Source organism: Sulfurimonas sp. NWX367 (genome assembly GCF_039667065.1).
In the GTDB taxonomy this organism is placed as follows: Bacteria; Campylobacterota; Campylobacteria; order Campylobacterales; family Sulfurimonadaceae; genus Sulfurimonas; species Sulfurimonas hydrogeniphila.
In genome coordinates this window covers 230,686-346,028 of the sequence record NZ_JALCZM010000003.1, presented here as the reverse complement: position 1 = coordinate 346,028, position 115,343 = coordinate 230,686, and the positions used below count along the sequence as shown (strand labels likewise).

The 115,343-nt window shown below is 38.3% G+C and carries 116 protein-coding genes, 5 tRNA genes and 1 other RNA gene (2 of these 122 only partly in view); 71 read left to right on the top strand and 51 right to left on the bottom strand.

The genetic code is table 11. The annotated features are described in order from the left end of the window. Together MNY28_RS10460 and MNY28_RS10455 are read right to left on the bottom strand one after the other, a co-directional pair. Positions 1 to 252, bottom strand: partial view of a HAMP domain-containing sensor histidine kinase gene (locus tag MNY28_RS10460; protein ID WP_346389810.1) — the 5' end (the start) only. Its footprint begins 891 nt before the window's first position; only the first 252 of its 1,143 coding nucleotides appear in the window; the start codon lies at positions 250 to 252; its stop codon lies off the left edge, out of view. After that, positions 245 to 898, bottom strand: coding sequence for a response regulator transcription factor (locus MNY28_RS10455; RefSeq protein ID WP_151899318.1), 654 nt, complete (start codon positions 896 to 898; stop codon positions 245 to 247). Before MNY28_RS10455 ends, MNY28_RS10460 begins: the two co-directional genes overlap by 8 nt. Before the next feature lie 26 nt (positions 899 to 924). Between MNY28_RS10455 and MNY28_RS10450 the strand changes: the two genes are divergently transcribed. Then, the gene (locus MNY28_RS10450; protein WP_346389809.1) at positions 925 to 1,704 is read left to right on the top strand and encodes an RNA methyltransferase; all 780 of its coding nucleotides are present in this window, start codon (positions 925 to 927) and stop codon (positions 1,702 to 1,704) included. On the opposite strand, the gene MNY28_RS10445 is transcribed toward MNY28_RS10450, so the two are convergent. The 5 genes from MNY28_RS10445 to MNY28_RS10425 are packed head-to-tail and all read right to left on the bottom strand — an operon-like array spanning position 1,691 to position 9,488. After that, entirely contained in the window at positions 1,691 to 3,406 is a 1,716-nt protein-coding gene (locus MNY28_RS10445; RefSeq protein ID WP_346389808.1) for a transporter substrate-binding domain-containing protein, read from the bottom strand. The genes MNY28_RS10450 and MNY28_RS10445 overlap by 14 nt on opposite strands. Beyond that, a complete protein-coding gene (locus tag MNY28_RS10440; protein ID WP_346389807.1) occupies positions 3,399 to 4,364 on the bottom strand; it encodes a GGDEF domain-containing response regulator in 966 nt (321 codons plus the stop codon). Before MNY28_RS10440 ends, MNY28_RS10445 begins: the two co-directional genes overlap by 8 nt. After that, on the bottom strand, positions 4,365 to 5,978 hold the full coding sequence (locus tag MNY28_RS10435) for an ATP-binding protein (RefSeq protein WP_346389806.1): 1,614 nt from the start codon (positions 5,976 to 5,978) through the stop codon (positions 4,365 to 4,367). It lies immediately after the preceding gene. After that, complete coding sequence (locus MNY28_RS10430; protein WP_346389805.1) at positions 5,965 to 7,515, bottom strand: response regulator; 1,551 nt, start codon at positions 7,513 to 7,515, stop codon at positions 5,965 to 5,967. Before MNY28_RS10430 ends, MNY28_RS10435 begins: the two co-directional genes overlap by 14 nt. Beyond that, entirely contained in the window at positions 7,512 to 9,488 is a 1,977-nt protein-coding gene (locus MNY28_RS10425; RefSeq protein WP_346389804.1) for an EAL domain-containing protein, read from the bottom strand. The genes MNY28_RS10430 and MNY28_RS10425 overlap by 4 nt, the downstream gene beginning before the upstream one ends. 96 nt (positions 9,489 to 9,584) lie before the next feature. Here MNY28_RS10425 and MNY28_RS10420 point away from each other — a divergent pair, with 96 nt between their 5' ends. Continuing rightward, positions 9,585 to 10,244: a response regulator transcription factor gene (locus MNY28_RS10420; RefSeq protein ID WP_346389803.1), complete on the top strand. Its 660-nt coding sequence runs from the start codon at positions 9,585 to 9,587 to the stop codon at positions 10,242 to 10,244. A gap of 27 nt (positions 10,245 to 10,271) precedes the next feature. Then, a complete protein-coding gene (dbpA, locus tag MNY28_RS10415) occupies positions 10,272 to 11,630 on the top strand; it encodes an ATP-dependent RNA helicase DbpA (protein ID WP_151899326.1) in 1,359 nt (452 codons plus the stop codon). Here the strand turns inward: dbpA and MNY28_RS10410 are convergent. Further along, a complete protein-coding gene (locus MNY28_RS10410; RefSeq protein WP_346389802.1) occupies positions 11,627 to 13,459 on the bottom strand; it encodes an ABC-F family ATP-binding cassette domain-containing protein in 1,833 nt (610 codons plus the stop codon). The two genes, dbpA and MNY28_RS10410, sit on opposite strands and share 4 nt — an antisense overlap. Before the next feature lie 80 nt (positions 13,460 to 13,539). Between MNY28_RS10410 and MNY28_RS10405 the strand changes: the two genes are divergently transcribed. Then, positions 13,540 to 13,767 (top strand): hypothetical protein, encoded by a 228-nt coding sequence (locus MNY28_RS10405; RefSeq protein ID WP_346389801.1) that lies wholly within the window; start codon positions 13,540 to 13,542, stop codon positions 13,765 to 13,767. A gap of 5 nt (positions 13,768 to 13,772) precedes the next feature. On the opposite strand, the gene MNY28_RS10400 is transcribed toward MNY28_RS10405, so the two are convergent. Together MNY28_RS10400 and MNY28_RS10395 are read right to left on the bottom strand one after the other, a co-directional pair. After that, a complete protein-coding gene (locus MNY28_RS10400; protein WP_346389800.1) occupies positions 13,773 to 14,312 on the bottom strand; it encodes an alpha/beta hydrolase in 540 nt (179 codons plus the stop codon). Positions 14,313 to 14,314: 2 nt separating this feature from the next. Beyond that, positions 14,315 to 15,199 carry a DUF234 domain-containing protein gene (locus MNY28_RS10395; protein ID WP_346389799.1) on the bottom strand — a complete coding sequence of 295 codons (885 nt, stop codon included), beginning with the start codon at positions 15,197 to 15,199 and terminating at the stop codon, positions 14,315 to 14,317. A gap of 145 nt (positions 15,200 to 15,344) precedes the next feature. Here MNY28_RS10395 and MNY28_RS10390 point away from each other — a divergent pair, with 145 nt between their 5' ends. The 8 genes from MNY28_RS10390 to MNY28_RS10355 all read left to right on the top strand — a co-directional run bounded on the left by MNY28_RS10390 (position 15,345) and on the right by MNY28_RS10355 (position 23,038). Then, positions 15,345 to 15,629 (top strand): hypothetical protein, encoded by a 285-nt coding sequence (locus MNY28_RS10390; protein ID WP_151899331.1) that lies wholly within the window; start codon positions 15,345 to 15,347, stop codon positions 15,627 to 15,629. Between the two features lie 162 nt (positions 15,630 to 15,791). Further along, positions 15,792 to 16,232 (top strand): DoxX family protein, encoded by a 441-nt coding sequence (locus MNY28_RS10385; protein WP_151899332.1) that lies wholly within the window; start codon positions 15,792 to 15,794, stop codon positions 16,230 to 16,232. 60 nt (positions 16,233 to 16,292) lie between these two features. Then, the gene (locus tag MNY28_RS10380) at positions 16,293 to 17,987 is read left to right on the top strand and encodes an FMN-binding glutamate synthase family protein (protein WP_346389798.1); all 1,695 of its coding nucleotides are present in this window, start codon (positions 16,293 to 16,295) and stop codon (positions 17,985 to 17,987) included. 69 nt (positions 17,988 to 18,056) lie between these two features. Next, positions 18,057 to 18,248, top strand: a complete 192-nt coding sequence (locus tag MNY28_RS10375; protein ID WP_230973282.1) for a hypothetical protein — start codon at positions 18,057 to 18,059, stop codon at positions 18,246 to 18,248. Next, positions 18,232 to 18,720: a gluconate 2-dehydrogenase subunit 3 family protein gene (locus tag MNY28_RS10370; protein WP_346389797.1), complete on the top strand. Its 489-nt coding sequence runs from the start codon at positions 18,232 to 18,234 to the stop codon at positions 18,718 to 18,720. The genes MNY28_RS10375 and MNY28_RS10370 overlap by 17 nt, the downstream gene beginning before the upstream one ends. Before the next feature lie 13 nt (positions 18,721 to 18,733). Then, on the top strand, positions 18,734 to 20,398 hold the full coding sequence (locus MNY28_RS10365; protein ID WP_346389832.1) for a GMC family oxidoreductase: 1,665 nt from the start codon (positions 18,734 to 18,736) through the stop codon (positions 20,396 to 20,398). Then, positions 20,395 to 21,570, top strand: a complete 1,176-nt coding sequence (gene msrA, locus MNY28_RS10360; protein WP_346389796.1) for a peptide-methionine (S)-S-oxide reductase MsrA — start codon at positions 20,395 to 20,397, stop codon at positions 21,568 to 21,570. The genes MNY28_RS10365 and msrA overlap by 4 nt, the downstream gene beginning before the upstream one ends. Positions 21,571 to 21,637: 67 nt before the next feature. Then, a complete protein-coding gene (locus tag MNY28_RS10355) occupies positions 21,638 to 23,038 on the top strand; it encodes an MBL fold metallo-hydrolase (protein WP_346389795.1) in 1,401 nt (466 codons plus the stop codon). A 3-nt stretch (positions 23,039 to 23,041) separates the two neighbouring features. Here the strand turns inward: MNY28_RS10355 and MNY28_RS10350 are convergent, their stop codons facing one another. The 9 genes from MNY28_RS10350 to MNY28_RS10310 form a co-directional block, all read right to left on the bottom strand. Next, positions 23,042 to 23,410, bottom strand: coding sequence for a hypothetical protein (locus tag MNY28_RS10350; protein ID WP_151899337.1), 369 nt, complete (start codon positions 23,408 to 23,410; stop codon positions 23,042 to 23,044). 12 nt (positions 23,411 to 23,422) lie between these two features. Next, positions 23,423 to 25,726, bottom strand: coding sequence for a copper-translocating P-type ATPase (locus MNY28_RS10345; protein WP_346389794.1), 2,304 nt, complete (start codon positions 25,724 to 25,726; stop codon positions 23,423 to 23,425). Between the two features lie 14 nt (positions 25,727 to 25,740). Then, positions 25,741 to 25,950: an SHOCT domain-containing protein gene (locus tag MNY28_RS10340; protein WP_151899338.1), complete on the bottom strand. Its 210-nt coding sequence runs from the start codon at positions 25,948 to 25,950 to the stop codon at positions 25,741 to 25,743. Between the two features lie 10 nt (positions 25,951 to 25,960). Further along, a complete protein-coding gene (locus MNY28_RS10335; RefSeq protein ID WP_346389793.1) occupies positions 25,961 to 26,341 on the bottom strand; it encodes a DUF302 domain-containing protein in 381 nt (126 codons plus the stop codon). A gap of 126 nt (positions 26,342 to 26,467) precedes the next feature. Then, positions 26,468 to 27,670 carry a hypothetical protein gene (locus tag MNY28_RS10330; RefSeq protein ID WP_346389792.1) on the bottom strand — a complete coding sequence of 401 codons (1,203 nt, stop codon included), beginning with the start codon at positions 27,668 to 27,670 and terminating at the stop codon, positions 26,468 to 26,470. A gap of 142 nt (positions 27,671 to 27,812) precedes the next feature. Then, positions 27,813 to 28,496 (bottom strand): copper resistance protein B, encoded by a 684-nt coding sequence (locus tag MNY28_RS10325; protein ID WP_188110010.1) that lies wholly within the window; start codon positions 28,494 to 28,496, stop codon positions 27,813 to 27,815. Positions 28,497 to 28,506: 10 nt separating this feature from the next. Continuing rightward, on the bottom strand, positions 28,507 to 30,222 hold the full coding sequence (locus MNY28_RS10320) for a copper resistance system multicopper oxidase (protein WP_346389791.1): 1,716 nt from the start codon (positions 30,220 to 30,222) through the stop codon (positions 28,507 to 28,509). Positions 30,223 to 30,238: 16 nt separating this feature from the next. Beyond that, positions 30,239 to 31,600 (bottom strand): cytochrome c biogenesis protein CcdA, encoded by a 1,362-nt coding sequence (locus tag MNY28_RS10315; RefSeq protein WP_346389790.1) that lies wholly within the window; start codon positions 31,598 to 31,600, stop codon positions 30,239 to 30,241. 12 nt (positions 31,601 to 31,612) lie between these two features. Continuing rightward, entirely contained in the window at positions 31,613 to 31,999 is a 387-nt protein-coding gene (locus tag MNY28_RS10310; RefSeq protein WP_151899345.1) for a FixH family protein, read from the bottom strand. Between the two features lie 136 nt (positions 32,000 to 32,135). Here MNY28_RS10310 and MNY28_RS10305 point away from each other — a divergent pair, with 136 nt between their 5' ends. From MNY28_RS10305 to MNY28_RS10280, 6 genes are all read left to right on the top strand, one after another. Then, on the top strand, positions 32,136 to 32,618 hold the full coding sequence (locus tag MNY28_RS10305) for a hypothetical protein (protein WP_151899346.1): 483 nt from the start codon (positions 32,136 to 32,138) through the stop codon (positions 32,616 to 32,618). A gap of 35 nt (positions 32,619 to 32,653) precedes the next feature. Next, positions 32,654 to 32,968, top strand: coding sequence for a nucleotidyltransferase domain-containing protein (locus MNY28_RS10300; protein ID WP_346389789.1), 315 nt, complete (start codon positions 32,654 to 32,656; stop codon positions 32,966 to 32,968). After that, positions 32,961 to 33,323 (top strand): HepT-like ribonuclease domain-containing protein, encoded by a 363-nt coding sequence (locus MNY28_RS10295; RefSeq protein ID WP_346389788.1) that lies wholly within the window; start codon positions 32,961 to 32,963, stop codon positions 33,321 to 33,323. The genes MNY28_RS10300 and MNY28_RS10295 overlap by 8 nt, the downstream gene beginning before the upstream one ends. Continuing rightward, positions 33,320 to 33,967 carry a response regulator transcription factor gene (locus tag MNY28_RS10290; protein ID WP_151899349.1) on the top strand — a complete coding sequence of 216 codons (648 nt, stop codon included), beginning with the start codon at positions 33,320 to 33,322 and terminating at the stop codon, positions 33,965 to 33,967. Before MNY28_RS10295 ends, MNY28_RS10290 begins: the two co-directional genes overlap by 4 nt. Beyond that, positions 33,960 to 35,075 (top strand): HAMP domain-containing sensor histidine kinase, encoded by a 1,116-nt coding sequence (locus tag MNY28_RS10285; protein WP_346389787.1) that lies wholly within the window; start codon positions 33,960 to 33,962, stop codon positions 35,073 to 35,075. Before MNY28_RS10290 ends, MNY28_RS10285 begins: the two co-directional genes overlap by 8 nt. A 67-nt stretch (positions 35,076 to 35,142) precedes the next feature. After that, complete coding sequence (locus MNY28_RS10280) at positions 35,143 to 35,655, top strand: ferritin-like domain-containing protein (protein ID WP_230973283.1); 513 nt, start codon at positions 35,143 to 35,145, stop codon at positions 35,653 to 35,655. Between the two features lie 9 nt (positions 35,656 to 35,664). Here MNY28_RS10280 and MNY28_RS10275 read toward each other — a convergent pair whose 3' ends face one another. Continuing rightward, positions 35,665 to 38,787, bottom strand: coding sequence for a CusA/CzcA family heavy metal efflux RND transporter (locus tag MNY28_RS10275; protein ID WP_151899352.1), 3,123 nt, complete (start codon positions 38,785 to 38,787; stop codon positions 35,665 to 35,667). Positions 38,788 to 38,911: 124 nt separating this feature from the next. On the opposite strand from MNY28_RS10275, the gene MNY28_RS10270 reads away from it, so the two are divergent. Next, on the top strand, positions 38,912 to 40,186 hold the full coding sequence (locus MNY28_RS10270) for an MFS transporter (RefSeq protein WP_151899353.1): 1,275 nt from the start codon (positions 38,912 to 38,914) through the stop codon (positions 40,184 to 40,186). 8 nt (positions 40,187 to 40,194) lie between these two features. Here the strand turns inward: MNY28_RS10270 and MNY28_RS10265 are convergent, their stop codons facing one another. Genes MNY28_RS10265 through MNY28_RS10250 form a run of 4 tightly spaced genes read right to left on the bottom strand, consistent with a single transcriptional unit; the run spans position 40,195 to position 42,926 of the window. Then, a complete protein-coding gene (locus MNY28_RS10265; protein ID WP_346389786.1) occupies positions 40,195 to 40,467 on the bottom strand; it encodes a type II toxin-antitoxin system mRNA interferase toxin, RelE/StbE family in 273 nt (90 codons plus the stop codon). Beyond that, on the bottom strand, positions 40,460 to 40,708 hold the full coding sequence (locus tag MNY28_RS10260; protein WP_346389785.1) for a prevent-host-death protein: 249 nt from the start codon (positions 40,706 to 40,708) through the stop codon (positions 40,460 to 40,462). Before MNY28_RS10260 ends, MNY28_RS10265 begins: the two co-directional genes overlap by 8 nt. Positions 40,709 to 40,752: 44 nt before the next feature. Beyond that, the gene (locus MNY28_RS10255; RefSeq protein ID WP_188110011.1) at positions 40,753 to 41,751 is read right to left on the bottom strand and encodes an efflux RND transporter periplasmic adaptor subunit; all 999 of its coding nucleotides are present in this window, start codon (positions 41,749 to 41,751) and stop codon (positions 40,753 to 40,755) included. After that, positions 41,748 to 42,926, bottom strand: a complete 1,179-nt coding sequence (locus MNY28_RS10250) for a TolC family protein (RefSeq protein ID WP_151899356.1) — start codon at positions 42,924 to 42,926, stop codon at positions 41,748 to 41,750. Before MNY28_RS10250 ends, MNY28_RS10255 begins: the two co-directional genes overlap by 4 nt. Before the next feature lie 154 nt (positions 42,927 to 43,080). Here MNY28_RS10250 and MNY28_RS10245 point away from each other — a divergent pair, with 154 nt between their 5' ends. Together MNY28_RS10245 and MNY28_RS10240 are read left to right on the top strand one after the other, a co-directional pair. After that, positions 43,081 to 43,419 (top strand): hypothetical protein, encoded by a 339-nt coding sequence (locus MNY28_RS10245; protein WP_151899357.1) that lies wholly within the window; start codon positions 43,081 to 43,083, stop codon positions 43,417 to 43,419. A 48-nt stretch (positions 43,420 to 43,467) separates the two neighbouring features. Beyond that, entirely contained in the window at positions 43,468 to 44,973 is a 1,506-nt protein-coding gene (locus tag MNY28_RS10240; protein ID WP_346389784.1) for a sensor domain-containing diguanylate cyclase, read from the top strand. Here MNY28_RS10240 and MNY28_RS10235 read toward each other — a convergent pair. Continuing rightward, entirely contained in the window at positions 44,956 to 45,861 is a 906-nt protein-coding gene (locus tag MNY28_RS10235) for an A/G-specific adenine glycosylase (protein ID WP_346389783.1), read from the bottom strand. The two genes, MNY28_RS10240 and MNY28_RS10235, sit on opposite strands and share 18 nt — an antisense overlap. A gap of 29 nt (positions 45,862 to 45,890) precedes the next feature. Next, the gene (locus tag MNY28_RS10230) at positions 45,891 to 47,663 is read right to left on the bottom strand and encodes an ABC transporter ATP-binding protein (RefSeq protein WP_346389782.1); all 1,773 of its coding nucleotides are present in this window, start codon (positions 47,661 to 47,663) and stop codon (positions 45,891 to 45,893) included. Positions 47,664 to 47,765: 102 nt separating this feature from the next. Here MNY28_RS10230 and MNY28_RS10225 point away from each other — a divergent pair, with 102 nt between their 5' ends. After that, positions 47,766 to 48,020 (top strand): hypothetical protein, encoded by a 255-nt coding sequence (locus MNY28_RS10225; RefSeq protein WP_346389781.1) that lies wholly within the window; start codon positions 47,766 to 47,768, stop codon positions 48,018 to 48,020. Between the two features lie 141 nt (positions 48,021 to 48,161). Then, complete coding sequence (locus tag MNY28_RS10220) at positions 48,162 to 49,163, top strand: cytochrome c peroxidase (protein WP_346389831.1); 1,002 nt, start codon at positions 48,162 to 48,164, stop codon at positions 49,161 to 49,163. Between the two features lie 13 nt (positions 49,164 to 49,176). On the opposite strand, the gene gltX is transcribed toward MNY28_RS10220, so the two are convergent. Further along, the gene (gltX, locus tag MNY28_RS10215; RefSeq protein ID WP_346389780.1) at positions 49,177 to 50,565 is read right to left on the bottom strand and encodes a glutamate--tRNA ligase; all 1,389 of its coding nucleotides are present in this window, start codon (positions 50,563 to 50,565) and stop codon (positions 49,177 to 49,179) included. 174 nt (positions 50,566 to 50,739) lie between these two features. Here gltX and MNY28_RS10210 point away from each other — a divergent pair, with 174 nt between their 5' ends. The 4 genes from MNY28_RS10210 (at position 50,740) to MNY28_RS10195 (ending at position 52,735) form a co-directional block, all read left to right on the top strand. Beyond that, complete coding sequence (locus MNY28_RS10210) at positions 50,740 to 51,576, top strand: peptidylprolyl isomerase (protein ID WP_346389779.1); 837 nt, start codon at positions 50,740 to 50,742, stop codon at positions 51,574 to 51,576. 3 nt (positions 51,577 to 51,579) lie between these two features. Next, complete coding sequence (locus MNY28_RS10205) at positions 51,580 to 52,017, top strand: dCMP deaminase family protein (RefSeq protein ID WP_346389778.1); 438 nt, start codon at positions 51,580 to 51,582, stop codon at positions 52,015 to 52,017. Between the two features lie 189 nt (positions 52,018 to 52,206). Further along, positions 52,207 to 52,440: an addiction module protein gene (locus tag MNY28_RS10200; protein WP_346389777.1), complete on the top strand. Its 234-nt coding sequence runs from the start codon at positions 52,207 to 52,209 to the stop codon at positions 52,438 to 52,440. 1 nt (position 52,441) lies between these two features. After that, entirely contained in the window at positions 52,442 to 52,735 is a 294-nt protein-coding gene (locus tag MNY28_RS10195; RefSeq protein ID WP_151899366.1) for a type II toxin-antitoxin system RelE/ParE family toxin, read from the top strand. A 294-nt stretch (positions 52,736 to 53,029) separates the two neighbouring features. Here the strand turns inward: MNY28_RS10195 and arsC are convergent, their stop codons facing one another. After that, positions 53,030 to 53,389, bottom strand: a complete 360-nt coding sequence (arsC, locus tag MNY28_RS10190; RefSeq protein ID WP_151899368.1) for an arsenate reductase (glutaredoxin) — start codon at positions 53,387 to 53,389, stop codon at positions 53,030 to 53,032. Positions 53,390 to 53,459: 70 nt separating this feature from the next. On the opposite strand from arsC, the gene MNY28_RS10185 reads away from it, so the two are divergent. Beyond that, entirely contained in the window at positions 53,460 to 53,969 is a 510-nt protein-coding gene (locus MNY28_RS10185; protein ID WP_346389776.1) for a GAF domain-containing protein, read from the top strand. A 1-nt stretch (position 53,970) separates the two neighbouring features. Beyond that, positions 53,971 to 54,465, top strand: coding sequence for a GAF domain-containing protein (locus MNY28_RS10180; RefSeq protein ID WP_346389775.1), 495 nt, complete (start codon positions 53,971 to 53,973; stop codon positions 54,463 to 54,465). Between the two features lie 52 nt (positions 54,466 to 54,517). Here MNY28_RS10180 and MNY28_RS10175 read toward each other — a convergent pair whose 3' ends face one another. The 10 genes from MNY28_RS10175 to MNY28_RS10130 all read right to left on the bottom strand — a co-directional run bounded on the left by MNY28_RS10175 (position 54,518) and on the right by MNY28_RS10130 (position 63,214). Then, positions 54,518 to 54,640, bottom strand: coding sequence for a hypothetical protein (locus MNY28_RS10175; RefSeq protein ID WP_346389774.1), 123 nt, complete (start codon positions 54,638 to 54,640; stop codon positions 54,518 to 54,520). Positions 54,641 to 54,652: 12 nt separating this feature from the next. Next, positions 54,653 to 55,633 carry a lytic murein transglycosylase gene (locus MNY28_RS10170; protein WP_346389773.1) on the bottom strand — a complete coding sequence of 327 codons (981 nt, stop codon included), beginning with the start codon at positions 55,631 to 55,633 and terminating at the stop codon, positions 54,653 to 54,655. Continuing rightward, complete coding sequence (gene murU / locus MNY28_RS10165) at positions 55,623 to 56,279, bottom strand: N-acetylmuramate alpha-1-phosphate uridylyltransferase MurU (protein ID WP_346389772.1); 657 nt, start codon at positions 56,277 to 56,279, stop codon at positions 55,623 to 55,625. Before murU ends, MNY28_RS10170 begins: the two co-directional genes overlap by 11 nt. Positions 56,280 to 56,573: 294 nt before the next feature. Next, the gene (locus MNY28_RS10160; protein ID WP_346389771.1) at positions 56,574 to 57,518 is read right to left on the bottom strand and encodes a phosphotransferase; all 945 of its coding nucleotides are present in this window, start codon (positions 57,516 to 57,518) and stop codon (positions 56,574 to 56,576) included. Then, positions 57,505 to 58,599 (bottom strand): anhydro-N-acetylmuramic acid kinase, encoded by a 1,095-nt coding sequence (locus MNY28_RS10155; RefSeq protein WP_346389770.1) that lies wholly within the window; start codon positions 58,597 to 58,599, stop codon positions 57,505 to 57,507. The genes MNY28_RS10160 and MNY28_RS10155 overlap by 14 nt, the downstream gene beginning before the upstream one ends. A gap of 304 nt (positions 58,600 to 58,903) precedes the next feature. Next, positions 58,904 to 60,418: a sodium:solute symporter gene (locus tag MNY28_RS10150; protein ID WP_346389769.1), complete on the bottom strand. Its 1,515-nt coding sequence runs from the start codon at positions 60,416 to 60,418 to the stop codon at positions 58,904 to 58,906. Beyond that, the gene (locus MNY28_RS10145) at positions 60,411 to 62,093 is read right to left on the bottom strand and encodes a glycoside hydrolase family 3 N-terminal domain-containing protein (RefSeq protein ID WP_346389768.1); all 1,683 of its coding nucleotides are present in this window, start codon (positions 62,091 to 62,093) and stop codon (positions 60,411 to 60,413) included. Before MNY28_RS10145 ends, MNY28_RS10150 begins: the two co-directional genes overlap by 8 nt. Before the next feature lie 16 nt (positions 62,094 to 62,109). After that, positions 62,110 to 62,655: a hypothetical protein gene (locus MNY28_RS10140; protein ID WP_346389767.1), complete on the bottom strand. Its 546-nt coding sequence runs from the start codon at positions 62,653 to 62,655 to the stop codon at positions 62,110 to 62,112. 196 nt (positions 62,656 to 62,851) lie between these two features. Continuing rightward, positions 62,852 to 62,949, bottom strand: an RNA gene (gene ffs, locus MNY28_RS10135) — signal recognition particle sRNA small type. Positions 62,950 to 62,977: 28 nt separating this feature from the next. Continuing rightward, complete coding sequence (locus MNY28_RS10130; protein WP_230973287.1) at positions 62,978 to 63,214, bottom strand: hypothetical protein; 237 nt, start codon at positions 63,212 to 63,214, stop codon at positions 62,978 to 62,980. Positions 63,215 to 63,288: 74 nt separating this feature from the next. Here MNY28_RS10130 and rpmI point away from each other — a divergent pair, with 74 nt between their 5' ends. From rpmI to MNY28_RS10105, 5 genes are all read left to right on the top strand, one after another. Further along, positions 63,289 to 63,483, top strand: coding sequence for a 50S ribosomal protein L35 (gene rpmI, locus MNY28_RS10125; protein WP_151899377.1), 195 nt, complete (start codon positions 63,289 to 63,291; stop codon positions 63,481 to 63,483). A gap of 107 nt (positions 63,484 to 63,590) precedes the next feature. Then, positions 63,591 to 63,950 carry a 50S ribosomal protein L20 gene (rplT, locus tag MNY28_RS10120; protein ID WP_346389766.1) on the top strand — a complete coding sequence of 120 codons (360 nt, stop codon included), beginning with the start codon at positions 63,591 to 63,593 and terminating at the stop codon, positions 63,948 to 63,950. 223 nt (positions 63,951 to 64,173) lie between these two features. Next, positions 64,174 to 66,447 (top strand): methyl-accepting chemotaxis protein, encoded by a 2,274-nt coding sequence (locus MNY28_RS10115; RefSeq protein WP_346389765.1) that lies wholly within the window; start codon positions 64,174 to 64,176, stop codon positions 66,445 to 66,447. 224 nt (positions 66,448 to 66,671) lie between these two features. Beyond that, the gene (locus MNY28_RS10110) at positions 66,672 to 69,059 is read left to right on the top strand and encodes an EAL domain-containing protein (RefSeq protein WP_346389764.1); all 2,388 of its coding nucleotides are present in this window, start codon (positions 66,672 to 66,674) and stop codon (positions 69,057 to 69,059) included. A 2-nt stretch (positions 69,060 to 69,061) separates the two neighbouring features. Next, a complete protein-coding gene (locus tag MNY28_RS10105) occupies positions 69,062 to 70,081 on the top strand; it encodes a GGDEF domain-containing protein (RefSeq protein ID WP_346389763.1) in 1,020 nt (339 codons plus the stop codon). Positions 70,082 to 70,088: 7 nt separating this feature from the next. Here MNY28_RS10105 and MNY28_RS10100 read toward each other — a convergent pair whose 3' ends face one another. The 3 genes from MNY28_RS10100 to hrpB are packed head-to-tail and all read right to left on the bottom strand — an operon-like array spanning position 70,089 to position 76,399. Further along, positions 70,089 to 72,941 (bottom strand): EAL domain-containing protein, encoded by a 2,853-nt coding sequence (locus tag MNY28_RS10100; RefSeq protein ID WP_346389762.1) that lies wholly within the window; start codon positions 72,939 to 72,941, stop codon positions 70,089 to 70,091. Further along, on the bottom strand, positions 72,938 to 73,858 hold the full coding sequence (locus tag MNY28_RS10095; RefSeq protein WP_346389761.1) for a cytochrome-c peroxidase: 921 nt from the start codon (positions 73,856 to 73,858) through the stop codon (positions 72,938 to 72,940). The genes MNY28_RS10100 and MNY28_RS10095 overlap by 4 nt, the downstream gene beginning before the upstream one ends. A 36-nt stretch (positions 73,859 to 73,894) precedes the next feature. After that, a complete protein-coding gene (gene hrpB, locus MNY28_RS10090; protein ID WP_346389760.1) occupies positions 73,895 to 76,399 on the bottom strand; it encodes an ATP-dependent helicase HrpB in 2,505 nt (834 codons plus the stop codon). 188 nt (positions 76,400 to 76,587) lie between these two features. On the opposite strand from hrpB, the gene MNY28_RS10085 reads away from it, so the two are divergent. Further along, the gene (locus MNY28_RS10085) at positions 76,588 to 78,048 is read left to right on the top strand and encodes a rhodanese-like domain-containing protein (RefSeq protein ID WP_346389759.1); all 1,461 of its coding nucleotides are present in this window, start codon (positions 76,588 to 76,590) and stop codon (positions 78,046 to 78,048) included. 70 nt (positions 78,049 to 78,118) lie between these two features. Here MNY28_RS10085 and MNY28_RS10080 read toward each other — a convergent pair whose 3' ends face one another. The 7 genes from MNY28_RS10080 to MNY28_RS10050 form a co-directional block, all read right to left on the bottom strand. Continuing rightward, positions 78,119 to 78,664, bottom strand: a complete 546-nt coding sequence (locus tag MNY28_RS10080; protein ID WP_151899388.1) for a hypothetical protein — start codon at positions 78,662 to 78,664, stop codon at positions 78,119 to 78,121. Beyond that, on the bottom strand, positions 78,652 to 79,038 hold the full coding sequence (locus MNY28_RS10075; RefSeq protein ID WP_346389758.1) for a thioredoxin family protein: 387 nt from the start codon (positions 79,036 to 79,038) through the stop codon (positions 78,652 to 78,654). The genes MNY28_RS10080 and MNY28_RS10075 overlap by 13 nt, the downstream gene beginning before the upstream one ends. 86 nt (positions 79,039 to 79,124) lie before the next feature. Next, positions 79,125 to 79,200, bottom strand: a tRNA-Ala gene (locus MNY28_RS10070). 43 nt (positions 79,201 to 79,243) lie between these two features. After that, positions 79,244 to 79,332: transfer RNA gene (locus MNY28_RS10065), tRNA-Ser, on the bottom strand. Positions 79,333 to 79,357: 25 nt separating this feature from the next. Next, positions 79,358 to 79,431: transfer RNA gene (locus MNY28_RS10060), tRNA-Cys, on the bottom strand. A gap of 19 nt (positions 79,432 to 79,450) precedes the next feature. After that, positions 79,451 to 79,537: transfer RNA gene (locus MNY28_RS10055), tRNA-Leu, on the bottom strand. A gap of 41 nt (positions 79,538 to 79,578) precedes the next feature. After that, positions 79,579 to 79,653: transfer RNA gene (locus tag MNY28_RS10050), tRNA-Gly, on the bottom strand. Positions 79,654 to 79,795: 142 nt separating this feature from the next. Here MNY28_RS10050 and ilvD point away from each other — a divergent pair. From ilvD to nosD, 20 genes are all read left to right on the top strand, one after another. Continuing rightward, positions 79,796 to 81,487 (top strand): dihydroxy-acid dehydratase, encoded by a 1,692-nt coding sequence (ilvD, locus tag MNY28_RS10045; protein ID WP_151899390.1) that lies wholly within the window; start codon positions 79,796 to 79,798, stop codon positions 81,485 to 81,487. 30 nt (positions 81,488 to 81,517) lie between these two features. Next, positions 81,518 to 83,311 (top strand): threonine--tRNA ligase, encoded by a 1,794-nt coding sequence (gene thrS, locus MNY28_RS10040; RefSeq protein WP_230973326.1) that lies wholly within the window; start codon positions 81,518 to 81,520, stop codon positions 83,309 to 83,311. Continuing rightward, entirely contained in the window at positions 83,308 to 83,826 is a 519-nt protein-coding gene (gene infC / locus MNY28_RS10035; RefSeq protein WP_188110014.1) for a translation initiation factor IF-3, read from the top strand. The genes thrS and infC overlap by 4 nt, the downstream gene beginning before the upstream one ends. Before the next feature lie 128 nt (positions 83,827 to 83,954). Next, positions 83,955 to 84,467: a YeeE/YedE thiosulfate transporter family protein gene (locus MNY28_RS10030; RefSeq protein WP_346389757.1), complete on the top strand. Its 513-nt coding sequence runs from the start codon at positions 83,955 to 83,957 to the stop codon at positions 84,465 to 84,467. Beyond that, on the top strand, positions 84,457 to 85,065 hold the full coding sequence (locus MNY28_RS10025; protein WP_346389756.1) for a YeeE/YedE thiosulfate transporter family protein: 609 nt from the start codon (positions 84,457 to 84,459) through the stop codon (positions 85,063 to 85,065). Before MNY28_RS10030 ends, MNY28_RS10025 begins: the two co-directional genes overlap by 11 nt. Before the next feature lie 75 nt (positions 85,066 to 85,140). Then, positions 85,141 to 85,590: a hypothetical protein gene (locus MNY28_RS10020; protein ID WP_346389755.1), complete on the top strand. Its 450-nt coding sequence runs from the start codon at positions 85,141 to 85,143 to the stop codon at positions 85,588 to 85,590. A 67-nt stretch (positions 85,591 to 85,657) separates the two neighbouring features. Beyond that, the gene (locus tag MNY28_RS10015; RefSeq protein WP_346389754.1) at positions 85,658 to 86,266 is read left to right on the top strand and encodes a Crp/Fnr family transcriptional regulator; all 609 of its coding nucleotides are present in this window, start codon (positions 85,658 to 85,660) and stop codon (positions 86,264 to 86,266) included. Continuing rightward, the gene (locus MNY28_RS10010) at positions 86,259 to 87,212 is read left to right on the top strand and encodes a hypothetical protein (protein WP_346389753.1); all 954 of its coding nucleotides are present in this window, start codon (positions 86,259 to 86,261) and stop codon (positions 87,210 to 87,212) included. Before MNY28_RS10015 ends, MNY28_RS10010 begins: the two co-directional genes overlap by 8 nt. Before the next feature lie 106 nt (positions 87,213 to 87,318). Continuing rightward, the gene (nosZ, locus tag MNY28_RS10005; protein WP_346389752.1) at positions 87,319 to 89,922 is read left to right on the top strand and encodes a Sec-dependent nitrous-oxide reductase; all 2,604 of its coding nucleotides are present in this window, start codon (positions 87,319 to 87,321) and stop codon (positions 89,920 to 89,922) included. 153 nt (positions 89,923 to 90,075) lie between these two features. After that, positions 90,076 to 90,867 carry a cytochrome C gene (locus tag MNY28_RS10000; RefSeq protein WP_346389751.1) on the top strand — a complete coding sequence of 264 codons (792 nt, stop codon included), beginning with the start codon at positions 90,076 to 90,078 and terminating at the stop codon, positions 90,865 to 90,867. A 9-nt stretch (positions 90,868 to 90,876) separates the two neighbouring features. Continuing rightward, entirely contained in the window at positions 90,877 to 92,112 is a 1,236-nt protein-coding gene (locus MNY28_RS09995; RefSeq protein ID WP_346389750.1) for a nitrous oxide reductase family maturation protein NosD, read from the top strand. A gap of 12 nt (positions 92,113 to 92,124) precedes the next feature. Continuing rightward, complete coding sequence (locus MNY28_RS09990) at positions 92,125 to 92,880, top strand: 4Fe-4S dicluster domain-containing protein (protein ID WP_346389749.1); 756 nt, start codon at positions 92,125 to 92,127, stop codon at positions 92,878 to 92,880. Further along, complete coding sequence (locus MNY28_RS09985; protein ID WP_346389748.1) at positions 92,877 to 93,506, top strand: c-type cytochrome; 630 nt, start codon at positions 92,877 to 92,879, stop codon at positions 93,504 to 93,506. The genes MNY28_RS09990 and MNY28_RS09985 overlap by 4 nt, the downstream gene beginning before the upstream one ends. Further along, positions 93,507 to 94,013: a c-type cytochrome gene (locus MNY28_RS09980; protein ID WP_346389747.1), complete on the top strand. Its 507-nt coding sequence runs from the start codon at positions 93,507 to 93,509 to the stop codon at positions 94,011 to 94,013. An 8-nt stretch (positions 94,014 to 94,021) separates the two neighbouring features. After that, a complete protein-coding gene (locus tag MNY28_RS09975; protein WP_346389746.1) occupies positions 94,022 to 94,927 on the top strand; it encodes a NapH/MauN family ferredoxin-type protein in 906 nt (301 codons plus the stop codon). Positions 94,928 to 94,929: 2 nt separating this feature from the next. After that, positions 94,930 to 95,568 carry an ABC transporter ATP-binding protein gene (locus MNY28_RS09970; protein ID WP_346389745.1) on the top strand — a complete coding sequence of 213 codons (639 nt, stop codon included), beginning with the start codon at positions 94,930 to 94,932 and terminating at the stop codon, positions 95,566 to 95,568. Continuing rightward, positions 95,569 to 96,396 (top strand): ABC transporter permease subunit, encoded by an 828-nt coding sequence (locus tag MNY28_RS09965; RefSeq protein WP_346389744.1) that lies wholly within the window; start codon positions 95,569 to 95,571, stop codon positions 96,394 to 96,396. An 8-nt stretch (positions 96,397 to 96,404) separates the two neighbouring features. Continuing rightward, positions 96,405 to 96,878: a nitrous oxide reductase accessory protein NosL gene (locus tag MNY28_RS09960; protein ID WP_346389743.1), complete on the top strand. Its 474-nt coding sequence runs from the start codon at positions 96,405 to 96,407 to the stop codon at positions 96,876 to 96,878. Further along, positions 96,878 to 97,402, top strand: a complete 525-nt coding sequence (locus tag MNY28_RS09955) for a PAS domain-containing protein (RefSeq protein ID WP_346389742.1) — start codon at positions 96,878 to 96,880, stop codon at positions 97,400 to 97,402. Before MNY28_RS09960 ends, MNY28_RS09955 begins: the two co-directional genes overlap by 1 nt. Before the next feature lie 22 nt (positions 97,403 to 97,424). Next, positions 97,425 to 98,633 carry a nitrous oxide reductase family maturation protein NosD gene (nosD, locus tag MNY28_RS09950; protein WP_346389741.1) on the top strand — a complete coding sequence of 403 codons (1,209 nt, stop codon included), beginning with the start codon at positions 97,425 to 97,427 and terminating at the stop codon, positions 98,631 to 98,633. On the opposite strand, the gene MNY28_RS09945 is transcribed toward nosD, so the two are convergent. Both MNY28_RS09945 and MNY28_RS09940 read right to left on the bottom strand, forming a co-directional pair. Beyond that, a complete protein-coding gene (locus MNY28_RS09945; RefSeq protein ID WP_346389740.1) occupies positions 98,614 to 99,060 on the bottom strand; it encodes a hypothetical protein in 447 nt (148 codons plus the stop codon). The genes nosD and MNY28_RS09945 overlap by 20 nt on opposite strands. A gap of 65 nt (positions 99,061 to 99,125) precedes the next feature. Beyond that, positions 99,126 to 100,454, bottom strand: a complete 1,329-nt coding sequence (locus MNY28_RS09940; RefSeq protein WP_346389739.1) for an MFS transporter — start codon at positions 100,452 to 100,454, stop codon at positions 99,126 to 99,128. A gap of 111 nt (positions 100,455 to 100,565) precedes the next feature. Here MNY28_RS09940 and rdgB point away from each other — a divergent pair, with 111 nt between their 5' ends. Then, positions 100,566 to 101,156, top strand: coding sequence for an RdgB/HAM1 family non-canonical purine NTP pyrophosphatase (rdgB, locus tag MNY28_RS09935; RefSeq protein WP_346389738.1), 591 nt, complete (start codon positions 100,566 to 100,568; stop codon positions 101,154 to 101,156). A gap of 144 nt (positions 101,157 to 101,300) precedes the next feature. On the opposite strand, the gene MNY28_RS09930 is transcribed toward rdgB, so the two are convergent. Continuing rightward, on the bottom strand, positions 101,301 to 102,071 hold the full coding sequence (locus MNY28_RS09930; protein WP_346389737.1) for an undecaprenyl-diphosphate phosphatase: 771 nt from the start codon (positions 102,069 to 102,071) through the stop codon (positions 101,301 to 101,303). A gap of 87 nt (positions 102,072 to 102,158) precedes the next feature. Between MNY28_RS09930 and MNY28_RS09925 the strand changes: the two genes are divergently transcribed. From MNY28_RS09925 to MNY28_RS09855, 15 genes are all read left to right on the top strand, one after another. Further along, positions 102,159 to 103,286 carry an aminotransferase class V-fold PLP-dependent enzyme gene (locus MNY28_RS09925; protein ID WP_346389736.1) on the top strand — a complete coding sequence of 376 codons (1,128 nt, stop codon included), beginning with the start codon at positions 102,159 to 102,161 and terminating at the stop codon, positions 103,284 to 103,286. Then, entirely contained in the window at positions 103,287 to 104,135 is an 849-nt protein-coding gene (locus MNY28_RS09920; RefSeq protein ID WP_346389735.1) for an ATP phosphoribosyltransferase regulatory subunit, read from the top strand. A 19-nt stretch (positions 104,136 to 104,154) separates the two neighbouring features. After that, positions 104,155 to 105,414, top strand: coding sequence for an adenylosuccinate synthase (locus tag MNY28_RS09915; RefSeq protein WP_346389734.1), 1,260 nt, complete (start codon positions 104,155 to 104,157; stop codon positions 105,412 to 105,414). 9 nt (positions 105,415 to 105,423) lie between these two features. Further along, positions 105,424 to 105,852, top strand: a complete 429-nt coding sequence (locus MNY28_RS09910) for a flagellar export protein FliJ (protein WP_346389733.1) — start codon at positions 105,424 to 105,426, stop codon at positions 105,850 to 105,852. Then, the gene (locus MNY28_RS09905; RefSeq protein WP_151899415.1) at positions 105,849 to 106,358 is read left to right on the top strand and encodes a PDP protein; all 510 of its coding nucleotides are present in this window, start codon (positions 105,849 to 105,851) and stop codon (positions 106,356 to 106,358) included. The genes MNY28_RS09910 and MNY28_RS09905 overlap by 4 nt, the downstream gene beginning before the upstream one ends. Before the next feature lie 41 nt (positions 106,359 to 106,399). Then, a complete protein-coding gene (locus MNY28_RS09900) occupies positions 106,400 to 106,951 on the top strand; it encodes a DUF507 family protein (protein WP_346389732.1) in 552 nt (183 codons plus the stop codon). A gap of 4 nt (positions 106,952 to 106,955) precedes the next feature. Further along, positions 106,956 to 108,095, top strand: a complete 1,140-nt coding sequence (carA, locus tag MNY28_RS09895) for a glutamine-hydrolyzing carbamoyl-phosphate synthase small subunit (protein WP_346389731.1) — start codon at positions 106,956 to 106,958, stop codon at positions 108,093 to 108,095. Between the two features lie 213 nt (positions 108,096 to 108,308). Beyond that, positions 108,309 to 109,802, top strand: coding sequence for a cytochrome-c oxidase, cbb3-type subunit I (gene ccoN / locus MNY28_RS09890; protein WP_346389730.1), 1,494 nt, complete (start codon positions 108,309 to 108,311; stop codon positions 109,800 to 109,802). An 18-nt stretch (positions 109,803 to 109,820) separates the two neighbouring features. Next, on the top strand, positions 109,821 to 110,513 hold the full coding sequence (ccoO, locus tag MNY28_RS09885) for a cytochrome-c oxidase, cbb3-type subunit II (RefSeq protein WP_346389729.1): 693 nt from the start codon (positions 109,821 to 109,823) through the stop codon (positions 110,511 to 110,513). 14 nt (positions 110,514 to 110,527) lie between these two features. Further along, the gene (locus MNY28_RS09880; protein WP_346389728.1) at positions 110,528 to 110,731 is read left to right on the top strand and encodes a CcoQ/FixQ family Cbb3-type cytochrome c oxidase assembly chaperone; all 204 of its coding nucleotides are present in this window, start codon (positions 110,528 to 110,530) and stop codon (positions 110,729 to 110,731) included. A 9-nt stretch (positions 110,732 to 110,740) separates the two neighbouring features. Then, complete coding sequence (locus MNY28_RS09875) at positions 110,741 to 111,682, top strand: c-type cytochrome (protein ID WP_346389727.1); 942 nt, start codon at positions 110,741 to 110,743, stop codon at positions 111,680 to 111,682. A gap of 1 nt (position 111,683) precedes the next feature. Continuing rightward, positions 111,684 to 111,893 (top strand): DUF4006 family protein, encoded by a 210-nt coding sequence (locus tag MNY28_RS09870; RefSeq protein WP_346389726.1) that lies wholly within the window; start codon positions 111,684 to 111,686, stop codon positions 111,891 to 111,893. A gap of 109 nt (positions 111,894 to 112,002) precedes the next feature. After that, positions 112,003 to 112,722, top strand: a complete 720-nt coding sequence (locus tag MNY28_RS09865) for a 3-dehydroquinate dehydratase (protein WP_151899422.1) — start codon at positions 112,003 to 112,005, stop codon at positions 112,720 to 112,722. After that, on the top strand, positions 112,700 to 113,227 hold the full coding sequence (locus MNY28_RS09860) for a FixH family protein (RefSeq protein WP_151899423.1): 528 nt from the start codon (positions 112,700 to 112,702) through the stop codon (positions 113,225 to 113,227). The genes MNY28_RS09865 and MNY28_RS09860 overlap by 23 nt, the downstream gene beginning before the upstream one ends. 2 nt (positions 113,228 to 113,229) lie before the next feature. Next, positions 113,230 to 115,343, top strand: partial view of a PD-(D/E)XK nuclease family protein gene (locus tag MNY28_RS09855; protein WP_346389725.1) — the 5' portion only. The gene runs 232 nt beyond the window's last position; only the first 2,114 of its 2,346 coding nucleotides appear in the window; the start codon lies at positions 113,230 to 113,232; its stop codon lies beyond the right edge, outside the window.

The window sequence follows — 115,343 nt, the reverse complement described above, 5'->3', positions numbered from 1 at the left end:
TTGTGCATCAAAAAGGGCGATAGCTTCTTTTTGAAACGCATCAAGTTTGAATTTTTTATGGTGCATATGGGCATCAATGACTTTGGCACTGACAATGTCAGCGATGTGGTTCATTTTGTAAAAATTGGCATTTTTTTCCATGGCTACCTGAGATGTGTAAAACCAGTAAGCCGCCAAAGACAAAAACATAAAAGAGCTGAGAAGATAAAGAGAGAGAAAAGAGTAGAAGGATTTTTTTGTTATTTTATTCAAAAATATACCCTTCCCCTCGAACAGTTTTTATTTTTTCTTTGCCTATAATTTCTCTGAGTGTTCTGATGTGCGAACGAAGCGTAGCATCACTGGGCAGCGAATCAAAGTTCCAGATATTCTGCACAAGTTCTTCGTTGGTAATGAGGCGGGATCTGTTTTTTAAAAAATAGGATAAGAGCAGTGTATCTTTGGCAGTGAGAGAGATTTTTTTGTTGTTTGCATGTACTGTTTTTTGCACAGGATAAAATAGAGTTTCGTCATCCAGGATGATAAACTTGTTATTTTCAATATTGAAAACTCTTTTGATGCTGAGTATTCTGGCATGCAGTTCTTCAAGTTCAAAAGGTTTTTTAATGTAATCATGCGCACCGGCGTCAAAAGCACGCTGCAGGTGTTTTGTATCTCTGTAGGCGGTGATAAAAACAGTGGGGGTTTTGTTGCTGAAAGCTCGGAGTTCTCTGAGGAGGTCTATGCCGTCTTGACCCATCACATTGATATCAAATATAAACAGGTCATATTTGGAGTTTTCAAGATGTACATAGACTTCCTGCGCATTGTAAGCATAATCCACATGCCACTCTTCTCGCAAAAAATCCAGTAAAATATCGGACAAAACAGGGTCATCTTCCATTAAAAGTATGTTCATAAGTTATTTTATCCTAAAATAATGAAATGATTATAAAAATTGATAATATTAATACAGATGAACTGCAGATTTACAAAGAACTCAGAGAGAATGCTTTTCGGAGTGACAGAAGTTTTATAGCCGACAGTCCGAAAGTCGTCAATCTTTTGCTTGAGAGTGATTTGGAGATAAAGAGTATACTTGCAACGCAGGAGTATTATGATGAATTTATGTCTTTGGTCCAATCAAAAAATATTCCCAAAGTCTATCTCACAACGAAAGAGGAGATGAGCAGGATTGTCGGGCATAAGATACATCATAACTGCATGGCACACGGCATACGTCCTGAGGATATTACTTTAGAGGGGGCAGGTGAGCGTATCATCATGCTCGATAATATCACTTCAAGTGAAAATGTAGGCTCGATTGCCAGAAGTGCTGCCGCACTTGGCGTAACGAGTTATTTTTTGCCAAAATCCTCACCCCATCCGTTTAACAGGCGTGCTCTGCGTGTCTCTATGGGCTATGCGCACAGGCTGGGCATACATGTCTATAAAGATATTTTTGAGACGATTGCTGCTTTAAAATCTGCCGGTTACCGAGTCTATGCCGCAGAAGTTACCGAGGATTCCACTCCCTTGTCCTCTTTACATGTAAGCGGCAAATGGGTACTTCTGATGGGACATGAGGGTCAGGGAATCGCACAGGATATTTTGGATCTCTGTGATGAAATTGTCAGCATAGAGATGCAGGCGGGCATTAAAAGTTTTAATGTAGGTGTGGCTGCATCCATTCTTATGTATAGCTTTGTGCTTAAGAAACAGTAATACTAAAAAGAGCACCTTTGTCGGTATTGCGAACACAGAGTGTGCCCGCGCAGTAGTTTTCAATGATAATTTTACTCATATAGAGCCCCAGTCCTGTTCCTGTATCATCTTTTGTGCTGAAATAAGGGTCAAAAATTTTGTTCATAATATCCTGAGGAATACCTCCTGCGTTATCTTCTATTATAATTTCAGTCTGATTATGCCGCAGTGTCAGTGTAATGTATATATTTTTATCTTCAATATTATTTTCAATTAATGCATCTTTGGCATTGTTTAAAATATTAATGATCACCTGTCCGAGAATATCACTTTGCATTGTAAGTGTTTTTGTACTTTTGTTTTCATAGGTAATGGAGATATTCTTTGCCTGAAATACCGGTTTTACAAGATTGATACTGTGAGTGATAATTTCATCTATAGAAAATTCTAACTTGTCTTTTGGCCGAAAGTAGTGCATAAAATCGTTTGTGACTTTTGTCATTTCCTGGAGTTGTTTTTTTGCATTTTTGTCAAAATACTCAATAAAATCATCATTGAGTTTAGACTGTTTGTACTTGTGCCTGACTGTTTGCATAAGCATAGAAAGTGCATTGAGTGGTTGTTTCCATTGATGCGCAATCATATTCATCATATTCCCCATCTGTGCCAGTCTGTTCTGCTGCAGCATGTGTAACTCCTGTTCTCTCTGTTTTTCTACTTCTTGTCTGACCTGCTGCTGAAGGTTTTGATTGAGTGCGCGTAGTTTGTCTTGGGCATCTTTTCTTCTTTTTACTTCGTGTTCGAGCGAGAGGTTTATGAAATAAAGGTAAATAGAAAATGGTAAAATAATTCCAAAGGCAATGGCTAAATAAATAAGTGTCTGCTTATCGAAATAACGCTCTTTGTCTTTAATATAGCCCCATTTCAGGTAAAGAGACTGCAACTCCTGTTGGGGTAAATTGGTCACCGCTTTACTTAAAATAACATTAAGCACAGGCAGACTGCTTTGGCTTGCTATACGAAGTTGATAAAGGTAGTCCAAATCACCGGCAACCCGCAGGTTTTGAATATTATACTGACTCATATAGTAACTTGCTCTCACAGGTTCACTGATGGTTGCCTCTGCTGTTCCTGCTGCTACAGCCTGCAGGGCTTTGAGCTCTGTTTCGCAGGGTTTTATCACAATAGAGGGATATTTGTTTTGAATGTATGCAAAAATTGCACTTTTGTCAACAAGTGCAACACTCTTTGCCTGCAGTGACTCAATATCAGAAACCAAAAAATTGTCACGCTGCGTGATGATTTTGTTTTGCTGTGTGAGAATAACATCTGTAAAATCCAGATACCCCAGACGTTCCTGAGTTTTTTGCGCTGCAAAAACTATATCGATTTTCCCTTTTTTTGCAGCGTCCATTAATGCATGCCATGTAGGAAAAGAGATGTATTTAAAAGAGATACCCAACTCCTGTTCAAGGAGATGAAAAAGATCCAAAGAAAAACCGGCAGTTTTGCCATCAGGAGATATGATAACCTGGTTTGGAATGTTGGTAATACCGACAGTCAGGGGCTTCTTTAAAGTACGCAGCCATGTTTTTTCTTTTTGATTTAAGAAATTTTTTGTTGTTATCTGTTGAGGTTTTGAGAGCTCTTTAAGCTGCATGAGGAGAAAAAAACTCAAGAGGATTACAAAGGCAATGAAAAAGAGATAGCTTTTTTTATACATCTGAACTCCGCCCTTGAGTTGTGGGTGCTGTAGAAGAATCGCCGAATTTAAAATGAGATTTTGCCTCTTTCTTTGCTGCATACATTGCCATATCCGCACTGTGTAAAAGTGCCTCTTTTGAGCTGCCCTGTATTGGGTAAACTGCTATGCCTATACTGCATGTAATGTGAAATGTATACTTTTGAAATACTACAGGAGTGCTTACAGCCTGTATAATTTTCTCGGTAAGACTCTTTGTATCAGAGATCTTTTTCACACTTTCTACAATTAAAGCAAATTCATCACCTCCTATGCGGGCAAAGGTGTCTTCGATGCGAATAACTTTTTTTATATTTTGCGCGACAGACTGCAGCACTGCATCTCCTGCTGAGTGTCCGTATTGATCATTAATGCTTTTAAAATTGTCCAAATCAATAAAAAAAAGAGTAAAGTTTTCATGGGAGTGTTGTGCTTTATTTACAGTTTCATTGAGTTTGACACTAAAGAGATGTCTGTTTGCAACCTGTGTCAATGTGTCGTAATGTGCAAGCGCATACAAGACCTCGAGCTCTTTTTCTTTTGCCTTTTTGGCATCTATGTCATTTTGAAGATTCCTGGCAATAGCGTGGAGTCTGTCATAGAGCATTTCTATGTCAACCGGTTTTGGAATAAAATAGTCTATACCTGTATTGATTGCTTCAAGCAGTTTTTCTCTTTCATCAAAAGCAGAGAGAATGACAATCGGTTGCCATTTGTCGATTTTTTTAATTTCTTTGGAAAGTGTCAGTCCGTCTGAGTGGGGAAGCACAATATCTGATAAAATAATATCAGGTTTTTTTTCTTTATAGACAGCTAAAGCCTCTTCTGCGTCAAATGCCTGGTAAAATGCCTTGAAATCATCCGCTAAAAGCATCTTCATATGTTCCTGTGCCTGCATGTCATCTTCAACATACAAAAGTGTAAAATTCTTTAAGTTCATTTATTTTTTTCCTTTTGGCAGACGGATAACAAAGTTGGCTCCCTCGTGGGTATTGAAAACTTCTATTGTAGCATGTAACTGTTCCTGCAAGACCATTTTTGCCATATACAAACCCAGACCTGTTCCGTTTTTTTCCTGTTTTGTTGAGAAGTAAGGGTCAAAGATTTTGTCTTTTATGGCTTCGTCAATTCCCCCGGCATTATCCTGTATGGCAAGGAGTAACTCTGTGCCGGTATCTTCAAGTGTTATCTGTATCTTTTTTTCATTTTGTGTTGTTTGCAGCAGAGCATCTTTCGCATTGTTGAGAATATTTAAAAGAACCTGGTTCAGGGCATTGGGATTTGTAAAGAGTTCATAATCCTGTGCGGCATTAAATTCAATGAAAATTCCTTCATTCTTAAAAATATCGGCCGTAATATTTAAAACTTCATTGATAGCATCCTTAAGAGAAAAGGCACATACCTGATCTTCCTGTTTGAAAAAGTTTTTAAAATTATCTATAGTGTCAGACATTAAATCTATCTGTTTTTTAGAGTGGCTTTTAAAATACTCTATTGCCTTGTCATCAAGTTTTCCTTTTGTGTATTTTGAAATTGTCAGTTGGTTGATGAGGGCAAGATTATTCAGTGGTTGTCTCCACTGGTGGGCTATCATGCTAATCATCTCTCCCATTTGGGCAAGTCTGCTTTGCTGGTAGAGAAATAATTGCTGTTCTTGGCTTTTTTTTACTTCTTTGGCAATGGTTTCTTCAAGTGTTTTCGTGTATCTCTTTTTCTCTTCAACAAGCATTCCGATGGTGAGGATTACAGAGACATGGACCAGAATAAAAAGGTTGTAGTTGATGACATTGTCTATATGGTTGTTGAGAGTAAACGCCCCAATATCCAGATAAACCGCATAGGATGCAATGAGAGCTACAAGTACATTGAAAAAAGTTCCGTATACCAAGCCTTTGTATGCACTCGCGAGAGCGACCACAGGAAGTGTTAAGCTTAAAAGAAGAAAACTGTTTTCAATGCCAAATACTATCTGGAGTATATACACGTAGGCACCAAACAGCCCTGAGCAGAGAAAAAATTCTTTCCATTGGATTTTTTGAAAGTTTGTAAAAAGGAGGAGTAAAAAGGGTGTAAAAACCAACTGCCCCATTACATTGCCAAACCACCATGAAAAAAGATAGAGCGAAAACTTTTCAATAGAAATATAATGTGCCATAAGCAGTACGGTGTTTGAAAGTAAAGCACTCAAAGGCTGCAATACAAAAAATATCAGCAAAACCAATCCAAAAATATCACGAAATTTTTCAAGGCTGACACGGAGATGAAATTTTTTAAACAAAACAACAGCCAGGTAGGCTTCGGCTGTATTTATAAGAGCAATACTGAGTGATACCGCAAATGAGATTTCATTGCCAAGGGCTAAGAAAAACTGTCCAAGAAAAATCCCCGGGAGAACTTTTTTGCCGAAATACAGGGCAAACGCCAAAGCAATGCCTTCTGCTGCAAAAAGTCCGACATTGATAATCGAGTTTCCGCTTAAAAGACTGAGGCTGAGTGTTCCGCTTGCATAGTATAAAAAAGCAAGAAGAAAAACAAGGAGACTATTGCGTATCATTCTCTTCTCCTTTATAAACAGGCATTTCTATAATAAATTCGGCACCCTCTTTTGTGTTTTTTACAGAAAGATTTCCTCCGCTGTGTTTTTCTATAATCATTCTTGACATATAGAGACCGAGGCCTGTTCCGTTTTTTTCGGTTTTTGTAGAAAAATAGGGCTGAAAAATTTTGTCTTGTATATGTGAAGGAATACCTCCTGCATTATCGATGATATGTAAGCTGTTTTTGTCAATCTTCAAAGTGATTTTCGGATGCCTAATATTGTTTTGGACTAAGGCATCCTGCGCATTTTTTATAATATTTAACACAACCTGTACAAGTTCATTTTCAAAGGCCAAAAACTGTTGGGGTGCAGTAATCTTTTTTTCAAAATGTATATTTTTTTGTTCGAGACTGTGTTGAACCAAAGCAGTGACAGTACGAAGAATTTTTTCAAAATCTGTCACTTTTTTTTCTTTTTGCGGTTTAAAAAAGTTTCGAAAGTCATCAATAGTATGACTTAAATAGTTGATATAGTTTTGCAGTTTTTCAGAGATCTTTTTTGCTTCTTCTGCATTAAGTTTGTCATTTTGCGCTTTAAGTTCAAGTACGATTGCCGCCGTTGCCATAGCATTGAGCGGTTGTCTCCACTGGTGGGCAATCATGGCTATCATTTCACCCATTTGGGCATGGCGGGACTGGGTGAACATAATTTCATCTTTTTTTCTGTTTTTTTCAACCTCTTCATAAACAAGGCGTTCAAGGTTGTCATTTGTGTATTTGAGCTGAAAGTTTGCTTCTGCCAACTCTTTCTCTTTTTTGAAGTAATCTATCCACAGGTCGACTTTGAGGATAAACTCTTCAAACACATAAGGCTTTTTTAGAAAATCATTGGCTCCGTTTTTTAATACATCCCGAATAATATCCGGCGTGGAAGTTCCCGAAAGTACAATAATGGGAATAGACAAAAACCGGCTGTCTTTACGTAGGAGTTTTAAAAATTCCAGGCCGTGGATATCCGGGAGCTCCATATCTAAAATGATAAGATTATACTCCTCTTTTTTGAGCTTTTCAAAGGCTGTTTTTGCTTTCATCGCTGTGTGCACATTATAGTTTCTGGGTTCAAGAACTGTTTTGATCTGTTTGCAGATAAATCGGGAATCATCGACTACCAAAATTTTATCTCTCTTTTTTGTACTGATTGTGTGAATTATTTTTACTATTTCAGAAATAGAGTATAAAAAATTGGTATCTTTGATAATGTAATCAAGTATACCGTACTGAAACAGTTCTTCGCGAAGATCTGCATCTTGAGAAGATGTCAGGACAATAACTTTTGTTTTTGTCAAAGACTGTATATGGGCTATGAGCTCAGAACCTTCTCCGTCAGGCAGATGTAAATCTAAAATGATGAGCTGAAACTTCAGTGTCGTCAAAAACTCTTTTGCCTCGGCAAGTGTATGGGCCTGTGAGATCTCAAAACCAAGAAGTGTCAGCTCTTTTTTTATGAGATTGTTTATGGTACGGGAATCTTCTATTACTAAAATATTTTTCATAACAGCGGCTCCGGTTTTCCAAAATAGTATCCTTGAGAAAAGTCAATTCCAAGCTTTTTGACTATCCGAAAAATGGCTTCATTTTCAATAAACTCTGCAACAGTTTGCAGTTTCTGCTCTTTTGCAAAAGTAACGATACTTTTTACTGCAGAAAGGGAGTAGGTGCTTGTTTCTATATCGCGTATCAGGCACCCGTCTATCTTGAGAATATCCGGCTGATACTCCAAAAGTCTTTCAAAGTTGGAATATCCGGCTCCAAAATCATCAATGGCAATTTTCACCCCGTATTGCTTTATCTCTGCAATGAATTGTTTGACAGTTTCAAAGTCTTTGATCCGTTCGTCTTCAAGCAACTCAAAAACTATTCTGTGGGCACTCTCTTTGTATTTTTGCAAAAGGGAGAGAATTTTTTTGCGCATACTCAGCAGTTCAATATCCAGGGCCGAAAGATTGATGGAGATATCTGCCTCACAATGGCGTAAAACAGTAAAAGAGTGCTCTAAGACGATATTCGTGATTTTGAGATAATAATTACTTCTTTTGGCAGTTTCCAGAAAAAAGTAAGGTGAGAGCACTGTACCGTCTTCTTTGACCAGCCGCACCAGGGACTCATATTTTTCTATTTTCTGTGTGTTGTTGTTGATGATGGGCTGAAAGTAAGAAATAATTTTTGAATTTCGAATGGCATCCTTAATCATATGCACTGTTCTTATATTCTCTTGTGCTTTTCTCTGCTCCTGGGAGGCAAAATTATTGGCAAGTAAAAAACGCTGCTTCTCTTTTACAAGCTTTTTCATGCCGAGTTTTACCGATTCGTAAAGTTTGTCATTTTCATAGGCGAAAGTGAGTAAAATTGCAATATCATACTCAAGATCTTCAAAAGCAATGGTATCATCGCGGACCTGCTGTTGCAGTGCCTGTAACTCCTGTACAAATAATGTTATATTGTCGGTGTGTTCTTTGGCATCAAGTATAAAAGCATATTCTCCGTTTTGCAATTGATATATTTTGTCAAAACTGTATTTTTTTGCAAAAGTATTCTGTAAATATATTCGCGCTTTTTGTTCAAGAATATAGAGCGTATTTGTATCATAAAAATCCTCAAGATCATCATAGTCTTCAAGTTTGATATAAACCAGTAAAGGATTATGGGCATTTTTGAGTTCGTTTTTGAGTTGTTTGAGCGGATGCATAATGTCTGTAATATCGTGCCGCAATGAAATATACTCAAGAATGTTTCCCTCTAAATCAAGAATCGGTTTTACTGTTGCATCAAGATAGTAACTTTTTCCGTTTTTTGTTCTGTTTCTTATGCTGCCTTTCCAAATCTTTTTTTTATTTTTTATGGTATCCCACATTTCTTGAAAAATTGATTTGGGATTGTCCGGGTGGCGTATAATGTTGTGATTTTTTCCGATAAGTTCCTCTTTTGTATATCCGGAAATTTCACAAAAAGCATCATTGACATAGGTGATGATGCCTGCTGTATCTGTTTTGGAAACGATAGCGCTGTTGTTTGTTGCTTCTTGATACTCTTTGAGGAGATGAAGATTCTGTTTGGCCTGCAGCGCATATTTGTATCTTTGTGTTACCTGAAAGATGGTACTGGAGAGCTGTTTCATATCAATGGGTTTTAAAAGGTAACCGTTAATGCCGATTTGTATGCTCTGGAGAAAAAAGTCCTCTTCGTTATGGGCTGAAAGTATGATAATAGGGACTTCTTTGTTGATGGCTCTTATTTTTTTTGCCATTTCCAGACCGTTCATGTGGGGCATATTTATATCTGTAATAATGATATCTATAGACTCTTTTTGAAATTTTTCCAAGCCCTCCTGCCCGTTTTGTGCGACAATGATAGTATCGAAAAAATCTTCCAAAAGCATCGTTGTAATCTCTCTTGCATCAATGTCATCCTCAACATACAAGACTTTTAAACTCTGCGAATACTTAGTGACTTCTTGAATTTCAATCATAACAACACCCTTTAAAACAGATTTATAATTTTAAAATACAAATCTAAGCAAAATTACACTAAAATCTGTTAAATCTGTATTTAACTGGGATAACGCATGCAAAAGGGCAAAATATTACTTGTAGAAGATGATGAACTCTCTTCGGAACTTATTTTCGAATATTTGAGTGACTGCGGGTTTTTTGTTGAGGCTGTATTTACGGCGACTGATGGTGTGGCAAAAGTAAAAAATGAGCCGTTTGATCTTGTATTGCTTGATATAAATCTGCCTGATTTTGACGGGTTTGAAGTCTTGAAAAGTCTTAAAAATCACTCTTCTGTGCCGATTATTGTGACAAGTGCCTACAGTGATACACAGAAAAAACTTTTGGCTTTTAGATACGGAGCGAGTGACTATATGACAAAACCTTTGGATCTTGAAGAACTTGAGGCTAGAATATGGCTACAGCTTGGAAAAAACAGTGCGATTAAAACAGAAGACGAAAAAAAAATCTTTGAAATAAAAAACAATCATGTCTATTTTCAACAAAAACAGCTTGATCTGACGACTATTGAGTTTGGACTCCTCTCCTTGCTTATCAAAAACAAAAACAGTGTTATGCAGAGGGAAAAACTTGTCAATGCCCTCTCCTCTATCAGTTCGCACCGTTCTTTGGATAACCATATAAAAAATATTCGTAAAAAAATAGGCGATACCGGAACAAAAGCCCAGTATCTTAAAACGGAGTACGGTGTTGGCTATAAATTGACATTTTAGCTATAATTACAAAAAAGAAACTACTCAATGAACTTTACTACACTTCCGCTTTCTCCAAAAATGCTTCAGACTATAGAATCACTCGGTTACACACAGATGACTGCCATTCAGGCTCAGGCACTTCCTGCTGTATTGGAAGGACGTGATGTTATTGCACAGGCGAAAACAGGCAGCGGGAAAACAGCTGCTTTTGGTATAGGACTATTGCATCATCTGGATGTGAAAAAGTTTCGTGTGCAGTCTCTGGTATTGTGCCCGACCCGTGAACTTGCCGATCAGGTTGCCAAAGAGCTGCGCCGTCTTGCACGGTTTCAGCATAACATTAAAATTTTGATGCTCACAGGAGGAGAGTCTTTTGGCAGACAGCTTGGCTCTTTGGCACATCAGGCACATGTTGTCGTGGGAACACCCGGGCGTGTTTTAAAGCACTTGCAAAAAGAGAGTCTGGATCTGAGCAATCTCAAGACTCTTGTTTTTGATGAAGCAGACAGAATGCTTGATATGGGGTTTATAGAAGAGATAGATGCTGTGCTTTCTTTTGTGCCCAAGCAAAGACAGACGCTGCTTTTTTCCGCCACTTATGATGATGAAATTTTAGCAATCAGCAAAAAACTTCAAAGCAATGCTTTACATGTAAAGACAACAGCACAGGAAATAGAAAATAAAATAAAGCAGGAGTTTTATCAAACAGAGCATAAAACAGAAACACTCATTCGTATATTTTCTACCTATAAACCGCAAAATGTAATCGTCTTTACAAATACAAAAGTTGAAGCAAAAGAGCTTGCAGAGTCTTTGGTGCGGAACAAAATAGACGCACTGGCAATTCACGGCGATTTGGAACAGTATGAAAGAAATGATGTGCTGGTACAGTTTGCCAACAAATCCTGTCCCGTTTTGGTGGCAACTGATGTGGCAGCCCGCGGGCTTGACATAAAAGAGCTAAGCATGGTTGTCAATTACGACCTGCCTCATACACAAGAAACATATACGCACCGTATAGGACGTACTGCAAGGGCAGGGGCAGAGGGCATTGCAATTACGTTGTATAACGAGTATGAGGCACAAAAGCTTGAACCATATGAAAATGATGAAAAACATCAATTTTTAGATGTCTCTGTGCTTAAAAAAGAGCAGGGTTTTGAAATGAAACCAGAGTTCGTGACTTTGGTCATAGAAGGCGGCAAAAAGGATAAAATCCGTGCCGGTGATATACTCGGAGCCTTAACAGGTGATGCCGGACTGCAGGGAAAAAGTATCGGTAAAATTGATTTGTACGACAGACAAAGTTATGTGGCAATTGAAAATTCTTTGATAGACGAAGCCCATAAAAAACTCAAAAACGGAAAAATCAAAAACAGAAAATTCAGCGTCTGGGTGCTTTAGCTTACTTCTTCTATTTTTAAAGTATACTCTTCTAAAATTGTATCAAGTTTGGTTTGTTCTTCTTCAAGTTTTTCAAACATCTCTTCTACCTGCTTTTCCATCTCCGAAACAGTTTTTGAAAGTTCCATGAGCGTGGCGCTGTCACCTGCATTGGATGCTTCTATAAGCTCTTCATGTTTACATGTAAGTGTATCTTCAAGTTCCATTATTGTGTTTTCGAGATTTTCGACTTTTTTCTTGAGCGGGGAAGCAAGTTTGTTCCGCTCCCGTATAAGTTCGGCACGCAGTTTTTTGTTTTCTTTGTGATTTGATTTTGGTACTGTTTTCGTTTTTTCTTCCTGCTCTTCCTCATCCCAGCCGATTTTTTCTAAAAAGTCGTCGTACCCGCCGTCAAAATATTCAGCGCCATCTTTTGCAAAGATGATGAGTCGGTCACATACACGGCGCAGTAACTCTTCGGAGTGGGTCACAATGATGCTTGAGCCTTCAAACGCATTGATGGCATTTGTAAGGGCTTCAATACTTTGCATATCAAGGTGGTTTGTCGGTTCATCCAAAAGCAGGAGATTGACATCTTTGGCAATTATCTGTCCCAGCATTACGCGGCTTTTTTCTCCGCCTGAAAGCAGGGAGATTTTTTTCTCGGCGTGTTCACCGCTAAAGAGCATCGCCCCGCAGATACTTCTGACTTTTGCTTCACTGAGTTTGGCATTGGCATTGTAGATTTCATCCATGACGGTATTGTCAGGGTTTAAATGGGCAATGTTTGTCTGTCCAAAGTGGGTAGCTTCAGTTGCGGCGTTGCAGATAATCTCCCCGCTGTTTTGTTTGAGTTCCCCTGCAATGGTGTTTAAAAGGGTTGATTTCCCTTTGCCGTTTTTTCCGATGATGCCCAGGGTTTCGCCTTTTGCAAGTGTGAAGCTGATATCTTTAAAAAGTATTTTATCTGCTGTGTAGCCAAAGCTTAAATTTTTGACATCAAGCAATACTTTGGCAGGCGTATCTTTGTAATTAAATCGAAATGCAAGCGAGGCATCCGTGTTTAAATCTTCAAGCCTGTCCATCTTTTGCAGCTGTTTTACTTTGGACTGTGCAAGCGAGGCCGTAGAGGCACGTGCTTTGTTTTTGGCGATGAACTCTTCAAGCTCTTTTACTTTTCTGTCCTGAGAGAGCTTTTGTTTCTGGTGCAGTTCGTCATCGCTTGCAAGCTGGGCATAAAACTTGTGTGTATTTCCCTCGACAAGTCTGATGTTTTTTCGTACAATGCCTGCGGTATGTGTGCATACTCCGTCCATGAAATTTCTGTCATGGGTAATAAGGATAACCTCTCCCTCAAAACTTCTTAAAAATGTCTGCAACCAGCGCAGCGAGACAATATCGAGATAGTTTGTCGGTTCGTCCAGAAGCAGTAAATTTGGCTCAGTGACCAAAAGTTTTGCGAGATTGATGCGTATCTGGTAACCGCCAGAGAAAGAGAGCGGGTCTTTTTGCAAATCATCCGCACTAAATCCCAGTCCGAAAAGGATTTTTTCCACTCTGTAGGTATCATACTGCATCTCTTCGCCAAGAGCGAGTGCCGCTTCTTCTCCCAGTGTTTTTTCGCTAAAGCTCAGATGCTGTTTGAGTATGCCGATACGATAGTTTTTTGGCAGGAGAATCTCACCCTCATCGGCTTCTTCTTCACCGGTAATTATTTTAAAAAGGGTCGATTTCCCACTGCCGTTACGTCCTACAAGCCCGAGACGGTTGCCGGAGTTGAGTTTGAGGCTGAGGTTTGAAAAAAGTTCTTGGGTGGTAAAAGATTTTGAAATATTTGTTAATTGAATCATAAAGGTATTTTACACTCTTGTCTATTAAATTTTTACATGCTTTGTGCTATAATTGGGAAAAACAGCTTAAGGAGGACGATATGAATATTGCGCAGTATACATTCCAGTCACCTTATCCGAGTCCTGTTCAGATTGGAAGACTGGATCCGAGTTCACTCAAAGATTCCTCTTCATCACAAAGTGATACATCCTCATTACTCAAGGCGAGCAATGAAACTTTAAAAAAAGCACAGGTCTTGGAGACATCGTTGAAGAGTGAAGTAAAACCGAGTGTTTCTCAGTCAAAGTCGTTGGATATTTACGCGTAAGAGAGCTATAAAACAGTTTGCAGCTCTTTGCGCATCCATTCCCATTTTCCATATCCGCTGTCTGTATTGATATGCCCTGCATTGTTGAGTATTTTTATCTTTACATGTAAAGTTTTCTGCAATTCTTTTGCTTCATCCAGACTCATATAAGGGTCATTTGTAGAGGCAATAAGCAGGGTCTCTTTTGCAAACAGCTGAGCCGGTGCCGATACTGGAAAAAATTCCTCAAGTTCTTTTATCTTACATGTAAGACTCGGCGGTGCGACAAGGTACAATTTCTCTATTTCGGGTATTTTTTTTGTATTGCACAGATGAAACCATAAGGTATTTGCGAGCGAGTGGCAGATGACGATATCTGGTTTGAAATCTGCAAGAGCAGATTCAAGCTCCTGCATCCAGACAGCAAGTTTTGGCGTATCAAAATTTGAAAACTTTAAAAAATTGACACAGCCGTATTCTTTGGCAGTCTCTCCCGCAAGCCAGCTTTGCCAGTGCGGATAATCGCTTCCTCCCCAGCCATGCAGCAGCAATACTTTCTTGGCCATGACTATTCTACCAGTCTGGCAAAGTTTTTCAGTGTTAACAGACGCAGATTTTGTCCTTTCAAAGCTTTAAGTTCACTGGAAAAACCCTTTTTTGAGACAATGACAAATATATCTGCATGAATGCCTGCTTTTTTTGCAAGCTCCTGCAGGCGAGTAAGTTCACTCTTTTTGATTTTTGTATTTGTATATTTTGTACTGCCGACAACTGTCTTGCCTGATTCTGTTTTGGCAAAGATGTCAAACTCTGCTTCTTTATCCCAGTAGCCTGAAATCTCTTCAACAGGGTCCTCGTTTGCAAAAATATCTTTGAGAAGCTCATGGGAGAGCTGGGTAAAAATCAGATTGGCAAACTCCGCTTCTCTGTTTTGCCAGCGTTTTTTTACTTCGCTGTAGTCACCGTCACGAATGCCTTTAAAAAGCGGAGAGACGAATGCAAACCAAAAACGTAAAAATGGTGTTGTAAAGTAGAGTTTGTTATCAAGTTTTTCATCATTTTCCCAGGAGGTAAACTCTTTTTTGGGCTTTTGGACACGTATAATCCCTCTTGCTGCAAGCTCCTCTACTGCTTTGTCTCCGACTTCTTTTTCAAGTTTTGCCCGCTTGTAGCTTGCATGTGTTTTGCCGTCACCCATGGCAACGGCACTCAAAAGTGCATGATACAGCGGGGCTCCGCCCGTAATCTCACTGATATCATTGCGAATGTAGTGATAGTCTTTGAGTATGAGTTTCTCTATAAGCTCATAGGAAGGCTTTGATGTATCTATCTCGCCCCATCCTACACCGCCGAAGATTGCAAATTTTTCCAGCAAATCTTCAAAACTCTTGCCTGGATGCTCTTTGTAAAATATTTTGAATGCTTCTTTGAGTGTCTGTTTTTCTGAAATCACAGCGAATGCCTTTTTTTATAAAATTATACACTAAATAATCACTACACAGATACTACACATTTAAAATGTATAATTTTTTAATGTAATAATTGTAATATATTTTATGCTACAATTGTTCTAACTTAAAATATCAAAGGATAACAATATGAACAGGTTAAATCTTACAGCTTTACTTTTGGGCGCGGCTCTTTTTACAGGACTCGGTGCAGTTTCACTGAGTGCAGGCGATATGAAATGCGGTGCAGGAAAATGCGGATCTTCAATGGACAAGCCAATGAAAAAAGAGGGTGATTCCAAATGCGGTGCCGGTATGAAAAAAGCGGGCATGAAATGCGGTGCTGCCATGAAAGAGATGAAAGAAAAGAAAGAGATGCAGGAAAAGAAAAAAGGCGGTATGAAGTGCGGCAAAGGAAAGTGCGGCGCTAACTAGCGGGCATTTTATAACAGAGGCCTCCTCTGTTATATGAATATTATCGTATACGCTCTTGCATAAAAACACGCTCTCTTCCAAAAAACATTAAATTTTCCTGATTATACACACTTATTACACACAAAAGCAGTAAAATTTTTCATACAACTTAAGGAGTTTGTTATGAATTTGAAAAAGGTATATCTTGAGTTTTCACGTTTAGGGGAATATCTACAGCCGTTAAGTCTGCTTTTTGCAAGACTCTTGGTAGCATACGGTTTTTATGAACCGGCAATGATGAAATGGAATGATATGAAGTCTGTTGCAGAGTGGTTTGGCTCAATGGGTATTCCGTTTCCGACACTGAATGCCTACATGGCCGCCAGTACAGAAATAACAGGGGTTGTGTTGTTGACATTAGGATTTTTTACGAGACTCATTTCTATTCCTTTGATTATCATAATGATTGTGGCCATAGTCACTGTCCATCTGCATAACGGCTTTGCAGCAGGTGATAACGGTTTTGAAATCCCACTCTATTATATGGCATTTTTATTTCTTTTCTTATCTTTTGGTGCAGGAAAATTTTCATTGGACAGACTTGTTTTTGGAGAAAAAAATTAAACAATGGAAGCATTATTCAGGTTTACGCATGAAATAGGAGAAATCCAATTCCCAATATTGATGTTTCTATTTAAGGCAATAACTATTCTTTTTATTGTAACTTCTATAGTTTTATTTATTTATGACAGGTATATTCAACGGGAAAACCAGCTGCTGATTAACTATCCGTTAATCGGTCGTTTGCGGTATCTGTTTTATGCACTGCGTGACCCGATGCGTCAATATTTTGGTGATGAAAAATTTTATGAATCGTTTGACAAGGTCAAATGGGTATATGACTCGGCTGAACGAAAATCCGCCTATGCCTCTTTTTCTCCCGGACAACCGCAAAAAACTGCAAGACTGGGCATTAAAAATGCCAACTGTGTGCTTAATACAGAAGATGTGAGCGATGATTTTTCTGCAACTTTTGGAGAAGATTCTCCCAAGCCTTTTACAACAAGATCTGTTCTCGGGCGGAGTGCCATGAGTGACGGGGCTATCTCTCCTGAGGGAACACGTGCTTTTACCAAAGGGGCTTATCTTGGAAAATTTCCTATCAATACAGGAGAAGGCAGTCTGACTTCAAACTTTTTTTATACCCATAAATATACAAGAGAGTGTCAATTTTTTCAAATCCAAGAGGGAACTTTCTTTGCAAAAAATGTGTATAGAATTGTAAAATTTTTGATCAACCCGGCCACTGCACAAAAGGTATACAAACATATGGTTGTGACAACTCCTGCTCCTGACAGTTATCTTTTTGATAAAACGGAATTGGTCTTTTACCGGGTTAACTGGGATGCACCTATGAGTACTTTTCCTTCACAGGTGCCTGATGATATGCCTGATATTATTTTTCAGATGGGAAGCGGACTCTACGGTGTGCGGGACAAAGAAGGAAATTTCTGCGAGGAACGCTACCAAAAGACAATGCGTTTTTGTAAAATGACAGAGATTAAAATGGCACAGGGAGCAAAGCAGACCGGAGGGAAACTGCTTGCATCCAAGGTAAGCGAAGAGATCGCTTATTATCGCGGGGTAGAAGCACACAAAAATCTTTTCAGTCCAAATCAGTTTCCTTTTGCACACAGCATAGAAGAGCTTTTTGATTTTACGGGCAGGCTCAAAGCCTTGTCTGAAAAACCGGTAGGCATCAAGCTTGTGATTTCATCCCAGGAGAATTTTACAGAGTATGCAAATCTTATCCAACAGCGCCTTGCTGCCGGTTCAAATGCCTATCCTGATTTTATTACCATAGACGGCGGAGACGGAGGAAGCGGTGCTGCACCACTGGAGATGATGATGAGTGTCGGCATGAATATTGCAAAAGCGCTTTATATAGCAGATAGCGAATTAAGAAGAGTAGGCGCACGACAAAAAGTCAAACTCATTGCAAGCGAAAAAGTACTGACACCTGATGATGCTGTTGTCCTGTTCGGTTTGGGCGCGGACTATGTAGCCATAGCAAGAGCTTTTATGATGAGTGCCGGATGTATCCGAGCACGGGAGTGTTCAGGGGCACACGGTCGTGCCTGTCCTGTCGGTCTGGCAACACAGGACAAGAAAAAAAGAGCCTCCTTCTTGATAGAGAAAAAAGCAAGAAACATTGCATCATATCATGAACAGTTGCTTTTTGGAATACGAAACCTGCTCGCTGTGATGGGCTTACACCATATAAAACAACTTGAAAAAGAGAATCTTATTTTCAGAGACAACAGTGGAAAAACATACATGGATGTTGAACGTTATTTTGAAGAAATGCTGATAAACTAAAAAGGTTGTTACACAATTATTACACACTTTTTGAGTATAATAGTTGTAATAATTAAAAAGAAGGAGGCTATGATGTGTATTCCTCACAGTACCGCAGGTACAGTTACACAAACTTTTGTGAAAGAGAAAAAGCCTAAAAAACATATACAAAAACCTTCAAAAGAGATGCTTGAAAAAGGGGATCCTGATTTTGTGGATGAACGGACATCCTCTTATAAACCAAAAAAGAAAGGTTCTTTTTTTGATGACCTTTTCTCGTAGAAAATTTTTACAGGCAAGTTTTCTTTCCGGTGCCGTTTTTTTAATGGACGGATGCACCCTTTTTGGCGTGACAACACCCTTGCAAACTTTCACCCTTTTACACAAAGACCTGTTCCCTCAGGCACAGCATTTAGGGATACAAACTGCTCCGTACATGCAAAAAATATTTCATCACAGCCGCATAAGCGATGCGGATAAAACTTTCTTAAAAAACGGTGTGAAATGGCTGAATGAAGAAGCCATTCAAAGCTATAGACAAGAGTATACAAAGCTTTCGCCAATGCAAAGGCAAAGTATTCTTGAGAATATAACACAAACAGAGTGGGGAGAGAGTTTTGTTTATGATGTGATGAACTATATGTTTGAAGCAATGCTCGGTGACCCTGTATATGGCGGAAACAACAAAGAAGCCGGTTGGCAATGGTTCAATTTCAAAGGCGGACAACCCAGACCGCAAAAGGCTTACATGTAATGGCAGAGATATAATGGTTGATGTATGTATAATCGGCAGCGGAGCAGGCGGCTCACCAATCGCCTATGAACTTGCCAATGCCGGGTTCAGTGTTGTCGTTTTGGAAAAAGGCGAAAACTATACAGAGCGTGATTTTAACAAAGATGAAATAGCCGTCACACGACGTGATATGTTTACTCCGCCGCTGAGTGAACAAAAACATATTATAAATGAGTATAACGCAGACGGTAGTTTTACCCGTTATGACGGGGAAGCATCGGGCTGGAATTTTTGGAACGGCTCCATGGTGGGCGGTTCCTCAAACCTGATGAGCGGATATTTTCACAGACTCAAGCCAAATGATTTTAAACTCAAGAGTGTATACGGCGAGATCAAAGGGGCAAATATTGTTGACTGGGCGATCAGCTATGAAGATTTGGAGCCGTATTATGACAAGGTTGAAAAAGTTGTGGGTGTGAGCGGGAAAATTGTTCAACACAAACATCTTGAACCGCGCTCAAGTACAGATCTGCCTTACTCTGAGTTGCAGACAAACGGTGTAACAAAATGGTTTGATCTTGCATGTAAAGAGCTTCATTATACCCCGATACCCACACCGCGTGCCATCTTGTCCCAAAATGCACTTGGACGCAACGCCTGTTACTATTCCAATTTTTGCGGCAGTTACGGCTGTGCAAGCGGAGCAAAGGGAAGCGGTCGTGCTGCCTTACTGCAAAAATGCAAGGCAAAAATCATTACAGATGCTTTTGTGTACAAACTTCAAAGCAATGATAAAAAAGTGACACGGGCGTACTACTACACAAAACGCGGTATCAGACACTCTGTGCAGGCAAAAATTTTTGTTGTAGCGGCACAGGCGATCGAGACCTCAAGACTCTTGCTCAATTCTAAAAACGAGCATTTTCCAAATGGTTTGGCAAACTCCAGCGGCGAAGTCGGGAAAAATCTTATTTTTTCTGCAGGCGGCAGCGGCAGCGGACGCTTTGTCTTTGAAAAACTGACACCGCAGCAGCAAAAAGAGCTGATGGAAGTCGGTGTCTTTTTCAACCGTTCTTTGCAGGACTGGTATGATTTTGAAATGAATGCAAAGATGCAAAAAGGCGGAACGATTGACTTTTTGTTTGAGCATCAAAATATTATTTCCCGTGTGATGCGGGAAGTTTATGATGAAAACGGAAATCTCTTGTGGGGTGATGCCCTTGCCAAGAAAATTAAAAAACGCATAACACGCTCAAGAGTACTGACCTTTGAAGTCTTTAACGACTGGCTGCCTACGGATAAATGCTTTGTGAGTGTGGATGATACAGTCAGGGACAAATACGGTGTACCTGTCGGGGTTATAAATCTCTACGGACATCCGCATGACCTGGAAGTAGGAGAATATTTGGCACAAAAAGCAGTGAAAGTGTTGCAAAAGCTTGGGTGTGAGGAGATTGATTACTCCATCTCTTCTGCACCGCCTCCAAATCTTGTCGCGGGCGGATGCAGGTTTGGCGAAGATGTCAAAACATCGGTACTGGATAAAAACTGCAAAGCCCATGATTTGGCAAATCTCTATGTCTCAGATGCCTCTTTTATGCCGACAGGCGGGAGTGTTCCCTACACATGGACGATCTATGCAAACGCATTTCGTGTGGCGGATGTTATCAAAGAACAATTAAAGAAGGAAAAGTCATGATAGTCTCAATAGTATTTGCAGCAGGATGTTTTTGGGGTGTTGAAAAACATTTTGAACATATGCAGGGGGTTGTCAGTGCAGAGTCCGGTTATGCAGGCGGGAATTATCCCAATCCGACCTATGAGAAGGTACTGAAAAACTGTTACACCAAAGAGGGCAAAAAGATCATCAACTATACCGAATCGGTCAAAGTCGTTTATGACAATTCTAAAACAGATGCAAAAACACTGATAAAATCTTTTTGGGAACTGCATGACCCGACACAGGCAAACGGACAGGGCAATGACATCGGAAACAATTACAGAAGCGCCATTTTTTACACAATACCCAGACAGGAAAAAATTGCTCACGAGACAGAAAAGGTGTATCAAAAGCTTTTAAGACAAAAGGGCTTTGGTACAATACAGACAGAAATAAAACCGTTGAAGCATTTTTATACGGCAGAGGCCTACCATCAGGATTATCTGCAAAAACATCCCAACGGCTACTGTCCAAATCATGCGACAGGGGTGAAGTTTCAAAAAGAACAAGCAAAAGATGATTTTGTAACACCTTTGGGCGGCAAAGAGATTCTGGTCATCAAAAGTTCTAATTTTTGTCCTTATTGTGAAAAATTTGATGCAGAGGTGGCAAAAAACTATAAAGGGAAAGTGCCGATGCGGACAGTTCTGGCAAGTGATTTGAAGGGCTTTGCAATACAAACAAAACTTTATGCAACGCCTACTGTGCTTTTTATAGAAGATGGAAAAGAAATAGCCGGTCATGTCGGTTTTATGAATGAAAAAGAATTTTATAAAGCCCTGGGTGATTTTAAACTGGGTAAAAATTCCGAGAGTTACAAGGTGGCGTTTAATCAAGGCACGGATAACCGCTTTTGCAAACAGTATGATATATTTAAACATACGCCTGAGGGTGTATTTGTAGACAAACTCAGCGGTGAAGTGCTGTTTGACACACGTGACAGGTTTAATTCAGGAACCGGATGGCTCAGTTTTTACAAGGCGGTTGACGGTACGACAATACAAAAAGAGGACAACAGTTACGGTATGCAGAGGATTGAAATTATTGCAAAAAAAAGCGGTATACACTTGGGGCATGTTTTTCCTTTGCCCGATGGACGCAAACGGTTTTGTATCAATGCAAGTGTCCTTGAATTTATACCAAGAAAGTAGTTTGGCAGATTTTTAAGAAATATTGGCGTATAATCGTTACATGTAGATTACATGTAAAGGATTTGTGATGGCAACAGTGAGATCGTACGGTGCAACAAAAGAGGTGACAGGTTCGTGTCATGTCCTCAAAATTGATGGCGTGAAAATCATGATAGACTGCGGGATGTTTCAGGGCGAAGATGAAGAGAAAAACGAAGAGGCCTTTTACTTTGAACCCTCGAGTATAGATTATCTTTTGGTGACACATGCCCATCTTGATCATATCGGACGGATTCCCAAACTGGTCAAAGAGGGTTTTAAGGGAAAAATCTATGCAACTGCCGCCACAATGGATTTGGCAGAGATTATTTTGATGGACAGTGCGAAAATAATGAGTGAAGATTTTCAAACAAAGTACAGAAAAGCACTGCGCAAAGGAAGAGAAAAAAAACTTTCAAAACCACTCTACCAGCCTTTGGATGTGGAAAAAACATTTCAAAGTATAGAGTGGGTCAATCCTGAATATGACAAATATTATGATTTATGCGAAGGTGTGAGTTTTGTCTACCGTAATGCAGGGCATATCTTAGGTTCCGCTTTTATCGAACTCTCTTATATGGACAAGAGTGATTCGCATACTATTGTATTTTCAGGTGACATCGGAAATGATAACGGCCTTGTCATGCCAAATTTAAACAAATGTGACAAAACACAAAGTCTGTATGTTGAAACAACCTATGGAGACAGAGACCATCAGCCAATTGATGCAACAATCAAAGAGTTTAAAAAGGTTATTGTAAAAACGCTCAATAACCGTGGAAATGTGCTGATACCGTCATTTGCGGTGGAACGTACGCAGGAGTTGCTGTGTATTTTAAGAGAGATGCATGAGAGCGGAGAGTTGCCAAAATGTAAAGTGTTTTTGGATTCTCCCATGGCAACGCGGGCAACAGCCGTATATCGAAAATATGTGAATGAATTGACAAACAAATGTCAGGCAAATGTGCAAGAAGACGGAACCGTTTTTAATTTTGATTCGCTTGTCTATACAGAAACACCTGAAGCCTCAAAAAGCATAAATGATATAAGAAGCCGTGCTATCATCATTGCCGGAGCAGGAATGTGCAACGGCGGACGCATTACACACCATTTTAAACACAGAATCTGGGATAAACGCAATGCCGTGATTTTTGTAGGATTTCAGGCTGAGGGAACCTTGGGACGTGAAATCGTCGAGGGAGCAAAATGGATCAATGTTTTGGGAGAAGATATTGTTGTCAAGGCATCTATTCATACAATTAACGGTTTTTCTGCCCATGCGGACAGAGACGGAATCTTAGAGTGGATCTCAAGTATGCAAGATTTGAAAAAAGTCTTCTTGGTACATGGAGAACTCAAGAGTCAAAAAGCTTTTAAGAAAATGCTAAATAAAAAACTGCATCTGGATGCGCATATCGTTTCTTTTAAAGAGAAAATAGTTCTCGACTAAGAACTATTTCATGGAACCGCCGCATTTCCCTGCACCGCATTTCATTGTGGGTGCCGGCATGGCTGCACCGCATTTGCCTTCCCCGCATTTGAGTGTCATAATGTGTGTTTTGGGATCTCTTACACAATCATACATTTTTTTTGTACTTTTTGCATTTTTTACACAGTTTTGACGCGGATCATCCTGTCTCATCTGTGCTAAAATATTTTTCTTTTTTTTGACAAGTGCTGCACTGCCGTCAAACATATTTGCGCCGCATTTTCCGGAGCCGCATTTCATCCCCGGCGCCGAAGATTTGGCAACTTTTTTCTCATCGCTGCAGGCACTTATGAAGAGTACAAAAGTGCTGAGCGTCAGTAAAACAATTTTCATTATACCTCCTGATTACAGTTTTACATTTTTTAAACGCAGTGCGTTTGCAATAACAGAAACAGAGCTGAAACTCATAGCTGCTGCGGCAATAATAGGGGAGAGTACAATCCCAAAGAACGGATAGAGTACACCTGCCGCAATCGGGACGCCGGCGCTGTTGTACACAAAAGCAAAAAAGAGATTTTGTCTGATGTTTTGCATTGTGGCGCGAGAGAGCCGCAGTACTTTTACAATACCCAGCAGATCGCCTTTTATAAGAGTGACTCCCGCACTCTCAATAGCCACATCTGTACCTGTTCCCATGGCAATTCCGACATCTGCCTGTGCCAGTGCCGGAGCATCATTAATGCCGTCACCGGCCATAGCAACGCGTGCTCCATTACTTTGGAGCTCTTTTACAACATCTGCCTTGCCGTCTGGCAGGACATTGGCATATACTTTTGAAATGCCAAGTTTTTTGGCAACAGCATTGGCTGTAAATTCATTGTCTCCACTGAGCATGACAACTGTTATGCCCTCTTTTTCCAAGGTGTGTACAGCTTCAACAGAAGTCTCTTTTATAGGGTCTTCTATCGCAATAATTGCACAATATTTATCATCTATTGCCATAAAAATAATACCTTTTGCATCATTGCGCATGGCATCTGCTTTTGTCTGGACCTCCTCGATGGAGATACCCTGTTCCTGCAGAAGTTTTTCACTGCCCAGAATTATTTTTTTACCGTCAATTTTGGCAATGACTCCTTTGCCGGGCACCGCTTCAAAATTGTCTACATTGATAAGTGAAATATTTGACTCTTTTGCATAGTCTATAACAGACTGTGCAAGAGGATGCTCACTGGCACGCTCAAGTGAAGCAGCATATTTTATAAGCTCTTGCGTATCATAGCCGGGTGCAGTGAGAAAATCGGTCACTTTTGGTTTTCCAAGAGTCAGTGTTCCTGTTTTGTCTACTACGAGAGTGTCTATTTTTTCCATCGTTTCAAGTGTTTTTGCATCTTTAATCAGTATACCCGAGAGTGCCGCACGACCGGTTGCTACCATAATTGAGATCGGTGTAGCAAGGCCGAGGGCACACGGGCAGGCAATAATTAAAACAGAAACGGCAGCGACAACGGCATACGCCAGTTGCGGAGACGGTCCCCAGATATACCAGCCTGTAAAAGCAAGTACCGCTGAAATGACAACTGCAGGTACAAAATAACTTGACACTGTGTCGGCAAGCTGTTGGATCGGTGCACGGGAGCGCTGGGCCTGTGCTACCATCTGGACAATCTGTGCAAGCATCGTATCCGAGCCTACTTTTGTCGCCTGCATAACCAAGGTGCCGTTTTTATTGATGGTAGCCCCTATGAGTGTATCGCCTACTGTTTTTTGCACAAGAACAGGTTCTCCTGTAATCATAGACTCGTCAATATTGCTTTGTCCTTCGATAACAATGCCGTCAACAGGAATTTTTTCTCCCGGTTTTACTCTTAGTTTGTCACCTACATGTACAAGTTCGAGATTTACTTCCTCTTCATTTCCTTCTTCATCTATAATTCTATGCGCTTTTTTTGGCGCAAGATTCAGAAGTGTTTTGATGGCTGTGTTTGTTTTGCTTCTTGCCCGCAGTTCCAGCACCTGTCCTAAAAGAACAAGGGTGGTAATGACGGCTGCTGCTTCAAAGTAAACAGGGACAACACCTTCTTTTGTGTGCATTAAAGGCGGAAAAATTTCAGGAAAGAAAAGAGCCACGATACTGTAAAGATAGGCGGCTCCCACACCCATGGAAATGAGTGTAAACATATTGAGGTTCCATGTTTTTACCGACTGGTAGCCTTTGACATAAAAAGGCCAGCCACCCCAAAGTACAACAGGCGTTGCCAGAACAAATTCAATCCACTGTACTAATTGCGCACTCAGCCAGGAGGGAATATACTGCGGAGTAATGTCATGAACCATTGCCAGGGCAAACAAAGGAATTGACAAAACGGTGCTTATCAAAAAGCGGCGGCTCATATCGTCAAGTTCTTCGTTTTTCTCTTCGGCCTGTACGGTGACAGGTTCAAGATGCATACCGCATATAGGGCAGTTTCCCGGTTCATCACGGATGATTTCGGGATGCATGGGACAGGTGTACTGTGTCTTAATCGTCGGCAGTGCCTCAACCTCTTTTTCAAGGGTCATGCCGCATTTTGGACAGTTTCCGGGATGGTCCTGGTGAATCTCCGGATGCATAGGACAGGTATAAAATACATTGCCTATTTCACAGGAATCATCAATACAGTATATATTTTCTTCTTCTGTGTTTTCTTCTGTTTTCTTTTCACTCATAATACACCTCCAAATCAGTGTTTCAGCAGTTCTTTTTTTCGTTTGTACTCTTCTTCGTCTATTTCGCCGTTTGCATACTTTCTGTCTAAAATATCTCGTGCCGATTCTCTGTCAGTGTTGTTATTGTTGTTGATAAAATAAAAAAGCGCAAAAATTAAAAGCAACGGTATAATCCATCCTAAACCCATTGTAAACCCCCATCCTGTCATTGCATGATCAAACATACTGTTTCCTTTAAAAAGCACTCATAAGAGTACGCAAGTTATTGAAAATTTCGCTCATATGCTGTTTAAAATCTTCGTCTACATCGACTGCATTGAGCATCTCTTCTATGCCGATTGTCGCCAGAACCGTTTTACCGTTTTGTTCGTAAATGGATATTCTGCAGGGAAGATACACGGAAATATCGGCAATGGCATTGAGTGCCATGTTTGCAGCAGGAGGATTGCAAAGTTCATACACTGTGATTGGTGTTTTAAGTTCAAATCCCTTGCTTTTCAATATCTTTTGAAAATCATAAGACCCCAATACACCAAAACCTAATGTTTTTGCTTTTTTCTCAAGCTGTGCTTTGACTGTTTCAAGAGGAGTGCTCGTTTGTGTTTTGTAAATCATCTTCCATCCTTTTAGAATTTATTTTAGAAAAGTATAGTAAGAGTTTGTGGTGAATTTGTGAGTTTCGTAAAAGATGTCATGCTATGGAGGAGAAAAGTCTATAGCATGACAGAAAAAAAGGAAGTGTTAGAAAACCGCACGTAATGTAAAGTATATTTCATTGCGTTTTTGAGAATTTTGATTAAAGACATAATCAAACTGACATTGCACATTTTCTTTGTAAAAATATTTGACAGCCAGAAGTTGTGCATTGTCTGCAGAGTTTGTATATGCACCGTTGTCTGCCGCCCTGTAGCCTGCTGAGAACATAAGAATATGTGCAACAGGCGCTATCTCACCCATAATGGTAGCTGCTTTTACCTTGTTTGGAGTCTGTGCAAAGAGACTGCCTTGTTTTGCCTGGGCATAGGTGAGAAAAACACTCACAGGAAGTGTGTCAACGGATCCCATAGCCTGAAAGTTCAGTGCGAATTTGTCTGTTTTATCTTCTATTTTTGGTAAAGAAGTATTGGCATCATCTCTTGAGGCTGTTCCCCACCAGATTTGAGTGCTCATGCCAAGATCCCAGTTGCCGACCTGTGGTGTAAAAGCAAGGGAAGCGTAATGTGCGGGTGTAACACCTGAGACGGTACCGACAGTTGGTACATAGGCAGAGTAAACACCGTACCATAAATCACTTGCAATATAAAAGCCGATACCTTCTGCAGCAGCTTCTCCTCCTGCATTATTGACAATGTAAGACTGCGCAGATGTGACAGAAACAGCTTCAAGTGTCTGCCCGTTTGCTTTGGAACCGGTTGCCAGTGTGTCATAAGAAGCGGCTGCTCCAAATTCACTTGTTCGGTAAAATACAGTTCCGAGTGTATAGTTTGGAAGTTCATAGACAACAGGCACTACCAAAGTAGCGAGTTGAAATACAGGATCATTTCCGTCTTCTGATTCGTAACCGATTTCGGTAAATACACCAATATTGTTGGCAACACGCCCTGCTATCATAAAGCCAAGAGCCTGCGGAAACTGAATTTGGGCTGCTTCGGCAGGATCTTCTCCTTGAACATACCCGATTTTAACATTCAAAGAGAGGTTGAGTGTGTCTGTCAGTGAAAGAAATTTCCCGTTTTGGTCATCATAAATCGACTTTTGTGCACCGACCATTGTGTAGCCGCTTGCCTTAAAGCTTCGTCCGAAACGATTGAGCGCAGGAAATCCGTTTTGTGAATGGCAGGCATTACACGAGATTCCCATCTGTCTTGCAAATGCCGGAATAGCGTAAGCATTTGTTACAAAAGTGACGAGACTGATACCGAGTAAAAAAAACATTTTTAACATAATATACCCCTTATTCTTAAGTTTTAAAATTAGTTTTGAAATGCAAAACAACACTTAAGATATTGATACGGTATCAAAAAAGTGTGATGAGTTTGTGAGGAAATACTGTAAGCCAAAAAAAGCTTACAGGTTTAGTAGCGAATTAAAACCAAAATCGAAGACCAAAAGTCGCATAGGCTTCATTAAGCGGAGAGTAGGTATTTGTTGTCCCAAAGTTTTTTGCCCATTCAATGCCGACATAGGGGGCAAACTGTCTTCTGAATTCATATCGAAGTCTTGCGCCGAGAGTAAGATTTGAGATGCCTGAACCGTAACCCATAGTCGGGGCATCTTTTGCATAGGCATCGAGTGTAAATTTTGGTGTGAGGATGAGTCTTTGGGTGATGAGTGCCTCATATTCCATGTCAATTCTCAGACCAATATTGCCATCGTCACTAAAAAGTAAAGCTGCCCGTGTTTCAAAAAAGTAAGGAGCCAGGCCGGAGAGAGCAAGAACGCCCCATGTTTTGTTGTTTGATCCGGCTATATCGTAACTGATACCGGCCTGCACATCCCAAAAAGGGGCAACCGCACGGGAGTAGAGGAGTTGATTTTCACTGCTTGCATCGCCACTGTTGGGCTTTTCTCCCTCACTGTAGAAGTAGAGTTTGTTGAGATCATAGCCAATGTATCCATAGGTGTCCCAGTAAAGATTTTTTTCGCTGTTTGTCTGGTACTCCAGGTTGTCAGCGGTAAAAGTTGCACGCAGGGTATCACCACCTCCACCGGCAAAAGAGAGCGTTGCCAGAGTCGTTAAAAGTGTTAATTTTGTGAGTATATTTTTCATCATAAATCCTTTAAGCAACCACGACTTTTCTAAACATATCTGTCATGTGATAGAGTAAGTGGCAGTGGTACGCCCATGCACCTTTTGCATCCACTGTGACACGAAAGCTTATTTTGGAACCGGGTTGTGAGATAATAGTGTGTTTGCGTACCAAATGATTTTCATCACCGGTTTCAAGATCACTCCACAAACCATGCAAATGCATTGGATGGTTCATCATAGTGTCATTTATATAAGTGATACGCAGACGTTCGCCGTAATGAAACTCCAAAGGTGCCGCTTCATGATAAGGAATACCGTTGATAGACCACATGTAACGCTCCATATTTCCTGTTAGATGCAAAACGATCTCTCTGTCTGGATATCTGTCTTCTTTTGTAGAGCGCAAAGAGCGTAAATCTGCATAGGTTAATACTTTTCTTCCGTTGTTTCTTAGTCCGACACCCGGATCATCGAGTCTGTACTGCGGATTCATTGCCCGCATGGTTGTGCCGACATCCCATCGTATTGGCAGTTTTGTAAGGGGAATGGGCTTTTGTAGAGATGGCATTGATTGTTTCTTTGCCATATCCATACTTTTCATCTGTGCCATATCTTTACTCATGCCCATATCAAGCATTGTAAGTGCTTGCGGCGGATCCATTTGCGGCACTTCTGCCAATATATTTGCATCTGTTGAGAGGTTTCCGAGTGCATAGCCTTTTCTTGCTATACTTTGTGCAAAAATAGCATAGGCTTTGTCATTTTCGGGTTCAACTATGACATCATATGTCTCTGCAACACCTATGCGAAACTCATCCACATCCACAGGCTGTATATTATTGCCATCTGCTGCAACAACTTTCATGGTAAGCCCTGGAATGCGAACATCAAAAAATGTCATTGCGGCTGCATTTATAAATCGAAGCCGTACTTTTTCTCCGTTTTGAAAAAGTGCCCTAAAACGTGTTGCCGGATTTTGCCCGTTCATCAAAAAAGTATAGGTGTAGGCTGTTACATCAGAGAGATCTCTGTCTGACATACGCATTTTATTCCACATTTGACGTGCTTTAAAGGCTTCAACAAATCCTTTGTCTTTGACTTCCCAAAAGAAATCGCCGACAGTTCTTCTGTTAAAATTATAATAATCAGGAAAAAGCTTCAGTTTTCGGTAAATAGCTGCGGGTTTTTCATCTGAATAATCGGATAAAAGGACAACATAGTCTTTGTCGTATTCATAGGGATCTTTCTCTTTTGGTTCTATGACAATGGCGCCGTAAACACCTGTCTGTTCCTGAAAAGCAGAATGGGAATGATACCAAAAGGTTCCGCTTTGACGGACGGTAAAGGTATAGGTAAATGTCTCTCCCGGCGCGATACCGTCATAGCTGATTCCCGGAACGCCGTCCATTTGGTAGGGTAAAATGATACCGTGCCAGTGAATAGAGGCGGATTCGTTGAGATTGTTGGTTACATGTAAGGTAATTGTGTCGCCTTCGCGCCACCTGAGTGTAGGACCCTGCAGCATAGCATTGACTGCCGTAGCATATGAGGGTTTTCCTGTTACATTGACAAGGGTTTTGTCTATAGACAGATTAAAAACCGTTCCTGAGAGTTCTTCGGTCTTTTTGCGCTTTTTAACTGTGTCGGTTGAAGCGTTGAGGTTTATTCCGTAAAGCATTGCACCTGAAGCGACAACGCCTTTGACAAAAGTTCTTCTTGATAAAGAGTGTTTATTGTGTTTCATAAGAATGCCTTTTTTGTTATTCTGCATTTAAATCAAGTACATCAAATAATTCTTTTGCACCTTCATAGCCGTAATGTATTGAATCCGTTTGGGGTGTTCCGTCACTCTCTATGAGCAAGAATGCGGGATAGCCGAAAACACCGTATTTTTCTTTAATAGCCAGTGTGTCTTTATTGCTTTTATCAGACAAATCAACTACTAAGGCAATATATTTATTATTAAGAATTTCAATAATTTTTGGATCTTTGAATGTTGTTTCATCGAGTTTTTTGCAAACCTTGCAATATTTTGAATGGAAATAGACAAATACAGGCTTGTCGGTTTGTTTTGCCAGCGCTAATTTTTCATCCATTGTTTTGAGGTTTGGTACTTCTGTAAAAAGAGAAGGTGTTTTTGTAACCGTCTGCAAACTTGATGTTGATTGTTGTACAGCGTTGCTTTTGAGTGGCATATATATGTTGTCATGCCCCATAGCAGCTCCTGTCAAGCTGATAGTTCCCCAAACAAGACACAGTATTGCCAGAGTTCTTAAAAACCTCTGCCATAGCGTCAAGGACACATCTGTTGTTGCCAAGGGATATATAAATGCGCCGATTATTATAAAATAAACACCCCACAGATACAAAGAAGAAAAGAGTTCAAGCTCGGAAAATATACTTACAGCAACACCTAAAAGGAGAATACCGAAAAAGTACTTTACATAATCCATCCATGCGCCTGCTTTTGGAATCAGATATCCGGCACCCAGACCAACGAGTAAGAGCGGAACACCCATACCAAGAGAGAGTGCAAACATCATCTCTGCTCCCAAAACAGGATTTGCCTGTGCAATGGCAACACTTAGAAATGAGATAATGACAGGCGAGACACAGGCTCCTAAAATAAGGGCCGAGAGTAAACCGAGCAAAAAAACGGCAAAAAAGGTACCGCCTTTAATATTACGGGTTTGACTGTCAAGTTTTGACTGAATAAAAGAGGGCATTTGCAGGTTGAAAAAACCAAACATAGAAAGTGCCAGCAGAAAAAAGACAAAGCTCATAATACCAATCGCCCAGATATTTTGAAAGTAGGATTGCAGCTGTTCACCTGTAGCCCCGGCAAGAGCACCCATAAGTGTATAGGTCAGTGCTGTGCCAAGAACATAAGCAACAGAGAGGAGTAAACCGTTTTTCTTGGTAAGCTTTTCACCCTGTCCGGCTATGATACTTGAGAGAATCGGAATCATAGGCAGTACACAGGGAGTAAAAGTAAGCAGTAATCCGGCTCCAAAGGCTCCGAGTAACAATCCCAGAAGCGTGTGTGTTTGGAGACTTTCTGCATTGGCAAACAACGGAATTGTTACTAACAGCAGAAAAAGTAAAATAATCTTTTTTCTCATCTTTTTTGCCTTTTAAAAGTTTAATGTTGTTTTAACACGAGACCTTTTTCCTGTTTTAGGTGTGATAAATATATGCAGTTGCCATGTTCCGCTCATTGCAAGATTGAGTGTTGCTTTGTATTTTCCGTTACCAAGATTTTGGGCATTTGCTTTTGAGCTCATAGCAGGCATCCCCGGCATGGCTGGCATAAAGGCTTTGAGTGCTACTTTTGCATCAGTGACAGGTTTGCCGTTTTTCTTGATAGTGACAATAAGTGTGTTGGAACCGGTAGTAAGCGGTTTGTCTGCGGTGATATGTACTGCTGTTGTTCTGAATTTTGCATCCTTGGAGAATGCGGCTGCCTGAACAAGTGTTGTGCCTAAAAGCAGTGCGAAAAAGATTTTTGCCAAAGTTTTCATAAGAAACTCCTTTTTGTTTTGTTAGGAGAAGTATATAACTTTTTTGTGGTGTGTTTGTGTAGCACAGGGACAAAAATGTATGACACAAAGATTACACAGGAAAAATATATAATTGACTTTTTAAAAAGGATAAGTCATGACAGATCTGTTTAGAACAAAAAATGAAGGTGATAACTGCTGTACGCCTCAGCCAAAAGGCAAAGTTGCCTGTCCGATATGTGGAGAAAAAGCCAAAGGGGTGCTGGGCAAAACACTGCAGCATCTTTTAACAGAGGAGGCAAAATCAAAACTTTCCTGTTTTGACGGTTTTTATTACTGCAAAACAGCTGCATGCGAAGCAGTCTATTTTCGGGGCGATGAGATACTGACACAGGATGATATGAGCGTTGTCGTCGGACTCAAAGAAGGAGCAACTCCGGCTACTGTATGCTACTGTTTTGGCTGGAGCAAAGAGAAAATAAAAGCGGAATTAGAGGCAACAGGACAAACAACAGCACTTGAAGACATCAAAGCAAAAATGAAAAATCCCGGCTGTGCCTGTGAAGTGCTGAACCCAAGCGGCGGATGTTGTCTTGGAGATGTAAGCATGGCGATAAAAGAGCTTATAACACAGAGTTAGGATGTTAGTGGCACAGATATGCTATAATCTGTCTTATGAAAGCGACAAAAAACAATATCATAGAGTATCTCAAACAGATAAAACCTGAACTTTATAAAAATGGCATCAGCTCAGTCGCCCTTTTTGGGAGTTTTGCAAAAGAGACACAAACAGTTTACAGTGATATTGACATTGCCATATCCAAAGATAAAAATTTCTTACAGACAAACACATCTTATGATTACTTTGATACAGTAGCAACGATAAAATCAAAAATACGAAAGCAGTTTCATAGAAATATAGATATTTTTGACTTAGACAGCAACAGTCCATTTAAAGAGAGTATCAAAAAGGAGCTTATATATGTTTAGTCAAAAATCTGTAGAGAGAATAAAAGTTATAAAAAAAAAGATTCTCTTTATAGAGGAGATAGTGAAACAAAACGGCTCCATTGAGAAAGCGTTAGAAGACGAACAAAATGCAAGAGCAGCTATACTTATGCATCTTACATCTATTTCAGAACAGTTTGATAAATTACTTCATAACGGTGAACTTGAGATACTTTCAAAGTTTGCAAAAGAGGATATAAAAGGAAGTTACGAACTAAGAAGTTTTATAGCGCATGATTATGAAGGTGTGGACCTGTATATAGTGGAAGATGTAATAAAAACAAGATTACCCATCATTAAAAAAACGACTGAAGATATACTTATAAACGAAAAATGAAAATATTACTCCTTGAAGATGACACGGCACTGGCAAACATTTTGGTTGATTTTTTGGAAGACGAATATGAGGTTGTGCAGACTTACAGTATGAAACAGGCACTTGAACTCTCGGAAAATGAAAAATTTGATTTGTATATTTTTGACATTAATGTTCCGGATGGCGACGGTATTTCACTACTGCGGGAACTGAGAGACTTCCATGATGAAACACCGGCTATTTTCATTACCGCTTTTCATGATACAAAGTATCTCAAATCCGCTTTTGAATCAGGCGCGAACGATTTTATAAAAAAACCTTTTGATTTGGAAGAGCTGGCACAGCGTATAGAAAACATTAAGAGACATTTTGGACTGGAAAGTCTGGTGAAACTGGATGAACATATCATATTTGACACAAAAACACATATACTCAAAACGCCAGAAAAAATGATCAAACTGACACATAAAGAGAGTGACTGTCTTCATTACTTTTATAAAAACCGTCATCGTGTGGTAAGTTCTGACGAACTGTTGCAAAATTTTTGGGAGTATGAAGATATGCCGAGTGATGATGCTATTCGTACCATTGTAAAAAATCTGAGAAAATACATCGGCAAAGAACATATTGTCAATATCCGGGGAGAGGGCTACAAATTTGAATGAGTTGGAAAAAAAGTCTTTTTACTCTTTTGTAACGCTCTATCTTGTCTCTTCCTTTTTGTTTGTTTTGCTCTCAGGATACTGGTACTACAGCGCACAGAAAAATTCTTTGGAGAGTGCAACCTATTATAAGCTCAACCATATCGCCGACAAACTTTCAGGACTCATAATTAATGCACAGATGAAAGGGACAACATTACAGCTCCCAAATGAAAAAGGGTATGAATACAGTTTGATTGGTGCAAATGAAGCTGCGGGTTTTAAAACAGGATATTATGAGAAAAACGGTTATAAGGTTCTGGTTTCGGATGCACCGCAGGAACATCTGAATATTGAATATGTCCTTGTCAGAACAAAAGAGTATTTCAAACAGCTCAAGGAGCTGCAAAAAAATGTCCTTTTGGCTATGAGTATGGGTTTTTTCTTTATTGTCCTCATCTCTGTCATACTTGCCAAACTGTTTATGAAACCTGTGCATCAGAGAATGGAGCAGATAGAGAGCTTCATTCAGGATGTCTCACATGAGTTAAATACTCCTATAACCGCTTTGAAAATGAGTGCGAGCCGGGCAATCAAGAAAAAAGTTTATGATAAAAAAATACTGACGAATATCTCTATAAGCACAAAACAGCTTGAGAGTATCTATAAGTCACTGACATTTTTAAATTTTAATCAAAAACAGCAAGAAGCAGAGGATGTGAATCTTAAAAATATTTTGGAGCAGACTATCAGTTACTACAGTGAACTTACAAATGCAAAAAATATAAAAATAGAGAGTCAGCTTGAAGAATGTTATTTTCATATAATTCCCTCACGGGCAGAACTGTTGTTTTCCAACCTGCTCTCAAATGCCATCAAATACTCTCTTCCCCAAACAAAAATAAGCATAAAACTTGATAAAAATGCCTTTGTTATAGCAGATGAGGGTGTCGGTATAGAGCAAAAAAAACTTGATGCAATTTTTGAAATGTATAAACGTGAATCAGATATAGCAGGCGGATTCGGTGTGGGTCTGAGCATTGTGAAACAGATATGTAATGCATATGGTATCACAGTCAATGTTACATCCCAACTTGGAAAAGGAACACAATTCACACTTCTTTTTAAATAATAATAATTTTCTTTTAAGAAGAGTTGCCTTATACTTGAGGTAATTCAAATCAGAGGAGAAGAATATTATGACACGAGGAAATTCGATTATTAAAGGCATAGAACCTGAAACAGTGGTGAAGTTGCTTAACAGAGCCTATGCTGATGAGTGGCTGGCCTATTATCAGTATTTTATAGAAGCAAAAGTGATTAAAGGCATTATGAAAGATGCGGCATTTGCGGAGCTGACACAGCATGCAAACGATGAACTCAGACATGCCAATATGGTTGCCGACAGAATCATACAGCTTGGCGGTACACCGCTTCTGAATCCGCAAGAGTGGTTTACGCATACAAACTGCGGCTATGAAGAGCCAAAAAACTTTGATGTGGTTGCCATCCTTGAAGACTCTATAAAAGGAGAACAGTGTGCAATCAGTACCTATTCGGAACTTGCCAATATTGTCAAAGACAAGGATATCATCACTTACGATATGGTTTCTCAGATATTAGCCGATGAGGTAGAGCATGAAGCAGATTTACAGGATCTGCATGATGACATTACAGAATTTGTTCAAAATATAAAAAGTACGATGCAATAAAAAAGAGGATTAAATATCCTCTTTTTGGGAAAGTTGTCGTTTTGCATAGATTTCAAACAGGATCGGAATGATGACAAGGCTCAAAACAGCTGAACTGACAACTCCGCCAAGCATAGGTGCGGCAATACGCTGCATGACTTCGCTTCCTACTCCGTGGGTATACATAATAGGTGTCAGACCTGCCAAAATAGCAAACACCGTCATAAGTTTTGGACGGACTCTTTGTACAGCTCCTTCATAAATTGCGGCATTGAGTTCTTTGATTCCAAAGTTTTTTCCATATTTTTCTTTATATTCATCCACCGCTTCCTGCAGATAAATTATCATGACGATGGCTGTTTCCGCGGCTACTCCAAGGAGTGCCAAAAATCCGACGATAACGGCTATACTCATGGCAAAGTTGAGGATGTCTATATAGATAAGTCCGCCTAAGAGTGCAAAAGGCAGAGTGAAAAAGACAATAATTGTCGGTCCCGGTTTTTTGAGTGCCATATAGATGAGTAAAAAGATGACAACAAGAACAGCAGGCACAATCCAGATGATACGCTTCATAGCAGAATCAAGATACTCTGACTGTCCCGCCCATTCTATATAGTATCCCGGATCAAATTTGATTTGATTGATGAACTTTTGTGCGCCTATTTTATACTCTGTTGCACTGATACCCTCTTTTGGTGTGATATAAATGAAGGTCACAGGTGCTGCCATTTCGCTTTTTATGACAGAAGCGCTCTGTCTGTAAGCCACTTTTGCAAGTGAACCAAGAGGAACAAAGCCAAGTTTGGTTTTGACCTGTATGTTTCTGATGGACTCAAGGCTTCTTCTCTCATTGTCTTCCAGACGCAGTGCGATAGGATAACGTTCAAGACCTTTGTACATTGTTGAAACTTTCATGCCCCCGATGGCAAAAGCTGTGTACTCCAAGAGCGTATCTTTTGTCATGTTGTATCGGGCAAGTTTCTCCTCATCAGGGATAATGTCAATGTAGTATCCGGCACTTGCCTGATCTGCAAATACGGAGAGGGTTTTGTCATACTCCCGCAGTTTGTCTTCTATCTGTTTGCCGAATTTTTGCAAACCTGCCGCATCCATTCCGTAGAGTTTGATACCGATAGGGGTTCGGATACCGCTTAAAAGCATATCGATACGACCGCGAATCGGGTAGGTCCAGGAATTTGTCAGTCCCGGAATCTGCAAAGCGGCTTCCATGTCTTCACGCAGTTTGTCATAGGTCATGCCTTTGGGCCACTCGGACTTTGGTTTGAGCGTGATGATAGTCTCAAGCATACCAAGAGGAGCAGGATCCGTTGCAGTACCTGCACGCCCGGCTTTGCCAAAAACATTTTCTACTTCGGGAAAACTTTTGATAATCTTGTCTGTTTTTTGCAAAAGCTGTTTTGTCTGGTCTATACTGATACCGTAAGGGGTAACAGGCATATACATGAATGTCTGCTCATTGAGCATAGGCATAAATTCCCATTTCAGACTCTTGTAAAGCGGATACATGTAACCAAGAGAGAGTAGAACAAGAACAATGACAAGATATTTTGCTTTGAGGCCGTAGACAATAATTGGACGATAGAGCCAGATGAAAAATCTGTTCAGTGGATTTTTGCTCTCTGGCAGGATTCTGCCTTTGACAAAAAATATCATCAGTGCAGGGACCAGAGTGATGCTCAGCAGTGCGCCTGCAGCCATTGCAAATGTTTTGGTAAAGGCAAGCGGAGTAAACAACAGTCCCTCTTGACCTGTCAGTGCAAAAATAGGCAGGAATGATACGACAATAAGTGCAAGTGCGAAAAATATCGGACGCCCGACAAGCTGTGAGGACTTGAGTATGATAGCAATGCGCTCTTTTTCTGTCGGGATTCTTCCTTCTTTGTGTTCAAATTTGTGCAGCATTTTGTGGGCATTTTCTATCATGACGATGGAGGCATCAACCATGGCACCTATGGCAATGGCAATACCTCCAAGACTCATAATGTTTGAGCCGATACCAAAGATTTTCATCAGCAAAAAGGTAAAACCGACTGTTAAAGGCAGAACAATAATGACAATAAGCGAAGAGCGAAAATGCATCAAGAAAAGTCCAATGATGATGACAACAATAACGCTCTCCTCAATAAGCGTATCTTTTAAAGTGTCTACCGCTTTGTCAATGAGACCTGAACGGTCATAGACGGTGACAACATCCACACCCTCAACTTTAAGCTCTTTCATTTTTTCCTGAACACGCTTAATCATTGTATAAACATCTTCGCCGTAACGTGCCATAACGATACCGCCGACAACTTCGCCTTCGCCGTTTAAGTCTGCCAGACCGCGACGCGGTGCAGGGGTAAGTTCTACCCGTGCAATATCACCGAGTTTTACAGGTGTACCGGCTTTTGTTGTGACAACAAGTCCTCTGATATCATCAAGGTTTTTAATATAGCCTTTGGCCTGTACCATCCACTCATATCCGTTTTTAATGACGATACGCCCGCCTGTATCATTGTTGTTCTTGGCCAATACTCTTTTGATGTCCTGTATGCTGAGATTGTAGCGAACCAGATTGTCATTGTTTACTGTCACCTGAAAGGTAGGAATAAATCCGCCGATACTCGCTACTTCACTGACACCGTCAACACCCATAAGTGCATATTTATAGTAATAGTCCTGGAGGGTACGCAACTCGGCAAGATTCTTTGTTTTTGATTTGAGGGCATATTCATACACCCAGCCCACACCGCTGGCATCGGGACCAAGGGATACATTCATGTTTGCCGGCAATTGCGACTGAATGGAAGCAAGCTGTTCAAGAACACGGCTTCGTGCCCAGTAGAGATCTGTTCCCTCTTTGAAAATGATGTAGATAAGACCGTTCTCATAGGTAGAGTATCCACGTACCGTATCAATATTGGCAATAGCCAAAAACTGTGCAACAAGCGGATAGGTTCCCTGATCTTCGACAATTTCAGGAGACTGTCCTGCCCAATTGATTTGTACAATGACCTGAGGAGGAGACAAGTCAGGCAAAGCATCCAAAGGCGTGTTTTTCATACTCCAAATAGAAGCACCGACAAGAGCAAAAGCCGCCAAAAGAACAATAAACTTGTTTTTTATACTAAAAGCGATGAGTTTTTCTATCATAATTTGTCCATTTTTTTAGTTTTGAAAATTATAGCACGCTAGTGTGTAGCGTTTGTGAGAAATAGTATGAGACAATCAGGATTTTTAGAGGTTCTCTTAATATATTTTCTTATAGAATTAGGATATGAAAAACAATAATAAAAAATCTATATACTCCTGGGCACTGTATGACTGGGCAAATTCTGCCTATGCAACCACTGTTATGGCTGGGTTTTTCCCTATATTTTTCAAGTCTTATTACAGTGTGGGAACTGAGGTGACTGTGAGTACCGCGCAGCTAGGATTTGCAAATTCAATTTCGAGTTTTGTGGTAGTGCTTCTTGCGCCTTTGCTTGGGGCTGTGGCTGATGCAGGTTCACTCAAGAAGCGTTTTTTGTTTCTTTTTGCATTTTTGGGTATTTTGATGAGTGCCTCACTGGCTCTTGTCGAGCAGGGAAACTGGCAGATGGCGGCACTTGTCTATACGCTGGGAAATATCGGTTTTATGGGATCAAATATTTTTTATGACGCTTTGCTTCCCTCTGTGAGTAATGATAAAAATGTTGACTATGTTTCAGGCCTGGGCTTTGCCCTTGGATATCTCGGAGGCGGTATTTTGTTTGCCTTGAATGTTTTTATGGTACAGGAACCCGCCTTTTTCGGTTTTGAAGACAAGGCTGCGGCGATAAAAGCTTCTTTTGTCAGTGTTGCAGTGTGGTGGGCGGTTTTTTCATTGCCTCTTTTGCTTTTTGTAGAGGAGAAGAAGGGAGACAAAGAGCAGAAAAATATTTTATTGGTTGCAGGGTATCTGCGTTTGAAAAAAACCTTTCAAAGAGTGGCAAGTCTTAAAGGACTTTTGCTTTTTTTGGTGGCATACTGGCTCTATATTGACGGGGTGGACACTATTATCCGTATGGCTGTTGATTACGGAATGGCGCTGGGGTTTGACAGCAGCAAGCTTATAATGGCCTTGCTTATTGTGCAGTTTGTCGGTTTCCCTGCCACACTCATTGTTGCCAAACTTGCCGATATCTGGGATACAAAAAAAGTTATCTATCTTTGTATCGCTGTCTATATATTTATTATTGTTTATGCTGCGATGATGGAAGATGTCTATGAATTTTATATACTGGCAATACTTATTGCATTGGTTCAGGGAGGTATTCAGGCACTGAGCCGTTCCTATTATGCCAAAATGATACCGCAAAAATATGCGGCAGAATTTTTCGGATTTTATGATCTTCTTGGAAAATTTGCAGTTATCATAGGGCCGCTTTTGGTAGCCTTTGTCGCACTCTTTAGCCATAATTCAAGACTCTCGATTGCTTCTGTTGCCATTCTTTTTATTCTCGGCGGACTGCTTCTCTTTTTTGTAGATGAGAAAAAAGTCGCAAAAGATGTGCGCCAGGCAATGGAATGAGATGCAAATTAATATACCTCATCATGTGAACCGATGTCTATAAGAATGATCTGCTCATCTATAATGATAAAATCTATGAGGATTCTGTAATCCATATCAATAGAGACAGAATGATATTCACTTAACGACCCCTGCAGTTTGTGCAAACGCAGTGAAGGGTAAAAAGGGTTTTTCTGTAAAAGAAGAATAGTTTTTGTGTATTTTCCTTTTAAATTTTGATGCTTTTTAAAAAACTTTTTTACTGTTTTTTCATACTTTTTACTAAAAGTGATTTCATACATCAGCTATCTCTTTTAAATGTTTTGCAACATCTGTATGATAATCTCCATTTTTAATATCCTCCATTACCTCTGTATAAGCACGGTCAAGTTCCAAAGCACGAAGCTCTTTATACCTTTCTATGTCCATAACGACATACTTTTTTTCACCACGAAAATTGATAATAACCTCGTCCCATTTCTCCAAGAGTTCTCCAAAAAGAGAAACGCCTCGTTTTTTTACTTCATTTGCGCTGACTGTCATAAGAATATCCTTAAAAGTACTTTTAAGAGTATTATAACACAGTTTTAATACAAGCCGTTTATCTGCGCATCACTGTCCATCATAAAGAGGGCATTGTTGACAACTTCATCGCCGGCATTGAGTCCGCTTGTTATGATGTATGTTTCATTATTGAGCGGTTTGACATTGACTTCCATCGGTTCATACTCTCCCTCAAATTCTCCGACAACAAAAACATAGTATTTTCCGTCTTTTAAGATAACCGCACTCTGCGGCAGTGTCAGATACTCTTTTGCCTTGTCTTTTGAAATTACATCCGCATACATTCCCGGAAAAAGTGTATGGTCTTTGTTCGCCAAAGTGAGTCGCATAGTGAGCGTTGCCTCTTTTGGACTCAGATTTGGATAAAGAAACTTTGAATGCGTCTCGTATGTTTTATCGGTTGTTTTAAAACTGACACGAAAGTCATTGGCATGTTTGAGCCATTTGACATCATCTTCAAAGACCTTTACCTCAACCCAGACGTCATCAAGATTGACTATCTCAAAAAGATTTGTTTTTGCATTAAAAGCAGATCCTTCATTGATATTTTTCATAAAGATATAACCGCTTTGCGGTGCATAGATTGTTGTGTTCGGTGATACTTTTCTCATCTTTATAACTTGAGAAATCTCATTTGGCGCGACTTCCAGCAAAGAAAGTTTCAGCTTTGCACTCTTGAGCATACCTTTGTTTGGTCTGTTTTTTGTGTAGTTGTACGAGTTGACATAGTCCTCTTTTGCTTTGTATACTTCAGGAGAGTAGACAACTGCCAAAGGCTCGCCTTTTTTGACATATTTGTAAATTTTGTCGGCATAAAGTTTTTCGACAAATCCTCCAAAACGGGGACTCACTTCATACACTCTCGCTTCATTTGCTTTGACAAAACCGTAATTTTTTTTGCTGTGGCTTGTTTTTGTTTTTTGTACCTTGACGGTCTGAACTGAAAAAAGCTGTTCCACCGATGCTTCTTTTGCCGATACCATCAACGGCAGCAAAAGTAGTAATAATTTTAAATTTTTCACTGTAATTCTCCTTTAAGTTGTGCTATTTTGGCTTGTGCCAGGTTGTAGTTTGCGACGGCTTTGATACTTTTTTGTTCCAAATCAAGTTTTTGAAACAGGACATCTATATATTTGAACAAATCAGCCCCGACAGAGATGGAAGAGCTTGAAAGCTCAAACATGTGAGCAACCTGGGGAAGAGCTTCATCTTGAATAATATGATATATTTCATAAGAAGAGAGCATTTGCGCATAATAGGCTTCAAGCTCGGCATTGACAGATATCTGAGTATCTGCTTTTTGGCTTGTAGCGGAGAGAACCAAGGCGCGTGCTTCTTCTTCTTTGTAGTCTTCCGTGCCGTATATAGGCAGGCTCAAGCCGAAACCAAAATTAAAATAGTTGTTGAAATTTTCTCGAAGAGCATAGCCTGCGATGAGATTAATGTCCGGATAGTTGTTGAGATCTGCCATTTTTAACTTTGCATTTTGTTTGAGAATCTCTTTGTCTTTTATTTTAATATCCGGGTTCTCTGCTAAAGATTTTTGCAGTTGTCCCAAATCCGGTTTTTCCCCCATTTGTATATTTATATCCAAATGGTGTACTTTAAATGAGGCCAGATAGGAGAGTCTTGCATAGGCAGCATTGATTTTTTCACGCAAAACACTTTTTTGGATTTGCAGATCTGAGAGGGAGAGTTCCGCTTTCATTATTCCGATATGCTGGTTCTCATCAATACTTGTGTAGGATTCGTACAGATCAATGTTTTGCTGTGTCAGTGTGACATACTCATCAATAATTTTATACAATTCATTCAGTTTCCAAATGGTATAGGCTTCACTCTTTATCTGTGCAACCAGTTTTGTTTTTGCTGCATTTAGTTTTTCCTGCAACAAAGCATCTTCCGCTTCTGCAATTTTTTTGTTGGTTTCACGTTTATTGTAAAAAGGAATTTTTTGTTTGAATGTCACCACAGACTGACTCATCGCCTGCGAAGAATTGAGTGTATTTTTTGTTATGAGCAGTTGGGGGTTTTCAAATTGGTCGGAGACTGCTATATTGTATCTGTTTGCCTCAATTCTTTCATTGATAGCTTCCAGCGACGGTTTTTTTGCCAAAGAGATGTCAATAATTTCACTCAGGCTGACTGCCTGTGCTCCGGAGCAAAGTAGGAAAATACCCAGTATCACTGTTTTCATAAATTATTCCTCTGTTTTTTTAGTTTTCAAAGTATAGCATGCTAATGTGTAGTGTTTGTGAGTTTTGTTGCTTATATGTCTACGCTAACTCAGTCAACGAAGCGGTGAGAAAGCCTTTTATTGTTAAGATGTTGTTTTAATAAAAAGGGAAAAAATGAAAGAGATAGAAGAATTACTGCAAAAGTACAACCACTTTAAGCATGAACAACTGCGTTCAATACAACAGCTGCCCGATACAAAAATTGTGACACTTGTGGTGCAGGATGACGAGGGGGAGGATATTCACACTGTTAAAATTACTTTTAGCGGTATCAATGCTTCGAGAATTTTGGAAAACCATGTCCTCTCTTTTTTAGATATGGGCTTTGGGATAACACTTATCAAAGAAAACAACCTCTATGGCTTTGCCCTTGGAAGCGGAAGTACAATGTTACATGTACACAATGCGCCTTTGTATATTGTCGCTTCTGATATCAAGATAGAAGAGAGCTAGCTTTATTCCTTAACATAGCTTTCAGTTTGTTTGCTATAAGCTATTTGTATGAAGAACTCAAAAAATAAATTTTTTATGATTGGGATTACCATTTTGCTTGTATGGGTTTTTATAGAAGCATACTTCTACATGATAGCTGTAGAGGCACAAAAAAACTATACTGACAATTTACTCAAAGATGCACGGGAACATTACGAAGAGATAGAAAATATCCGTAATCTTCCTGCCGAGATTGGAACTTTTTATGTGAAAGAAGGTGATGCCTTTAAAAAAGTTGATCCCAGTCTGCTTGTACAAACCCTCTTGAAGCAATACCAAAAAAACGATTTTTACTATACAGTGACTCCAAAGGTGCAAAAAAAGGGAGCAAATCTTTCAAAAAAACCTATTTACAGGCTTGAGAGCGAAAAAAAAAGGCTTTATTATGTTTATAAAGAGATTGCCATTGATATGGATGCCTCTTTCTATGTAGAGAAGATACAGAGCGTCTGGTTCAAGTTTTTTGCAGTAAGTTTTTTATTTACTGTTTTTACACTTGTCCTTCTTTTTCTCATCAGGTTTTTACAAAAAAAGAGCAGTAGTTATGAAAAGCTAAGCAATACGCTTGAACTCAAAGTTCTCCAGCAGACAAAACTGCTCGAAGCAGAACATGCCAAAAAAGAGATTTATCTGGAGACGCTTTTTGAAAAGAGTCCCAATATTATCATTATCACAACCGGCAACAGTATTACCCGAGCGAATGAGGCATTTTTTAAATTTTTCAAAGAGTATGCTTCTTTGGAAGAGTTTAAAAGAGAGCATGAATGTATTTGTGACTTTTTTTGTGCATCATGCCATGGTGATACCATCAACAGCACAAAAATGCAATGGGTGGAAGATGTTCTGGGTGAGGAAGAGCCAATCATAAAAATCTGTTACCTGGAGCAGGAATACTATTTTTCTGTGTATGCCAAAAAGATATATGAAGAGAATAAAATGCATATGATGGTGACATTAAATGATATAACAGAAATATATAATATTCGGCATAAATTTGAAGATTTGTCCATGCAGGACGCACTGACAAATATTTACAACAGGCGGTACTTTAATGTAGTGTTTCCCCAGGAGCTAAACAGAGCAAAAAGAACCCGTGAGAGTTTTTGTTTTGCGATTATGGATGTGGACAATTTTAAACTCTACAATGATAACTACGGGCATGATGCAGGGGATGAGGCACTTCAAAGCATTACTGCAAAAATCACAGAACTGACACAGCGTGCCAATGAGTTCTTTTTCCGTTTGGGCGGAGAAGAGTTTGGCTTCGTCTGCAGCGCCTATACAAAAGAGGAAGCCTTTAGGCACCTGCAAAATATATGCAAAGAGGTGCAAAACCTGAAAATTGAGCATCTTTACAATGAAAAATATGGAGTGCTTACTATATCTATAGGCGTATGTTATCTCTCTGATGCACGCGAGGGTGAAGTGAAATATATTTATAAAAGTGCGGACAATGCCCTCTATAAAGCAAAAGAGAGCGGAAGAAACAAAGTTGTTCTATTTGAAAACTGTTGAGAGCGCTTTTTTTGTCAAAGAGGAGATTGGAGCGCTGTGCAAGGCCTTTGTTTCTACCCAGATGCCACCTTCAAAAGAGTCGAGTGTGTAGAGCTTTACATGTAGGCGGTATTTTGTGTAGGCGTGTTTGAAACTGCCTAAAAAATCTTCTTCTATCGGGTCGACGGCGGGAAGTTCAAGCATGCCTTTGTACATGTTTCCTGCAGCAGGGGTAAGGGCTATTTTTTCATTTTGTATGCAAATACCGTAAAAAAGTTCGAGTGATTCATACTCTTTTTTCTTTGTTTTTGTATATAACTCCGCTTCTGTTTTTCCCTGACAGGTTTTTTGTAGCGGACACTCTTCGCATTTTGGATTTTTGGGCAGGCAGACAAGCGAACCCAAATCCATAAGGGCAAGGTTATGGCTTCTGGTGTCTTTGTGATTAAGGAGTTTTTGTGCGTATTCCCAAACTGTTTTGTCCTTTACATGTAAGAGGGCAAAATAACGCTTGAGCACTCTTGCTATGTTTGTATCGACAACAGGAATATTCTGATTGCAGCCGAAACTGCAAACGGCACTTGCGGTGTATTGCCCTATGCCGGGCAGAGAGAGCAGCTCCTTGTAGTCTGTCGGCAGAGATTTTGGTGAAAGTCGGGCTGTTTTATGAAGATTTCTTGCACGTGAATAGTACCCAAGTCCGCTCCATGCCGCTAAAACATCATCCAGCGGTGCATTTGCAAGGCTTTGAAGTGTGGGAAATTTTTCCAAAAACTGAGGATAGTATTCATCCCGTACACGATTGACCTGTGTTTGTTGGAGCATGATTTCGCTGAGATATACACGGTAGATGTCCTGTGTATTTCGCCAGGGAAGCTCATGCCTGCCTGCTTTTTCATACCATGCCAAAAGTTCTTTCTGTGCCTGTTTTATCTTTTTTATAACAACTGCTCCTTGAGAAATTCACTGTAGTGCCCTTCTTGTTCTTCAAGTTCTTCATGCGTACCGCGTTGGACTATTTCGCCTTCATTGAGGACATAAATCATATCGGCATTTTTAACTGTGCTGAGTCTGTGGGCGATGGTAATGACTGTTTTTTTCTCAAGCAGGGGAGCGAGTGCTCTAAAGAGTTTGGCTTCGGTGTGTACATCGAGTGCAGAAGTTGATTCATCAAAAATGACGACACTCGGATTTGCAATTATCATTCTGGCGATGCTGAGTCTTTGTCGTTGCCCGCCTGAGAGGCGTATGCCGTGATGCCCGACGAGGGTGTCAAGTCCGCTTGGCATACTTTGGAGCATGTCTTGAAGCTGTGCGATTTCAAGAGCTTTGTGGATGGCCTCATCGCTAATGTTTTCATGTCCCATGGTGATGTTAAATCTGAGTGAAGCGTTAAAGAGGATAGGCATCTGCAACACTAAAAATATTTTTTGGCGCACGGAGTGTTTGTCCAGCTCTTCTGTGGGAATATCATTGTATCTGAGTTCACCGGATGTTTTTTCATAAAAACCGGCAATAATCTGAGCAAGGGTTGTTTTGCCGCTGCCGCTTGCACCGATAAGCGCTGTTTTTGAACCGTATTTGACATCAAAAGTTATCTCTTTAAGAATGAGCTTATCACTTGAGGCATAACTGAAGCATATATTTTTCAAAGAAATATCAACGCTCTTTGTTGTAAGTTTTTTCTCCCCGCTCGTTTCTGTTTTGAGTGTCAGGACTTTGTTGATACGCTCTAAAGCAGCTTTGGCGGAGGCATAACTGTACTGCATGGAGAGGATGTCCTGGACCGGTGTCATGATAAACCAGATGTAGCCAAACATGGCAAACATCATACCGATACTCAGATCACTGTAGGCTACAAGCAAAAGTCCTGAAGCGCGAATGAGTTCAAAAACACTTAAAAAGATTGTATAAGAGAGTTTTTCATAGGCGACACTTTTAAAGCTGAATTCATTGGAAGTATCCTGAATTTTTTTTGCCTGTTCTATCGCTTTGCCAAAAAAATGCTGTTCTTTGTTACTGGCCTTTATCTGCCCGAACAGTTCAAGCGTTTCGCCGACATTTTCCTGAAATTCTGCAATTGCCTGGTTCTCTTCTTTTTTGAGTTCTCCCACGCGTGCGGACATTTTTTTGCTGACAAACATGATAAGCGGCTGCACAAAAAGTATGAGTATGCCCAAAACAGGATTGATAACAATCATCACGATACCGACGGCAAGAAGGGTTAAAACAGAGGCAACAAAACGTGAAGCACTGCTCATAATAAATGCATCAAGGGTATTGATGTCGGTGATAAGATTTGCCGTAATAGCACCGCTTCCAAGGGTTTCATAGGCATTCATGGAAGTTTTTTGGAGATGTTTTAGCAGGCGTGAGCGTATCATAAAGGTAACATATTTTGATATTTTTGTAAATATTTTTGTGCTGAGTACCCCTAAAAAGTAGTATAAAAAGCGTAAAAATATAACAGCAAAGGCAACAAGCCCAATATAGTAAAAAGCAGAACCGCTGCCAAAAAGTCTGTCAATGGCAGGAACAATATACTCCGGCTTGTGCAGCAGGACTTCATCTACCATGACCGGCAGCATCAAAGGAATGGGAACACTGACGATGATAGCCAAAATGGTCAAAATCTGCCCGTTTATCAGAGAAGATTTTTTATGCAGCGCTAATGCAAAGATGGATTTTATAGTGACAGGTTTTTGATTCATAAAAGAATTATATCTCAAAAAAGCAGACTCTAAAGTTAACTTTTTTATGTTTTTAGATATTTCAGGTATAATATATTGTGAAAAAATAGATAAGGACAGGTTATGAAGAAAATATTATTGGCAGTTGTCTTTGCCGGCTTACATGTAATGGTGCTTAACGGGGATGATATTACACAAAAGCATATTCAGCAACAGATACAAAAAGAACAAAAATATGCAAAAGAGCAGAGGTTTTATCAGGGAAAAGATTATAATCTCTCAGCAGTGGAAGTGGACCCAAGTGATTTGGATGCAATCCCTATCATTGAACCGGAAAATGATTTTGATATGACGGATGTCTACAGAGATGATATTTAATGGGGATATTTTGAAAATAGACGGATTTTATAGCTGAATAAGTTCTTTTTAAGCAATAATATCAAATAATTCTTAAAAGATAATATTTTTCTATTAATGAAAGTATGTTCTTTACTAAAAAAAGGATTCTCCGTGAAGAAAATGATTTTTTCATTATCAGTTGTTATATCATCCCTCTATGCTTCAGACACTCTCCTGTTAGAACAGGCAAAACAAAATTTTGCACCATTGCCAAAAACATTTCCTTCTGCGCAATATACCATGACGCCGGAAAAAATCAGACTTGGAAAGATGCTTTTTCATGAAAAAAGAGTTTCTATAGACGGAACAACGAGTTGTGCAAAATGCCATCCGTTTAGTTATTACGGAGCAGACAATCTTGAAAAATCAAGAGGGAATTTTGGAAAACTGAATCCAAGAAATGCACCAACGGTCCTCAATGCTGCAGGTCAGGTTTCTCAGCATTGGCGCGGAGACAGAAAAGATGTTGAAGAGCAGGCAAGAAAGGCATTGCTCGGAAAAGGCTCTTTTGGCGCACCTTCTAACGAGTGGGTGGAAAAGAAGCTGCAAAGTATTGAACAATACCGTATTTTGTTTAAAAAAGCATTTCCAAATGATACGAAGCCTATAAGCGTTGCCAATTATGCAAAGGCGATTGGGGCATGGGAGCGCACACTTTCAACACCTTCACGGTTTGACGAATTTTTAAAGGGCAAAACAAATGCTTTGACACAAAAAGAAAAAACGGGGCTTAAAACATTTATAAAAACAGGCTGTGCCTCTTGTCATTCAGGAGCACTGCTTGGCGGTACAATGCTGCAAAAATTTGGAGTTGTTGCGCCTTACTGGGAGTATACCAAAAGCAAGAAGATTGATGAAGGTCGCTACAATGTCACGAAAAAAGAAGAAGACAAATATCTCTTTAAGGTACCGCAACTTAGAAATGTTGCAATGACTTCCCCTTATTTTCATGATGGCAGTGTTACATCATTGCAAGAAGCTGTAAAAATAATGGCAAAGGTGCAGTTAGGGGTAGATTTATCGCAAGAGGAAACAGAAAGTATTTATCTGTTTTTACAATCTTTAACCGGGAAATTATCGCAAGATATAGTGACTGTGCCTATTTTACCGGAGACAAATTAAAACACAGAAGCCATTATATATTGGCTTCTATGGCTCTGGCAATACGAAGGATGGTTTCATCCTTTCCGATGACAGACATAACGACATCAAGTCCCGGACCGCTCATTTTACCCAGCAGTGCCACACGAAGCGGATTGCCGATTTTTCCAAAACCGATTTCCATCTCATTGACAAGGGCTTCCATCACATGATGATAGTCACTTGGCAGGTGCAGCTCTTTTGCTTCATCAAGTTTGTTTGCAAAATGTTCAAGAATTTCAATCGCATTGCCTTTAAAGGCTTTTTTGACAGCTTTTTCATCATATGACTGCGGTGTTGTCACTATCTCATTGATAAGCGTTGCCAGCTCTTTGAGGGTTTTTGCCCGTTCTTTAAGGGCATCAAGCAAAATCTCTTTTTTATCGTGTGAACTTAGTACCACGCCAAAATCAGCGAGCAGTTCCGTCAGTTCTTCATTAGGTGTGTTTTTAATGTAGTGGGCATTGAGCCAGTCGAGTTTTTCCGTATTGTAAATGGAGGCTGATTTGTTGATGTCTTTTGGATCAAACAGCTCTTTCATCTCATCCATAGAAAAAATCTCCTGATCCCCGTGGCTCCAGCCAAGACGCACAAGAAAGTTAAGCAGTGCCTGTGGTAAATATCCCATCTCTTTGTATGCCATGACATCTGTCGCACCGTCACGTTTTGAGAGTTTTTTGCCCTGCGCATTGTGAATCATAGGGACATGGTAAAATTTCGGAACATCAAATCCGAGCGCTTCATAAACGACGATTTGTTTAGGAGTGTTTGAGAGGTGGTCGTCTCCGCGAATTACTTCATTGATACCCATCAAAGCATCGTCTATTGCCACGACAAAGTTATAGGTAGGACTTCCGTCTGCACGGGCAATGACAAAATCATCCAAAATATCCTCTGCCTGAAACGAGATATCGCCTTTGACACCGTCATGCACGACTATTTCACCGCTTAGAGGTGCTTTGATGCGGATGACAGGATCAACACCTTCGGGAGGAGTTCCGCAAAAGTCACGGTATCTGCCATCATATTTTGTCCGTTCTTTGTTTGCCATTTGCGTCTCACGCAAAGCATCAAGTTCCTCTTTGCTCATATAGCATTTGTAGGCTTTGCCCTCATCAAGCAGCTGCTGTATGTATTTTTTGTAAATATCTTCACGTTTGCTTTGGTAGGTGATTTCTCCGTCTGCTTCAAGTCCAAGCCATTCAAATGCTTTTAAAATGGCTTCTGTTGCCTCTTGAGAATTTCTTGCTTTGTCGGTATCTTCAATGCGAAGAAGAAACTTTCCCTTGTTCTTTCTTGCCCACAGATAAGAAAAAAGAGCCGTGCGTAAACCGCCAATATGCAGATAGCCTGTAGGAGATGGAGCAAAACGAGTAACAACCATGATATACCTCTTGTGTTAGTGTTCACTTCTTATGTAAACTTAGCGTGAGGCTCAGACTGGCAAGGAGAATTTGCCCTCTAAGTTAAGGTTACATAAGAAGTTTCTTGCAATTTTAGGCAATTGTTGGTTAAAGGTTGGTAAAATACTCTATTAAAATTAACAAAATGGATTTTTATGTTTAAATTACTCGTATTACTTATGCTTGCAAGCTTAGTAAATGCAGAAGTCTATGACGGTGTCGCAGTTGTTGTAGAAGATAAAGCAATTACTCTGCTTGATATTGAAAAAGAGATGCAGCAGGCGCATATAGATGCAAAAAAAGCGTCCGACATCCTTATTCGTAAAAAACTTGAAGAGCTTGAAATTGCCAAAAGAGATATTTCGGTTTCAAGTACGGAAGTGTATGATGATATTAAAAAAATGGCTGAAGCAAACGGATTGACAATCAGTCAGTTGTATGATGCTGTGAGAGAACAAAGCGGTTTGAGTTCTACAGAATTCAAAGAAAAAATAAAACAAAAACTTTTAAGCCAAAAGCTTTATGTTGCCATTGCAATGTCATCGCTCTCCGAACCGACTGACGAAGAGATAAAAGAGTATTATGAGCTGCACAAAAAGCAGTTTAACCATCCCGAATCTTTTTCTGTCATCATAAACGAATCAAAAGACAAAAGCCGACTGCAGGAAAAAGTAGACAATCCAATGTTTTATGCACCCGATATCAAGACACAGGAGCAGGTATTGCCTTACAATAAAATTCCGCCACAGCTTGCGGCAATCTTGGAAAAAACACCCCCAGACCATTTCACTCCGGTTTTGCCTGACGGCAGAGGCGGTTTTATGTGTTGTTATGTAAAGTCGACAACAAAATCAAAAAAAGTGGATCTGAAAAAGCTGAAACCGCAGATCATCAATGCGATTATGGCAGAAAAACGTGAAGCGGTTTTGAGTGACTATTTTGCACGGCTTCGTGACAATGCAGATATCAACATTATCAGACTGCCCAAATAAACTATGCTCAGCGATAAAAATTTTATAAACATAGCTTCAGAAATAGCCTCAGCATCCAAATGCGTTTCAAAACAGGTCGGTGCTGTCATTGTCAAAGACGGACGCATCTTAAGCACAGGCTACAACGGAACGCCTGCAGGCTATACGAACTGCTGTGATCACTGGAACGACGAATACACCAAAGAGCACCATGAGTGGAGCAAGACATACGAAATTCATGCAGAGATGAACGCGATTATCTGGGCGGCGAGAAAAGGCATCTCCATTGAGGGCGGAACAATTTACGTCACTTTGGAACCTTGCAGCGAATGCAGTAAAAACTTAATCGCCAGTGGCATCAAACGCATTGTATATGCCAAAGAGTATGAACATACTCACTCCAAAACCATCTCAAAGTTTTTGGAAGATAACGGAGTAAGCATAGAGCAGTTAACTCTTTAAAAGTTCTTTTGCTTTAGAAATAGGAAGACAATTGCCATGCCTTGCGGGTATTTATTGGTGAACTTAGTTGTTATATCTAAGCTACTTAAGAAAATTTATCATTGTTTTTCGAAAATAGATTTTAAATTTAATAGAAAAGCATCTATTATTTTGTTAGAATAGTAGTATATGCTTAAAATGGAGTTCATTATGCTAACCTTAAAACAAGAACAACTATTTGAAGAAATAGACATTTTACCGATAGATTTAAAAACCAAAATTGTTGATAAGTTACTGGCAAGTATCACACCTTCAAATGCTGCAATAGATTCTTTATGGATTAAAGAGGTAAATAAACGTAAAGATGAGATAGAAACCAATCAAGTTTCACATGTTAACGGGGATGAAGTTTTTAAAAAAATTTTTCAAAGATTAAACGCATAGTATGATATATTTTTTTCACCCTGACGCAGAAGCTGAACTTAATGCTTCAGTAAATTATTATGAAGAATGTCAAACTCATTTGGGTTTAGAGTTTGCACATGAAATTTACAAAACAATCCAAAGAATTATAGAGTTTCCAGATGCTTGGCAAAAGCTTGATAAAGATATTCGAAGATGTTTAACAAATCGCTTTCCCTTTGGTGTAGTTTACTATCAAAAAGATGATGAAATAATAATTTTAGCAGTTATGCAACTTCAAAGAAAACCTAACTATTGGAAATCAAGAAAGACATAGGAATTCCACCCTTGTGCATGAATCTCCACTTTTAGGGTGTAAAGTAACAAAGATATAACAAAAATGAGAAGACTAAGAGTTGATTCTATCAAGTAGGAGCGAACAACCATCCATGAAAACTCATTTTCAAAGATGGCAGTCACGCACTCGCGCTCCCTGTTAGCATCCTCAAAAATTTTATTTTACACAATTCAAGTTGAGAGTCTTTTTTTAGATTACAAAACTAACTGTGCTTAAATGTCAGCAAAACATACGAGCCAAATGAATGATAAAAGAGTGAGCATAGCGCCGCAGCTAGCTCTTTAAAAACTCTTTTGCTTTTTCTGGCGGACGGGCGATGATTGCCTCTTTGTCATCTTTTATAATGATGGGACGTTCTATCAGTTTTGGATGCTCCGCCATCGCTTCTATAAGTTTGTCCTCATCTTTTTCATTTTGCAAATCAAGTTCTTTGTAAATGGCCTCTTTGGTACGCATCATCTCTCTCGCACTTTGCAGTCCGAGCATTTTTATAATGTTTTTGAGTTGTGCGGCACTCGGACGTTCGTCAAGATACTTGACAACATCGGCAGCAATACCGTTTTCTTCTAATATTTTAAGCGCCTCTCTCGATTTTGAACATCGCGGATTGTGTAAAATAGTGTATTTACTCATTCTCTTTCCTTTTTTTTAGTAGAATTTTACACTATAATAGTTGCAATTGATTAATAAAGAGGGTTTTGGAATGAAATATAAAAACAAATCATTAAAACTTGCCGAGTTTGCAAGGGAGTTGTTGACAAAACATTCTCTTGAAGATGGTCTGCCTCTGATTGCAAAATATGTCAAAGATGTCATAGGTGCCGAGCGGTGTTCTATATTTATATATGATGCTGCTGCAAATGAGGTGTGGACAACCCTGGCGGATGAAGTTAAAAAAATAACACTTCGTGCAGATAAAGGGTTGGTGGGGTATACACTCAAGGCAAAGAAACCTGTTGTAGCAAATGATGCCTATGCCCATCCGGAGTTTTTGCCCGAAATTGATTCGGCGACAGGTTATATTACAAAAAATATCATAACAGCACCAATATTCAGCTCCAAAAGAGAGATTATCGGGGTGATGGAACTTTTAAACAAAGAAGAAGGATTTGATGAAGAAGATGTCCGTTTTATGATATTTTTTGCACATTATGTCAGCGGATTTTTAGAACTGCTGCATACGTATTTAGATCAAGAAAAGAGAGTGGATTAATATGAAACAATTAAAGAGAATTGCCGAATTCGGTAAAAAACTGATGACAACCAATGTGATTGATGATGCAATTGTTTTGATAAGTGATGAGGCAAAATCTCTTGCAGAGGCACAAAGATGTTCTATATTTATTGTGGACAGTGATGATGAGATACTCTGGACGACACACAGTGACGGAATGGGAAAAATTGTTGTCAGTGCGGATGCGGGGATAGTTGGCGCCACATATAAAAGCAAGACACCGCAGATAGTGAACAAACCTTATGAAGACGAGCGGTTTTTACAGCACATAGATAAAAAAAGCGGTTATCTGACCGAAAACATGCTGACAGTTCCTGTATTTGATTCAAAGAGAAATGTAATGGGCGTGATGCAGCTGCTTAACAAAGAAACAGACTTTACTCCGCAGGATCTGGAGACACTCACTTTTTTTGCCAATTATGTGAGTGGAAGTCTGGAACTTGTACTGATGACACAGATACAAGGCGGGGAATAAACACCTTGTATTTTCTCAACATTACATTGTAATATTGAGAACTTTGTGTGCTTTACTGATAAGTTCGTGATTTGTTTTCAAGTTCAATTTCAAGTGATAAAACCGGTGGATAAAAGCTAAGCGTTTGCGCAACATCTTTTGCATCTATTTCTGCTTCAAGTTTTTTAAATGCCACCTATGTAGCAAATTATTCAGTTTTTAGTAAAGTGTGAGCATCATAGGCTAATCGAATGACGCCGACGGCATAGTTTGAGGAGTTGTTGTAACGCATAATTTTTTGTACATATTTTCTCATATACTGCAGGTGCTTTTTGCCTTTGCTGAAACATTGGTACGCTTTGCCGCTTTTACTGCTTTTTTCATAGCAAAACGATGCATTGTCGTATTTGTAGGCATAGGCGTACCACTCTTGTTCTGTTTTTGGAATATCAGGCATTTTTTTCCAGTCAATGAGTGTGTCAAATTTTGCCTTTACATGTAAGAACTTCGCAGCAGAGAGGATGGCGTCTTCCATTTTACTCAAGTCTGCGACTTTGCCTTTGTAGCTGTCCGTGTAGATAAAACTGTTTGGCATAAACTGCGGGATGCCTATGGCACCGGCGTAGGAGCTTGCTAGATTACACTGTTGGGGTTTGACACCTTTTTTGTAGCAGTGTTCTATAATCGAAGCCATATTTGTTTTGCCCATTTTTAAGAGCCACTTGTTTCGGTGGGTATCGGGTTTTGTGCGTGTTACGATAGTGTTGAAAACAATGAAGGCATCATGTGTCGGTTTTATTTTGCCGAGTTTTGTCTCTTTGAGCAAAATGGCGGCAATGATTTCACGGTTGACATGATATTTATTTTCGGCATAGTCGTAAACATCTTTGTATTTTTGAAGATTTTTTACCATTTTTGGAACATATTTTATCAGTACATTGTTTGCCTGTTTCTCTTTTTCTTTATGGTATTTTATTTTTGAAGGCTGTATGTATTTCCAGGTTATTTCATCATACTTTTGTGTTTTAAAATAGGAGAGTAGAAATTGGTTGGCATATTTGTAACTGACGCCGTGTTTGACGACTTTTTTGCAAATATCTTCATAATGTCTGTTTGTAAAATTGCAGTTGTCATATTTTGCAAAGAGTGTATTGCTTAACAAAAGTAAAAATATCAGTTTAGTTTTCATTGATTTCTTGAAGCCTTTGTGGTGTGCCTATATCATGCCACATTTTGTTAAATACTTCGCCACTGACAAGATTTTTGTCGATATTTTTTCTCAAAAGCGGAGCGAGCGGGCTTTTTTGTAACGCTTCGTTTTCAAAGAGTTTCGGATGGTAGTAGCCTATGCCGGAAAAGGTGTACATTGTTTTGTCTTTATTTGTTACAAGTCCGTTTTGGAGTCCAAAGTCTCCTGTTGGATTGTGTACAGGATTGGGTACCAAAACAAGATGGGCAAGCACGTCGGTGAGTTTGAAGTTCGGATTGAATTCATATTCGCAGAATATATCGCCGTTGACAACCAAAAAAGGAGTATCTCCTAAAAGCGGCAGTGCTTTTTTGATACCGCCGGCACTCTCGAGGGCTCCGCTGTTTTGCTCATTCGAGTAGTGAATTCTGACATGCCACCGTGAGCCGTCTCCGAGAGACTCCTGGATTTTATGGCCAAGATGGGCAATATTGATAATGATCTCCTCAAAACCGTTTTGAGCCAGCTTTTCAATATGCCACTCTATCAGCGCCTTTCCCTTTACATGTAACAAGGGCTTTGGCAGAGTATCGCTCAAAGGACGCATGCGCTCACCCCGACCTGCCGCAAGTATCATCGCTTTCATAATATGCTCTCCTTTTTTATGGGTTTTAACCTGGCTATTCGTCTTGAAAGACACAAAGCCCGCGCTACAGAAAAAAATTTAGTTTTTTTCTAAGTCATGCTTTAGCATAGAAAGTACGGGTTCCGGGAAAATCATTTAACTTAATGGAACCCAGACTTCAGTCTGGGCTGAGTTTCCGTCAAAGTACAAGGCGAAGCTAAAGCATCGCTTCCGAAGAGTTTAGCACATGTTTTTTGAAACCTAGACTTCAGTTTCAATGACATTAAGTTAAGCGGCTTTTTCGGAACCCAGACTTCAGTCTGGGCTGAGTTGCCGTAAAAGTTTTCCAAACTCTTTGGTCTCCTCATATCGTAAAGCCGTTTCAATCACATAACGCAGTGTCAGCGGAATATTTTTTACATATCCCTCTTTGCCGTCACGCAAATGCAGACGCGAAAAAATCCCCAACACCTTTATATGCCGCTGCAGCCCCATAAAATCAAACCATTTCAAAAACTCTTCATTGCTTACATGTAAGCCTTTTTTACGGGCAAACAAAAGTGCCAGCGCCTCGATCTCTTTGCGCTCAAAAGAAATATAACAGTCTTTTAACAGCGAAACGAGATCATAGGTAAGCGCCCCGCTCATGGCATCCTGATAATCAATTATACCAAGTTCATTTTTGCTTGTGAGCATAATATTGCGCGAGTGAAAATCACGATGCACAAAAATATTTTGCGGCTGAGACAATACAACACCGGATATCGCCTCAAGGGTAGAAGATATCAGCCTCTTTTGTTCTTTGTTTACATGTAAAGCAAGCTTTTTCTCCAAATACCACTCTTGCATGAAATCCATCTCTGTATGGAGAAATTTTTTGTCATACAGCGGCAGGTTTTTCGTATCGGCTTTTTGCATTTGTATTATTGCATCAATGGCTTTTTCATACAGGTTTTTAAAGTTTTCACGCTTGAGTACATCCAGCAGATTTGTAGAGCCGAAATCTTCCAGAATCAAATACCCGAGCGAGAGATTTTGCGAAAGAATTTTCGGTGCTTTGACCTTTACATGTAAGAGTCTTGACGTGATGTTTACAAAGGGTGACAAAGAGTGTTTTTCCAAAGAGGCATCCATCAAAATAACAGAATGATTTTTATGTGAAAGCCGATAATATTTTCTAAAACTTGCATCAGCCGAGGCAACTGCGATGGCATACTCTTTATAGGGAGTGGTTTGCAACCAGGCTTTAATCTGCTGCATAAATAGCTCCTGCTATGGAATCTTTTTGGGCACCGGTAACTTTTTTGAGGGGAAGGGGTTCTTGATGGATGCGTTTTTTTGCAAACCAGGCAAATGCCATGGCTTCTAAAAAATCACTGCTGATCCCGAGGGCATCGCTTGCAATCACTTTGGCATGGCACAGATTTGAGAGCCGTTGCATCAAAAAGCTGTTTTTTACGCCGCCGCCGCAAATTATGAGCTGTGTCGCCTGTGTGGCATTGACGTCATTGGCAATGGAGCGGGCGGTAAGCTCGAGCAGAGTTCTTTGTATCTGTGCATCGGATAAATATGCAAAATCTTGCAGCTGTTTTTCAAGCCATGCGGCATTAAAATACTCTCTGCCTGTACTTTTTGGCGGTTTTTGTCTGAAATAGGCATCGTCAAGCATTGTTTTGAGCAGTTCTTCATGTGTTTCGCCGCTTTTTGCAAATGCTCCTGCTGCATCATAGCTTTTATGCTGAGTTTTTTGTATCCACACATCCATCAAAACATTCCCGCAACCGACATCCCAACCGCCAAAAGTATCAAAAAGCAAAGAGATGTTTGCCATCCCTCCGATGTTGACAACTGCCGTATGCTCTTGTGTAGTGGCAAATAAAAACTGATGAAAAAGAGGGGCAAAAGGCGCTCCCTGACCGCCGTTTGCTATGTCTTTGCCTCTAAAATCCGCCACAGTCGTGATGCCTGTCTTGGCAGTAACGATGTTGGGATTGCCTAGCTGCATCGAGAAAGGATATGGAGTGTTTGGTTCATGCCAAAGTGTCTGTCCGTGCAAACCGACGGCAACTATACTCTTTAGATGTAAAGCATTGCTTTTTATAAAATCATTGATACTCTCTGCAAAAAGAAGCCCGAGTCTGCTGTCACATTCTCCGATTTGTTTTAAAGTGGCAGAATTGGCTGCAAGTTTGAGAATATCTTCTTTTAATTCGTCTGGAAAAGGATACTCCTGTGCCGCAAGGAGTTTGCAGTTTTTACTATCTATTTCACATAGAGCAATGTCAATACCATCAAGACTTGTGCCGCTCATAACACCGATGTAGAGTTCTTTTTTTATCATGTTTTTCCTGTTTCTTTTGATTATTATATCTATTTAGTAATAATTTTTTGTAACCTGGGCTCTAGTTTTGAAAGACACAAAGCCCGCACTACAGAAAAAATTTAGTTTTTTTCCAAGTCATGCTTTAGCATAGAAAGTATGTGTTCCAAAAAAAGCAAAAGAAACGAAAAAAAAGTTTCAATACCATTAGGCTCTCAACGGCTTTTTCGGAACCCGTACTTCAGTGCGGGCTCAAAGTATTAAAATGCTAGCAACAGCCGGACTGAAGTACCGGTTCCAAGACGATAGCAAGCTTTTGCTTAAGCTAATGGTTTATCCTTTTAGTTTGGGCTGTATTGCTTGCGAGAGTTGTCTGCGAAGTCCCTGTCTGCATAATCAAAAAAGCAACCAAGGTTCCTAAAACCATCTGCCAGGCAAATCCTATATGAATGCCAAATAGATAGGGCTGCAAGGCTAAAACACTCAAAAAACCTCCGACAAGGGCAAAGGGAACGGTCGCGGCACTTCCTCTTGTTGTAAAAACCGCCGAGAAAAATACACCTAAAAGCCCGGTATAGGCAAAGGTCATGACACCCAGGGCAAAACTTACCAGTGAAAGTTCACTTTCTCTTTGCCAAAAATAACTCACAATTGCCATAAAAAAGAGAATAAATGCAAAGATAAGTACGGCATTTCGGGAAGCTTTTAAAAAATGTATTTCTTTCGTATGGGGATCTTTTTGCAATTTCCACGGTCGGTACAAATCTTCAACGGCGACAGAAGCCATGGCACCCAAAACAGAGTTTGTGCTTGAAAGTGCTGCGGCAATGGCACCGACTGTTACAAGCCCTCTCAGTCCTGAGGGCATTTCATTGAGGATGTAATACATAAAAACGGTAATGCTCTCGCCTTGAAAATTCTGACTTACCGTACCTGTCTGGTAATGTACAAAAAGCAGTGCTCCGATACCAAGAAAAAGCATGACAATTGGAATAGTCAAAACAATGGAGAGAATGAGTGACTGTGCAGCTTCGTTTTTGTTTTTACAGCTGAGTACGCGCTGGGTCATGTCCTGATCAAGCCCGAAAGCGGCTATGTTTAAAAGCAGCCAACCGCTAAAAAGTGCCATAATGCTGAACTTCCCGTCAAGTGAATTATCTATTACATGTAACTTGTTATGTGCTTGCAGGACTGCTAAAATATCTACATTGTGCAAAGAGAGATACAAATACCAAAAAACTAAAAGACCGGCACCGACATAGGTAAGGGCTTGAATGATATCACTGAAGATGATGGACTTGATACCGCCGAAGTAGGTGTAGGATAAAGCGCCTGCAATTAAAAGAGTGATGGCAACAAGCATATGAAAAAAACTGATGTCTAAAAAAAGTATCATACTCACAGCCAGTGCGCCGATGTAGAGCCGTGCTCCGCTTGCCATAATCCGTCCAAGCAAAAACATGATGCCTGCCTGCTTTTTGGCACGTTCGCCGTAGCGGATTTGGAGCAGTTCATAGACGGTAACAACTTTGTATTTGTAAAACTTTGGAACAAAAACAATGCTGATAAATATAACAGCCACCAGCGCAGAAAAATAAAACCCCAAAAAGGTAAAATCATGGACATAGGAAAATTCCGGAACACCCAAAAAAGTTGCAGCAGATTGAGAAGTAGCGATGATTGAGACGGCAACAGCGAACATTGGCATAGTATTTGAGCTGACAAAATAGTCTCTTGAGGAACTGATTTTGAATTGGGAAAAGAGGTAGGAACTGATGGCGAGCACCAGAAAATAAGCACCAAAAACAAACCAGTCAAGAGAAGAAAACCCGCTACTCATCGGCACCTCTGAGATGCAGGTCTGGCACACCTGCTCTTACTTCTTGCATAAAAAGTACCCCGGGATCTGCTTTTTGGGTTCTGTACCCTGCATCATGTTCCAGCCAGAGGGGATTGTTTTGCATTTTTGTGTATTCGTAATGCCCGATGAGGTAGGCAATGTCAGGATATTTTTGTTTGAGATATTTTATAAGTGCAATGTTTGCATCTACCTGTGCAGGGGTTAAATCTTCTTTTTTGTTTGCCTCACCGCCGACGTTTTCTATGCCTATACTTGAGTAGTTGAGTCCGATGACATGGCGTGCCATAACATCATCTGGCATCAGCTGGTAAATTGTTCCGTCTCGGTCCACCAAATAGTGTGCCGAGACATTCAAAGCAGAAGCTTTGGCTATATCTTTTCTGTCACTAAGAAGTTTTTGCGGGTAGAGTCTGGCAAAACTTTTGTTGAGATCCATCACGGCAGTCCAGTGCAGAACAATTATTTTTGGCTTTATTTTTATCTCCTTTACATGTAAGCCGTAATGTTTTTGAATATATGCCCGCGTTAATGCTTTACGCTCTTTTTCAAATATGACAGGCTTTTGTACAAGGCTGTTCTTGAAATGCAGATTTGTGATTCGTGCATTGGATGCTATAATTTTGCTGAGCGGAATTTTTTTATTTTTGACCTGTTTGAAAATAGTCTCAACTATCTCTTGTGTCGAATTATATGCAAGCTGATTGCCAAAAAGTAAAATATCCACTCCTGAATTAATGGCTAATGTCACGGCACTTTTGAGAGAATAATTTGCCGAAATTGCCTTCATCTGCATATCGTCGCTGATGATGACGCCCTGAAAGTGCAATCTGTTGCGTAAAAGTTCTGTATTTATTTTATAAGAGAGTGTTGCCGGATATTTGTCATCCAAATGTGCATTAAAGACATGTGCAGTCATAATGGCATCTGTCTTATGGGCTTTGATGAGGGTTTTATAAGGCTCCAGTTCTTTTTTGCTCCAGGTATTTGTGATGTCAACAAACCCTTTATGGGAATCTCCGAGTGAGGAACCGTGCCCGGGAAAATGTTTTAAAACAGAAAGGACATTGTGGCGTGTCTGGGCGTCTATCATTGTCTGTGCATATTTTGCAACCTCTTTGGGATTGCTTCCGTAAGAACGCTCCAAGCCTACTATGACTTTGTTGTCTGGGTTGGTGCTTAAATCGAGTACGGGGGCAAAATTTACATTGATACCACTGTTTTGGAGCATTTGAGCCTGAGCCTTGTAAATTTGCTGTGCTCTTTGTAAAGGCATACATGAAACGGCAGCAGCAGAGGGGATTTTGACAAAGCCGTATTGTGGTTTGAGTCTGCTGACCTTGCCGCCTTCTTGGTCGACGGCTATAAAAAGTGGTTTGTGTGCAAAATATTGTAAATGCCGGGTAAGTTTTTTCAGCTGATAGGGTGAGAGGATATTTTTAACTCTTTGTTTGTCTCTATAAAACCGGTCAAAAAGAATCACACCGCCCAAATCATACTTTTGTATATCTGAAACTATTTGGGACGTCGGTTCTACATAACTTTCATCAAAGCCGACAATCAGCATGCGCCCTATCATTTTTTTGAGTTGCGTATCTGTAGGCACTGTGGCATGAAGCGTTATGTAGAGACTTAAAAAAAGTAAAAAGATGCGCATTATAAGTAATCCTGATTTAGATATGCTTTTGCAATACTCTATTTATATCATGAATAACATTAAACAAAAGTGATTTTGTATTTTCTTTTGTAATGGTGTGTGGTGCAAAATGGTCACTGACGACCTTTAAAATATGAAATTTTTCAATGGCAGGATTATGAACAACCGCCTCATAAAAACCAAAACTTTCCATATCAACGGGTGTTTCGTGTTGTATTGCGGCTGCTTCGTCTTTACATGTAAGCGTATGTTTGTCAGAGCAAAAGGGATAAACGGTATTGTGATAGACTACAGTACCTATTTCTAAAAGTTCTCCGATTTTATGTTGCTTTGGTGCACCGCAGATACCGACATTGAGATAAATGTCTTCTTTTGTAATGTCAAAATTGTCAATCAGCGTCTGCGTCGCAAGTCTGGCATTGTCAACCCCGATACCGCTGATAATGAGTCTGATATCTGTGTTTGTAAAAAGTGTATAGTTTTGCAGTTTGTTTTTTTTGAGTCTGTATTTGTCAACGAAGGCCTGAGCTTCAGGTTTGAGAGCGGTTACTATGTAGAGCATAGTTTTTCTTTTTTATTTTTTAAGCCTAAACTATACAATAGGAATTTCTAAAATTTGTCTATGCTTGTGATGAAGGAGCGTTTAATAAAAATTTAAAGCTACCTAATTGGTAGTGTAAATTTTTAATGAATGTTACTTTGTTACAATGATAGATGAAGTTTTTAATTCTCTATTGTATAGTTTAGGCTTTAGGTGCCTCTCTCCAGATGGCTGCGGCACATAGCGTACTAAGGCGTGCTGCTGTATTCCTACCCTGACACATTACCTCAGTGCACCATTGCACAGGTCTAAAGAGAAGCGGTGAAATTATAGCAGATTTTTCTTAATCTTCTCTATATTTTGAAATGCCGCAGGGCTGATTTGGTGTTGGCGGGTGCTCTTTTAGGTAGGTTAAATCTTCTAAAGTCTGGTCAAGTACCCGTTTTTGCTGCAAAATCGGCAGCATCAGATTGTCTTTTTCATTGAGCGGAATACTCCAGTCGAGTAAAATCTTTTGTACTTCGTCATCGAGTTCTTTGAGGGCATTTTTTATATGTTTTATGGAATTATCTATCATCATGGCAGAAGTATAGCAAAATTTTAGAAAAGTTTGGGTATAATTGCACTTCCAAAATTTTACGAAAAGGATTATCGATGCCAAAAATGAAATCGGTAAAAGGCGCTGTAAAGCGTTTTAAAGTGAAGAAGAACGGTCAGATCAAACGCGGAACAGCGTTTAGAAGCCATATTCTTACAAAGCAGGATGCAAAAACTCGTCGTAAGCAACATGCTCCAAAAGTAGTTGCCAAGTCAGATGCAAAAAACATTAAGGAAATGATCGTTAGCTAGGCTAAGAGTATCATTAATCTCCAATTTTCAGTAATTGGGCAAGACCACCCGAGAGTGGCACCCTGACTACATGTAAAGTAGCTGGGTAAAGAAACAAAAGGAAAGATATGCCAAGAGTTAAAACAGGTGTTGTTCGCAGAAGAAGACACAAAAAAATATTAAAATTAGCGAAAGGTTTTTACAGCGGTCGCCGTAAACACTTCAGAAAAGCTAAAGAGCAGATAGAACGCTCATTAATGTACGCGTTCCGTGACAGAAAGCAGAAAAAGCGTGAATTCCGTAAACTATGGATTATCCGTATCAATGCTGCATGTCGTTTAAACGGTATGAACTACTCAACTTTTATGAACGGACTTCACAAGTCTGGTATCGAACTTGATCGTAAAATTCTTGCTGATATGGCAATGAACGATGCGGCTGCATTTACTGCAGTTGTTGAAGCTTCTAAAGCTGCATTGGCAAAATAACCTTCTATTTCAAAAGCCTTCAGGGCTTTTGTTATTACTTACATATTACTTACAATCTTCTCTACGCTATATTTCAAATCTTAAGTCAGTATAATAAAATATTATATTTTTAAACACTCTGAGTTTTTAATATTGATTACACTTATCAGATACTGTTTAATTTTATTGTATATTGAATTTTTTTTTGATATAATCTTTAACTGTAAAAAAAAAGGATTATTTTATGACAATCAAAACAAAATTAGTATCTGTTGTTATAGCGGTTATTATTGTATTGGCATCAGCTATTACCTACGTATCTATTACAAAGTCCAAAGAGGCTATAGATAAGAGTGAATTTGATAAGCTTAGCAGTGTAGAGGTGTCTAAGCATGGGGAAATTGCAAATTATTTTGATTATCTTGGTGGTCTTCTTACTTCTTTGGCAGGGCAAGAAGGAACAAAAGAAGCTTTTGTTTCTTTAGATAATGGTTTTTATAAGCTTGAAAATGAACTGCACCTGGATATAGAAAAAGTAAAAGCTACATTAAAGAAAAATTATAAAAATGAGTATTTGAATGCAGTAAATTATAATGTGCCAAATGCAGCAAAACCCAAACCGCTAGAAGAGTATTTACCGCGTGAAGATGATGCATTGGTTGCACAATATATTTTTATTGTAAAAAATCCTGCGAAATTGGGTGAAAAAAATAAAATGGCTTTTAATCCAAAATATGACAGCAGTTATATGCGCGCCCATAAAAAATACCATACTTCTTTTGATAAGTTTTTAAATTCTTTTAGCCTGTATGATATCTTTTTGGTAAATATGAGAGGAGATGTTGTTTATACAGATTTTAAAGAAAAAGATTTCGCGACAAATCTCAAAAAGGGTGTTTATGCAGATACAGGGCTTGCTAAAGCGTACAAAAAAGCCTTAAGGATGAAAGAAGGTGAAATTGCATTTGATGATTTTTCTCCTTATGAGCCAAGTTACAATTCTCCGGCATCTTTCATAGCAACACCAATTTTTATAAATGGTACCAAAAAAGGTGTCTTGATTTTTCAAATGCCTGTGGATGTTATAAATTCTATTATGCGTTTTAATGATGATTTTGAAAAAGCAGGGTTAGGAAAAAGTGGGGAGTGTTATCTCGTTGGCAGTGATTATTATATGCGAAGTAATTCCAGGTTTCAAAAAGAGATAAAAGATAAAGTAGTACAGGAATTAGGGACTACGATAGGAGTATGGAAAGTAAAAACGCCTTCAACTGAGGCAGTAATAACTGGAGAACGCAAACGCGGGCAATGGATTATAAAAGATTACAGAGGTATTTCGGTTCTTAGCGTTTACGAAGAATTAAGTATTTTTAATGGACAGGGAAAATGGGTAGTTGTGGCTGAGATTGATGAAGCAGAAGCCTTTGCCCCTGCCTACAAGTTAAGAAATTATCTTTTAATTATATCTTTAATTATCATTATTATCTCTGTTGGAATATTACTGTTTATGATCTATAAAATTATTATCAATCCTTTAAATAAAATTGTGCAATATATTCAGCATATATCCAATGGTGAAAATATTGATTTGACAAAAGAGTTGAAAATGAAAGGGGATGATGAAGTTTCGATTATTGCACAAAACCTTTCTCGTGTTATGTCACAGTTAAGAGATTTACTCTCTGAGGTTAAAGTAACATCAGAAGAAAATGCTTCAATTTCACAAGAACTTTCACAAAGGGCTATAAGTGTGGGCAAAAATGTTGAGAGTTCAGTGGCAATAGTAAAAGAAACAACATCAAATGCAAAAGAGATACAAAATGAAATAGCTACGGCAATCACAGAGGCTCAAGAATCGAAAAATGATATTATAAATGCAAATGAAAATTTAGAAATGGCGAAAAACAATATTATTTCTTTAGCATCAAAAATTCAAACAACAGCAGAATCTGAGTCAGATTTAGCACAAAATATGGAGACTCTTTCTCATGATGCGAGTGAAGTGAAAAATGTATTAACTATTATTTCTGATATAGCAGATCAGACAAACTTGCTTGCTTTAAATGCTGCTATAGAAGCAGCACGAGCGGGTGAACATGGACGTGGATTCGCTGTTGTAGCTGATGAAGTCAGAAAACTAGCAGAGAGAACTCAAAAAACACTCTCTGAAATTAATGCTACAATAAATGTTGTTGTCCAGTCTATAATTGATGCTTCAAATAAGATGATTTCCAATTCTGATGAAATTCAGGAGTTGGTAACAATCGCTCAAGATGTGGAAGAAAGAATTAATTCTACTGTCACGACTGTGAATAAGGCGGTGGATGCAAGTGATAGAACGGTTAAAGATTTCGAAGATACAGGTAGAAATGTAGGTGAAATTGTAGGAAAAGTCGAAGAAATTAATGAAATATCATCAACAAATGCGCACAGTGTGGAAGAAATAGCTGCTGCGGCAGAACATCTTAATGTAATGACAGATGAACTTAATATGAAATTAACAACTTTTAAAATTTAATAGAAAAATTGTGAGACCGTTTAAAGTTCTGTGTTAATCTTCCAGGTCCATTTGGGCCTGATTCTCAAAATCACTTCTTTCAACTCTTTTTTATTAAATTTATCTTAGAATGCACAACCTTGTGTTTTTTGGATACGGATTATGACATTACTAGAAAAGCGGAAACGCTGTTTAGCTGTACTTTTTGCAATAAAGATGAAAACAATCCATAGAGCATGCAACAAATGATTGGAAACAGTAAAGCAGAAATTTTGCCAAAATTTGAAGAACAGGAATTTGAAAATCTGATAGGTACCATACAGGATAATTTAAAAATCCTTAAATTTGTACTCAACAGTGTGCCGATAGGTATTTTTATATATCAGCCCAATATTGTCTATGCAAACAACTACACACTGCAGCATTTTAAAATAGACGCAAAAGAGCTTTTTTCCTATACTCCAGAGATGCTTCTTGACAAGAGTACCCCGCAGCATGTTCGCAAAGACCTCATAAGCAAAGATACCGGTATCAAAAACTACGAACTGAGATTAAATGTAAAAGGTGTCATTTTAGATGTTATTGCCGTTTCGCAGACTATTGTCTACAAAGGCAAACCTGCAGGTATTATCTGGTTTATAGACAATACAAAGTTTAAAGAGATAAAAGAAGAGTTTTCTGAGTTGCTGCACTATTTGCCGATTGTGGCCTATAAAGTACGTATATTTAAAGACAAAAGTTTTCAGGTAACTGTTTCAAAGGCTATAAAAAAGTTAACAGGTTTTACTTCTAAAGAAGCAGAATCAAATTTATTTTGGTGGCAGGAACATATTTATGAAGCAGACAGAGACAGAATGCTCAAAGCGCAGAAGGCTCTTGTTGCAAACAAGTATATGCAACACCAGTACCGAATAGTATGCAAAGACGGCTCTTATATCTGGATTGATGACAGGCTTGTAAATCTGAATCATGGTGATATGATTCTAGATATTTTAGGTTTTTGGAATGAAATAACCGTACTGAAACTCCATGAATTTGCAAATCAGGCAATAGCTGAAATCAATCAACATTTTATTACACAAAGCGATGAAGAACGGATCCTGTTTTGTATATGCAAACATTTTGTTGAGAGTGAATTTTGTGAGCAGGTTGTTTTAACACGAAAGTCAGGAAAGAAATACCGTTATCCCGAGAATGATATAAAAGATTTTGTCATGCAAAAACATCTGAAAGTTGCTTATGCAGAAGAGGTTTTAAAAATTGTTTTTTATTTTCAAGCCAAAATAACAAAACCGGAAGTTTTTGAAGGTATTTTGAATATGTTTAAAAACAATGTGGAAACCGGGCTGAAGGCTCTTAGGGATGCAAGAAAACTGAATTATCTGACCTACCATGAGTTTCTTTGCGATTATCCTAATGATAACGCGCTTAGAAAAAAACTAAAAAAGTATAAAGAGCCTTTTGCTCTGCTGATTATCAATATACGTTCTTTTTCAAATATTAACCTTCTGTATGGCTTTTCATTCGGAAATAAAGTACTTTGTGCGGTGGCGGATATAATGAAGGAGAGTTTGGCAGTCACCGACTCTGTTTATCATCTTGCAGGTGATAAATTTTGTCTTTTTATTAAAGATGTGAACCAGCTCAAAAAAATTGCCAAGAAAATAGCCAACCAGTGTGCACATAGTATTTTTGTCAAGCAAAGGCACATTCCCGTCAGTTGCAGATTCGGCATAGCAAAATACCCTCAAGACAGCGAAAACAGCTTAGAAGTAAGAGATTTAGCGATGACGGCACTCTCTTATGCAAGCAAACACAAACAAGAGATAGCAGTATATGAGCCTAAAATGAAAGAGACGTTAAGTACATACATTGAGACGGAAACAGCACTCATAGATGCAATAGAAAATAATGCCTTTGCGCTGCATTATCAGCCTGTAATAGATGTAAAAACAGAAAAAATTCTGCACTGTGAAGCACTTATCAGGCTTAAAGATAAAAACAATAAGCAGATAGTGCCGGAGTATATGATACATGTCGCAGAAGAGCTTGGGCTTATTAAAAAAATCACAAAGATTGTTATAACAAATGTTGCGAAGCAGCAGCAGATCTGGCAAAAAAAAGGTTTGCATGTAACGGTTGCCGTAAATATTTCTTCTTATGATGTAGAGAGTGAAGAATTTCTGGATTTTTTTGAAGAGACCATGACAAAGTATGGCCTGAACAATAAGAGTATAGCAATTGAAATTACAGAAAGAACAGCGGTACAAAATTATGCGGCAGCAGAAAAATTTCTGCAGATTATGAAACAGCTTGGCATATCTGTAGAGATTGATGATTTTGGAATAGCACACTCTTCACTGTCTCAAATAACGCAAATGGAATTTGATACACTTAAAATAGACAAGTCTTTTATTGATAAAATTATACAAAGCGACAAAGAGCGAGAAATTGTAAAGATTATAATTGAGATGGCAAAGGTTTTAAATGTTACAACTTTGGCAGAAGGTGTTGAGAGCAAAGAGCAACTTGAATGGCTTAAAAAGAATGGCTGTGATATGATACAGGGGTATTATATTTCCAAACCGTTGAGTGCTCAAGATTTTGAAGCATATTTTTCTTTAAGGGGCTAAGATTGAATACAGATCTGCAAAAACAGTATGTTCACAATGAATATATACAGACCTATTTTCGTCTTTTTTTTATTGCTGTATCGGTTATTGCCATTACGTATTATACTTTTGTTGAGCATGCGCTTAGTGTTGAAGTCTATAAGTATATTATGCTGTTTCCTGTTTTGATGCTGAGTTTAATTGCCGTATATATGTTTATAGTTTACAAATATCCCTATTTTCTCCAAAACCAACGAATTGTTTTTATGAGCTTTGTTGAAACAACAGCAACTGGTTATGTTATGTACCTGACAGGACCGCTTTCGGCATATTTTCCTGCTTTGCTGTTATGGTTTTGTATAGGGTACGGAGTACGGTATGGAGAAAAGATAGGATTTGTCACCTATGGTATAGTTTTAATTACCTGGCTTGTTCTGCTCAACACCAGCCCGTTTTGGATACAAAACAGAGCACTCGGTTTTGGCTGGTTTATTGCTTATCTGGTTATTCCTCTGTATTTTTTCAAATTGCTGCAAAAACTTCATAGCGATGTGAAAACATTCAACTACAAAGCGACACATGATCCCTTGACAGGTCTTCCAAACAGATTTTTATTTGACGAAGTTTTATATCAATATTTAAAAGGCAAAAACTTTGCGTTGATATTTGTAGATTTGGACGGCTTTAAAGAGATAAATGACTCTTTTGGACACCTCACCGGCGATAAAGTTTTAGTGGAAGCATCCAAAAGAATAGAGCAGATAACTGATTTTACCTCTCGTTTGGGCGGAGATGAATTTGTTTGTATTGTGACATATGAGACAAAAAATGAATTAAAAGACCGATTAGACAAACTTGTTGCAAATCTTCAAAAAAATTGTCCAAATGAGCATATAAATCTTTCTGCAAGTATAGGTGTTTCACTTTATCCGAATGATTCTTTGTCTGCACATGAATTAAAGAAGAAAGCAGATGCGGCAATGTACAAAGCCAAGGAATCCGAAAAAAACAGATATTTTTTATACAGTGAGCTGGCCAGTTAAAAAATATTTACAGAATCTTTTCAGAGAATCTTTCAATAATCTCTTTACATGTAACCGGTCGTGAAAAAAGATAACCCTGTCCAAAATCACAGTTTGCTTCAGCCAGAAACTCTTCCTGGTCCTGTGTTTCGATGCCTTCGGCAACTATCATATATTCGAGTGTTTTTGAAAGCGCTATAATTGCTTCGATGATGACATTGTCCGAACTGCCGTTGGCTATGTCATCGACAAAAGATTTGTCTATTTTGATGGTATCTGTCGGGAGTTGTTTGAGATAGGACATAGAGGAGTACCCTGTACCGAAGTCATCGATTGAAATTTTAAATCCGTAGTTTCTGAAGTTTTGCAAAATATCCATATTGGCAACGGTGTGCTCCATTATGAAGCGTTCAGTGATTTCAATCTCTATCTCATGCGGTTGGACATTGTGTTTTGCCGCTATGGCTAAAAAAGTTTCCAAAAGATTGGCTTCTTTAAACTGCAAACTGGAGACATTGATAGCAATGCAGTGTATGTGAATGTTTGCTTCTTTCATTTGCTTAAATGCTTTGCAGGACTCTTCAAAGACGAAGTACCCAAGTGGGATAATCGTACCGTTTTCTTCGGCGACAGGAATAAATTTGTCAGGGGTAACATTGCCAAGTTTTGGATTTTTCCATCGGACAAGAGCTTCAACAGAGTGGATGGTTTTTGTTTTGAGTCTGTATTGTGGTTGAAAAACCATAAAAAGTTCATTGTTTTGCAAAGCGTTACGAAGTGCCATGTCAATGTCGAGTCTGTGCTGTATGTTGCGTGAAAGCTCTTGTGTGTAGTAGCGGAAGTTGTTTTTTCCTGACTCTTTGGCAAGATACATCGCACTGTCGGCATGTTTTATGAGTGTCTGGGAATCTTCTCCGTTTTGCGGATAAACGGCTATACCGATACTTGCCGTAGTGATAAGCGAGTGCTCATTTACATGTATGGGTTCTTCAAGGTTTTTTATAATGTTTTGAGCGACTATTGCCGCATCGCTTGCAAGTGTCAGGTTTTCCAAAATTATAACAAATTCGTCACCGCCCCAACGGGAAATAAAGTCACTTTCTCTGAGTGTCGTTTTCAGTCTTGAAGCAACAGTTTTTAAAACTTCATCTCCTATGTCATGCCCGAGTGTATCATTGATGATTTTAAAACGGTCCAGGTCTATAAACAATACAGCCAAAATATCCTTGTTTCTTTTGCTTATTATGAGTGCATGTTGCAAATACTCTTCAAAGTTGACACGATTGGAAAGCCCCGTAAGCGCATCATGATAGGCAAGATAATCCGCTTTTGCCTGTGAAGTCTCTATCTCTCTGAGGTCGGTCTGCACTGCAGTATAGTTGAGAACATCGCCTTTGGAGTTTGTGATTTTTTTAATTGTTGACCAAAGAGGAATCAGTTCACCGTTTTTGGTTTTATTGACAAATTTTCCTTTCCATATTCCGTGTTCTATCAGTTGATTCCAAAGATCTTTGTAAAAACTTGTATCCTGTATTCCCGAATGGAGAAACTTGAGACTTTTACCTTTTACTTCAGCAAAAGAGTAGCCGTATATATTTGTAAAAGCACGGTTGATAGAGATAATTTTTCCCTCTGAATCTGTTATGATGATGGACTCTTCTGTATTGTCAAAAACACTGGCTGCCTGGGCGAGTTGTTTGTTTTTTTCTATATATTCTGTGATGTCAAGCTTAAGCGCAATATAGTTCACCAGTTTTCCCTGAAGAAAAATCGGAACGATGGAAGCCTTTTCGTATAAAAGAGAGCCGTCTTTTCGTTTGTTGATAAACTGTCCCTCCCATTTTTCCCCTTTGGCAAGTTTTGCATTGAGTTCTTCATAGAGAGCCGGGTCCTGAATATCTGATTTTAAGATTCTTGGATTTTGTCCCAGTACTTCTTGTGCTTTGTATTTTGTTGTTTTTTCAAATGTTTCGTTGACATAGACGATATTTCTTTGTGCATCTGTGATGACTACAATGTTGTCACTGTGTTCTATGGCATATTTAAATGCCAAAAGTTCTTTTTTTGTTTTGTTTGACTGAAGATGTGAAAAAATAAGTATAAATAAAATCGAAACAGTTACAAGGAAAAATACTATCATCAGCCATGTCTGGTGCTGCAAGTCTTTTTCATAGTCAAGTGTTATATGACGCTTGAGTGCTTCGAGTTGCCTGTAAAGCGGATTTGTCTGTACTTCTTGTGAAACCTCTTTGAGTGATTGGAGTGTTTGGAGCATTACTTTTGCGTGCATATAAAAAGTATAAAGATATTGACTGTTTTTATTGCGGGCAATTATTTTAAGTTCATGAAGCTTTTTTTGTATGGTTTTTTTATCTATATATTCACTTGAAGCATATCGTAAGATATAAAAAAGAGCCTCATTTGTAAGGTTCTTTGCCTGAAGAGAAATATCAGCTGCATTGGAAATTGTCGTATGCAGACCAAAAAGAAAATGGGAGCTGTTTATAAGAGCAGAGTTTTGTGCTTTGAAGTATTCTAAATCATCAGCTTTTTTTTGAAAGTTTTGTGCAATTTTTTCTAAAAGAGGTGCAGTATTTTTATTGTATTTTTGCATATCCTGACGCAGGCTTTTTAAAATTTTCTCAAATTGTTTTTTTTGCTGGTCAACTGTATCATAATTTGTGAATTTATTTGCAGTGAATGTAAAGTCATTGAGTTCTCTGTCTATAAGTTGCAGTTGGGTTATTTTATTGCTTTGGAGTGAAAAATGACTCATGTTTTCTTTGATTTTGTAGCCGTTTACAAACATTATAAAAATAAAAAGGATGAAAACAAAGAGTATGAATGTAGTTTTATCGGTATGCTTTAATTTTTTTCTCATTTTGGCTCAATATTTTTAGGAAGTTCACCGTTGAGAGACTGTAAAAAAGCAGTTATTTTCGCAATCTCTTCTTTTGTAATATGACGACCGAGTTGATACTGAGACATAATTTCTACCGCTTTTTTCAAATCATAGGTACGCCCGTCATGGAAATAGGGTGCCGTCCTTGCAATGTTTCGAAGCGAGGGGACTTTAAAAAAGTATTTGTCCCGCTCTTTATGGGTAATATTGTATCTTCCCAGCCACTCGGAATTTGATTCATTGAAAATACCAAATTTGTTATAAAGATTGCCGCCAATGTTCTCTCCGTGATGGCAGCTTACACACCCCTTTGACTTAAAAAGTGCATATCCCTCTTTTTCTTTTTGAGTGAGAGCACTTTTATCACCCCTGAGATATATGTCAAAGCGGGAGTTTGGCGTGATGAGTGTTTTTTCATATTCCGCGATGGCATCTGTAATATTATTTTTGGTAATACCGTCATTATAAATTGCATCAAAAAGTTTTTTGTATTTGCTTTTTTTGAGTTTTGGTATGATCTCTTCAAAGCTAGAACCCATTTCAACAGGATTTTCAATAGGTCCAATGGCCTGTTCCTGCAGATTTTTTGCCCGACCGTCCCAAAACTGTCGAAAATTAAAAACAGCATTATAAACAGTAGGTGCATTCACTGAGCCTTCTTGCCCTTGAATACCAAAAGAGAATTTTAACCCGTCATCTCCGCCATTGTATAAGTCGTGGCAGCTTGCACAGCTGATAGTATTATCATGCGATAAAATAGGATCAAAAAAGAGCGCTTGACCGAGTTTTGCCTTTGCCTGATTGACCTGTACACTTTGCGGTAAAGGTGTAATAGGCTCATTTGCCGTTAGCAAAGTAACATAAAAAGAGAAGATGAGAATTATTATTTTATACATACTGTAATATTATCACAAATAACCTAAAACAATATTTCATTGTCCGTACATATGTTTTTTCGTTTTACTCGTAGCAACAGCTTCAAAAGGATTTTGCGGCCAATAATGCCTTTTGTATTTTCCCCGTAACTCTTTTGCGACCTCGGCATAAGAGTTCTCCCAAAAGCTTTTTAAATCATAAGTGATTTGTATGGGTTGCATAGCCGGTGTGAGGAGATGCATCTGTAAAGGGAGTGTGCCGTTTAACACTTTGGGTGTTTCATGAAGTCCGAACACTTCTTGTATCTTTACATGTAAAGAGGGTTTGTGAACGTCGGTGTAATCTATATGAATACTTGAACCGCTTGGTACTGTAATACTTTGGGGTACCTGAGTGTCCAAAAGCTGCTGCTGTTCCCATGTCAAGAGTGAGCGTAACAGCGCATAAATATCTAAACTTTCCAACTCTTTTATGCTTGCAATGTTGTCAAGATGAGGCTCCAGCCAAAGGTCAAGTCTCTCAAGCAGCGCTGTATCACTAAAGTCTGCAAACTCTTGATGATGGTGTAAAAAATTGACTCTTTCTTTGAATTTTACAGCTTTTTTGCTCCATGTCAAAAGTTCCAGACCCTCTTTTTTTATTAACTCTGTAAGCAGTTTTTGAAAATCTTGCCCTTTTGCAACCTGTATCGGTTTTGCAAAAAGAAGCAGTTTTAAAAAGTAAGTCTCTTCTCTTATGTCAAACTTCTTGTTCTCTTTGTTGTAGTTTATTGTTTGTTTGGTGTGCATAAAGGAAGAAAAGTATTGCTCAATCTGTGTCATTGTTACACTCAGTGCCAGATTTATAAGTGAGTCTTTGGCATGTGCATGGAGATTTGCCACAACCAGGTACTCTTCATTGCGCAAAGTGTCTTCGTCATGAAGCATGGCGCCTTTTGCGTTGCTGAGTATGTATTTGTTACTGTTGCTGTCTCTCCGTCTAGCGAGTCTGTCAGGGTAGGCAAAAAGGAGCAGTACCCCGAGTATATCTTTGTCAAGTGAACTGTTTTTTTTGTGTACCTGTTTGATATTTTTGAGTTTTTTATAAAAAAACTCTGCTTCGCGGAGTACTTCTTTGGCTCTGAATGTATGGATATAGCTACTGTTGAAGTCTTGCTCAATAAGATGTATATATCGCGGCAGTATGTCACTCTCTTTTGATGCATCTTTAAAAATATCTTTTTCTCCCAAAAGTGAGGCCAGCAGACAGGCTTCATAGGCAAAGCCCAAATCATTTGCTTTTAAAATCATATAGGAAAATCTTGGATGCAGTCCCAGACTCAGAGCATCTCTGCCAAAAGCGGTGATTTTGAAAGAAGTATCAAGCATTGCAAGTTCTTGCAAAATTTTTTTTGTTTTTTGAGTAGTGTCGGGATGCGGAATATCCAAAAATTTCAGTTCGCAAAAGTCATCAACACCCCATAAAGCCAAATCCAGCATCAGTGAGCTTAAATCCGTCCGGAGTATTTCGGGTTTTGTGGACGGTTGCAGTATTTTTGATGCATGCCACAGCCTGTAGCAGACTCCGTTTGAGAGCCTTCCGGCTCTGCCTGCTCTTTGAACGGCGGCATCTTCTGAGACAAAGGACATTTCCAAATGATTCATCGCATTGGCATGGTTGTAGCGTGAGAGCTTCTCCAGACCCGAGTCTATCACGACTGTCACGCCCTCTATGGTCAGAGATGTCTGTGCAATGTTTGTACTGAGTATGATTTTTCGTTTTGAGGAGGAGGAGAGTGCCCTGTCCTGTTCTTTTTTTGAGAGTGAAGAGTAGAGCGGTACAATGAGGACATCTTTGCTAACGGTATTAAGAAGTGCATTTTGCAAATTTTTTATCTCTTTGACTCCTGGCAAAAAGACTAAAATATCTCCTGTATGCTTTTTTAATGCCTGCAGTGTCGTTTTGAGAAGCAAAGCATTCAAAGAGCGTGCGTCAGGTTGTTTTGTTTTGATGTCAAGATATATATTTTGTACATCATATCTTTTCCCTTTTGAAGTTATCACGGGAACATCACCGAGCAGGGAGGAGATTTCGTTTGCATTGAGTGTGGCGGACATAATCAGGATTTTCAACTCATCACGTAAGAGTTCCTGTACCTGCAAAGACAGCGCAAGGGACAAATCAGTGTGAATACTGCGTTCATGAAACTCATCAAAAACAATCATAACTACATCATCCAAAGTCTGATTGCTTTGGAGTTTGCGTACTAAAACAGCTTCGGTAACAACCAGAATTTTGGTGTTTTTTGAATAAACACTGTCCATTTTTATCTGATAGCCTACACGCTCTCCAAGTGGTTCACCCAGAAGTTTCGCCATTTGCGAAGCAACCATCCGGGCAGCCACGCGCCGCGGCTCAAGCATAATGATCATTTTGTTTCCAAGCCAGGCTTCATCAAGCAAAGAGATAGGAACAACAGTGCTTTTTCCTGCCCCGGGAGGAGCCTGTAAAACAAGCCTGTTATTATTTTGCAGTGATTTTTTTACATCTTCTAAGACGTCATGTATCGGTAGTTTTATCATATAGAGTATTATAGCATTTTATCCAAATAATTTTTTCTTATTTAAATGTTTATAAAAACTGATACTGCTTTTTCCAGTGTGTAATTTTTACTCACTTTTATTATTAATTTATATTATAACATCAAAAAATTATAAAAATTATATTTTCGTGATACAGTTACGATAAATTTTTAAAATATGGAGTAAAAATGAACAAAACATCACTTATACTGGTTGCAGCAACTTTGGCTGTATCACTTGAAGCAGGTACTTTTTCAAACTTTTTTGACAGAGTTTCTAAAAAAGGGCATTCTATAAAAGTTGTAAGGGGTTTGAACCACGATCAAAGAAGTTATAAAGATAATGAGTACGGTCTTGTAAATGCAGACGTTGCTGCAAAGTGGATTAATGACTGGGAAGCAAATAAACCAGCAGGTGTGAACGGGCGCCTGTTTGTGATGCAGGTAGGACTTTTGCCGGGAAGCAAACCATTTGTGAAGCATGACGATGTGCATGTATTTACTTTTGACAGAACAGCAGGGTGTACTACAACAGGCGATATTCGCAATGACGGAATTTCTGATATTCCTATGCCGATTTTTTCAGGCGGTATGACAGGTATGGACGGTGCTTTTTGGGCATACGATATCAATCCGAATGAAGATATGCTTTTGGTTGTAGTCGCATCAGATGATCCTCAGAATATGGCACTGGCATCACGCTTTTTGTGGACAATGAGTTATTGGGGAATGAAAGAGGATCATGTTTCATTAATGAACGGAACGGCAATGTATATGTTTGATCCTGAGTTAAACCCTCGTATAAAAAGAGCGGGTGTAACGAGCAAAGAGTCAATGTTTACAGAGATGGGGTCTGAGTATTTGATGGCTCCGGGCGGAAAACTTGATTTTGGTGATGCAAAAAGCGGTCGTGTGCCGGCACAGCGCCAGAACTTTGAATCTATAAAAACACTGCCTACCCAACCAAACTTCTCATTGTTTGCCAGTATGGAAGATATAATGAATGTAGTTGATGCAAACCAAAAATCTGATGTTATTATTGATGGCAGAAGTGCGGCTGAATACAATGCTGAAATCGAAGTTAAAAGAAGCAAAACAGAAACAAAAGAGTGTGGTGTAAATCATGATCAGCAGTGCTATTCCGCGTTTGAAGGACATATCAGAGGTGCTGTTAATCTCGAATACCGCAGTGTTATTAACACTCAAGACTTTGTCAAAGATCTTAATGGTGACGGCATAGTCGATGAGCGTGATGCATCGATGACTTTTCTCTCAAAAAGAGAACTTAAAAGAACATTTAGAAAATTAGGCGTAAAGCGTGACAGTGATGTATATACATACTGCAGAACAGGTACCCGTGCATCGCTTGTGACTTTTGCATCGTATGAGATTTTAGGATACAAAACACACATGTATGACGGTTCATGGATTCAGTGGTCAAAACTTGCAGATGCGGTAGATACTTACGCAAAACAAATGCTTCCGGAAGATTCACCATGGAGAACAGATGTTTCGCGCTATACAGAAAATATAAAATATAACGATTCTGTTGATGTGGGACCGGCTTCTGCAACACTTTATCCTTATGCGCCTGAAGGTTCAGGAAACCGCATTGTAGAAGAAGATGAAGCCTATCGTTTTGACTTCTAGTTTTAATATGCAATAAGGGAGGGGAGGTCCCTCCTTGTGTCGTTATTTTGCAGTGCGCTTTTTACATCTTTCAGCGTAAAAACTTTGCAACTCTCGGGTTGCGTTTGACTGCTTCCTGTTTTGCTTTTTGTGTCGCATTAATAATATTTTTGATAACAAATGGATTGAGTTTCACTGCTTCTAATTGCACTTTTTCTGAAGGGTAAGTGATAAATTTAATGATTTGCGGATTATGTCTTACTGCGACTATTTGTGCTTCTTCGTCAAATGATTCAATCAGTTTTGTTAATGCTATGTTAAAGCTGCCGTTTTTCATAATCTTGTTTACTGCAAGAATCTGAATCTCTTTCGTTGGATTTTCAATCTCTTCAATAGCTCTTGGAGAGGTTTCCAGTGCTGCTTTTTGTACCTTATACGAAGGGGCTTTTATAAATTGTATTTTCCACCAGTATTGTGTAACCGCTTTGATTTGTTCTTCTTCACTGAGTGAAGAGTAATACTTTGTTCTTTCTTTTATCTGTTGTGCATAGGAAAGGTTTTTTGGCTGGGCACATCCGGTAAGAAGTACAAATAAAGCAAGTGCACTGAAAGTAAAAAATTTCATTAAAGGTGCCATAAGTAGTTTTCCTCTTCCTGCCAGCCGTCAATCTCATCAATAATCTGTCCACTGGGTGCATCTATAATATAGGTAACCGGTGAAAAAGGTCTGATAAGTTTTTTGGGAATATTTTTATCTGTATCGCGATTTATTATAAGCTTTATATACTTTTTGTTGATATAGTCTCGTATATCTTTTTTTATTAAAATAGTATCTACCAGACGATGACAAAAAGGACATCCGTCACTTACCAGAATTACAAGAAGGTCTTTATTCTCTTTTTTGGCAATGTTAACAGCTTTGTTGTAATCTCTTTCATATCCCATATACTCTGCAAAAAGATTGTAATCATCCCAATAGTTGGCATACAGAGAAATTGACAGTAAGGGCAATAATAATAGTTTCTTATAAAAATTCATGTTTTTATTTTAGCATAAAATGATAAATAAGGAATTTGATGGACAAAACGAATATGTGGTGGTGGAGCATAGCGGGATCGAACCGCTGACCTCTTCGCTGCCAGCGAAGCGCTCTCCCAGCTGAGCTAATGCCCCATATATATTTGTAAGTATCGTAAATGTTTTTTGATTTTATAAATGGTGGACCCTCAGGGATTCGAACCCTGGGAGGTGTTACCCTCGCCGGTTTTCAAGACCGGTGCATTCGACCAACTCTGCCAAAGATCCACATTTGTAGTTATGATTAAAAAACTGGAGGTGCCACCCAGATTTGAACTGGGGATAGCAGCTTTGCAGGCTGCGGCCTTACCACTTGGCGATGGCACCAGTTTCAGTTAATTATCAGTGGTGCCCGGGGCCGGACTTGAACCGGCACAGTATTGCTACCGGGGGATTTTAAGTCCCCTGCGTCTACCGATTTCGCCACCCGGGCAATATATTGAGTGTACCACAGTTTAACAATCTTAAATTAAATGGAGCGGGAAACGAGGTTCGAACTCGCGACCCCAACCTTGGCAAGGTTGTGCTCTACCACTGAGCTATTCCCGCAATTTCAGTTTACAATTTGTAAGTGAGCCGGAATTATAGCTTTTTTTTTTTGCTTTGTAAAGAGTTTTTAGTTAAAAATAGTAAAAAAGTGCTATAATCGCATTCATATTTTAAGATGTAAACTACTATACAGGGATTTTTTATGAGAAGTGATATAATCAAAAAGGGCTTTGATAAGGCGCCTCACCGTTCATTGTTGCGTGCTACCGGTCTAAAAGATGAAGATTTTGACAAACCGTTTATCGGAATTGCAAACTCTTATATTGACATTATTCCAGGACACTTTTTCTTGCATGAATATGGTGAAATAGTAAAAGAGGCCATCCGTGAAGCAGGCGGTGTGCCATTTGTATTTAACACAATCGGTGTTGATGACGGTATTGCCATGGGGCATGACGGTATGCTTTACTCTTTGCCGTCACGTGAAATTATTGCGGATTCTATTGAAACTGTTATGAATGCGCACAAACTTGATGCGATGATTTGTATCCCTAACTGTGACAAAATTGTTCCGGGTATGATTATAGGGGCACTCCGTGTGAATGTTCCTACTATTTTTGTCTCCGGTGGGCCTATGGCTGCGGGACACAAAAAAGACGGTACGCCGATTGACCTTGCAACTGCATTTGAGGCAGTCGGTCAGCATGCCGAGGGTAATATGACGGATGAGGAGCTGTATGAGATAGAGTGTGAAGCTTGTCCTTCCGGCGGAAGCTGTTCGGGTATGTTTACAGCAAACTCTATGAATACTCTCTGTGAGGCGATGGGTATAGCACTTCCTGGTAACGGAACTGTTTTAGCCATGACACCTGAGCGGATTGCAATGGTGAAAAAAGCGGCAAAACGTATTGTCGAGCTTGCAAAAATGGAAAATAACGAAAAATACAATTTTAAAAATATTTTGAATGAAAAAGCGGTGCATAATGCATTTACCGTAGATATGGCTATGGGCGGAAGTTCAAATACTGTACTGCATATGCTTGCCATTGCAAAAGAGGCAGATGTTGATTTTAAAATAGAAAATATTAATGCAATTGCAGAAAAAGTTGCACACATTGCAAAGATTTCTCCGTCATTAACAACTGTTCACATGAAAGATATAGATGATGCGGGCGGCGTCAATGCGGTAATGAAAGAGGTTTCCAACAGAGGCAATGATGTCTTGCAGCTTGATGCACTGACTGTTACCGGTGAAACTATCGGCGAGAGAATTAAAGATGCCGAGATAAAAGATACAAACATTATTCATACAAATGAAAATGCCTACTCTCCTGTTGGCGGGCTCTCGATTTTATTTGGAAACCTTGCGACTGAGGGTGCGGTTATTAAAGCAGCCGGCATTGTAGACTCTATGAGACACTTTAAAGGTACGGCTATCTGTTTTAATTCACAGCAAGAAGCAATAGACGGAATTATGGCGCACAAAGTCAAACCGGGTAATATTGTAGTGATTCGCTATGAGGGTCCAAAAGGCGGTCCCGGTATGCAGGAGATGCTTGCCCCGACGGCACTTATTCAGGGTATGGGGCTTGGCGAGAGTGTTGCGCTTATTACCGACGGGCGTTTTTCTGGCGCTACCAAAGGGGCTTCCATCGGTCATGTTTCTCCAGAAGCTGCCGAGGGCGGACTGATCGCATTAATAGAAGACGGTGATGAGATAGAACTTGATGTGGACAAACACATCTTACAGTTAAATGTAGACGGCGAAGAACTTGCAAGAAGAAAAGACCATTATGTTCCTTATAAAAATGAAGTAAAATCAAAATGGCTGAAACGTTATCAGTTGCTCGTCTCTAACGCATCAAACGGTGCTGTATTAAAAACAGAATTATAAGAAGGAAAATATATTTTGAATGAAATTGCTATAAAAAGAGACGGTGAAATTATAGATACACAGACAGCAAAAGAGCTGGGCTTTGAGGGTGAGCAGATTCACCTTGACAACTCTCCTGAGTCTTTGGAAGTTCTGCGTCACTCAACGGCACACCTTATGGCTCAGGCTATTAAGTCACTTTATCCTGATGCTGAATTTTATGTGGGACCGGTTGTCAAAGAGGGCTTTTATTATGACTTTAAAACTTCTGCTGAAATCGGCGAGGCTGATTTAAAGAAAATCGAGAAGCAGATGCTCTCTTTTGCAAAGAAAAAGTACCCGATAGAAAAGTATGAAATTACAAAAGAAGAAGCGATAGAGAAGTTTAAAAACGACCATTTAAAGCTTGAAGTCATGAAAAGAATTCCGAGTGATACAGTCAGTATTTACAAGCAGGGTGAGTTTGAAGACCTTTGCCGCGGACCGCACCTGCCAAATATCGGTCTTATCCGATACTTTAAACTGACAAAAATCTCCGGTGCCTATCTTGGCGGAGATTCCAAAAACGAAATGCTTACACGTATATACGGTATAGCATTTGCAACAAAAGAAGCGCTTAAAGAGCATATGACAATGCTGGCCGAAGCTGAAAAACGGGACCACCGCAAGCTCGGCAACGAGATGAAACTGTTTACCTTTCGTGAAGAAGTCGGTGCCGGTTTTCCTATCTGGCTGCCTGCCGGTGGACGCCTGCGCGCAAGACTGGAGTCTTTACTTTTTAAAGCGCACAGAAAACGCGGATACGAGCCTGTACGCGGTCCTGAAATGCTCCGTTCTGATTTATGGAAAACATCAGGGCATTATCAAAACTACGGTGAAAACATGTACTTTACCCATATAGATGAGCTTGAATTTGGGGTAAAACCGATGAACTGTGTCGGGCATATCAAAGTATATGAAGATGAACTGCACTCTTACCGTGATTTGCCGATTAAATACTTTGAATACGGCGTTGTGCATCGTCATGAGGCAAGCGGGGCTTTGCACGGGCTTTTCCGTGTACGTGAATTTACACAGGATGATGCGCACATTTTCTGTCGTGCAGATCAGATTGAAGAACAAATCATTGAAGTAGTTGATTTTGTGGATAAAATTATGTCTACTTTTGAATTTGACTATAAAATGATGATTTCTACAAAACCTGAAAAAGCGGTCGGGAGTGATGAAGTGTGGGAAATTTCTACACAGGCACTAAAAAATGCAATGGATAAAAACGAACTGGCTTATGAAATAGACGAAGGCGGCGGAGCATTTTACGGTCCTAAAATTGACATCAAAATCACCGATGCCATCGGACGTGAGTGGCAGTGTGGAACAATTCAGCTTGATTTTAATCTTCCTGAGCGGTTTAAACTTGAATATAACGGCGAAGAGAATGATAAAATTCAGCCGGTAATGATTCACCGTGCCATTTTAGGCTCATTTGAACGCTTTATAGGGATTTTGACAGAGCATTATGCCGGAGAATTTCCGATGTTTATCGCCCCTACACAGGTAGCAATTGTTCCTGTTGCAGAAACACATAAAGAATATGCTAAGCTTTTATCAGATAAACTTATCGATATTAATGCCGATAGTGAAATCTATGCGAAAAATGATTCTTTAAACAAAAGAATCAGAACTGCAGAAAAAACTCGCGTTCCTATGATAGTTGTCATCGGGGATGAAGAGATTAAAAACAAAACTGTAGCCATTCGCGACAGACGAACTAGAGAGCAGTACAACTTAAGTGAAGAGGAATTCTTGAAACTTATACAAACTAAAATAAATGAGGTAAATTTTTGAGTAAAAACAAAGACCGCGTCATCATGAATGATGACATCCGTGTTCCAGAGGTGAGATGTAATGTAGATGGAGGTGAGTCTTTAGGCGTCATCTCTACTGATGAAGCTATGACGAAAGCAAATGAATTGGGCTTAGACCTTGTGCTGATTGCTCCAAATGCCAAGCCGCCTGTTGCGAAAATTATGGATTATGGCAAGTTTAGATACCAAGAAGAGAAAAAGCTTAAAGAGCAGCGAAAAAATCAGGTAAAAATTGTTGTCAAAGAGATTAAACTTTCGGTGAAAATTGCAGAAAATGACATTGCCTACAAGGTCAAGCATGCAAGAGAGTTCCTTGAAAAAGGCTATCATGTAAAATTCAGAGTCTTTTTGCGTGGTCGTGAAATGGCACATCCTGAAGCTGCAAAAGAGGTACTTATGCAGGTATGGCCTATGGTTGAAGACATCGCCGTAATGGAAAAACCGCCAAAATTTGAAGGACGTTATTACAATATGTATGTCGTTCCGAAGAAGTAACTTTTTTTCAATTTTCTTCTATAATAAAGCCTAAAGGCTTTATTATTTTCTTCTCTTATCAGTAAGATAACAATCAATTAACAAAAATAGTATTATAATTACATGTAATTTATTATATAAGGATTATTATGATTAGACGTATGCCGTGGTGGTTAGCCGGAATCTTAATGGCGTTATTGGTACTGTTTACATTTTCAGTATTTGGAGCAAACAGGCCTTTTGGAGCATCAACCTATGTGCCTTATTTCGCAGGGATACTTTTTGATTTAAGTCCCGAAAAATACCCTTATCTCAAAGAGGTACATTTTGCCGGTGCCTGGGAAGGGGTAATGCTTTTGGGTGCTCTGACAGGCGGTTTTTTGACCTCTGTCTTTGTCACAAAAACTTTTCGTTTGAGTATTATGCCCACAGGCTGGAAAAAATATAAAAACTCTTCAGTCATATCACGGCTTGTTTGGAGTTTTGTCAGCGGTTTTTTTCTTATAATAGGTGCGCGCCTGGCAGGCGGATGTACAAGCGGGCATTTTTTAAGCGGGATGGCACAGACGGCTATAAGCAGTATGATTTTTGGCGGAGTAGTTCTTTTAAGTCTGATTATTACAGGAAAAGTATTTTATAAAAGTGAGGCAAATGATGTTTGATAGAATCTTAAACATGTTTACGACTGTCTCCAATGAATCCCACGGTTCGGTATTTGTCGTTTTTATGATAGGGCTTGTGTTTGGTGTACTGATTCAGTACAGCAGGGTGGACAAGTTTGAAAAAATTGCCGGTTTTGCAATGCTCAGAGATACAGTGGTGCCTAAAATGCTCTTTTTGGCAATAGGTTTAGCCTCTATAGGACTCTATTTTATGGTGGAAGCGGGATATGCATCGTACCATCCAAAGCCGATCATCTTAGGCGGACTAATTATAGGTGGTGCAATTTTTGGTATTTCTATGGCAATACTTGGGAAATGCCCGGGAACAGGTCCTGTTTCTATTGCTGAGGGACGTATAGATGTTCTTGTTGGCGCTATCGGTGGTATATTCGGTGGTCTTGTTTTTACACTTTATTATGATTTTTTCAAAAAAATCATGGGGGAGAGCTTAGGTAAAACAACATTAGTTTCTTATTTTCACGGGCATGAAAATTTAGTTGTGCTTATTTTTGGAATTATTTTAATTGCAGTAAGTATTATTATTCCACTTCGTCAAGAATTTGATGAAATAGATTTAAGTCAACTTGAAGAGAAATAGGACGAATTGACAAATATCATGTTTTAAAAAAGTATTGTTGTGTATAATGTTTTCTAAAAAAAAGAGAGAATATTAATGAAATATATACTAAAACTGCTTGGAGTGCTGGGAATTTTATCTCAATTCGTATTTGCGCAAACTCCACAAATACGTACGCAGGAGTTTCCTCAAAAAGAATTAAAAAAACAAAATATTCGAATTGCCACTCTTGCAGCACAGGAGATGTCAAAAACACTGCCTCAAAAAGTTGATAAATACACCAGTATCATAAATATAGAAAATGATGGAACTACTTTAATATATACTTTTGAAATCAATACCGGTACAAAAAGTGATGAAAGTGTACAAAAAGAAGACCACAGTAGAATGCAAAAAGCTATAACACAAGGTGTTTGTAAATCTTCAAAAAGATTTTTACTTGCCGGTATTGATACAACATATGTATATATCAGTGCTAAAACAAAAAAAATATTATTTAAATTTAAAATTACAAAAGACAAATGTGCTAATTTAGTAAGTCAATAGGCTCGTTATGTCTTTAAAAGATATAATAAAGTCTCAAACTTTTTTTTCCTCTTTAAATGAGGAGGAATTGGAAAAATTAGTATCTATATCTTTATTGCATCGTTATCAAAAAGATTATGTTCTTCATTATGAAAATGGCAATAGCAGTGAATTGCTTTTTTTGATAGACGGCTTGGCAAAAGCTTATAAAATAGACAAACATGACAATGAAACTTTTCTCTATTATATATATGCCGATTCTATGATTTCGGAAGTTTTAGAAATTGATTCTGAGAAATTGAGTTCTTTTTCAAATATACAACTTATAGATGACTCGCATGTTCTGAGTATAAACTATAAAAAATTCAAAGAATATTTTCTGGATAATGATATATTGTGCAAAGATTTCATGAAAGAAATCATAAAAAGGTCACTGCAATTACAATCTTTAGTCAATAGAGAGTTTATATTTGATGCAGTTTCAAAAGTCAGCATGATGTTGCATGATGATTTGAAAATGTTTAACAAACTAAAACGTCACGATATCTCTTTAATGCTTCATATTCAGCCGGCAACGCTTTCTCGTGTTCTCAGTAGATTAAAACGAAATAATATTATTGATATAATACACGGAAAAGTCGACGTAGTTGATGCAATGGCTTTACAAGAAATTTACAAGGATAAAACAAATGACTAAAATAAAATTTTTAGGTGCATTGATTTTCATATTATCATTAATCTTAGCCTTGTATTCTAAACATATTTCTACTCAAAATGAAGCAAATTTAAAACTTTTAAAAACGATTAACGAACAGAAAGCTTTTACCCAGGAAATTGCTAAAAATATATTTTTTATTTATAAAAATAAAGATGTTTCCATAAAACAGCTTGATGAGTCTGTAAAATCTTTTGTGCATAATATGAACAATAAAGATGAAATTTTGGATGGAATATTTTCTCAAGATATAAAAAAAGAGTCAGAGAAAATAATTTATTTATGGAATGATTTCTATTTACTTGTGCAAAAATTCAGAGATGCATATAGAGTTCGAAACGGCTATACAAACTTGGTTATAGAAAAACTCGTAAGAGATATATATGATACAAATTTAAAGCTTGTTGTAGAGTTTGATAAGCTTATTACTATGCATAAAAAATATTTTGATGCAGTAAAAAGTAAAAATAAAACTATACAAATTGCTCTTTTCATTATTTTATTACTCTTGCTTATTTATTTTTTTACTCAATTAAAATATTTAATTGGATTTATTCAAAAATTTTTAAATACTTCTAAAAAAATAGTACAAAAATCAACGGTAATAGGTATTAAACCAATGCATGAAAATACAAATATAGTTGATGTTACACAGGCAGTAGATGATTTTAATTTTCTTGTTCAAAAAATAGATAAATCTATTGACTATTCGAGTGAGTCTATAGTAAATGCTTCAAACTCTTTAGAGTATATAGAGAAAAATATTGAAGATTTACTTGAACTTATGGAAACAATGGATGAAGAAAACAAACTTGATAAAGAGTTAGTAAAAAAAGAAGATATTCTCATAGAAGCTTTAGAAGAACTGAGCTCATCACTTCAAAAACTCCAATCTCTTAAAATTAATGTATTAAACTTTAAAAAATAAAATTAATTAAATAATTTGACTTGGGTCAAATTATTCGTCTTCAATATATATTATTATTCTTCTATCATTTGGGATTATGCCCAAAATGAAAATGAAGGAGAATAAAATGGCTACACATATTAGTAAGCTGACTTCACTTCTTTTAGGTACTTCATTAGCTGCGACAATGGCGTCTGCAAGCGGTGGAGAACTACAAAAAGTGATGAAAGCAAGGGGACTAACGGAAAACGATATTATTCATGCTGCAAAAACTTATACACCAAGTGGCGGTAGAGATGAATTTATGATATTTAGTTCCGGTGGACAGTCTGGACAAATGATGGTCTATGGTGTTCCAAGTATGAAAATATTAAAATATATCGGTGTTTTTACTCCGGAACCATGGCAGGGGTATGGTTATGATGAAGAGAGTAAAAAGGTTTTACGTCAGGGAAATATTCGCGGTCGCGAAATTAACTGGGGAGATACGCACCACCCGGGACTCTCAGAGACAAATGGTGTATATGACGGAAAATGGTTAGCGATTAATGACAAGGCTAATCCACGTATTGCTATTCTTGATTTAAATGATTTTGAAACAAAGCAAATTGTTGTGAATCCTGTTTTTAAATCAGATCATGGTGGAGCTTTCTTTACGCCAAATTCTGAGTATATCTTGGAAGCTTCACAATATGCAGCTCCATTTGATAATAACTATCACCCGATTGAAGAGTATAAAGAGACATACCGTGGAGGTATTACTTTTTGGAAATTCAATGATAAAATCGGTCGTATCAATGAGAAAAAATCATTTGTTTTAGAATTACCTCCATATATGCAAGATTTAAGTGATGCCGGCAAAGGTGCTTCTTATGGTTGGGGATTTACAAACTCATTTAACTCTGAAATGTATACAGGTGGTATAGAAGTCGGTATGCCTCCATTTGAAGCAGGTTGTTCAAGAAATGACACTGACTTCTTACATGTATATAACTGGAAAAAATTAGAACAACTTGTAAAAAATAAGAAAAATTACAAAGTAATCAATGGTATTCGTGTTATTCCGATGAGTGTTGCTGTTGCCAATAATGCACTTTTTTTGATTCCGGAGCCGAAATCACCGCATGGTGTTGATGTTTCTCCTGATGGTGAGTATATTGTTGTTTGTGGGAAACTTGATACGCATGCTTCCGTGTATAAATGGAGTAAGATTCAAAAGTTGATTAAAGATCATAAATATGCAGGTAAAGATCCTTACGGGATTCCTATCTTAAGCATGAAAGATTCTTTACATGGTCAAGTTGAACTAGGTCTTGGACCACTGCACAATCAGTATGGCAAAAACTGGAAAGATGGTGAGATTTACACTTCATTATATGTTGATTCACAAATCGTAAAATGGGATTATAAACATTTGAAAGTGTTAGATAAAGTAAATGTTCACTATAATGTAGGTCACTTATGTGGTATGGAAGGAAAATCTGCCGACCCTCAAGGAAAATATATTATCTCTTTGAATAAACTTGCTATTGACAGATTTGATCCGGTTGGTCCTTTACATCCACAAAATCACCAGTTGATTGATATTAGTGGTAAAAAAATGGATTTATTGTATGATATGCCGATTCCTTTAGGTGAACCTCACCAAGCGGTTGCTATTCGTATGAGTAAACTACACCCTGAAGTACGTTATAAAATGGGTACAAACTCACGAACCGGTAAAATCTCTAAAGGGAAAACTTTAGCAGGACAAGAAAGAGTAGTAAGAAAAGGTCATAATGTAACGGTATATGCAACATTGGTAAGATCTCACATTAATCCTGAAAGAGTTACTGTGAATAAAGGGGATACTGTAACATTCTATTTAACAAATCTAGAGCGTGCAGAAGATGAAACTCATGGATTTACTGTAGACAACTATGATGTACATGCTTCATTAGAGCCGGGTAAAACTGCATCTGTTAAATTTAAAGCTGATTTAGAAGGTGTATTTCCTTATTACTGTACAGAGTTCTGTTCGGCACTTCACTTAGAAATGATGGGTTATTTAATGGTTAAAGATCCTAACAAAAAATATGTGAGTGCACAAAAACTTAAAATGAAAACAATGTCTAAAGCGGAATTAAAAGCTGAATATGACAAAACTGTTGCCGTAAATGCTGCGACAGATGCAGTTATTCAATCAGTTGTTAAATTCTTAAAAGCAAATCATTACGAAAAATATCCTACGGTAAAAGCACTTGTTGAAGATGCGCTTGATCAGTATGGAAAAATTCCAGCACAGAAAAAACTTTCTGACAAAGCTGTAAAAGCCGGTGATTTGGAAAAAGCTGTTCTTTTTGAAAACATGATTTGGCAATATATGGTTAAAACTGCAGATGTTGGAATTAGAGCGAAAAATTTACTTGTGAAAAAAGTTGCAACAAAACAGTCTCCTGCAGCAGCAGCCGGTGAGAGAGCATTCGGTGAAGGTGGATGTGGAGGATGTCATGTTATTGGTAAAGTTTCATCAGGACCAGATTTAACAGGTGTTCTTCAAAGACATGAAAATGCAGAGCAATGGGTAAGAGATTTTATTTTAAATCCGTCTCATAAATATAAAGATCCATATGTAGAAGGTATGATTAACTACTTTAACTTGAGAATGCCTAATCAGCATATGACAAAAGAAGAAGTTAATAACATTATTGAATACTTTAAATGGGTAGACGAAAATGCGAATCTATTTTAAAAAATAGATATTAAATTACTTCAAAAAGAGGTCTGGATTTTAGAATCCAGATCTCTTTCCTCTTTCTCCCTTTTTTTACTTGACTTAAGTCAAATTAATAAACTTTATTTGTGGATATAATAATAAACTTTAATTTATAAACAAGGAATTATTATGCACCCAAGTTTAATAAAAGCTAAAATATTTGCATTTATAGCTTTATTGATTTTAACTTTTTCTTTTACTCTTCCAATGATAGCCTTTCATGGAACACTCAACAAAATAGAGGCTGGCAAAATTGATGAAATTTCTCCTTTATCTAAAGAAGTTTGGAACCTTTACAATAAAGGAAAATATAAAAGTGTGGCTACCCCAAAAAGTGCCCATAATAATCTTGATAAAATGATTGAAAGCGAATCGGAAATTGGACCGGCATCATTACCAATTTGGGCGGTATCATTAGAAGCGCCAAATTATCCCAAGAAAGCATTTCCAGAAGGAATACCTGTATATTTTCATTTTGATGGTTATAGCGGAGAGGTCCATGAAATGGATACGATTAACCACTATGTAGGTATGGATCCAATGTGGAGAGGTGGACATTTTGAACGCGCTATCGGTCCGTATGCCTTATTAATACTGTCGTTAGGAATAATTTTATTTATAATCTATGATAAAAAGATTGTTAGCTATATTATGCTTGTTCCGATTTTTTTACCACTTATTTTTATTGCTGATTATTCTTATTGGTTGTATTGGTTTGGACACAATTTACATGATTGGGGCGCTTTTAAAATCAAACCTTTTATGCCGACAGTTTTTGGTGATGGAAAAATTGCTCAATTTACGACGCATTCATATCCTACTATAGGTTTTTATATGTTGCTGCTTGTAAGTTTTTTCTCCTTACTTGCATTTTTTGCAAAACAAAAAGCATTGAAAGAAATACAAGACGAAGGAAAATAAGGGTTTTTAATGATACGAAATTTATTGCTTGGTATTACGACTATCATTATTTCATTAAGCGCAAATACTTTGCAAGATGCAATAGACAATGCACCTGCAGGTTCAATTTTGAAACTGCATGCCGGAATATATAAAGGCAATATTATAATCAATAAACCATTATCAATAATAGGGCAAGAAAAAGGTGTTATTATTGATGGTCAAAACAAAGGTATCGTGATTAAAGTTGAGAGTTCTTATGTAACATTAAAAAATCTTACTATAATAAATAGCGGCAGTAGACATGAAAATTTAGACGGTGCTATTTCAATGATTAAAAGAGGAAAGATGGGAAAGATAAAGCAGTGTGAAGTGAGTAACTGTATTATTAAAAACTGTCTTTTTGGTATAGATTTGCAGATGGTTGATAACTCGATTATTAGTTATAATCAAATTAGTTCTAAAAAACTTCCTCTTGGTTTACGGGGGGATGGTTTACGACTTTGGTATTCTAATAATAATTTAATAAAAAAGAATTCTCTTATTAAATCAAGAGATATGGTTGTTTGGTATTCTCACGGGAATACTATAGAGAAAAATTTTGGAAAATATAATAGATATTCCTTACACTTTATGTATGCAGGTAAAAATTTTATTAAAGATAATGTATACGAGAATAATTCTGTAGGTATATTTTTTATGTATTCACAAGACTCAATTGCGACAGGGAATATCGTAAAAAGTTCTTTGGGTGCTACAGGTATGGGTATAGGGCTCAAAGACGCTTCTAATTTTATTTTAAAAGACAATACTGTCATTTATTGTGCACAAGGTTTTTATATAGACAGGTCACCTTTTGAGCCCGGGACACATAACATTATAGAGGGAAATAAAATTTTATACAATGCAGAGGCCATGCATTTTCACTCTTTAAGTGTGAACAATATTATAAAAGATAACATTATAATGGGAAATATTGAAGATATTGTGAATGACAGTAAAAGAGACAGAATAGAAGAAAATGAAATTGAGGGTAATTATTGGGATAACTATGTAGGATTTGATAATAATGGTGACGGGATAGGAGATACACCGCATAAGGTTTACAGATATGCCGATCAACTTTGGATTTATAACAGTAATGTGAAGTTTTTCTATGGTTCACCGGTAATTTCATTATTAAACTTTTTAGCAAAACTTGCTCCATTTTCAAAACCGCTGTTTTTAATGGAAGATAAAAAACCAAAAATGAAAAAAGCAATTTAATAAAGGATAATTATGGCAAAAAAAGTACAAACAGACAGAAGAGATTTTGTTAAATATTCTACATTAGGTTTATTGGGTCTTGTTATGGGAGGTGGTATTGTTTTTAGCCCTTATCTCCAAGGAAAAGAAAATAAGCTAAGACCACCGGGAGCTGTTCCCGAAAAAGATTTTTTAGCATTATGTATTAAGTGCGGACAGTGTCTTCAGGTATGTCCTTATCATTCTATAAAACTTCATGATATTAATCACGGTGCAGGGGAAGGTACACCCTATATTGATGCAAATATCAGAGCATGTTATGCTTGTAATGCAGTACCGTGTGTTTTAGCATGTCCAAGCGGTGCCCTGGATCATAAAACAGAAAAAGCAGAAGATATCCGAATGGGAATTGCTGTTTTAGAGTTTCCCGATACTTGTTTAGGCATTAGCAATACGCCAATTCCAGAAGGCTATGATAATAAAATGCTGGCTTTTACAAAGAGTGTGAGGAATGAAACACCAGAAGAAGTGGAGTTACTTAAAAAGTTTATGGGTAGAGAAGGTCAAGCATGTAATTTGTGTGCAGATATGTGCCCGATACCTAATCCTTTAAGTGCAATTGCTATGGTTCCAGATGCCAAAGGTGGACAAAGACCTGAGATTTATGATGGGTGTATAGGCTGTGGTGCATGTCAAGATGTTTGCCCAACGTCTCAACCGTCAATCATAGTGAAACCCAGAATGACTTATGATGAGTATTATGGAAATAAAAGTAAAGGAATATCATGAATAAGCATATATTATTAGCATCAATTTTTTTCATAATGATTAATTTTACTGCCTGTGGAGATAAGAAGGATTCTGAACAAAAGAATGAAGTTCAGGCAAATACCGTTTCTGCCGGGAGTCCTAAAATTGAGGTAGTGGCAAATAAAAATGAGTATGCTATTAAAGTAAAATCAAGTGAAGATGAGATTGCAAAAGGAAAATCCGGTAATAAGAATTCTTTTTATTATGATTATGGAGAAAAAAGTGAATATGACCAAAATGCTCAGCCTGCAAATAAAGATGCCTCGGTTCGAGTAAGACCGAGAACGGTACTTGACGCTCAGATGCATATACGAAGCCCTTATGAAAGAGTTCAAATTTCACTCATTGCCAAACAACTTAGCCCTACATTTCGGCTTAAATGCTCTGCTTGCCATGATGATTATGCAAATGGTGTTCTTGGACCATCGCTTCTTGGGCGTAATGCTGATTATATTTATGACAAGATTATAGCGTTTAAAACAGGAAAGAAAAAAAATGTATTTATGAATGATTTGATTCATAATATGAGTGATGCAGAGATACGTGCAATAGCAGAAGATATATATAACTTTAATGTTCAAATTCAAAAGATAAGGAATAAATAAATGAAAAATATAATAGCAGGGATTTCTACACTCTTGATAGCTGGATTAATGGTATGGGTATATTTAAACGGAGGTGCTTATAATGGCGGAGAAGCCGGCAGAATCACTGAAGATATAGGCAATAGAGTAGCAACGGCGAAAATTGATAATAAACCGATAGAAAAAAGTGATAGAGAAAAAGAAAATGAAGCATTGACTGCCTTGCGAGATAAAGCAGGAAATATCGGTAGTTTTAAAGTAAGTGATGAGTACAAAAGTAAATGTGCATCTTGTCATGGAGTTGATGGGAGTGGTATGCAGTACGGTAAAAAGCTTATGGGTCCAAAACTATTTGGACAAAGTGCTGAGGAACTTTATAAAAAACTTGATGATTTTAAAGCCGGCAGAAAAGAAAATATGATTATGAGAGGCTTATTACTTCATTTGTCACAAGACGATTTACGAAGATTGGCAAATGAAATAGGAGAATTTCCAAAACGCGCTGAGGCACTTAAAAATTCTAAATAAGGCATAAAATGGATAAGTATAATAGTAGAGAAACTATAAAAAGAACATCGTTTTTATCAACATTTTTCACTACGACAAAAGAGGGAAAGAAGAAGCTTAGTATAAGAGCAAAAAGATGGCTTGTTGTTATTTTTGTGCATCTTCTCTTTTTTCTCTCTTTTGCTATTGATATTCAAATACTTGAGGGAACACTAAACGGTTCAAGGTTTTTAGGGTTTCACCTTATTGACCCTTTTACCACCTTGGAAATGTTGATGGCAGAACATCATTTGCATATTAACATTATCATTGGGGTGAGTACGATTACCATTTTTTATTTGCTCGTTGGCGGTAGAAGCTACTGTGCTTGGGTATGTCCTTATGGAATACTCAGTGAAATAGGTGAAAAATGGCATAATACTTTAGTTGCTAAAAAAATTATAAAAGATAGAAAGTTTGACCATCGCATCAAATACTTTTTTTGGGCAATTTTTTTAATTTTGGCAGGAACGAGTGGTTACTTAGTTTTTGAAACATTTAGTGTTGTCGGAATTTTGAGTCGTACAATCGCATATGGATGGAGTCTCTCTTTAATTTGGGTTTTGATTGTATTTGCTTTTGAAGTTTTCTTTGCCCGTCGTGCCTGGTGTACTTACATCTGTCCTATCGGTGCGACATATGGGATGATTGGAAAAGTATCTGCCCTGCGGATAGAGTGGAATGACAATTGTGACCATTGTATGGTCTGTAGTGATGTTTGTTTTGAAAATCAGGTTTTAGAGATTACAAAAGCAAAATATGACAAACAAAGAGAAGAAGAAGGTATTACACATGAGTACATAACTGGCGCAGATTGTACTTTATGTGGACGTTGTATAGATGTATGTCATGCCGATGCGTTAAATTTTGACTTCAGATTAAAAAGTTTGGTATAAATATGATACAGGTAAAGAATTTAACAAAAAAATTTGGTTCAAATATCTCTTTAGATAAGGTGAGTTGTGAATTTAAACAAAATGAATCTATCGCTTTAATGGGTGCAAACGGTGCCGGTAAGACGACACTTATTCGCTCAATTATGGGATATTATCATCCAAACAGCGGAGAAGTGCTCATTAATGGACTTAACCCTATAAAAAACAGACTAAATGTTTTAGAACATATTAGTTTTGTTCCACAGTTGCCGCCCCCAATTAAGCTAAGTATTGATGAACTTATTGCATATATAGGTGTGAGCGCTAAGGTAGACAAAGAGTTAATTAAGTATTATGCAAACGAGATGAAACTTGATATTAGTGCAAATCTTCACAAATCCTTTTTTAAATTAAGCGGGGGGATGAAACAAAAATTGCTTATTGCCATTTCCCTTGCTAAAAAAAGTGATATTATTATTTATGATGAGCCAACGGCAAATCTTGACCCAAAAGCAAGAGATGATTTTTACAGGCTGTTGAAACAAAACGAAGAAGACAAAGTTTTATTGTTTGTAACACACCGACTTGAAGAGGTGAAAGATTTGGTTAACAGACAAATTTATATGGATTTGGGAAAAATAGTATCAGATGAGAGGTTTTAGATGAAAAATCTATATTTAATAGCATATTTAGATTTAAAAGAGTCACTCCGAGCAAAGTGGTTTGTTGTTTATTCCCTTGTTTTTGGAGGCTTAATAGCACTCTTTTTTATAGCAGGTGTTACGGAGTCTCAAGTGATGGGTTTTAGCGGGCTCAGTCGTCTTTTATTGATGTATATTCAGATTACTATCGTTATTTTACCGATTTTTATTCTGATTACGACAGTGCGTTCTATATCCGGAGACAGAGACAGCCATGTGTTGGAGTATATGCTCTCCTTTCCTATATCTTTAAAACAATATTATTGGGGAAAAGTAATCGGCAGGTTTATTACTGTTTTTCTTCCTGTGTTTTTTGCAATGGTGATTGCTATTGTTTATGGTGCTTTTAAAGGAGCGGCAATACCTTGGAATATTTTCTTTCTCTATACAGGGCTTCTTTTTGCAATGAGTAGTGCTTTTTTAGGGATTGCATTTTTTATATCCTCTTTTGTAAAATCTTCAGAAGTAGCATTGGGGCTTTCATTTTTTATTTGGATATTTTTACTTGCATTTATAGATATCGCACTTATTTCGTTGATGATGCAAGAGAGAATGAGTTCAGGTTTGATTATTTTTATCAGTATGATAAATCCTATGGAAATTTTCCGTGTAGCAGCTATTTCTTTATTTGATCCACAGCTTACGGTTATGGGACCGGTAGCATTTTACATACTTGATTCAATGAGTCAAACAATGTTTGTTCTTGTTTCCATAGGATATCCACTTATTTTAGGTTTAGTGTTTGCATTTTTAGGGTATAAAATATTTGAGAAAAAAGATTTGGTTTAGGAGGTGTTATGATGAAAGTACTTGTCGGATTATTGCTGTTTTGTAGTTTGTTATTGTCTTATGAAATTAAATACAATAAAGATGATGTTGGTTACATACGACATTTAAAGTTATATGAATATCCATCATGGGTATCGGAAATAGAGTTGGCAAACGGGAAAAAAATACTTTTTTCTTCACCAAAAGGGATGTTTGAATTTTATTTGCATCCAGCTTCATGGTTTGGTCAGTATCATATTACAAAAGAGCAAGATTTTAAAAAATTATATGTTACAGATTTTCAAACAGCAAAAACGATTAATGCAAAAGGGGCTTTTTTTGTTTTTGGCAGTAATGAAATTTCACCTGCAGGTGATGATTTAGTCCCTTTTAATTCATATAAAGCTGCCGAGGATTTTTCAAAAAAACATCACGGTGCAAGAATTTTGAGTTTTAAAGAAATTACTTACGGACTTATAAAATTTCTAAATGGAGCAATATAATGAAAAAGCCTACACCGATAGATGAAGAGATACAACTTGATCCAAAAAGATATATAGTAAGTGAAACAGATGCAAAAGGGAAGATTACTTATGTCAATGATTATTTTATGGAAATAAGCGGCTATTGTGAAGATGAGCTTATCGGGCAGCCTCACAGTATAGTACGCCACCCAGACATGCCAAAAGTTGTATTTAAGCTTTTATGGGAAACTATAAAACAAGGGAAAAATATCAATGCCGTTGTGAAAAATATGGCAAAAGATGGACGATATTACTGGATATTTACTGAATTTGAAATACGTAAAAATACAGACACCGGTGAAATTATCGGTTATCATGCTTCACGAAAAACAATTTCAAAACATGTAATTGAAATTATGGCAGACTTGTATGCAGAACTTTTGGAAATAGAAAAAAAAGATGGTGTCGAAGCAAGTGAAAAACATCTTGTGTCTTTTTTGAAAGACAAAGGTGATGATATGGAATTTGCAAATATTATGGAAGAAATACATAGATTTTATTAAAATCTTGCAGGAGTAATGGAATATGTTAGTTTTTTTTCTGTTGCTGATTTCCCCTCTTTTGCTCTTTGCAAATGCTTTACAAAACGCAATAAACTCTGCACCTCCTTATGCAACGATAAAACTGCAAAATGCTATATATAAAGGCAATATTTATATTAATAAGCCGCTGACGATTGTAGGAATGGGAAATAATGTTCTTATTAAGGGTGATGGGGTACACAGTGTTATTGTCATTAGAAGTTCTTATGTCACATTGCAACATTTGAAAATTCAAAACAGCGGGATGAATATGCAGAGTATTGATGCCGCAATATCTATGCGTGAAGTACAAAACTGTGAAATACGCGATTGTAATATTTCAGAAGTTTTATATGGTATAGATATGGATAGGGTTGATAATTCGATCATTTCTCATAATTATATAACGACAAAAAAAAATACGCTTCCTTTACGTGCAAATGCGTTAAAGCTTTATTATGCCGATTATAATATTATAGAATCAAATACTATTAAAAATGTACGTGATGTGACTTTAAATTATTCGCATCATAATCTTTTTCAAAAAAATAGATTTATAGGCAACAGATTTGCAACACATCTCTCTTTAAGTAACAATAACCGTTTTATAGAAAATTTATATAAATATAATTCTGTAGCAATGATGTTTATGGGTGCCAAAAATACAAAGGTGATCGCTAATAAAATATTGAGTTCTGATGGTGCTGCCGGAATTGGTGTGATGATAGGCAGTGTAGCAAACTTTGTTTTTAAAAATAATGTAGTCCGTTATAATGCCAAAGCACTCTATATTCAAGGACAGGAGAAAGCAAAAGGGATGAAGCGATATTTTATTGGTAACGAAATAGCTTATAATGGTGAAGCCTTCCACTTTCATGCTTCAATCAAAGATAATACGATTACAAATAATAAAATATTTTCAAATATTGATGATGTAGTTAAAGATGCCGGAAAAAATTTTGACGTGTCAAATATTGTAGAGTATAATTACTGGGACAGATATGAAGGCTTTGATACAAATAATGATGGCATCGGTGATAAACCTTTCAAGGTATATCAATATGCCGACCAGTTATGGCACTATAATCATAAAGTAAAATTTTTTTATGCCAGTCCGGTAATGAGTATGCTTAATTTTTTATCGCATTTGGCTCCTTTTATAGAACCTAATTTGATAATGGAAGATAAAAAACCTATCTTCCAACTTTTTTAACGCGTTTTACAACTTCGTTAAAGTCTATAATTTCTTGACCTTTTGTGATATCATCTTTTGATTTATGGGCAGAAAAGCCATAAGCCATGGGTGTAATATTTTCAGTATCATAGTAAGCTGTTCTGGCATTTATCCATTTTCCTGTTTTGGCGTCTGTTACCCAGATGACGGCTTTGTCCTTCCATGGAATTTGTTCATTATCAAACCAAAGTACCATACAGCCTATGTCATCAAAAAGATAATACTTTCCGGTAGAAGGGTTAATTACTTCAACTGTATTTTTTCTGTCGCTGATAACCATAGCGCAACGTGCGCACATATCTCTGTCGTAGTGGACTTCATGAACTTGAGAGCTAGATTTTTTGTCACACCCCGTTGTTGTGAGGAGTGTGAGTGTGAGAGTGACGAACAAGAAGAATAATCGCATAGGCAAATCCCTTTTTTTGAGTTATTCTAACTTATTCTGATGATTTATATGATGATATACATCAATTAGTGTTTAATAACTTGAGCTTTTAAATCATTTTCATCAAGTTTTTCACTGGCATATTTTATAACAACGACATGTTCTGTTTCATTTATAAACCATTCTGCGACATGTTCACTCTCCAGAGCATGTAATTTATCAAAATCAACTTCATCCTCAGGAATAATAAGATGCGAGTATCTGAGTGGATTTTTCATCTTCAAAGCGGTCCATATAAGCCATAAAATACTGATTGTTCCAATCGTGAAACCTAAAGTTTCTCGTGAACTCATGTCAAGGTAAAGTCCTGCAAAAGTACCGCCTAAAAAGGTTGCAAAGTATGCGGCAGAGTTGGCAATTCCAAGTGCCGCACCTTTTTGATGTACTTTTGCAAATTTAGAAATCATTGACTGAACGAGCGGTTCCATCATATTAAATGCAACAAAGAAAAAGATGACGGCTGTTATAAAAACGCCACTTGATGTTGTTGTTCCCATCATTATGAAAGACGCGGTAAATAAAAGGATAGAGAGTAAAAATATTTGCTTGGGAATATTTCTTTTTTCTCCAAACACGGCAGCAGGTCCCATGGCAATAAGCCCTGCAATCATAGCAGGAACATAGACCATCCACAAGTCACTTTTTTCCCAGTTAAAACCATATTCCGGTTTTGTTAAAAAGATGGGAATGATAACAAATGCAGCAGTCATAAGACCTTTTTGCATAGCATTGATAATAATCATACTTAAAAGGTTCGGATCTTTTAATATGTCAGATGTTTTTGTTTTTCCGTGATAAATATGTTTGATTTTTGGGGGTGTCGGTACTTTGACAAATAAAACAACGATAGCTAAAACAGCTAACACTGCAGTTATGAAGAATATAGCACTTAAACCGAAATTTGCAGCAAGAACAGGACCAAGAGCCATTGCAACGGCAAAACTCATAGCGATGAATCCACCCATGATTGCCATAGCATGCCCGCGTTGTTTTTCTTCAACCAAATCGGCAATCATTGCCGTTACAACAGAGCCGATAGCCCCTGCACCTTGTAAAAAACGCCCAAACATTAATGTATATATATCAGTTGAATAGGCACAAATGAGAGAACCGATTAAAAATATAAGTAGCCCGAAAAGTATTGTCGGCTTTCTGCCGACCTTATCACTCATACTTCCAAAAGGTACTTGAAAAATAGCCTGAGTTAAAGCGTAACCCCCGACGATAACACCGACGAGAAAGGGTGTAGCACCTTGTAAATCAAGGGCATAAACAGAGAGAACCGGTAAAACGAGAAAAAGTCCTAAAAATCTGAGAAAAAGAATACTTGAGAGGGGTAAAACTTTTTTGAACATATAAATCCTTTTGTTTTATTGTATAATTTTGCAATTATAGAGCAACTATTATTTATAATTGATTTGCAAAAGATAAAAAAAATAATTTAAAAGATAATTTAAGGAAAAAAATTGAAAAAATTAGTTTTAGCAACATCAAATAAAGGCAAAGTCAGAGAAATAAAAGCACTCTGTAAAGAGTATGAAGTGATACCCTATACGGAACTAATTGATGCCTTTGAAATAATAGAAGATGCCAATACATTTAAAGAAAATGCACTGATTAAAGCAAGAGCGGTTTATAAGGCTTTGGATGATGAAAATGTTGTTGTGATGGCTGATGACAGCGGAATCAGTGTAGATGTGCTTGAGGGTGCACCGGGGATTTACAGTGCCAGATACGGCGGTGAGGATGCAGATGACAAAGAGAATTTAAAAAAATTAATGCAGGATATTGGGGCAAAAGGTGTGATGAGTTCTCCTGCGCATTATACGGCGGCGATTGCTATTGTGACAAAAGGGATTGAAAAAACGGTGCATGGCTGGATGTATGGAACGGCATTGACGGAGGCAAAAGGCGAGGGTGGTTTTGGATACGACCCGATGTTTATACCTCTTGGTTACGATAAAACACTCGGTGAATTGGATGAGGAGGTGAAAAAAGAACTTTCTCACCGTTCTCGTGCTTTACGCCTAGCGGGCAAAATCTTAAAAAGTTTATAAAAACTTACGACTCGCCAGGTAGAATGTTTTTTCTAGTTTATGTAGTAATGAATGTAAGTGGTTATTATATCTGCTAATTCTTTGCATGATATCTCCTTGTACATTAAAATGTCTCGCAAGAAAGATAAAGCAAAGAGTGTTCCATTAGTTAAATAGTGTTAAGAGTATCACACCAAAGAGAATTCTGTAAACACCAAAGGCGACAAAGGTAAATTTTTCCAAAAACTTTAAAAAGAGTTTGATTGTCAGATAGGCAACAACAAAAGCAACGACAAAGCCGAGTGCCAAAGCTTCAATATTCGCGGATGAAAACTCATGGTAATGTTTGAGTAAATCATACCCACTGACGGCACTCATTACGGGAAAAGCGAGTAAGAAACTAAACTCTGCACTGGCTTTTCTGTCTAAACCGACTAATAAAGCTCCGATTATAGTCGCTCCCGCACGTGAAGTTCCGGGAATGAGAGCAAAAATTTGAGCAATTCCTATCCAGAGTGATTGTTTGAGCGTTACATCTTCAACATTTGTTATGAGCTCTTTTTCTTTGGGTATATAAAATTTTTCAACCAATAAAAAGATAAATCCGCCTATAATGAACATAATTGCAACGATAGTAATGCTAAAAAGTTCTTTGATTTGATGTGAGAAGACAAAACCGACGGCACCGATAGGCAAAAAAGCAAGAAAAACTTTTGTCCATAAATCAATATGCTTGAGAGTAAATTTTTCTCTATAGTTGAGTACAACGGCTAAAATGGCAGCAAATTGAATAATGACTTCATAGGCTTTTGTGACATTTGTCTGGTCTATGCCCAAAAATTGACTTGCCACAATCAGGTGTCCGGTAGAAGAGATAGGCAGAAATTCGGTAAAACCTTCAATAATACCCAATATAACGGAATCGAAAAGTGTCATACAAAACCTTTTTTAAAAATTTAAACTTATTTCGATATAATACGAGGTTTTATTTTTAAACAACCTAAAACTCACAGGAAATTACATATGTTACTTTTTACACCCGGTCCTACACCAGTACCGCAAAATGTTAGAAATGCCATGGCTGATGAGACAATGCACCATCGTACCCCTGAATTTGAAGCTATTTTTGAAAAAACACGAAAACATCTTTTTGAACTTTTTGCTACTGATGAAGTTGTTATGATTGCATCAAGCGGAACAGGCGCTATGGAAGCAACAGTAGTCAACCTGTGTAAAAATACACTTTTAAGTGTCAATTCAGGAAAATTCGGCGAGCGTTTTGGAAAAATTGCCAAAGCACACGGACTCAAAAATATTGAGATAAAAAATGAGTGGGACACACCTGTCAGTGTTGAAGATGTTGTTGCCGTTGTAAAATCCAACAGCGACATTGATGCTGTGGCTGTGCAGATTTCTGAGAGTGCGGGCGGACTGAGACATCCCGTGGAAGAGATAGCAGAGGCGCTCAAGGCAATCAATCCGGATATTATGATTATTGCGGACGGGATTACCGCTGTCGGTGTTGAACGTATAGATGTGACAAATATTGATGCGTTGATTGCAGGCAGTCAAAAAGCACTTATGCTGCCTCCGGGACTTGCCATTATCGGACTCAGCAATGCCGCGATAGATAAAATCGGCGAGGGCAAAGGATACTATTTTAACCTTGCGTCCGAAATCAAAAAACAGCGCCAGAACACGACAGCCTATACTGCTGCTACGACACTTGTTATCGGTCTTTTGGAAGTTTTAGAGACAATAAAAAAAGAGGGTGGTTTCGGTGTGCTGTATTGCAATACAGCCAGACGTGCCAAAGCGACAAGAGCGGCACTCGAAGCGATAGGTTTGCACTCTTACCCCAAAGTGCCTGCTCAAAGTATGACAACCATTGATGACAAAGATGCGGCAAAAATCCGCTCCGCTTTAAAAGAGGAGTACGGGGTAAATGTAGCCGGCGGACAAGACCATTTAAAAGGTAAAATATTCCGTATAAACCAGATGGGCTTGATTGCACCGCATGAATCTCTCTGGGTTGTCAATGCGATAGAATTGATCTTGCACCGTTTGGGACGTTTGGAGTATGCGGGCATTGCTTCAAAAGTTTATAATGAGGTTTATTTTAAAACCGCATTAGAAAAAAAAGAGATATAAATGATACTTGAACATGAAATACCCAATGGTTCAAAGCTTTATTTTGGCAAATCCGCCAAGATAAAACGCCAGATAGAAAAAACTGCAAGTGATATTCTTGATGCAAATGGCTACGAAGAGATAGTAACTCCTGTGTTTTCCTACCATCAGCATCAAAGTATTGCAGATCAAAGAGAGCTGATTCGTATAAATGATGAAAAGAACAATGCGCTTTCTTTACGTGCAGACTCGACAATAGATGTTGTACGCATTATAAAAAAAAGACTCGGAAGCAATACGAAACAGAAAAAGTGGTTTTATATCCAGCCTGTGTTTACCTACCCGACAAACGAACAGTATCAGGTCGGTGTGGAATTTATGGGGGAGAAAAAACTCTCTTGTGTGGCAACACTGGCAATAGAGATTTTTGAACACTTACATGTAAAGCCTCTGATGCAGATTTCCAATATTAAGATACCCGAGTTGCTGGTTGCAATGTTTGATGAACTGACTATAGATGATTTCAGACATATCAATATTGACAAGTTTTTGAATCTCAAAGTCGAATGGCTGAGCGAACTTGTTTATCTGCAGTATGTGGAACAGATAGATGATGTGCTTCACAAGGTACCCGAAGCAATCAAAAAAGAACTGTTGAAGATGAAAGAACTGTGCGCGGAAATTGCCTGTGAAAATGCTGTTTTGGCACCAATGTATTATGCAAAAATGCTTTATTATGATGAGCTGTTTTTCAGATGCATAGTAGGCAATGAAGTCTATGCACGGGGCGGAAGATATAAAGATTCAGATTTAACATCTGTAGGGTTTGCAATTTATACAGATACTTTGTGTGAAGCATTAGAGCAATAGAAAAAGAGGAAAAGAAAATATGTATACAAATAAAGCAGATGTGATTGTCGGAATCCAGTGGGGAGACGAAGGCAAAGGCAAGATTGTTGATAAACTTGCAATGGAATATGATATGGTTTGTCGCTCCCAGGGCGGGCACAATGCGGGACATACGATTTGGGTGGACGGAGTCAAATATGCACTGCATCTCATTCCTTCGGGTGTTTTGAATCCAAAAGCTGTCAATGTAGTGGGTAACGGTGTTGTTCTCTCTCCTGTTTCTATTATCAAAGAGATGGAGCAGTTTGAAAATCTTGAGGGACGTCTTTATATTTCAGATAAAGCGCATCTCAATCTTGCATACCATGCAGAGATTGACCAGGCAAAAGAGAAGCTCAAAGGCGATAAAGCAATTGGAACGACAGGAAAAGGGATAGGACCTGCCTACTCTGACAAAATCAACCGCATCGGACATCGTGTGGGCGAACTACTGAATCCTGAGAAGTTGTGTCAGACTATTTTGGACTATTTTGCGCTTAACAAGCCTATTTTTGATGTTATGGATCTGCATGCACCGAAAAAAGAGGAACTTTTGGCAGAGCTTAAAGGCTATAAAGAAAAGTTGGCACCTTATATTACGGATACAACACAGATGGTATGGCGGGCTCTGGACAGTGAAGGCAAACGTGTTTTGCTTGAGGGTGCCCAGGGAACGATGCTTGATATCGACCACGGAACCTATCCGTATGTGACTTCTTCTTCAACGGTGAGTGCAGGAGCCTGTACCGGTCTTGGACTCAATGCAAAAGATATCGGTAAAGTGACAGGGATAGTCAAAGCCTACTGTACCCGTGTGGGTAACGGGCCTTTTCCGAGTGAAGACCTCGGTGAAGCCGGTAGACGTCTTGGTGAACAAGGGAATGAGTTTGGAACGACTACAGGCCGGGCAAGACGCTGTGGCTGGTTTGATGCGGTTGCAACCCGTTATGCAAGCCGTCTGAACGGATGTGACGAACTTGCACTGATGAAACTTGATGTTCTTGACGGTTTTGATGAGGTAAAAGTATGTGTTGCCTATGAATATAAGGGCAAGACTATAGATTATGTACCGATTGATCTGGAAAATGTCAAACCGGTTTACAAAACTTTTAAAGGCTGGGACAATTCAGTGGGCGTGAGAACTTTTGAAGAGTTGCCGGCATCTGCGCAGGATTATGTGAAACTTATTGAAGAGATAAGTAAAACAAAAGTCGGTATAATTTCTACATCACCGGAAAGAGAAGATACAATAATTTTATAAGGATACGCCGTGAAAACACGTTTTACCTCTTTGGTACATGTAAAGAAAAACATTATGCAAAAGAGTGAACGTGTTTTGCAAGAGGCAAATACAAACCTGCAAAAAGCAAAAAAAGCGCTGGAAGACTCTCTGGCGTTTTTGCAGGAAATTTCTCTCCCCTCACATGGAAAAATAGCAGAATTTATGGCAGGAAGGGCACTTTTGGATGCACAAAGAGCCGTGATACAGCATAATCAGGAATGGTTGCAATATGCAAAAAACGAAGTAGAAGAGGCAAAAGAGGCATTGAAAAAAAACATGACAGAGTATGAAAAGTATAAATATTTAGAATATGAAGAGATAAAAAAAGCACTCAAAAAAATAAAAATCAAAGAGGCAAAAGATTTGGATGAAATTGCGCTAATGACCTATACAAACAAAAGCAAGGAAGCCTCTTGAGATATCTTTTACTTACAGCATTTCTCTGCTCTTCACTTTTTTCGATACAAAACAGTGACAAACTTTTTGAATGCACACAAATATTTAACGAAAGAAAAAATGAACTTTTGGTTGAACTTGAACGTATAGATGAGCAAAAACAGGCATTAAATGCCTTGAAAACGGCTACTGAAGAGTTATTGAAACAAAAAGAGGCAAAACTTTCTTTGAAAGAAGAGGAAGTGAATGCCAAACTGGAGCAGATCAGCGAAAAAGAGAAGAAAATAAAAGCAATGCTTGAAAAAGATGCGCAAATTCTCAAAGAGCTGAAATCGACAAAGATGAATAAAATATCGCAAACATTTGCAAAAATGAAAGCAGGGGCTGCGGCAAATGTACTCTCGGACATGGACGAAATAGAAGCAGTGGCTATTTTGCAGTCTCTCAAACCAAAAGTAGTAGGAAAAATATTAACCAAGATGGATCCAAAAAAAGCATCAAAGTTAACGCAACTATTAGCTAAATAATTGTAAAATACTTAAATTTAATTTATAAGCAGGCTGAATCTATGAAAATATCTCTTAAAACTATTCCCCATATCGCAAATAAAATTGCTGTTGATTTAAACAAAAGCGGTGCTGTTACAATGACAAAAGGGCTTGAAAATGTCGCACTTGAGGCACAGAAAGTATTGGAAGAGAATGTCAAGCAGGAGATGGCTCTTGAGAAAAAAGTAGATGAGATCTGTATGGACAATGAAGAAGAGATTGAGTTTATGCTTGCAGACGAGAGACAGCTTTTCTTTATGATTAAGAAAAAACTGGCTCCCGAATACGGGGTGATTTTAGATTATGAGGAGCGGTACTCAGATATATCGCACAAAATTCTTGATGAACTTTATGAAGAAGATTTGATTCATTTTGAAGTAACGGAAAATCGTATTAAAAATATTATTTACAATGCCATTACTTCTTTTATTGCGGATGCGTCGGAAATTGAAGATGCCGTAATGGACAAAATTCGTTCGTACAAGAGAAAATTTATTCCCGGAACAGATGAGTTTGACATCTTGCATGAAAAACTTTACAGGGAAGAATTAATGAAAAAAGGAATGGAGTAAGCGTATGAGTTATTCATTGAAAAAAGCCTGGATATATTTGGAGAACGGTACTTTTTTGGAAGCAAACAGTTTTGGTGCAGACAAAACAGAGGTCGGCGAAATCGTTTTTAATACCTCAATGAGCGGCTATCAGGAGATAATGAGTGATCCCTCGTATGCCGGACAGTTTGTTACTTTTACAATGCCGGAGATCGGAAATGTCGGTGTGAATGAGCAGGATATGGAGAGCGCCAAGGCGCATGCCAAGGGAATGATAGTGCGAAAATACCAGGGGCGTTATTCAAATTTTCGTGCACAAAACTCCTTGCATGATTTTTTGATTGAGAACAGTGTGATGGGTATTTGTGATATTGACACACGCTATCTGACAAAAATGCTCAGAAGCGAAGGTTCCATGATGATGGTTGCTTCAACACAAATAAGCGACAAAGAAGAGCTGAAACAGATTCTCCAAAACGCTCCCCGCATTGAAGATGTAAACTATATAGAACAGGTCAGCACAAAAGAGCCGTATCAGCATACTTCAAGCACTTTTTCATACAGAGCATTCAAGTATGACGAAGCACCAAAAGCAGAAGCAAAAATCGTTGTCATTGACTTTGGTGTCAAGCGTAATATTTTAAATGAACTTGTGAGTGCAGGCATCGAGGCAGAAGTCATCCCAAATGATTTTATAGCCGAAGACCTGATAGAAAAATATCATGCAAAATTAATTGACGGCGTCTTTTTGTCAAACGGTCCCGGAGATCCTCTGGTGCTTAAACGCGAACAGGAGCAGATTAAAAAGCTTATAGATGCAAAAGTGCCGATGTTCGGAATATGTCTGGGGCATCAACTGCTCTCAATTGCTCACGGATATGATACTTTTAAATTAAAGTTCGGACATCACGGCGGCAACCATCCTGTCAAAAACGAAAAAACCGGACTGGTTGAGATTACAGCACAAAATCATAACTATAACGTTCCGGACACTATTACAGAGATTGCAGAGGTGACACATACAAATCTTTTTGACGGAACCATTGAAGGCTTACGTTATCATGAAGCGCCTGTATTTTCAGTCCAGCATCACCCGGAAGCTTCCCCCGGTCCCAAAGAGAGCCGCTATATATTCAGTGAGTTTTTATCTTTGATAAGAAGATAAAACTCTCTCTTTTCTCGTAATTTTCTTATAGCAAACACATAATTCCTAATTAATTGCTTCCTTTTAGAATGATATTAAAAAAAGTGTCATTTTTATGTCACTTTTAAGATAGATTAAACAAATCTATTGTTAATATACAAATGTTGATTAGTCTTTTGAGTGTATTTATACATTTAAAAGACTTAATTGCTTTGAATCTTAAGGAGGCTATATATGGAGAATCGTCCATTAGAGTACGACTATACGGTTGCAAAGATGTTCATGTTGACAACAATTGTTTTAGGAATTGTTGGCATGACCATCGGTGTATTTATTGCATTTGAACTTGCATTCCCGGGATTGAATACAATCTTTGGTGCTGGTTTGGCTGAATATACAAACTTTAGTCGTCTTCGTCCATTGCACACAGACAGTGTTGCATTTGGTTTTACAGTAAGTGGTATTTTTGCTACTTGGTTTTATGTTGGTCAGAGGGTACTGAAAGTATCTATGGCAGAATCAAAATTTTTGATGTTTATCGGTAAACTTCAATTTTGGTTATATGTTATCGGTGTTGCAGCAGCAGTTGTAACGCTTTTTATGGGCTATACATCTTCAAAAGAGTATGCAGAATTTGAATGGCCTATTGACATTGCCATTGTTGTTGTATGGGTACTGTGGGGTGTAAGTATTTTTGGTCTTATCGGTATTCGCCGTGAGAAAAGTTTATATATCTCTGTATGGTATTATATTGCTACATTCTTAGGTGTGGCTATGTTGTATCTTTTTAACAATATGGAAATACCTACAATGCTGGCAACTTCTGCTGCAGGTGAGACAAACATTGGTGATTGGTTCCATTCAATTTCAATGTATGCAGGTACAAATGATGCGCTTGTACAGTGGTGGTATGGACACAATGCGGTTGCATTTGTATTTACAGTGCCTATTATTGCTATGATTTACTACTTTTTACCAAAAGAGTCCGGACAGGCGATTTATTCATACAAATTGTCTTTACTATCATTTTGGGGTTTAATGTTTGTTTATCTTTGGGCAGGTGGTCACCACCTTCTTTATTCAACTGTTCCTGACTGGATGCAAACTATGGGTTCTATCTTCTCAGTAGTCTTGATTTTACCGTCTTGGGGTTCAGCGATCAATATGCTTTTGACAATGAAGGGTGAATGGCAACAGGTTGCAGCATCTCCATTGATTAAGTTTATGGTTCTTGCTTCAACTTTCTATATGTTCTCTACACTAGAAGGTCCTATCCAGGCGATTAAATCTGTTAATGCTATTGCACACTTTACTGACTGGATTGTCGGTCACGTACATGACGGTACTCTTGGTTGGGTCGGATTTATGATTATTGCTGCGCTTTACCATATGGCTCCGCGTGTATTCAAACGTGAACTGTATTCTAAAAGTCTTATGGCTGCACAATTCTGGATTCAAACTTTAGGTATCGTTCTTTACTTTACTTCTATGTGGATTGCAGGTATTACACAGGGTATGATGTGGCGTGCTCACGATGAGTTTGGAAACCTGGCATATTCATTTATGGATACTGTTGATGTATTGCATCCATACTACGCACTTCGCGGTACAGGTGGATTGTTATATCTTATCGGTTTCTTTATGTTTGCTTATAATATTTACAAAACTATGTCGTCTCGTCCTGTGGAAGAGTCTGAATTACAAAATGCTTCGCCTATGGGCGCTTAAGAAAGGGAGGATTATATTATGTTTCATTGGTTAGAAAAACACCCGTTCTTTTTTGCGGTAGGTGTATTTGTAGTAATTGCTTTTGCAGGTTTGATTGAAATCGTTCCAAACTTTGCACAGGCTTCTCGTCCTGTTATCGGAACTAAACCGATAAGTCTGTTAGAACAGGCCGGTCGTGATGTTTATATCAAAAACAGCTGTAATGCCTGTCATTCACAGCTGATTCGTCCGTTTAAAGCGGAGACTGACCGTTACGGTCACTACTCTTTAAGTGGAGAGTATGCGTATGACAGACCATTCCTTTGGGGTTCAAAAAGAACAGGTCCGGATTTACATAGAGTAGGAAATTACAGAACAACGGAGTGGCATGAAAACCACATGAAAGATCCAAAGTCTGTAATGCCTTCAAGTATTATGCCTGGTTATCCGTGGATGTTTGCAAATACTGCAGACATAGATACTGCGTATGCAACACAATTGACAAATGCTCAGTTCTTTGGTGTACCGTATAACAAGCCTGTTCCTATGAAAGACGGCTCAACTACAGTAGTTAAAATGGCAGATTCTGTTGCTCAAGCACATGCTATGGCACTGGAAGAAGCGAAAAAAATTACAGCGAAAATGAAAGATCAAGACGTTAAAGATGCAGTGGCACGTGGTGAAATACCTGAAATAGTTGCATTAATTGCATATTTAAACAGTCTTAAATAGCAAAGGTGTATATAGTGGACTTTAATGAATTTGCAGCGTATGCGTACTTCTTTTTAATAGTATTTTTGGTTGTCGGGACATACTCTTATGTTTATCATCTTTATACAAAAAAGAAAGATGCTACCGGAGTTGATTATGAACACTATAGTAATATGGCACTGAAGGATGATATAGGGGATACTCCGGTAAAACCTGTATCAAAGACAGAAGAAAAATAGGAGAGATATATGAATAAGCTTTATCTTTGGGGAATTATCATAACTGTTGCAATGTTGGCTGCAACATATGTAACAGTTGGATACCAAAAAGGCGGTCTCAATGATGATATCGTCAATATGCTTGCTATTGCAGGGGCTGTGGCACTTGTAATAATTACAGTATTTGTGGTTATCAAGTATGTTCGTCAGATGCAGGTTGATCAGGCAACTGGTGAATTGGCAGATGAGTCATGGGACAACATAGGTGAATATAAAAACCCGGTACCTTTTGGTTGGGCAATTATGTTTTTAGGTACAATGATTTGGGGTATGTGGTATTTTACAATCGGGTATCCAGTAAATGCATTTTCTCAAATCGGTCAGTACAATGAAGAAGTTGCAGAAAAAAATGCTGAATTTGAAAAACAATATGCAAACATCAAAGGCGAGCAACTTGTAAATATGGGTGAATCAGTTTACCTTGTTGAGTGTGTTGCTTGTCACGGTCTCAATGCTGACGGCAATAATGAAGTTGATGCGGCAGATTTAAACCGCAGAATATCTGCTAAAAGTGTGAAGTATGTTATCAATCACGGTTCAAACAACAAACTTTTAGGAACAGAGATGCCGATGCCTGATAGAAACGGTCTTTTCAATGCAGCAACCGGTGCATTGATTACAGACAAAGAGATTGATGAAGTGGCTGATTATGTTGCAGGCGGATTAAAAGATGCAAACAGTGCAGGTGCGGCAGTATTTGCTAATGTATGTGCTGCATGTCACGGTCCTGACGGAAAAGGCATGGCATACGTTGCTCCGGATATTGCAACTTGGAATCAACAACTGATCATCAATGTTCTTGATAACGGTAAAACAGGGGCTATTGGTAAAATGCCAGCAATGGACAGACTGAACCCTAAACAAAAAGAAGCTATTGCAGCATATGTGATGAGCTTAAGTAAAGGAGAGTAGCATGAATGAAAATAGAAGTGTTTTTGCTCTTGACGGTGTAACGGGTATGCTGATTGCAACTGTTTTACTACTTAGCATATTGGCTTTTTTAAGTGTCAATGCTGTAAGTGTACAACATGCTCAAGCTGAAAACTTTTATAAGATAAAAGATGAAAAATCAATTAAGATGTTTAGTACTGAAAATGCTAAGCATGTTGTTGATGTGAAGTAAGGAGTTTAGAATGGAAAAAATTATTTCTTGGGGCCTTGTAATTATGGCTGCATATACTCTTTGGGCTGTTGTAACTCCAAATCATCTTTATGTTGGTTAGGAAGTTTATTTGAAACTTTTAAGAAGAGGGCTTTATGCCCTCACCCTCATACTGTTATTTCAAACACATTTATTTGCAGAGTATTTATATAAAGATGAAGTGATACACAACCCAAAATTCACGGAAGAGGTGGAAACCTTAGGGAGTACGCTTTATAAGAAAACAGGGATTTCTTTACGCCTGATGATGCTTAAAGAACTGCCAAAGAATATGACGATGTACGAATATGAAAAAAAAATATTATCGCAGTTTCAGGAACCGACAATATTGTTGACATTCTCTGAAATGAATTCGCAGGTAGATATAGAAGCAAATGATCAGTCTTTATATAAATATTTTGACAAAAAACAGGTACTGAGTCCGGTTACATCCTATGTACAGGCTTTTATGATGGCAGCCTTTTATGCAAAAAGCTGGGATGACTTTGTCAGCATTATGAGCAATACCGGAGGGACTATTTTGCCTCTTTTAGGCGGAAAAGCAAAAAAAGGAATGGTCGCAGACAAATATTCTGCGGCAATGTTTAACGGTTACCTGGATATAGCGCAGCAGATAGCAAAAGCCAAGGGTGTCAAGTTGGGACATGGATTTGACAGTGATGCAAATCAAACGTCTTTGTTTTATGTAAGAGTATTATTCTATGGTTTTATTTTATATGGTATAGTTATGCTTTTTAAAAGAAAAATTTATAAAATGAGGCATAAAAATGAGCATTATAAAAAGTGGTAGACTCTGGCCTTATGCAATAGGGCTGGCAATTACAGGTGTTTTTGGCTTATGCGTATGGACAATTATAGAAACAAGCAAGGCTGACATACAGCCGAGTGATGATTATATGACAAAATACCAGGATGCAGATGCAAATGCAAACAAACTTATCAAACAGAGAATAGCTTTTGACAAAGCATATAAACTGAAATTTGTTTCAGACAGAATTTCAGAAAATGGTTCGGATGTAAAGTATGCCCTCACTACAAAAGAGGGCAAAGCGGTCAAAGGCGCAAAAATGATTTTGGAAATCAGCCGTCCTGAAGTTGACACCTACACAAAAACGCTCAAAGATCCTGTGTTTGAAGAGGGTCTTTATGTATTTCATGATGTGAAATTTCCAAAAAAAGGTGTTTGGAATCTGTTGTTAAAAGTAGATGTCGGTGACAAGAGCAGATTTTATGCTATCAAAACAGATACCCGCATCATAAACGACAGAAGCATCCAGGAAGCTTCGCAGTACTAAATATGGAAGAGACAACCATAGTCCTTCCGACTGCCCGTGCTATTCGTCACGAGCAGCTTGCTGCACAAGAACAGACACTCTTTTTACCCAACTACATTACTATGAGCGATTTTATCGCCAGACTCACGCTTGTAAAAGGCTATAAATTTATAGATGATGAGAGCAGAATACTGCTTTTGCTTGAAGCATCAGATTTTAAAGGCTTTGCAAACCTTCAGATCGAGCGGAATTTTTTTACCTTTACCAAAAATTCTTCGTATATCTTTAAATTTTACGAAGAACTGAGTGCAGAACTTTATGATATCAATCTACTCAGCAGTGCCGATGTCTATGCCGAGTATGAAGAGCATATTGTCATTTTGCAAGAACTTTACAAACGTTATGAAAAACTGTGCAATGAAAAAAAACTGCTTGACAGAATATTTTTGCCAAAGCTTTACGAATTTAACGAAGCGTATGCAAAAACACATCAAAATGTGACGATTTATTTAGACGGGCATCTGACAAACTTTGAGCTTGAACTGTTGCAAAAGGCAAAGTCGTTTATGTCTATAAAACTCCGTTTCTGGGCGACGCGCTTTAATGAAAAGATGCAAAACAAACTGGGCGAACTCGGGTTTGAACTGGAAGCCGGATTTATATATGAACTTGACTTTAACAACATAAAAACGCTCACAAAAGAAAAAATACCTACAGATTACAAGCTTACATGTAACAGTTTCAGCGAATCTCTTTTGCAGGTTGCCTTTGTACAGCAGAAAATCTATGAATTTGTACAAAAAGGATATAATCCCCAAAACATTGCTGTCATTTTGCCCAATGAAACCGCAGCACCGATACTTAAAAGCTTTGATGAAAAGTGCAATCTGAACTTTGCAATGGGGGAGTCTTTTCGTCACTCCGGAGTTTATAAAAAAATCGAAGCAACATTAAATGCGATAGAACAGGACTCAAAAGAGAATGAGGCACGTATACAAAGAGTGGGAGATGAGCTTTTTTTGCTCTTGCACGGACTCTACTATAAAAAAGTTTCAGAGATTGATTTTATACAAAATATGCAGGAAGTGGCTGCTTTTTTTACCAATAGACAGGAGAAGAAAATATTGAACGAGGAGTTGCATAAAATAGAAAAACTTTTGCCTTTTATGCAGGATATGAGTGTAAAATCACTCTTGAATATTTTTATGCAGCGTCTGGCTTTGAGAACTGTGGATGATGTCCGTGGGGGCAAAGTGACGGTAATGGGAGTACTTGAGACAAGAAGTGTGCATTTTGATGCAGTAATTATTATAGATTTTGATGACAAAAATGTTCCAAAACGCAGTGATAAAGATATGTTTTTAAATACACAGATACGAAAAGCTGCCTCTTTGCCAACGATGGGAGACAGGGAAAGCCTGCAGAAACATTACTACCAAATGCTGATTTCACGCTCAAAAGAGGTGGCAATCGCCTATGTCAACTCAAGTGAGAGCAGCGGTTCAAGGTTTTTAAAACAACTCGGCATTACACAAAAAAATGAGCACAGAGAACTGGACTACGCTGAAATTCTCTTTCAAAAAAGAGAGGCAGGTTTTCAAAAAGAAGAAGAGATAATAGAGGAGTACAGTTTTAAAAATGTAGCGCTCTCTGCCAGCAGGCTCAAAACCTTCCTTACATGTAAGCGTAAATATTACTATAAATATATCCAACATATAAAAAACCATGAAATACCAAAAGATATGCCTCAGGAGTATGAAATAGGCAATGTCGTGCACAGTGCATTAAAAGCAGTCTATGAAAAGCAGAATTTTTATACGGATACCGAAAAGCTCAAAAAAGATATCAACAAAGCTCTGGATGATTTTTGCGGAGAGAGTGAGCTTGACAAGTATCTCGTTGAAATGCAAAAAAAACGTCTGGAGGCTTTTGCGGAGGCTGAAATAGAGCGGTTTAAAAAAGGCTGGAAAGTATTCAAAACAGAAGAACTTTTAGAAACGAATTTTGCAGGCATGAAAATTGTCGGTCAGATAGACAGAATAGATAAAAAAGAAAATCTTATCGAGGTGCTTGACTATAAAACAGGTACCTACATGCTTTACAATAAAAACAACTACACAGAGGCAACGGACTTTCA

Coding starts and splice junctions, on each gene's coding strand:
- MNY28_RS10455 (WP_151899318.1), bottom strand. CDS start 898: ATGAACATACTTTTAATGGAAGATGACCCTGTTTTGTCCGATATTTTA.
- MNY28_RS10450 (WP_346389809.1), top strand. CDS start 925: ATGATTATAAAAATTGATAATATTAATACAGATGAACTGCAGATTTAC.
- MNY28_RS10445 (WP_346389808.1), bottom strand. CDS start 3,406: ATGTATAAAAAAAGCTATCTCTTTTTCATTGCCTTTGTAATCCTCTTG.
- MNY28_RS10440 (WP_346389807.1), bottom strand. CDS start 4,364: ATGAACTTAAAGAATTTTACACTTTTGTATGTTGAAGATGACATGCAG.
- MNY28_RS10435 (WP_346389806.1), bottom strand. CDS start 5,978: ATGATACGCAATAGTCTCCTTGTTTTTCTTCTTGCTTTTTTATACTAT.
- MNY28_RS10430 (WP_346389805.1), bottom strand. CDS start 7,515: ATGAAAAATATTTTAGTAATAGAAGATTCCCGTACCATAAACAATCTC.
- MNY28_RS10425 (WP_346389804.1), bottom strand. CDS start 9,488: ATGATTGAAATTCAAGAAGTCACTAAGTATTCGCAGAGTTTAAAAGTC.
- MNY28_RS10420 (WP_346389803.1), top strand. CDS start 9,585: ATGCAAAAGGGCAAAATATTACTTGTAGAAGATGATGAACTCTCTTCG.
- dbpA (WP_151899326.1), top strand. CDS start 10,272: ATGAACTTTACTACACTTCCGCTTTCTCCAAAAATGCTTCAGACTATA.
- MNY28_RS10410 (WP_346389802.1), bottom strand. CDS start 13,459: ATGATTCAATTAACAAATATTTCAAAATCTTTTACCACCCAAGAACTT.
- MNY28_RS10405 (WP_346389801.1), top strand. CDS start 13,540: ATGAATATTGCGCAGTATACATTCCAGTCACCTTATCCGAGTCCTGTT.
- MNY28_RS10400 (WP_346389800.1), bottom strand. CDS start 14,312: ATGGCCAAGAAAGTATTGCTGCTGCATGGCTGGGGAGGAAGCGATTAT.
- MNY28_RS10390 (WP_151899331.1), top strand. CDS start 15,345: ATGAACAGGTTAAATCTTACAGCTTTACTTTTGGGCGCGGCTCTTTTT.
- MNY28_RS10385 (WP_151899332.1), top strand. CDS start 15,792: ATGAATTTGAAAAAGGTATATCTTGAGTTTTCACGTTTAGGGGAATAT.
- MNY28_RS10380 (WP_346389798.1), top strand. CDS start 16,293: ATGTTTCTATTTAAGGCAATAACTATTCTTTTTATTGTAACTTCTATA.
- MNY28_RS10375 (WP_230973282.1), top strand. CDS start 18,057: ATGATGTGTATTCCTCACAGTACCGCAGGTACAGTTACACAAACTTTT.
- MNY28_RS10370 (WP_346389797.1), top strand. CDS start 18,232: ATGACCTTTTCTCGTAGAAAATTTTTACAGGCAAGTTTTCTTTCCGGT.
- MNY28_RS10365 (WP_346389832.1), top strand. CDS start 18,734: ATGGTTGATGTATGTATAATCGGCAGCGGAGCAGGCGGCTCACCAATC.
- msrA (WP_346389796.1), top strand. CDS start 20,395: ATGATAGTCTCAATAGTATTTGCAGCAGGATGTTTTTGGGGTGTTGAA.
- MNY28_RS10355 (WP_346389795.1), top strand. CDS start 21,638: ATGGCAACAGTGAGATCGTACGGTGCAACAAAAGAGGTGACAGGTTCG.
- MNY28_RS10350 (WP_151899337.1), bottom strand. CDS start 23,410: ATGAAAATTGTTTTACTGACGCTCAGCACTTTTGTACTCTTCATAAGT.
- MNY28_RS10345 (WP_346389794.1), bottom strand. CDS start 25,726: ATGAGTGAAAAGAAAACAGAAGAAAACACAGAAGAAGAAAATATATAC.
- MNY28_RS10340 (WP_151899338.1), bottom strand. CDS start 25,950: ATGTTTGATCATGCAATGACAGGATGGGGGTTTACAATGGGTTTAGGA.
- MNY28_RS10335 (WP_346389793.1), bottom strand. CDS start 26,341: ATGATTTACAAAACACAAACGAGCACTCCTCTTGAAACAGTCAAAGCA.
- MNY28_RS10330 (WP_346389792.1), bottom strand. CDS start 27,670: ATGTTAAAAATGTTTTTTTTACTCGGTATCAGTCTCGTCACTTTTGTA.
- MNY28_RS10325 (WP_188110010.1), bottom strand. CDS start 28,496: ATGAAAAATATACTCACAAAATTAACACTTTTAACGACTCTGGCAACG.
- MNY28_RS10320 (WP_346389791.1), bottom strand. CDS start 30,222: ATGAAACACAATAAACACTCTTTATCAAGAAGAACTTTTGTCAAAGGC.
- MNY28_RS10315 (WP_346389790.1), bottom strand. CDS start 31,600: ATGAGAAAAAAGATTATTTTACTTTTTCTGCTGTTAGTAACAATTCCG.
- MNY28_RS10310 (WP_151899345.1), bottom strand. CDS start 31,999: ATGAAAACTTTGGCAAAAATCTTTTTCGCACTGCTTTTAGGCACAACA.
- MNY28_RS10305 (WP_151899346.1), top strand. CDS start 32,136: ATGACAGATCTGTTTAGAACAAAAAATGAAGGTGATAACTGCTGTACG.
- MNY28_RS10300 (WP_346389789.1), top strand. CDS start 32,654: ATGAAAGCGACAAAAAACAATATCATAGAGTATCTCAAACAGATAAAA.
- MNY28_RS10295 (WP_346389788.1), top strand. CDS start 32,961: ATGTTTAGTCAAAAATCTGTAGAGAGAATAAAAGTTATAAAAAAAAAG.
- MNY28_RS10290 (WP_151899349.1), top strand. CDS start 33,320: ATGAAAATATTACTCCTTGAAGATGACACGGCACTGGCAAACATTTTG.
- MNY28_RS10280 (WP_230973283.1), top strand. CDS start 35,143: ATGACACGAGGAAATTCGATTATTAAAGGCATAGAACCTGAAACAGTG.
- MNY28_RS10275 (WP_151899352.1), bottom strand. CDS start 38,787: ATGATAGAAAAACTCATCGCTTTTAGTATAAAAAACAAGTTTATTGTT.
- MNY28_RS10270 (WP_151899353.1), top strand. CDS start 38,912: ATGAAAAACAATAATAAAAAATCTATATACTCCTGGGCACTGTATGAC.
- MNY28_RS10265 (WP_346389786.1), bottom strand. CDS start 40,467: ATGTATGAAATCACTTTTAGTAAAAAGTATGAAAAAACAGTAAAAAAG.
- MNY28_RS10260 (WP_346389785.1), bottom strand. CDS start 40,708: ATGACAGTCAGCGCAAATGAAGTAAAAAAACGAGGCGTTTCTCTTTTT.
- MNY28_RS10250 (WP_151899356.1), bottom strand. CDS start 42,926: ATGAAAACAGTGATACTGGGTATTTTCCTACTTTGCTCCGGAGCACAG.
- MNY28_RS10245 (WP_151899357.1), top strand. CDS start 43,081: ATGAAAGAGATAGAAGAATTACTGCAAAAGTACAACCACTTTAAGCAT.
- MNY28_RS10240 (WP_346389784.1), top strand. CDS start 43,468: ATGAAGAACTCAAAAAATAAATTTTTTATGATTGGGATTACCATTTTG.
- MNY28_RS10230 (WP_346389782.1), bottom strand. CDS start 47,663: ATGAATCAAAAACCTGTCACTATAAAATCCATCTTTGCATTAGCGCTG.
- MNY28_RS10225 (WP_346389781.1), top strand. CDS start 47,766: ATGAAGAAAATATTATTGGCAGTTGTCTTTGCCGGCTTACATGTAATG.
- MNY28_RS10220 (WP_346389831.1), top strand. CDS start 48,162: ATGATTTTTTCATTATCAGTTGTTATATCATCCCTCTATGCTTCAGAC.
- gltX (WP_346389780.1), bottom strand. CDS start 50,565: ATGGTTGTTACTCGTTTTGCTCCATCTCCTACAGGCTATCTGCATATT.
- MNY28_RS10210 (WP_346389779.1), top strand. CDS start 50,740: ATGTTTAAATTACTCGTATTACTTATGCTTGCAAGCTTAGTAAATGCA.
- MNY28_RS10205 (WP_346389778.1), top strand. CDS start 51,580: ATGCTCAGCGATAAAAATTTTATAAACATAGCTTCAGAAATAGCCTCA.
- MNY28_RS10200 (WP_346389777.1), top strand. CDS start 52,207: ATGCTAACCTTAAAACAAGAACAACTATTTGAAGAAATAGACATTTTA.
- MNY28_RS10195 (WP_151899366.1), top strand. CDS start 52,442: ATGATATATTTTTTTCACCCTGACGCAGAAGCTGAACTTAATGCTTCA.
- arsC (WP_151899368.1), bottom strand. CDS start 53,389: ATGAGTAAATACACTATTTTACACAATCCGCGATGTTCAAAATCGAGA.
- MNY28_RS10185 (WP_346389776.1), top strand. CDS start 53,460: ATGAAATATAAAAACAAATCATTAAAACTTGCCGAGTTTGCAAGGGAG.
- MNY28_RS10180 (WP_346389775.1), top strand. CDS start 53,971: ATGAAACAATTAAAGAGAATTGCCGAATTCGGTAAAAAACTGATGACA.
- MNY28_RS10170 (WP_346389773.1), bottom strand. CDS start 55,633: ATGAAAACTAAACTGATATTTTTACTTTTGTTAAGCAATACACTCTTT.
- murU (WP_346389772.1), bottom strand. CDS start 56,279: ATGAAAGCGATGATACTTGCGGCAGGTCGGGGTGAGCGCATGCGTCCT.
- MNY28_RS10160 (WP_346389771.1), bottom strand. CDS start 57,518: ATGCAGCAGATTAAAGCCTGGTTGCAAACCACTCCCTATAAAGAGTAT.
- MNY28_RS10155 (WP_346389770.1), bottom strand. CDS start 58,599: ATGATAAAAAAAGAACTCTACATCGGTGTTATGAGCGGCACAAGTCTT.
- MNY28_RS10150 (WP_346389769.1), bottom strand. CDS start 60,418: ATGAGTAGCGGGTTTTCTTCTCTTGACTGGTTTGTTTTTGGTGCTTAT.
- MNY28_RS10145 (WP_346389768.1), bottom strand. CDS start 62,093: ATGCGCATCTTTTTACTTTTTTTAAGTCTCTACATAACGCTTCATGCC.
- MNY28_RS10140 (WP_346389767.1), bottom strand. CDS start 62,655: ATGCTCTACATAGTAACCGCTCTCAAACCTGAAGCTCAGGCCTTCGTT.
- MNY28_RS10130 (WP_230973287.1), bottom strand. CDS start 63,214: ATGATGATAGATAATTCCATAAAACATATAAAAAATGCCCTCAAAGAA.
- rpmI (WP_151899377.1), top strand. CDS start 63,289: ATGCCAAAAATGAAATCGGTAAAAGGCGCTGTAAAGCGTTTTAAAGTG.
- rplT (WP_346389766.1), top strand. CDS start 63,591: ATGCCAAGAGTTAAAACAGGTGTTGTTCGCAGAAGAAGACACAAAAAA.
- MNY28_RS10115 (WP_346389765.1), top strand. CDS start 64,174: ATGACAATCAAAACAAAATTAGTATCTGTTGTTATAGCGGTTATTATT.
- MNY28_RS10110 (WP_346389764.1), top strand. CDS start 66,672: ATGATTGGAAACAGTAAAGCAGAAATTTTGCCAAAATTTGAAGAACAG.
- MNY28_RS10100 (WP_346389762.1), bottom strand. CDS start 72,941: ATGAGAAAAAAATTAAAGCATACCGATAAAACTACATTCATACTCTTT.
- MNY28_RS10095 (WP_346389761.1), bottom strand. CDS start 73,858: ATGTATAAAATAATAATTCTCATCTTCTCTTTTTATGTTACTTTGCTA.
- hrpB (WP_346389760.1), bottom strand. CDS start 76,399: ATGATAAAACTACCGATACATGACGTCTTAGAAGATGTAAAAAAATCA.
- MNY28_RS10085 (WP_346389759.1), top strand. CDS start 76,588: ATGAACAAAACATCACTTATACTGGTTGCAGCAACTTTGGCTGTATCA.
- MNY28_RS10080 (WP_151899388.1), bottom strand. CDS start 78,664: ATGGCACCTTTAATGAAATTTTTTACTTTCAGTGCACTTGCTTTATTT.
- ilvD (WP_151899390.1), top strand. CDS start 79,796: ATGAGAAGTGATATAATCAAAAAGGGCTTTGATAAGGCGCCTCACCGT.
- MNY28_RS10030 (WP_346389757.1), top strand. CDS start 83,955: ATGATTAGACGTATGCCGTGGTGGTTAGCCGGAATCTTAATGGCGTTA.
- MNY28_RS10025 (WP_346389756.1), top strand. CDS start 84,457: ATGATGTTTGATAGAATCTTAAACATGTTTACGACTGTCTCCAATGAA.
- MNY28_RS10020 (WP_346389755.1), top strand. CDS start 85,141: ATGAAATATATACTAAAACTGCTTGGAGTGCTGGGAATTTTATCTCAA.
- MNY28_RS10010 (WP_346389753.1), top strand. CDS start 86,259: ATGACTAAAATAAAATTTTTAGGTGCATTGATTTTCATATTATCATTA.
- nosZ (WP_346389752.1), top strand. CDS start 87,319: ATGGCTACACATATTAGTAAGCTGACTTCACTTCTTTTAGGTACTTCA.
- MNY28_RS10000 (WP_346389751.1), top strand. CDS start 90,076: ATGCACCCAAGTTTAATAAAAGCTAAAATATTTGCATTTATAGCTTTA.
- MNY28_RS09995 (WP_346389750.1), top strand. CDS start 90,877: ATGATACGAAATTTATTGCTTGGTATTACGACTATCATTATTTCATTA.
- MNY28_RS09990 (WP_346389749.1), top strand. CDS start 92,125: ATGGCAAAAAAAGTACAAACAGACAGAAGAGATTTTGTTAAATATTCT.
- MNY28_RS09985 (WP_346389748.1), top strand. CDS start 92,877: ATGAATAAGCATATATTATTAGCATCAATTTTTTTCATAATGATTAAT.
- MNY28_RS09980 (WP_346389747.1), top strand. CDS start 93,507: ATGAAAAATATAATAGCAGGGATTTCTACACTCTTGATAGCTGGATTA.
- MNY28_RS09975 (WP_346389746.1), top strand. CDS start 94,022: ATGGATAAGTATAATAGTAGAGAAACTATAAAAAGAACATCGTTTTTA.
- MNY28_RS09970 (WP_346389745.1), top strand. CDS start 94,930: ATGATACAGGTAAAGAATTTAACAAAAAAATTTGGTTCAAATATCTCT.
- MNY28_RS09965 (WP_346389744.1), top strand. CDS start 95,569: ATGAAAAATCTATATTTAATAGCATATTTAGATTTAAAAGAGTCACTC.
- MNY28_RS09960 (WP_346389743.1), top strand. CDS start 96,405: ATGATGAAAGTACTTGTCGGATTATTGCTGTTTTGTAGTTTGTTATTG.
- MNY28_RS09955 (WP_346389742.1), top strand. CDS start 96,878: ATGAAAAAGCCTACACCGATAGATGAAGAGATACAACTTGATCCAAAA.
- nosD (WP_346389741.1), top strand. CDS start 97,425: ATGTTAGTTTTTTTTCTGTTGCTGATTTCCCCTCTTTTGCTCTTTGCA.
- MNY28_RS09945 (WP_346389740.1), bottom strand. CDS start 99,060: ATGCGATTATTCTTCTTGTTCGTCACTCTCACACTCACACTCCTCACA.
- MNY28_RS09940 (WP_346389739.1), bottom strand. CDS start 100,454: ATGTTCAAAAAAGTTTTACCCCTCTCAAGTATTCTTTTTCTCAGATTT.
- MNY28_RS09930 (WP_346389737.1), bottom strand. CDS start 102,071: ATGACACTTTTCGATTCCGTTATATTGGGTATTATTGAAGGTTTTACC.
- MNY28_RS09925 (WP_346389736.1), top strand. CDS start 102,159: ATGTTACTTTTTACACCCGGTCCTACACCAGTACCGCAAAATGTTAGA.
- MNY28_RS09920 (WP_346389735.1), top strand. CDS start 103,287: ATGATACTTGAACATGAAATACCCAATGGTTCAAAGCTTTATTTTGGC.
- MNY28_RS09915 (WP_346389734.1), top strand. CDS start 104,155: ATGTATACAAATAAAGCAGATGTGATTGTCGGAATCCAGTGGGGAGAC.
- MNY28_RS09900 (WP_346389732.1), top strand. CDS start 106,400: ATGAAAATATCTCTTAAAACTATTCCCCATATCGCAAATAAAATTGCT.
- carA (WP_346389731.1), top strand. CDS start 106,956: ATGAGTTATTCATTGAAAAAAGCCTGGATATATTTGGAGAACGGTACT.
- ccoN (WP_346389730.1), top strand. CDS start 108,309: ATGGAGAATCGTCCATTAGAGTACGACTATACGGTTGCAAAGATGTTC.
- ccoO (WP_346389729.1), top strand. CDS start 109,821: ATGTTTCATTGGTTAGAAAAACACCCGTTCTTTTTTGCGGTAGGTGTA.
- MNY28_RS09875 (WP_346389727.1), top strand. CDS start 110,741: ATGAATAAGCTTTATCTTTGGGGAATTATCATAACTGTTGCAATGTTG.
- MNY28_RS09870 (WP_346389726.1), top strand. CDS start 111,684: ATGAATGAAAATAGAAGTGTTTTTGCTCTTGACGGTGTAACGGGTATG.
- MNY28_RS09860 (WP_151899423.1), top strand. CDS start 112,700: ATGAGCATTATAAAAAGTGGTAGACTCTGGCCTTATGCAATAGGGCTG.